Origin of the sequence: Sphingomonas naasensis (assembly GCF_004792695.1) — a bacterium.
GTDB lineage: Bacteria > Pseudomonadota > Alphaproteobacteria > Sphingomonadales > Sphingomonadaceae > Sphingomonas > Sphingomonas naasensis.
In genome coordinates this window covers 1-105,831 of the sequence record NZ_SRXU01000009.1, presented here as the reverse complement: position 1 = coordinate 105,831, position 105,831 = coordinate 1, and the positions used below count along the sequence as shown (strand labels likewise).

General features: G+C 68.5%; 125 protein-coding genes and 1 tRNA gene (1 of these 126 only partly in view). 69 read left to right on the top strand and 57 right to left on the bottom strand.

Features of this window, described 5'->3' with window-relative positions:
* The 4 genes in view from E5A74_RS18200 to E5A74_RS18185 are tightly spaced (at most 10 nt apart) and all read left to right on the top strand, a layout consistent with a single transcriptional unit that may run on beyond the window.
* Positions 1–383, top strand: partial view of a hypothetical protein gene (locus tag E5A74_RS18200; protein ID WP_135987053.1) — the 3' portion only. 478 nt of this gene lie to the left of the window's left edge; only the last 383 of its 861 coding nucleotides appear in the window; its start codon lies beyond the left edge, outside the window; its stop codon occupies positions 381–383.
* A 10-nt stretch (positions 384–393) separates the two neighbouring features.
* Positions 394–1,578: an acyl-CoA dehydrogenase gene (locus tag E5A74_RS18195; protein WP_135987052.1), complete on the top strand. Its 1,185-nt coding sequence runs from the start codon at positions 394–396 to the stop codon at positions 1,576–1,578.
* Positions 1,578–2,108, top strand: coding sequence for a GNAT family N-acetyltransferase (locus E5A74_RS18190; RefSeq protein ID WP_135987051.1), 531 nt, complete (start codon positions 1,578–1,580; stop codon positions 2,106–2,108). The genes E5A74_RS18195 and E5A74_RS18190 overlap by 1 nt, the downstream gene beginning before the upstream one ends.
* Positions 2,105–3,214: a CaiB/BaiF CoA transferase family protein gene (locus E5A74_RS18185; protein ID WP_135987050.1), complete on the top strand. Its 1,110-nt coding sequence runs from the start codon at positions 2,105–2,107 to the stop codon at positions 3,212–3,214. The genes E5A74_RS18190 and E5A74_RS18185 overlap by 4 nt, the downstream gene beginning before the upstream one ends.
* Position 3,215: 1 nt before the next feature.
* Here the strand turns inward: E5A74_RS18185 and E5A74_RS18180 are convergent, their stop codons facing one another.
* From E5A74_RS18180 to E5A74_RS18160, 5 genes are all read right to left on the bottom strand, one after another.
* Positions 3,216–3,689 carry a DUF2269 family protein gene (locus tag E5A74_RS18180; protein ID WP_206365910.1) on the bottom strand — a complete coding sequence of 158 codons (474 nt, stop codon included), beginning with the start codon at positions 3,687–3,689 and terminating at the stop codon, positions 3,216–3,218.
* Positions 3,689–4,960 carry an SDR family oxidoreductase gene (locus E5A74_RS18175; protein WP_166745743.1) on the bottom strand — a complete coding sequence of 424 codons (1,272 nt, stop codon included), beginning with the start codon at positions 4,958–4,960 and terminating at the stop codon, positions 3,689–3,691. Before E5A74_RS18175 ends, E5A74_RS18180 begins: the two co-directional genes overlap by 1 nt.
* Before the next feature lie 72 nt (positions 4,961–5,032).
* Positions 5,033–5,830 carry a DUF72 domain-containing protein gene (locus E5A74_RS18170; protein ID WP_135987048.1) on the bottom strand — a complete coding sequence of 266 codons (798 nt, stop codon included), beginning with the start codon at positions 5,828–5,830 and terminating at the stop codon, positions 5,033–5,035.
* Positions 5,831–5,887: 57 nt separating this feature from the next.
* The gene (locus tag E5A74_RS18165; RefSeq protein ID WP_166745742.1) at positions 5,888–6,313 is read right to left on the bottom strand and encodes a DUF2147 domain-containing protein; all 426 of its coding nucleotides are present in this window, start codon (positions 6,311–6,313) and stop codon (positions 5,888–5,890) included.
* Between the two features lie 184 nt (positions 6,314–6,497).
* Positions 6,498–6,572, bottom strand: a tRNA-Gly gene (locus E5A74_RS18160).
* A 173-nt stretch (positions 6,573–6,745) separates the two neighbouring features.
* Between E5A74_RS18160 and E5A74_RS18155 the strand changes: the two genes are divergently transcribed.
* Genes E5A74_RS18155 through E5A74_RS18140 form a run of 4 tightly spaced genes read left to right on the top strand, consistent with a single transcriptional unit; the run spans position 6,746 to position 8,827 of the window.
* Positions 6,746–7,651: a tetratricopeptide repeat protein gene (locus E5A74_RS18155; RefSeq protein ID WP_420822507.1), complete on the top strand. Its 906-nt coding sequence runs from the start codon at positions 6,746–6,748 to the stop codon at positions 7,649–7,651.
* Positions 7,648–8,259, top strand: coding sequence for an LON peptidase substrate-binding domain-containing protein (locus E5A74_RS18150; protein WP_135987046.1), 612 nt, complete (start codon positions 7,648–7,650; stop codon positions 8,257–8,259). The genes E5A74_RS18155 and E5A74_RS18150 overlap by 4 nt, the downstream gene beginning before the upstream one ends.
* Entirely contained in the window at positions 8,256–8,435 is a 180-nt protein-coding gene (locus tag E5A74_RS18145; RefSeq protein ID WP_135987045.1) for a Trm112 family protein, read from the top strand. The genes E5A74_RS18150 and E5A74_RS18145 overlap by 4 nt, the downstream gene beginning before the upstream one ends.
* The gene (locus E5A74_RS18140) at positions 8,432–8,827 is read left to right on the top strand and encodes a hypothetical protein (RefSeq protein ID WP_135987044.1); all 396 of its coding nucleotides are present in this window, start codon (positions 8,432–8,434) and stop codon (positions 8,825–8,827) included. The genes E5A74_RS18145 and E5A74_RS18140 overlap by 4 nt, the downstream gene beginning before the upstream one ends.
* A 288-nt stretch (positions 8,828–9,115) precedes the next feature.
* Here E5A74_RS18140 and E5A74_RS18135 read toward each other — a convergent pair whose 3' ends face one another.
* Both E5A74_RS18135 and E5A74_RS18130 read right to left on the bottom strand, forming a co-directional pair.
* Positions 9,116–9,646, bottom strand: a complete 531-nt coding sequence (locus E5A74_RS18135) for a GNAT family N-acetyltransferase (protein ID WP_135987043.1) — start codon at positions 9,644–9,646, stop codon at positions 9,116–9,118.
* Positions 9,643–10,860, bottom strand: a complete 1,218-nt coding sequence (locus tag E5A74_RS18130) for an FAD-dependent monooxygenase (RefSeq protein WP_135987042.1) — start codon at positions 10,858–10,860, stop codon at positions 9,643–9,645. The genes E5A74_RS18135 and E5A74_RS18130 overlap by 4 nt, the downstream gene beginning before the upstream one ends.
* 133 nt (positions 10,861–10,993) lie before the next feature.
* Between E5A74_RS18130 and E5A74_RS18125 the strand changes: the two genes are divergently transcribed.
* From E5A74_RS18125 to ribA, 5 genes are all read left to right on the top strand, one after another.
* On the top strand, positions 10,994–13,318 hold the full coding sequence (locus tag E5A74_RS18125; RefSeq protein WP_135987041.1) for an FtsK/SpoIIIE family DNA translocase: 2,325 nt from the start codon (positions 10,994–10,996) through the stop codon (positions 13,316–13,318).
* Between the two features lie 99 nt (positions 13,319–13,417).
* Positions 13,418–13,669: a hypothetical protein gene (locus E5A74_RS18120; RefSeq protein ID WP_135987040.1), complete on the top strand. Its 252-nt coding sequence runs from the start codon at positions 13,418–13,420 to the stop codon at positions 13,667–13,669.
* Positions 13,670–14,129: 460 nt separating this feature from the next.
* Positions 14,130–14,744 carry a LolA family protein gene (locus tag E5A74_RS18115; RefSeq protein WP_240699875.1) on the top strand — a complete coding sequence of 205 codons (615 nt, stop codon included), beginning with the start codon at positions 14,130–14,132 and terminating at the stop codon, positions 14,742–14,744.
* 197 nt (positions 14,745–14,941) lie between these two features.
* Positions 14,942–15,724, top strand: a complete 783-nt coding sequence (locus E5A74_RS18110) for an exodeoxyribonuclease III (RefSeq protein ID WP_135987039.1) — start codon at positions 14,942–14,944, stop codon at positions 15,722–15,724.
* Entirely contained in the window at positions 15,721–16,779 is a 1,059-nt protein-coding gene (gene ribA / locus E5A74_RS18105) for a GTP cyclohydrolase II (RefSeq protein WP_135987038.1), read from the top strand. Before E5A74_RS18110 ends, ribA begins: the two co-directional genes overlap by 4 nt.
* A 30-nt stretch (positions 16,780–16,809) precedes the next feature.
* Here ribA and E5A74_RS18100 read toward each other — a convergent pair whose 3' ends face one another.
* Positions 16,810–17,472, bottom strand: a complete 663-nt coding sequence (locus tag E5A74_RS18100; protein ID WP_135987037.1) for an HAD family hydrolase — start codon at positions 17,470–17,472, stop codon at positions 16,810–16,812.
* A complete protein-coding gene (locus tag E5A74_RS18095) occupies positions 17,469–18,137 on the bottom strand; it encodes a YggS family pyridoxal phosphate-dependent enzyme (protein WP_135987036.1) in 669 nt (222 codons plus the stop codon). The genes E5A74_RS18100 and E5A74_RS18095 overlap by 4 nt, the downstream gene beginning before the upstream one ends.
* A 22-nt stretch (positions 18,138–18,159) precedes the next feature.
* On the opposite strand from E5A74_RS18095, the gene E5A74_RS18090 reads away from it, so the two are divergent.
* Positions 18,160–18,729 carry a thiamine phosphate synthase gene (locus tag E5A74_RS18090; protein ID WP_135987035.1) on the top strand — a complete coding sequence of 190 codons (570 nt, stop codon included), beginning with the start codon at positions 18,160–18,162 and terminating at the stop codon, positions 18,727–18,729.
* 81 nt (positions 18,730–18,810) lie between these two features.
* Here the strand turns inward: E5A74_RS18090 and E5A74_RS18085 are convergent, their stop codons facing one another.
* Entirely contained in the window at positions 18,811–19,530 is a 720-nt protein-coding gene (locus E5A74_RS18085; RefSeq protein ID WP_240699874.1) for a hypothetical protein, read from the bottom strand.
* A 209-nt stretch (positions 19,531–19,739) separates the two neighbouring features.
* On the opposite strand from E5A74_RS18085, the gene E5A74_RS18080 reads away from it, so the two are divergent.
* The 4 genes from E5A74_RS18080 (at position 19,740) to holA (ending at position 24,408) form a co-directional block, all read left to right on the top strand.
* The gene (locus E5A74_RS18080) at positions 19,740–20,171 is read left to right on the top strand and encodes a DUF3576 domain-containing protein (RefSeq protein ID WP_135987033.1); all 432 of its coding nucleotides are present in this window, start codon (positions 19,740–19,742) and stop codon (positions 20,169–20,171) included.
* Between the two features lie 186 nt (positions 20,172–20,357).
* A complete protein-coding gene (gene leuS / locus E5A74_RS18075; RefSeq protein WP_135987032.1) occupies positions 20,358–22,862 on the top strand; it encodes a leucine--tRNA ligase in 2,505 nt (834 codons plus the stop codon).
* A complete protein-coding gene (gene lptE, locus E5A74_RS18070) occupies positions 22,859–23,395 on the top strand; it encodes an LPS assembly lipoprotein LptE (protein WP_135987031.1) in 537 nt (178 codons plus the stop codon). The genes leuS and lptE overlap by 4 nt, the downstream gene beginning before the upstream one ends.
* Positions 23,392–24,408 (top strand): DNA polymerase III subunit delta, encoded by a 1,017-nt coding sequence (gene holA / locus E5A74_RS18065; protein ID WP_135987030.1) that lies wholly within the window; start codon positions 23,392–23,394, stop codon positions 24,406–24,408. Before lptE ends, holA begins: the two co-directional genes overlap by 4 nt.
* On the opposite strand, the gene E5A74_RS18060 is transcribed toward holA, so the two are convergent.
* From E5A74_RS18060 to E5A74_RS18030, 7 genes are read right to left on the bottom strand one after another with little or no spacing between them, the layout of a single operon-like run.
* A complete protein-coding gene (locus E5A74_RS18060; protein WP_135987029.1) occupies positions 24,405–24,593 on the bottom strand; it encodes a hypothetical protein in 189 nt (62 codons plus the stop codon). The genes holA and E5A74_RS18060 overlap by 4 nt on opposite strands.
* Entirely contained in the window at positions 24,593–25,480 is an 888-nt protein-coding gene (locus E5A74_RS18055; RefSeq protein WP_135987028.1) for a ParB/RepB/Spo0J family partition protein, read from the bottom strand. The genes E5A74_RS18060 and E5A74_RS18055 overlap by 1 nt, the downstream gene beginning before the upstream one ends.
* Positions 25,477–26,262, bottom strand: a complete 786-nt coding sequence (locus E5A74_RS18050; protein WP_135987027.1) for a ParA family protein — start codon at positions 26,260–26,262, stop codon at positions 25,477–25,479. The genes E5A74_RS18055 and E5A74_RS18050 overlap by 4 nt, the downstream gene beginning before the upstream one ends.
* The gene (gene rsmG / locus E5A74_RS18045) at positions 26,259–26,882 is read right to left on the bottom strand and encodes a 16S rRNA (guanine(527)-N(7))-methyltransferase RsmG (protein WP_135987026.1); all 624 of its coding nucleotides are present in this window, start codon (positions 26,880–26,882) and stop codon (positions 26,259–26,261) included. The genes E5A74_RS18050 and rsmG overlap by 4 nt, the downstream gene beginning before the upstream one ends.
* Positions 26,879–28,711 (bottom strand): tRNA uridine-5-carboxymethylaminomethyl(34) synthesis enzyme MnmG, encoded by a 1,833-nt coding sequence (mnmG, locus tag E5A74_RS18040; RefSeq protein ID WP_135987025.1) that lies wholly within the window; start codon positions 28,709–28,711, stop codon positions 26,879–26,881. Before mnmG ends, rsmG begins: the two co-directional genes overlap by 4 nt.
* Before the next feature lie 58 nt (positions 28,712–28,769).
* Positions 28,770–30,053 carry a tRNA uridine-5-carboxymethylaminomethyl(34) synthesis GTPase MnmE gene (gene mnmE, locus E5A74_RS18035; protein ID WP_135987024.1) on the bottom strand — a complete coding sequence of 428 codons (1,284 nt, stop codon included), beginning with the start codon at positions 30,051–30,053 and terminating at the stop codon, positions 28,770–28,772.
* Position 30,054: 1 nt separating this feature from the next.
* Positions 30,055–30,285, bottom strand: coding sequence for a DUF6489 family protein (locus tag E5A74_RS18030; RefSeq protein ID WP_135987023.1), 231 nt, complete (start codon positions 30,283–30,285; stop codon positions 30,055–30,057).
* Positions 30,286–30,334: 49 nt separating this feature from the next.
* Here E5A74_RS18030 and E5A74_RS18025 point away from each other — a divergent pair, with 49 nt between their 5' ends.
* The 3 genes from E5A74_RS18025 to E5A74_RS18015 are packed head-to-tail and all read left to right on the top strand — an operon-like array spanning position 30,335 to position 31,887.
* Positions 30,335–30,814: a methylated-DNA--[protein]-cysteine S-methyltransferase gene (locus E5A74_RS18025; RefSeq protein WP_135987022.1), complete on the top strand. Its 480-nt coding sequence runs from the start codon at positions 30,335–30,337 to the stop codon at positions 30,812–30,814.
* Positions 30,811–31,506, top strand: coding sequence for a dienelactone hydrolase family protein (locus tag E5A74_RS18020; RefSeq protein ID WP_135987021.1), 696 nt, complete (start codon positions 30,811–30,813; stop codon positions 31,504–31,506). The genes E5A74_RS18025 and E5A74_RS18020 overlap by 4 nt, the downstream gene beginning before the upstream one ends.
* A 3-nt stretch (positions 31,507–31,509) precedes the next feature.
* The gene (locus E5A74_RS18015; RefSeq protein ID WP_135987020.1) at positions 31,510–31,887 is read left to right on the top strand and encodes a hypothetical protein; all 378 of its coding nucleotides are present in this window, start codon (positions 31,510–31,512) and stop codon (positions 31,885–31,887) included.
* Between the two features lie 6 nt (positions 31,888–31,893).
* Here the strand turns inward: E5A74_RS18015 and E5A74_RS18010 are convergent, their stop codons facing one another.
* The 4 genes from E5A74_RS18010 to hemE form a co-directional block, all read right to left on the bottom strand.
* Complete coding sequence (locus tag E5A74_RS18010) at positions 31,894–32,625, bottom strand: TerC family protein (protein WP_135987019.1); 732 nt, start codon at positions 32,623–32,625, stop codon at positions 31,894–31,896.
* 138 nt (positions 32,626–32,763) lie between these two features.
* A complete protein-coding gene (gene rho / locus E5A74_RS18005; RefSeq protein ID WP_135987018.1) occupies positions 32,764–34,020 on the bottom strand; it encodes a transcription termination factor Rho in 1,257 nt (418 codons plus the stop codon).
* A 200-nt stretch (positions 34,021–34,220) separates the two neighbouring features.
* Entirely contained in the window at positions 34,221–34,673 is a 453-nt protein-coding gene (locus tag E5A74_RS18000) for a CopD family protein (protein ID WP_135987017.1), read from the bottom strand.
* Positions 34,670–35,710: a uroporphyrinogen decarboxylase gene (gene hemE / locus E5A74_RS17995; protein ID WP_135987116.1), complete on the bottom strand. Its 1,041-nt coding sequence runs from the start codon at positions 35,708–35,710 to the stop codon at positions 34,670–34,672. Before hemE ends, E5A74_RS18000 begins: the two co-directional genes overlap by 4 nt.
* A 416-nt stretch (positions 35,711–36,126) precedes the next feature.
* On the opposite strand from hemE, the gene E5A74_RS17990 reads away from it, so the two are divergent.
* The 11 genes from E5A74_RS17990 (at position 36,127) to E5A74_RS17940 (ending at position 42,965) form a co-directional block, all read left to right on the top strand.
* A complete protein-coding gene (locus tag E5A74_RS17990) occupies positions 36,127–36,951 on the top strand; it encodes a pyruvate, water dikinase regulatory protein (protein ID WP_206365909.1) in 825 nt (274 codons plus the stop codon).
* A gap of 41 nt (positions 36,952–36,992) precedes the next feature.
* Positions 36,993–37,547 (top strand): Maf family protein, encoded by a 555-nt coding sequence (locus tag E5A74_RS17985; protein ID WP_240699880.1) that lies wholly within the window; start codon positions 36,993–36,995, stop codon positions 37,545–37,547.
* Entirely contained in the window at positions 37,544–38,353 is an 810-nt protein-coding gene (gene aroE, locus E5A74_RS17980; protein WP_135987015.1) for a shikimate dehydrogenase, read from the top strand. The genes E5A74_RS17985 and aroE overlap by 4 nt, the downstream gene beginning before the upstream one ends.
* A complete protein-coding gene (coaE, locus tag E5A74_RS17975) occupies positions 38,350–38,943 on the top strand; it encodes a dephospho-CoA kinase (protein WP_135987014.1) in 594 nt (197 codons plus the stop codon). The genes aroE and coaE overlap by 4 nt, the downstream gene beginning before the upstream one ends.
* Positions 38,944–38,950: 7 nt before the next feature.
* Complete coding sequence (gene dnaQ, locus E5A74_RS17970; RefSeq protein ID WP_135987013.1) at positions 38,951–39,643, top strand: DNA polymerase III subunit epsilon; 693 nt, start codon at positions 38,951–38,953, stop codon at positions 39,641–39,643.
* Positions 39,644–39,702: 59 nt separating this feature from the next.
* Positions 39,703–40,302, top strand: a complete 600-nt coding sequence (gene hpf, locus E5A74_RS17965) for a ribosome hibernation-promoting factor, HPF/YfiA family (protein WP_135987012.1) — start codon at positions 39,703–39,705, stop codon at positions 40,300–40,302.
* 40 nt (positions 40,303–40,342) lie between these two features.
* Positions 40,343–40,810 (top strand): PTS sugar transporter subunit IIA, encoded by a 468-nt coding sequence (locus E5A74_RS17960; protein ID WP_135987011.1) that lies wholly within the window; start codon positions 40,343–40,345, stop codon positions 40,808–40,810.
* Positions 40,797–41,270, top strand: a complete 474-nt coding sequence (locus tag E5A74_RS17955) for a PaaI family thioesterase (RefSeq protein WP_135987010.1) — start codon at positions 40,797–40,799, stop codon at positions 41,268–41,270. The genes E5A74_RS17960 and E5A74_RS17955 overlap by 14 nt, the downstream gene beginning before the upstream one ends.
* Complete coding sequence (locus E5A74_RS17950) at positions 41,267–41,608, top strand: DUF1491 family protein (RefSeq protein ID WP_135987009.1); 342 nt, start codon at positions 41,267–41,269, stop codon at positions 41,606–41,608. Before E5A74_RS17955 ends, E5A74_RS17950 begins: the two co-directional genes overlap by 4 nt.
* A gap of 165 nt (positions 41,609–41,773) precedes the next feature.
* Complete coding sequence (locus tag E5A74_RS17945; protein ID WP_135987008.1) at positions 41,774–42,421, top strand: cell wall hydrolase; 648 nt, start codon at positions 41,774–41,776, stop codon at positions 42,419–42,421.
* Positions 42,422–42,482: 61 nt separating this feature from the next.
* Positions 42,483–42,965, top strand: coding sequence for an MmcB family DNA repair protein (locus E5A74_RS17940; RefSeq protein WP_135987007.1), 483 nt, complete (start codon positions 42,483–42,485; stop codon positions 42,963–42,965).
* A 275-nt stretch (positions 42,966–43,240) separates the two neighbouring features.
* On the opposite strand, the gene E5A74_RS17935 is transcribed toward E5A74_RS17940, so the two are convergent.
* On the bottom strand, positions 43,241–43,837 hold the full coding sequence (locus tag E5A74_RS17935; RefSeq protein ID WP_240699873.1) for an ankyrin repeat domain-containing protein: 597 nt from the start codon (positions 43,835–43,837) through the stop codon (positions 43,241–43,243).
* A gap of 84 nt (positions 43,838–43,921) precedes the next feature.
* On the opposite strand from E5A74_RS17935, the gene E5A74_RS17930 reads away from it, so the two are divergent.
* The 3 genes from E5A74_RS17930 to E5A74_RS17920 are packed head-to-tail and all read left to right on the top strand — an operon-like array spanning position 43,922 to position 45,620.
* Positions 43,922–44,509 carry an SCO family protein gene (locus E5A74_RS17930; protein ID WP_135987114.1) on the top strand — a complete coding sequence of 196 codons (588 nt, stop codon included), beginning with the start codon at positions 43,922–43,924 and terminating at the stop codon, positions 44,507–44,509.
* Positions 44,506–44,940 carry a YcgN family cysteine cluster protein gene (locus E5A74_RS17925; protein WP_135987005.1) on the top strand — a complete coding sequence of 145 codons (435 nt, stop codon included), beginning with the start codon at positions 44,506–44,508 and terminating at the stop codon, positions 44,938–44,940. The genes E5A74_RS17930 and E5A74_RS17925 overlap by 4 nt, the downstream gene beginning before the upstream one ends.
* The gene (locus E5A74_RS17920; RefSeq protein WP_135987004.1) at positions 44,937–45,620 is read left to right on the top strand and encodes a M48 family metallopeptidase; all 684 of its coding nucleotides are present in this window, start codon (positions 44,937–44,939) and stop codon (positions 45,618–45,620) included. Before E5A74_RS17925 ends, E5A74_RS17920 begins: the two co-directional genes overlap by 4 nt.
* Positions 45,621–45,768: 148 nt before the next feature.
* On the opposite strand, the gene E5A74_RS17915 is transcribed toward E5A74_RS17920, so the two are convergent.
* Genes E5A74_RS17915 through E5A74_RS17900 form a run of 4 tightly spaced genes read right to left on the bottom strand, consistent with a single transcriptional unit; the run spans position 45,769 to position 49,449 of the window.
* The gene (locus E5A74_RS17915; RefSeq protein WP_135987003.1) at positions 45,769–47,910 is read right to left on the bottom strand and encodes a transglycosylase domain-containing protein; all 2,142 of its coding nucleotides are present in this window, start codon (positions 47,908–47,910) and stop codon (positions 45,769–45,771) included.
* Positions 47,911–47,951: 41 nt separating this feature from the next.
* A complete protein-coding gene (gene msrB, locus E5A74_RS17910; RefSeq protein WP_135987002.1) occupies positions 47,952–48,386 on the bottom strand; it encodes a peptide-methionine (R)-S-oxide reductase MsrB in 435 nt (144 codons plus the stop codon).
* Between the two features lie 33 nt (positions 48,387–48,419).
* Complete coding sequence (locus E5A74_RS17905) at positions 48,420–48,920, bottom strand: sterol desaturase family protein (protein ID WP_135987001.1); 501 nt, start codon at positions 48,918–48,920, stop codon at positions 48,420–48,422.
* Positions 48,921–48,960: 40 nt separating this feature from the next.
* Positions 48,961–49,449 (bottom strand): hypothetical protein, encoded by a 489-nt coding sequence (locus tag E5A74_RS17900; protein ID WP_135987000.1) that lies wholly within the window; start codon positions 49,447–49,449, stop codon positions 48,961–48,963.
* 22 nt (positions 49,450–49,471) lie between these two features.
* Between E5A74_RS17900 and E5A74_RS17895 the strand changes: the two genes are divergently transcribed.
* The 6 genes from E5A74_RS17895 to E5A74_RS17870 all read left to right on the top strand — a co-directional run bounded on the left by E5A74_RS17895 (position 49,472) and on the right by E5A74_RS17870 (position 54,025).
* Positions 49,472–49,780, top strand: coding sequence for a hypothetical protein (locus tag E5A74_RS17895; protein ID WP_135986999.1), 309 nt, complete (start codon positions 49,472–49,474; stop codon positions 49,778–49,780).
* A 157-nt stretch (positions 49,781–49,937) separates the two neighbouring features.
* Positions 49,938–51,137: an ADP-forming succinate--CoA ligase subunit beta gene (sucC, locus tag E5A74_RS17890; protein WP_135986998.1), complete on the top strand. Its 1,200-nt coding sequence runs from the start codon at positions 49,938–49,940 to the stop codon at positions 51,135–51,137.
* Positions 51,134–51,592, top strand: coding sequence for a GFA family protein (locus E5A74_RS17885; protein ID WP_135986997.1), 459 nt, complete (start codon positions 51,134–51,136; stop codon positions 51,590–51,592). Before sucC ends, E5A74_RS17885 begins: the two co-directional genes overlap by 4 nt.
* Before the next feature lie 89 nt (positions 51,593–51,681).
* Positions 51,682–52,434 carry an electron transfer flavoprotein subunit beta/FixA family protein gene (locus E5A74_RS17880; RefSeq protein ID WP_135986996.1) on the top strand — a complete coding sequence of 251 codons (753 nt, stop codon included), beginning with the start codon at positions 51,682–51,684 and terminating at the stop codon, positions 52,432–52,434.
* Positions 52,431–53,360, top strand: a complete 930-nt coding sequence (locus E5A74_RS17875; RefSeq protein ID WP_135986995.1) for an electron transfer flavoprotein subunit alpha/FixB family protein — start codon at positions 52,431–52,433, stop codon at positions 53,358–53,360. The genes E5A74_RS17880 and E5A74_RS17875 overlap by 4 nt, the downstream gene beginning before the upstream one ends.
* A gap of 2 nt (positions 53,361–53,362) precedes the next feature.
* Positions 53,363–54,025 (top strand): phytanoyl-CoA dioxygenase family protein, encoded by a 663-nt coding sequence (locus E5A74_RS17870; RefSeq protein WP_135986994.1) that lies wholly within the window; start codon positions 53,363–53,365, stop codon positions 54,023–54,025.
* A 273-nt stretch (positions 54,026–54,298) separates the two neighbouring features.
* Here the strand turns inward: E5A74_RS17870 and E5A74_RS17865 are convergent, their stop codons facing one another.
* Entirely contained in the window at positions 54,299–54,655 is a 357-nt protein-coding gene (locus E5A74_RS17865; RefSeq protein ID WP_135986993.1) for a hypothetical protein, read from the bottom strand.
* 278 nt (positions 54,656–54,933) lie between these two features.
* Positions 54,934–55,467, bottom strand: a complete 534-nt coding sequence (locus tag E5A74_RS17860; RefSeq protein ID WP_135986992.1) for a hypothetical protein — start codon at positions 55,465–55,467, stop codon at positions 54,934–54,936.
* Between the two features lie 118 nt (positions 55,468–55,585).
* Between E5A74_RS17860 and E5A74_RS17855 the strand changes: the two genes are divergently transcribed.
* Complete coding sequence (locus E5A74_RS17855) at positions 55,586–56,788, top strand: MFS transporter (RefSeq protein ID WP_240699879.1); 1,203 nt, start codon at positions 55,586–55,588, stop codon at positions 56,786–56,788.
* Here E5A74_RS17855 and nhaA read toward each other — a convergent pair.
* Genes nhaA through E5A74_RS17840 form a run of 3 tightly spaced genes read right to left on the bottom strand, consistent with a single transcriptional unit; the run spans position 56,757 to position 60,071 of the window.
* The gene (gene nhaA / locus E5A74_RS17850; protein ID WP_135986991.1) at positions 56,757–58,019 is read right to left on the bottom strand and encodes a Na+/H+ antiporter NhaA; all 1,263 of its coding nucleotides are present in this window, start codon (positions 58,017–58,019) and stop codon (positions 56,757–56,759) included. The genes E5A74_RS17855 and nhaA overlap by 32 nt on opposite strands.
* A complete protein-coding gene (locus E5A74_RS17845; protein ID WP_135986990.1) occupies positions 58,016–59,620 on the bottom strand; it encodes a lysine--tRNA ligase in 1,605 nt (534 codons plus the stop codon). Before E5A74_RS17845 ends, nhaA begins: the two co-directional genes overlap by 4 nt.
* 13 nt (positions 59,621–59,633) lie before the next feature.
* Positions 59,634–60,071 (bottom strand): MerR family DNA-binding protein, encoded by a 438-nt coding sequence (locus tag E5A74_RS17840; RefSeq protein ID WP_135986989.1) that lies wholly within the window; start codon positions 60,069–60,071, stop codon positions 59,634–59,636.
* A gap of 247 nt (positions 60,072–60,318) precedes the next feature.
* Here E5A74_RS17840 and E5A74_RS17835 point away from each other — a divergent pair, with 247 nt between their 5' ends.
* Together E5A74_RS17835 and E5A74_RS17830 are read left to right on the top strand one after the other, a co-directional pair.
* A complete protein-coding gene (locus tag E5A74_RS17835) occupies positions 60,319–63,039 on the top strand; it encodes an ATP-dependent DNA helicase (protein WP_135987112.1) in 2,721 nt (906 codons plus the stop codon).
* Entirely contained in the window at positions 63,036–63,572 is a 537-nt protein-coding gene (locus tag E5A74_RS17830) for a SixA phosphatase family protein (RefSeq protein ID WP_135986988.1), read from the top strand. The genes E5A74_RS17835 and E5A74_RS17830 overlap by 4 nt, the downstream gene beginning before the upstream one ends.
* Here the strand turns inward: E5A74_RS17830 and E5A74_RS17825 are convergent.
* From E5A74_RS17825 to rpmF, 5 genes are all read right to left on the bottom strand, one after another.
* Positions 63,569–63,910, bottom strand: a complete 342-nt coding sequence (locus tag E5A74_RS17825) for a MerR family transcriptional regulator (protein ID WP_135986987.1) — start codon at positions 63,908–63,910, stop codon at positions 63,569–63,571. The two genes, E5A74_RS17830 and E5A74_RS17825, sit on opposite strands and share 4 nt — an antisense overlap.
* Positions 63,911–63,917: 7 nt before the next feature.
* Entirely contained in the window at positions 63,918–64,217 is a 300-nt protein-coding gene (locus E5A74_RS17820; RefSeq protein WP_135986986.1) for an integration host factor subunit alpha, read from the bottom strand.
* A 115-nt stretch (positions 64,218–64,332) separates the two neighbouring features.
* Positions 64,333–65,304 carry a beta-ketoacyl-ACP synthase III gene (locus tag E5A74_RS17815; protein ID WP_135986985.1) on the bottom strand — a complete coding sequence of 324 codons (972 nt, stop codon included), beginning with the start codon at positions 65,302–65,304 and terminating at the stop codon, positions 64,333–64,335.
* A complete protein-coding gene (gene plsX / locus E5A74_RS17810; RefSeq protein WP_135986984.1) occupies positions 65,301–66,332 on the bottom strand; it encodes a phosphate acyltransferase PlsX in 1,032 nt (343 codons plus the stop codon). The genes E5A74_RS17815 and plsX overlap by 4 nt, the downstream gene beginning before the upstream one ends.
* A 29-nt stretch (positions 66,333–66,361) precedes the next feature.
* On the bottom strand, positions 66,362–66,541 hold the full coding sequence (gene rpmF / locus E5A74_RS17805) for a 50S ribosomal protein L32 (RefSeq protein ID WP_135986983.1): 180 nt from the start codon (positions 66,539–66,541) through the stop codon (positions 66,362–66,364).
* 191 nt (positions 66,542–66,732) lie between these two features.
* Here rpmF and E5A74_RS17800 point away from each other — a divergent pair, with 191 nt between their 5' ends.
* Positions 66,733–67,134, top strand: a complete 402-nt coding sequence (locus E5A74_RS17800) for an MAPEG family protein (RefSeq protein ID WP_135986982.1) — start codon at positions 66,733–66,735, stop codon at positions 67,132–67,134.
* An 8-nt stretch (positions 67,135–67,142) separates the two neighbouring features.
* On the opposite strand, the gene E5A74_RS17795 is transcribed toward E5A74_RS17800, so the two are convergent.
* A complete protein-coding gene (locus E5A74_RS17795) occupies positions 67,143–67,802 on the bottom strand; it encodes an MBL fold metallo-hydrolase (protein ID WP_135986981.1) in 660 nt (219 codons plus the stop codon).
* Positions 67,803–67,838: 36 nt separating this feature from the next.
* On the opposite strand from E5A74_RS17795, the gene pabB reads away from it, so the two are divergent.
* Genes pabB through msrA form a run of 3 tightly spaced genes read left to right on the top strand, consistent with a single transcriptional unit; the run spans position 67,839 to position 71,564 of the window.
* Positions 67,839–69,647, top strand: coding sequence for an aminodeoxychorismate synthase component I (gene pabB, locus E5A74_RS17790; protein ID WP_240699872.1), 1,809 nt, complete (start codon positions 67,839–67,841; stop codon positions 69,645–69,647).
* A 34-nt stretch (positions 69,648–69,681) separates the two neighbouring features.
* Entirely contained in the window at positions 69,682–70,881 is a 1,200-nt protein-coding gene (locus E5A74_RS17785; protein WP_135986980.1) for a pyridoxal phosphate-dependent aminotransferase, read from the top strand.
* A gap of 26 nt (positions 70,882–70,907) precedes the next feature.
* Positions 70,908–71,564 carry a peptide-methionine (S)-S-oxide reductase MsrA gene (gene msrA, locus E5A74_RS17780; RefSeq protein WP_135986979.1) on the top strand — a complete coding sequence of 219 codons (657 nt, stop codon included), beginning with the start codon at positions 70,908–70,910 and terminating at the stop codon, positions 71,562–71,564.
* Positions 71,565–71,597: 33 nt separating this feature from the next.
* On the opposite strand, the gene E5A74_RS17775 is transcribed toward msrA, so the two are convergent.
* Positions 71,598–71,999 carry a DUF1489 family protein gene (locus E5A74_RS17775; RefSeq protein ID WP_135986978.1) on the bottom strand — a complete coding sequence of 134 codons (402 nt, stop codon included), beginning with the start codon at positions 71,997–71,999 and terminating at the stop codon, positions 71,598–71,600.
* Between the two features lie 31 nt (positions 72,000–72,030).
* Positions 72,031–73,458, bottom strand: a complete 1,428-nt coding sequence (gene mgtE, locus E5A74_RS17770) for a magnesium transporter (RefSeq protein WP_135986977.1) — start codon at positions 73,456–73,458, stop codon at positions 72,031–72,033.
* Positions 73,459–73,593: 135 nt separating this feature from the next.
* Between mgtE and E5A74_RS17765 the strand changes: the two genes are divergently transcribed.
* Entirely contained in the window at positions 73,594–74,046 is a 453-nt protein-coding gene (locus E5A74_RS17765) for a peptidylprolyl isomerase (RefSeq protein ID WP_135986976.1), read from the top strand.
* Between the two features lie 133 nt (positions 74,047–74,179).
* Here E5A74_RS17765 and E5A74_RS17760 read toward each other — a convergent pair whose 3' ends face one another.
* Positions 74,180–75,070, bottom strand: coding sequence for a LysR substrate-binding domain-containing protein (locus E5A74_RS17760; RefSeq protein WP_135986975.1), 891 nt, complete (start codon positions 75,068–75,070; stop codon positions 74,180–74,182).
* Positions 75,071–75,347: 277 nt separating this feature from the next.
* Here E5A74_RS17760 and E5A74_RS17755 point away from each other — a divergent pair, with 277 nt between their 5' ends.
* Complete coding sequence (locus E5A74_RS17755; RefSeq protein ID WP_208411827.1) at positions 75,348–77,657, top strand: CDC48 family AAA ATPase; 2,310 nt, start codon at positions 75,348–75,350, stop codon at positions 77,655–77,657.
* On the opposite strand, the gene E5A74_RS17750 is transcribed toward E5A74_RS17755, so the two are convergent.
* Both E5A74_RS17750 and E5A74_RS17745 read right to left on the bottom strand, forming a co-directional pair.
* Complete coding sequence (locus E5A74_RS17750) at positions 77,608–78,918, bottom strand: MFS transporter (protein ID WP_135986974.1); 1,311 nt, start codon at positions 78,916–78,918, stop codon at positions 77,608–77,610. The two genes, E5A74_RS17755 and E5A74_RS17750, sit on opposite strands and share 50 nt — an antisense overlap.
* Positions 78,915–79,235, bottom strand: a complete 321-nt coding sequence (locus E5A74_RS17745) for an antibiotic biosynthesis monooxygenase family protein (protein WP_135986973.1) — start codon at positions 79,233–79,235, stop codon at positions 78,915–78,917. Before E5A74_RS17745 ends, E5A74_RS17750 begins: the two co-directional genes overlap by 4 nt.
* Positions 79,236–79,305: 70 nt before the next feature.
* Between E5A74_RS17745 and E5A74_RS17740 the strand changes: the two genes are divergently transcribed.
* Positions 79,306–80,055, top strand: a complete 750-nt coding sequence (locus E5A74_RS17740; RefSeq protein ID WP_135986972.1) for a sulfite exporter TauE/SafE family protein — start codon at positions 79,306–79,308, stop codon at positions 80,053–80,055.
* A gap of 3 nt (positions 80,056–80,058) precedes the next feature.
* Here the strand turns inward: E5A74_RS17740 and E5A74_RS17735 are convergent, their stop codons facing one another.
* Entirely contained in the window at positions 80,059–80,994 is a 936-nt protein-coding gene (locus E5A74_RS17735; RefSeq protein WP_135986971.1) for a ribose-phosphate pyrophosphokinase, read from the bottom strand.
* A 77-nt stretch (positions 80,995–81,071) separates the two neighbouring features.
* On the opposite strand from E5A74_RS17735, the gene E5A74_RS17730 reads away from it, so the two are divergent.
* The 9 genes from E5A74_RS17730 (at position 81,072) to E5A74_RS17690 (ending at position 87,738) form a co-directional block, all read left to right on the top strand.
* Complete coding sequence (locus tag E5A74_RS17730; protein ID WP_135986970.1) at positions 81,072–81,602, top strand: YcxB family protein; 531 nt, start codon at positions 81,072–81,074, stop codon at positions 81,600–81,602.
* Positions 81,603–81,611: 9 nt separating this feature from the next.
* Positions 81,612–82,940 carry a glutamate--tRNA ligase gene (gene gltX, locus E5A74_RS17725; RefSeq protein ID WP_135986969.1) on the top strand — a complete coding sequence of 443 codons (1,329 nt, stop codon included), beginning with the start codon at positions 81,612–81,614 and terminating at the stop codon, positions 82,938–82,940.
* Positions 82,941–83,120: 180 nt separating this feature from the next.
* Positions 83,121–83,795, top strand: a complete 675-nt coding sequence (locus tag E5A74_RS17720) for an energy transducer TonB (protein WP_135986968.1) — start codon at positions 83,121–83,123, stop codon at positions 83,793–83,795.
* An 80-nt stretch (positions 83,796–83,875) separates the two neighbouring features.
* Complete coding sequence (locus E5A74_RS17715; protein WP_135986967.1) at positions 83,876–84,229, top strand: hypothetical protein; 354 nt, start codon at positions 83,876–83,878, stop codon at positions 84,227–84,229.
* Between the two features lie 14 nt (positions 84,230–84,243).
* Complete coding sequence (ribD, locus tag E5A74_RS17710) at positions 84,244–85,170, top strand: bifunctional diaminohydroxyphosphoribosylaminopyrimidine deaminase/5-amino-6-(5-phosphoribosylamino)uracil reductase RibD (RefSeq protein ID WP_135987109.1); 927 nt, start codon at positions 84,244–84,246, stop codon at positions 85,168–85,170.
* Positions 85,170–85,778 (top strand): riboflavin synthase, encoded by a 609-nt coding sequence (locus E5A74_RS17705; protein WP_135986966.1) that lies wholly within the window; start codon positions 85,170–85,172, stop codon positions 85,776–85,778. Before ribD ends, E5A74_RS17705 begins: the two co-directional genes overlap by 1 nt.
* Positions 85,765–86,916 (top strand): 3,4-dihydroxy-2-butanone-4-phosphate synthase, encoded by a 1,152-nt coding sequence (ribB, locus tag E5A74_RS17700; RefSeq protein ID WP_135986965.1) that lies wholly within the window; start codon positions 85,765–85,767, stop codon positions 86,914–86,916. The genes E5A74_RS17705 and ribB overlap by 14 nt, the downstream gene beginning before the upstream one ends.
* Positions 86,916–87,335 carry a 6,7-dimethyl-8-ribityllumazine synthase gene (ribH, locus tag E5A74_RS17695; protein WP_135986964.1) on the top strand — a complete coding sequence of 140 codons (420 nt, stop codon included), beginning with the start codon at positions 86,916–86,918 and terminating at the stop codon, positions 87,333–87,335. Before ribB ends, ribH begins: the two co-directional genes overlap by 1 nt.
* A gap of 4 nt (positions 87,336–87,339) precedes the next feature.
* Positions 87,340–87,738 carry a hypothetical protein gene (locus E5A74_RS17690; protein ID WP_135986963.1) on the top strand — a complete coding sequence of 133 codons (399 nt, stop codon included), beginning with the start codon at positions 87,340–87,342 and terminating at the stop codon, positions 87,736–87,738.
* On the opposite strand, the gene E5A74_RS17685 is transcribed toward E5A74_RS17690, so the two are convergent.
* A complete protein-coding gene (locus E5A74_RS17685; protein ID WP_135986962.1) occupies positions 87,726–88,835 on the bottom strand; it encodes an alkene reductase in 1,110 nt (369 codons plus the stop codon). The two genes, E5A74_RS17690 and E5A74_RS17685, sit on opposite strands and share 13 nt — an antisense overlap.
* A gap of 108 nt (positions 88,836–88,943) precedes the next feature.
* Here E5A74_RS17685 and E5A74_RS17680 point away from each other — a divergent pair, with 108 nt between their 5' ends.
* The 4 genes from E5A74_RS17680 to feoB are packed head-to-tail and all read left to right on the top strand — an operon-like array spanning position 88,944 to position 92,664.
* Positions 88,944–89,825, top strand: coding sequence for a DMT family transporter (locus E5A74_RS17680; RefSeq protein ID WP_240699871.1), 882 nt, complete (start codon positions 88,944–88,946; stop codon positions 89,823–89,825).
* The gene (locus tag E5A74_RS17675) at positions 89,825–90,481 is read left to right on the top strand and encodes a COQ9 family protein (RefSeq protein ID WP_135987108.1); all 657 of its coding nucleotides are present in this window, start codon (positions 89,825–89,827) and stop codon (positions 90,479–90,481) included. The genes E5A74_RS17680 and E5A74_RS17675 overlap by 1 nt, the downstream gene beginning before the upstream one ends.
* A 57-nt stretch (positions 90,482–90,538) precedes the next feature.
* Positions 90,539–90,817: a FeoA family protein gene (locus E5A74_RS17670; protein WP_135987107.1), complete on the top strand. Its 279-nt coding sequence runs from the start codon at positions 90,539–90,541 to the stop codon at positions 90,815–90,817.
* Positions 90,814–92,664 carry a ferrous iron transporter B gene (feoB, locus tag E5A74_RS17665; protein ID WP_135986960.1) on the top strand — a complete coding sequence of 617 codons (1,851 nt, stop codon included), beginning with the start codon at positions 90,814–90,816 and terminating at the stop codon, positions 92,662–92,664. Before E5A74_RS17670 ends, feoB begins: the two co-directional genes overlap by 4 nt.
* A gap of 35 nt (positions 92,665–92,699) precedes the next feature.
* Here the strand turns inward: feoB and E5A74_RS17660 are convergent, their stop codons facing one another.
* Positions 92,700–92,873, bottom strand: coding sequence for a DUF4169 family protein (locus E5A74_RS17660; protein ID WP_135986959.1), 174 nt, complete (start codon positions 92,871–92,873; stop codon positions 92,700–92,702).
* A gap of 42 nt (positions 92,874–92,915) precedes the next feature.
* Here E5A74_RS17660 and ssb point away from each other — a divergent pair, with 42 nt between their 5' ends.
* Both ssb and E5A74_RS17650 read left to right on the top strand, forming a co-directional pair.
* A complete protein-coding gene (ssb, locus tag E5A74_RS17655; protein ID WP_135986958.1) occupies positions 92,916–93,473 on the top strand; it encodes a single-stranded DNA-binding protein in 558 nt (185 codons plus the stop codon).
* Between the two features lie 47 nt (positions 93,474–93,520).
* Positions 93,521–93,967, top strand: a complete 447-nt coding sequence (locus tag E5A74_RS17650; RefSeq protein WP_135986957.1) for a hypothetical protein — start codon at positions 93,521–93,523, stop codon at positions 93,965–93,967.
* A 149-nt stretch (positions 93,968–94,116) separates the two neighbouring features.
* On the opposite strand, the gene E5A74_RS17645 is transcribed toward E5A74_RS17650, so the two are convergent.
* The 7 genes from E5A74_RS17645 to E5A74_RS17615 all read right to left on the bottom strand — a co-directional run bounded on the left by E5A74_RS17645 (position 94,117) and on the right by E5A74_RS17615 (position 100,085).
* On the bottom strand, positions 94,117–94,977 hold the full coding sequence (locus tag E5A74_RS17645) for a pirin family protein (RefSeq protein WP_135986956.1): 861 nt from the start codon (positions 94,975–94,977) through the stop codon (positions 94,117–94,119).
* On the bottom strand, positions 94,974–95,594 hold the full coding sequence (metW, locus tag E5A74_RS17640; protein WP_135986955.1) for a methionine biosynthesis protein MetW: 621 nt from the start codon (positions 95,592–95,594) through the stop codon (positions 94,974–94,976). The genes E5A74_RS17645 and metW overlap by 4 nt, the downstream gene beginning before the upstream one ends.
* Positions 95,591–96,010 (bottom strand): GNAT family N-acetyltransferase, encoded by a 420-nt coding sequence (locus tag E5A74_RS17635; protein WP_135986954.1) that lies wholly within the window; start codon positions 96,008–96,010, stop codon positions 95,591–95,593. The genes metW and E5A74_RS17635 overlap by 4 nt, the downstream gene beginning before the upstream one ends.
* On the bottom strand, positions 96,010–97,131 hold the full coding sequence (gene metX, locus E5A74_RS17630) for a homoserine O-acetyltransferase MetX (protein WP_135986953.1): 1,122 nt from the start codon (positions 97,129–97,131) through the stop codon (positions 96,010–96,012). The genes E5A74_RS17635 and metX overlap by 1 nt, the downstream gene beginning before the upstream one ends.
* A gap of 65 nt (positions 97,132–97,196) precedes the next feature.
* Entirely contained in the window at positions 97,197–97,595 is a 399-nt protein-coding gene (locus E5A74_RS17625; protein ID WP_135986952.1) for a nuclear transport factor 2 family protein, read from the bottom strand.
* On the bottom strand, positions 97,592–98,425 hold the full coding sequence (locus tag E5A74_RS17620) for an AraC family transcriptional regulator (protein ID WP_166745741.1): 834 nt from the start codon (positions 98,423–98,425) through the stop codon (positions 97,592–97,594). The genes E5A74_RS17625 and E5A74_RS17620 overlap by 4 nt, the downstream gene beginning before the upstream one ends.
* A 94-nt stretch (positions 98,426–98,519) precedes the next feature.
* Positions 98,520–100,085 carry a flavin monoamine oxidase family protein gene (locus E5A74_RS17615; RefSeq protein WP_135986950.1) on the bottom strand — a complete coding sequence of 522 codons (1,566 nt, stop codon included), beginning with the start codon at positions 100,083–100,085 and terminating at the stop codon, positions 98,520–98,522.
* Positions 100,086–100,151: 66 nt separating this feature from the next.
* On the opposite strand from E5A74_RS17615, the gene hisC reads away from it, so the two are divergent.
* Positions 100,152–101,246, top strand: coding sequence for a histidinol-phosphate transaminase (gene hisC, locus E5A74_RS17610; protein ID WP_135986949.1), 1,095 nt, complete (start codon positions 100,152–100,154; stop codon positions 101,244–101,246).
* Positions 101,246–102,154: a prephenate/arogenate dehydrogenase family protein gene (locus E5A74_RS17605; RefSeq protein ID WP_135986948.1), complete on the top strand. Its 909-nt coding sequence runs from the start codon at positions 101,246–101,248 to the stop codon at positions 102,152–102,154. Before hisC ends, E5A74_RS17605 begins: the two co-directional genes overlap by 1 nt.
* Before the next feature lie 25 nt (positions 102,155–102,179).
* Here the strand turns inward: E5A74_RS17605 and E5A74_RS17600 are convergent, their stop codons facing one another.
* From E5A74_RS17600 to ftsE, 5 genes are all read right to left on the bottom strand, one after another.
* Positions 102,180–102,509: a hypothetical protein gene (locus E5A74_RS17600; protein WP_135986947.1), complete on the bottom strand. Its 330-nt coding sequence runs from the start codon at positions 102,507–102,509 to the stop codon at positions 102,180–102,182.
* 62 nt (positions 102,510–102,571) lie between these two features.
* A complete protein-coding gene (locus E5A74_RS17595; RefSeq protein WP_135986946.1) occupies positions 102,572–103,267 on the bottom strand; it encodes a lysophospholipid acyltransferase family protein in 696 nt (231 codons plus the stop codon).
* The gene (locus E5A74_RS17590; protein WP_135986945.1) at positions 103,267–103,809 is read right to left on the bottom strand and encodes a YdcF family protein; all 543 of its coding nucleotides are present in this window, start codon (positions 103,807–103,809) and stop codon (positions 103,267–103,269) included. Before E5A74_RS17590 ends, E5A74_RS17595 begins: the two co-directional genes overlap by 1 nt.
* Positions 103,806–104,690, bottom strand: a complete 885-nt coding sequence (locus E5A74_RS17585; protein ID WP_135986944.1) for a cell division protein FtsX — start codon at positions 104,688–104,690, stop codon at positions 103,806–103,808. Before E5A74_RS17585 ends, E5A74_RS17590 begins: the two co-directional genes overlap by 4 nt.
* Complete coding sequence (ftsE, locus tag E5A74_RS17580; RefSeq protein WP_135986943.1) at positions 104,687–105,388, bottom strand: cell division ATP-binding protein FtsE; 702 nt, start codon at positions 105,386–105,388, stop codon at positions 104,687–104,689. Before ftsE ends, E5A74_RS17585 begins: the two co-directional genes overlap by 4 nt.
* A 153-nt stretch (positions 105,389–105,541) precedes the next feature.
* Here ftsE and E5A74_RS17575 point away from each other — a divergent pair.
* Positions 105,542–105,831, top strand: a 290-nt coding sequence (locus tag E5A74_RS17575; protein ID WP_420822506.1) for an MJ0042-type zinc finger domain-containing protein, incomplete at its 3' end; no start/stop codon positions are given.

Genomic DNA, 105,831 nt, shown 5'->3' with positions numbered 1-105,831 from the left:
AGCCGGTGACGCTCGGCGATCTGCGGCTGGCGCTCGGAACGATCGCGCCGCGGCTCGCCACCGGCGCCGACGACAGCATGTGGATGCGCGTCCGCCGCGTGCTCGGCGACCTCGTCGTGCTCCGCCAGGCCGAATCGCCGAGCCCGCGCACATCGGACCGGCTACGCCGCGCGCGGCTCGCGCTCGATCACGGCGATGTCGAGGCGGCGCTCGCCGAGGTGGTGCACATGCCCGGCGTCGCGAGCGCGGAGAGCTGGGTGAGCGCCGCCAAACGCTATATCGCGGCGCGCCAGGGATTGTTCGAGATCGAACGGGCCGCGCTCGAAGCGCCGGCCCCGACGCCGCCGGCCGCGGCACCCGTCGCGCGCCCGGCAGCCAGCTGAAGGAAGACACATGGCAGAGATGGGCCGGTTTGACTGGCAGGATCCGTTCGCGCTCGATGCGCAGCTGACCGACGAGGAGCGCATGGTGCAGGGCGCCGCGCGCGATTATGCGCAGGGCGAGCTGCTGCCGCGGGTGACCAGCGCGTTCCTCGAGGAGCGGTTCGACCGCGAGATCATGGCCGAGATGGGCGCGCTGGGGCTGCTCGGCCCGACCATCCCCGAAAGCTATGGCGGCGCCGGGCTCGGCTATGTCGCCTATGGGCTGGTCGCGCGCGAGGTCGAACGCGTCGATTCGGGCTATCGCTCGGCGATGTCGGTGCAGAGCAGCCTCGTGATGCACCCGATCTTCGCCTATGGCACCGAGGCGCAGAAGCGGAAATATCTGCCGAGGCTCGCCACCGGCGAATGGATCGGCTGCTTCGGCCTGACCGAGCCCGATGCCGGATCGGATCCAGGCGGGATGCGCACTCGCGCCGAGAAGATCGATGGCGGCTATCGCCTCACCGGCACCAAGATGTGGATCACCAACTCGCCGATCGCGGACGTCTTCGTCGTCTGGGCGAAGAGCGACGCCCATGGCGGCGGGATCAAGGGATTCGTCCTCGAAAAGGGTATGAAGGGCCTGTCGGCGCCCAAGATCGAGGGCAAGCTCTCGCTGCGCGCGAGCATCACCGGCGAGATCGTGATGGACGGCGTCGAGGTCGGCGAGGACGCATTGCTGCCCGAAGTTCAGGGGCTCAAGGGGCCGTTCGGCTGCCTCAACCGCGCACGCTACGGCATCGCGTGGGGGACGATGGGCGCCGCCGAGGCCTGCATGCACGCCGCGCGGCAATACACGCTCGATCGCGCCCAGTTCGGCAAGCCACTGGCGGCGAACCAGCTCGTCCAGCTCAAGCTCGCCAATATGGAGACCGAGATCGCGCTCGGGCTGCAGGCGGCGCTGCGCGCGGGCCGGCTGTTCGACGAAGGCGCACTCGCCCCCGAGACGATCAGCATCATCAAGCGCAACAATTGCGGCAAGGCGCTCGATATCGCCCGCGTCGCACGCGACATGCATGGCGGCAACGGCATCTCGGCCGAATTCCACGTGATGCGCCACGCGATCAACCTCGAGACGGTCAACACCTATGAAGGCACGCACGACGTGCACGGGCTGATCCTCGGCCGCGCGATCACCGGGATCGCGGCGTTCTGATGGCGCCCGATCGTCAACCCATCCTCGAAGGCGCGCTCGTCCGGCTGCGCCCGATGACCGCGGACGATCGCGAGTCGCTGTTCGCAGTGGCCAGCGATCGGCTGATCTGGGAAGTCCATCCCGCGCACGATCGCTGGAAGCGCGACGTGTTCGATGCGTTTTTCGACGCCGGGCTCGCTTCGGGCGGCGCTCTGGTGATCCTCGACCGCGCAACCGGCGCGGTGATCGGGTCGAGCCGCTATGACGGCTATCTCGCCGATGCCAGCGAGATCGAGATCGGCTGGACCTATATCGCGCGCGCCTGTTGGGGCGGCACCTATAACCGCGAGATCAAGCGGCTGATGCTCGATCACATCCATCGCTTCGTCGAGACCGCAACCTTCATGGTCGGGGCGGACAATGTCCGTTCGCGCAAGGCGATGGAGAAGATCGGCGGGGTGCTGCGGCCGGGAGTCGAGCAACGAGTGATGGCGGGCGTGATGATGCCGCACGTCGTCTACGAGATCCGCCGCGAGGGCTTTCGCGGGTGAAGCCGCTCGCCGGGATTCGCGTCGTCGAGCTGGCGCGCATCCTTGCCGGCCCATGGTGCGGCCAGCTGCTCGCCGATCTCGGCGCCGACGTGGTCAAGGTCGAGCGCCCCGGCGCGGGCGATGACACGCGGCATTGGGGGCCGCCCTTTCTCCACACACCCGATGGCGAGAATCGCGATGCCGCCTATTTCCATGCCTGCAATCGCGGCAAGACCAGCCTCGCGATCGACATCGCCACGCCCGAGGGCCAGCAGACGGTTCGCGCGCTGATCGCCGATGCCGATGTGGTGATCGAGAACTACAAGGTCGGCGGACTGGCCAAATATGGGCTCGACCCCGCCAGCCTGCGCGCCGCGCATCCGCGCTTGGTGGTCTGCTCGATCACCGGCTTCGGCCAGGACGGTCCCTATGCGGGCCGCGCGGGCTATGATTTCATCATCCAGGGGATGGGCGGCGCGATGAGCCTCACCGGCGAGCCCGACGGGAGCCCACAGAAATCGGGCGTCGCCTATGCCGATATCTTCACCGGCGTCTATTCGGCGGTGGCGATCCTCGCCGCGCTGCGCCACCGCGACGCCGACGGCGAAGGTGCGCATATCGACATGGCGCTGCTCGACACGCAGGTGGGGGTGCTCGCCAACCAAGCGCTCAACTGGATGGCGGACCCCGCCAGGGTGCCGCACCGGATGGGCAATGGCCACGCCAATCTGGCACCCTATCAGGCCTTCGAGACGCGCGACGGCGCGCTGATCGTCGCGGTGGGCAATGATTCGCAGTTCCGCAAATTGTGCGACGTGCTCGGGCTCGATCTCGCCGACGATGCGCGCTTCGCGACCAATCCGGCGCGGGTGACCAACCGCGCCGCGCTGATCGCGCCGATCGAGACGACGATACGCGGCTGGGCCAAGGCCGATCTCTACGAGGCGCTCGAGGCCGCCGGGGTGCCGGCGGGGCCGATCAACGCCGTCGACGAAGTGTTCGCCGACCCGCAGGTGATCGCGCGGGGCATGCGGATCGAACGCGACGGGCTGCCGGGGCTGGCCAGCCCGATCGTGATCGACGGCGAGCGGATGGTGTCGGACCGGGCGAGCCCGAAGCGGCCCTAGCCTACCAGAGCGCCGGCTTGGCGATCATCAGCCAGAACACCCCGAGCAGGCCGAGAAAGGCCGGCCAGCCGAGCGCGAACCACGCCCGCATGACCCGGCCATATTCGGGCGGGAGCGGCTTGCCGGAATCGGCGGCGTGCTGCGCGAGCCGCTGCGCGCGGATCTGCAATCCGACCACGGGCACCCAGCAGGCGAAGGCCAGCGCGTAGAGGCCATAGGCCGCGACCAGCCACGATGCGTCGGGCGGCCAGCCGGCGCGCAGCACCAGATAGACGCCGCTGGCCGGCTGGACGAGCCCGCTGGTGCCGGTGAAGATCCAGTCCGCGCGCACCACCATCCGACCGACGCTGGCGATCGTCGCGGGATCGCGGGTCCGATGCGCCTGCCACAGATACCAGGCGGTCCCCGCGCCGAAGCCGAACAGGATCGTGCTGCTCAGCACATGGACCCATTTGACGAGCAGATAGAGATCCATCAGCGATTCTCCGCGATCGCACCGTGGACGCAGATCAGCGCGAGGATCGGCAGATTCTTGAGCAGCGGGCCGAGCGGATCGAGCCAGAGCGCGGGCAAGGCCGCGCCCAGCGCGAGCGTGTAGCCGATCACCACCGCGAGCTGGGCGCCGGTGGCGAGCCGGCCGCGGCGATCGAGCAGCACGAGGCCGGCGATCACGATATCGAGGATGCTCGTGCCGATCCGCAGGCCTTCGCCCCAGCCGGGCGCGAGGCCGAGCGTATCGACGAAGCCCGCCGTCGCCGCCGCGCCGGTGAACAGCCCGAGCGCCGCCGAGGCGAGCCAGAGCAAAACCAGCACCCCGCGGATCGCGGGGGCGAGGAAGAAGAGCCGGGCGTGCCAGCGATCCTGCACCTGCGCGGGCCGCTCGGCGAGCGCCTCGCCGACGCTCCGCGGCGCGAACCCCATGGCGTCGGCGAAGGCGGCGCTGTTGCCGGCGTTGCCCGCCACGAGCTGCGCGAGGCTGTTGGTGGCGATCGGCCCCGATCCGGCGACGTCGCCGATGCGCGCGAGCAGGCGCATCACCGGCAGCGGGACGGGCACGAACCGCGCCGCGCCGAAACCCAGCCACGCACGATAGCGCGCCAGCAGCGCGCGCAGGCTGAGCGTCTCCGGTCCGACCGGCTCGAGCACCTCGCCTGCGAAACGCGCCTCCTCGCAGGTGAGGCGCACCGCCCTGGCGAGATCGCGGACATGGATCGGAGTGAATGCGAAGCTGCCGTCGCCCGGCAGCGGCACGCGCAACGGCAGCCCGGCCATTCCGCGCAGCAGCGAGGTGCCTCCATAGCTGCCATCGCCATAGACCAGCGAGGGCCGCAGGATTGTCCAGCCGATCCCGGCGTCGCGCAGCACCTGCTCGCCGGCGAGCTTGGATCGGGCATAGTCGGTATCGACGCCGGTGCGCGCGCTGATCGCCGAAATCAGCACCATGCGGCGTACCCCCGCCGTCGCGGCCGCCGCATAGAGCGCGCGCGGCGCCGTGACGTGCACCGCCTCCATTCCCGCGCCGCGGAGCAGGCCCGCGGCGTTGACGATGATGTCCACCCCGGCGAGGTGCGGGGTCCAGTCCGCCGGCCCGGTCGCCCGGGTGAGGTCCAGCTCCACGAAGCGCGCATCGGGAAAGGCGCGATCGAGCCCCGCGAGCGCGCGCACGACCCCGGTCACCCGATGCCCCGCCGCGGTCAGCTCGGCGACGATCTGGCGGCCGATGAACCCACCGGCGCCCAACACCATGATCTCCATCCCACACCCCCGGACCCGGCGATAGCGCGCCGCGGGCGCGACGGGGAAGCCAAAACCGCAGGTTCAGCCCAGCCTGCGAATCAGCTCCTGCGCCGCGGCGGGCGCGCGGACCTTGCCGCCATGGATGAAGAAGACGAAGGTCTCGCGCGGCTGCTTCGGCGGATCGCCGTCCTCGACATAGGGCAGCCCATCGGGCCGCCCGCCCGCGGCCCAAATCTTCGCCGCTTCGGTCCAGCGCGGCAGATCGGCCTCGGGATAGCAGAGCGGATTTTCGTCCTCGCCGGCCTCGAGCCGGGCGTAGACGAAGTCGCCGGTGATATCGGCGATCGCGGGATATTGCGGCGAATCGGCATAGACGATCGCCACCCCCGCCTTGCGGCACAGATCGACGAATTCGGGGACCGCGAAGCTTTCGTGGCGGACCTGCACCGCGTGGCGGAGCGGCACGCCTTCGTGCGCGCGGGGGAGAAGATCGAGGAACGCGCCGAAATCGGCGGCATCGAACTTCTTGGTCGCCATGAATTGCCACATCAGCGGGCCGAGCCGGTCGCCGAGCGCGACGATCCCCTGGCCGACGAAGCGCGCCACCGATTCGCCCGCCTCGGCAAGCACCTTGCGGTTGGTGCAGAAGCGTGAGCCCTTGACCGCGAAGACGAAGCCGTCGGGCACGGTGTCGCGCCAGCCTTCGAAAGTCGCGGGCTTGAAGGTCGAATAATAAGTGCCGTTGATCTCGATCGCGCTCAGCTGGCGCGAGGCGAATGCGAGCTCCTTCTTCTGGCTGAGGCCTTGCGGGTAGAAAGTCCCGCGCCACGGCTCGAAGGTCCAGCCGCCGATGCCGATTCTTATGGGTGCGCTTGCCATGGCGCCGGTCTAGCCGAGAAAGCGCGCCCGGTCAGTCCCGGAAGCTGCGCCCGAACTTCAGCGCACCCGCTTCCACGTCTGCGACTTGCAGATGATCCCGAACAGCACGCAGCCCTTGCCGATCATCGTCTCCGAATCGGCGAAACTCAGCGTGCCCGAGAAGGTCTTGCGGATGTCGGGAACGAACACCTTGCCGTGCCACTTGCTCGCGCCCGCGGGCTCGAGATCGCGGAACAGCCGGGTGCCGACGAGATTGGTCGTGCCGCCGCGGCGGGCATCGGCCTGCGCCTTGGCGCTCGCCCATGTCACCGTGCCGCACAGCTTGCCGTCGCATTTGTCGATGCGGATGTGCACGCTGTTCGACGGGTTGCGCCACTCGGTGGCCACCGGCGGCGCGGCAGGCTCGTCGGCGAAGGCGGGGGCAGTGGAAACGGGCAGCAGCACGAGCGCGACGGCCAGCAAACGCGATACGACAGACTTCATCACGGGCTCTTTCTCGAACAGGCCGGATGGCTCCCCCATGAACGGGCCGATTTCGCAAGGAGATCGACGCCGCGGCTCACACCCGATCTGGAAGACACAGACGCACGGCGCAAGACCCCGTTTGGAAAACGAGACGTTGCGGCCTGCCTGTGCGTGCGGTGCGCCGCTGTCTGCGACGAGACGCTGGAGCGGGCGAAGGGATTCGAACCCTCGACCCCGACCTTGGCAAGGTCGTGCTCTACCCCTGAGCTACGCCCGCTCTGGCGTTTTGGCCCCGTGCGACAAGCGCTTCGGGGCGGGTGAGGCGCGGCCACTAGCAGCGGGTTTCGGGTAGCGCAAGCCCCTTGAAGCGATTCTGGAAAAGGCTTGGCGCGCGCCGCGCGAGCGCCCACATAGCGGCGCAACCGCGACATCACGCCGAGGAGCACCCCGTTGGCCACGCTTGGACTGTCCCCGCAAGAGAAGGAAGCCGTCGAAGCCTTTCGCACCGACGTCGTCGAGCCGTCGATGACCAGCCTCGTGGTGATCGATTTCTGGGCCGAATGGTGCGGCCCGTGCAAGGCGCTGACTCCGATTCTCGAAAAGGTCACCGAGGATTATGCGGGCAAGGGCGTCCGGCTCGCCAAGATCGACGTCGACAAGAATCAGTTCATTGCCGCGCAATTCCAGGTCCGCTCGATCCCGACGGTCTATGCGATGTTCCAGGGCCAGCTCGTCGCCGATCTGTCGACCGCGCGCACCGAGAGCCAGCTGCGCACGATGCTCGATCAAATCCTGCGCCAGCTGCCGGTGCAGAGCGAGGAGGCCGATGCCGAGGCCGAGCTCGAGCCGCTGATTGCGATGGGCGAGCAGGTGCTCGCCGAAGGCGATGCCGAACGCGCGCTGTCGGTCTTCGATCAGATCGCCGAGATGGCACCCGAGCATCCGCAGGTCGCCGCCGGCCGCGCGCGCGCGCTGGTTGCGCTCGGCCGCGCCGACGAAGCCGAGGCAGTGCTCGCGGCGCTTCCCGAAGACGCGGCGAAGGGCGCCGAGATCGAGCAGGCGCGCGCGGCGGTGGCACTGGCGCGCGAGGCGACTCCGGTCGAGGATCTGTCCGGGCTCGCGGCGAAGGCGGCGACCGGCGACATGGACGCCCGCTACGAGCTCGCCGGCGGCCAGATGGCCGCGGGCGACCGCGAGGCCGCTGCCGAGACGCTGCTCGCGATGATTCGCGACGATCGCGAGTGGAACGAGAGCGCCGCCCGCGCGCGGTTGCTCAAGTTGTTCGAGGCGGTGGGGCTCGAGGATCCGTGGGTCTCGGCGCAGCGGCGCAAGCTTTCGGCGATTCTGTTCGGATGACGATGACGCGGCTCTCGGTGTTCCCGCTGGCCGGCGCGCTGCTGTTTCCACGGATGCACCTCCCGCTCCACATCTTCGAGCCGCGCTACCGCGCGATGATATCGGACGCGCTCGCCCGCGATCGGCGGATCGGCATGATCCAGCCGCGCGACGCCAGCGAGCCACCCGCGCTGTTCGACGTCGGCTGTGTCGGGCGGATCGCCGAGGTCGAGGCGCTGCCCGACGGCCGCTACGATATCGTGCTGGAGGGGCTGGCGCGCTTCACCGTGATGCGCGAGCTCGACGTCACGACGCCGTTCCGCCAGGTCGAGGCGGCGCTCGAGCCCGTAGGCGACAGCGAAATTCTGGCCCCGGTCGAACGCGCCTCGCTCGAGATGGAATCGCGCCGCTTCGCCGACGGGCTCGGCTATGCGGTCGACTGGGAAGCGGTGGCGCGGCTCGACGACGAGGCGCTGGTCAACGGCATCGCCCAGATCGCGCCGTTCGACACCGCCTCGAAACAGGCATTGCTCGAGGCTGACGGGCTGGCGATGCGCGCCGAGCTGATCGTCCAGCTGATGCAGTTCTTCGGCCGTCATGGCGAGGAAGGCGGCGTGACGCTGCAATGAGCGACTCGATCGATCCCTGGCTGCTCGAGAAGCTGGTGTGTCCGGCGACGCGGGCGAAGCTGCGCTACGACGCGGCGCGGCAGGAGCTGGTGTCGGACGAAGCGGGGCTCGCTTACCCGATTCGCCAAGGCGTGCCCGTGCTGTTGATCGATGAGGCGCGGAAGCTCGCCGCATGAGCGCCGACGACGTGCGCGATCTCAGCGGCGCATGGCACGGCATCTTCAATTATCCGCACAGCGCGCCACCGACCGATTTCGAGGCGACCATCAACGATTCCGCGGGTGCGCTGGTGGGTAGCATCACCGAAGTCGATCCGATCACCGGCGAGACGCTGACCGCGACGCTCGACGGCGGCCGCACGGGCACACGCGTGCATTTCACCAAATACTACGAGGCCGACGACGAGAATTTCGACACGGTCTTCTACGAAGGGCAGGTCGCCGAGGACGGGCTGGAGATCCACGGGCGGTGGAACATTCCCGGTGCGTGGTCGGGCAGCTTCATCATGATCCGGGCAAAGGGCGCCGAGGCGACGATCGAAGCCGGGATCGCGCAGACCGTGCGCTAGGGTCCGTACTCAAAACCCGCAATGGTCGTGACGGAGCCGATTTTGGCGCACGGGGAGGAACGAGGAGGGAGCGACGCGGTGTCATCGTGACTCCAAGGACTTGGCTCGTGACGTGGCTGTGCGCCAAAAGCGGCCCGCCGCTGCGCGGTCGCCCGGAGACGCACGCTGGACTGCGTCAGCCCGCTTGCCCGGGCCGCCAGCCCGCGCTGCGCGAGCTTCCTTGCCAGCGCACGTCTCCGGGCGATCCCGACCGTTGTGGGTATTGCGTACGGATCCTAGACCCGGCGATCAGTTCGGCAGCGAACGCGCCAGCACGACATCGTCATAGAGCTCGGCACCGACGGCATATTGCCGCATGCCGATCGGAACGAAGCCTTGCTTGCGATAGAAAGCGATCGCGCGCGCATTATGGGCGTAGACGCCGAGCAGCAGCCGCGGCGCCCCGCGCGCCCGAGCCTCCGCCACTGCGGCGTCCATCAACGCTGCCCCGAGCCCGATGCCGTGGAAGCGCGAAAGCAAATAGATGCGCTTGAGCTCGAGGTCGCCGGGCTGCACCAGCTCCTGCGGCAATTCGGGAGCGATCAGCAGCGCGAAGCCGACCGGCGCGCCCTTATGGGTCTCGCCCAGCCAAGCCACGGCGCCCGATTCGAGATAATGCGCATACGCCGCCGGCGCGTTCGCATCGCGGCAATGCGCCAGCACCGCCGCGCCGTCGAGGATGTCGGCGAAGGTCTCCAGAAAGGTCGCGGCACCGACCAAGGCCAATGCAGTCGCGTCACCGCGCGTCGCAGGGCGGACGCGCCAGCCGGCTTCGCTCAAACCGTCAGCCCCTGCAGCAGCCTGGGCACGTCGCCGCTCTCGCCGCGCGCCTCGGCCATGAACCAGTCCTTGAGCGGCGGCAGCTTGTCGACCGCGGAGAGGCCGAAACGGCGCACCGCCGAGGCGGTCTTGCCGGGGATGCCGAACAGTCGGGTCAGCCCGTCGGTGGCGGCGGCGACCATGAAGGTGTCGAGCCCGCGCCAGCGCTGATAGCGCGCGAGCAGCTGCGGATCGCCGAGATCCATGCCGAGCCGCTTCCCCTCGACGAGCACCTCGACGAGCGTCGCGACGTCGCGAAAGCCGACATTGACGCCCTGCCCCGCGATCGGATGGATGCCGTGCGCGGCGTCGCCGACCAGAGCGAGCCGGTTCGAGGTGATCCACGCGGCATGGTGGAAGCCGAGCGGATGGCTGAACCGCATCGAGAGCGGTCCCAGCCGCCCGAGGAACCCGCCCATCCGCTTCTCGGCCTCGGCGAGATAGGCGCGATCGGAGATCTTGTTCATCCCCGCCGCGTCGCGCGCGTCGACGGTCCACACCACCGCCGAGCGATGGCCATGCGCGTCGTCGAGCAGCGGCAGGATCGCGAACGGCCCCTCGGGGTAGAATATCTCGAAGGCGATATTCTCGTGGCTGCGCTCGTGCCCCAGCGTCGCGACCATCGCGGCGTGATCATAGCTCCAGCGCGCGGTCTTGAGCCCGGCGGCGTCGCGGGTCGGCGAATTGCGCCCCTCGGCGGCGATCAGCAACGGCGCTCGGACCACTACACCCGAATCGAGCGTGGCGGTGACTCCGAACTCGCCGCGCTCGACCGAGAGCGCGCGCGTCTGCATGCGCAGATCGACCCCCGGCGCGGCCTGCGCCGCCGCGAACAGCGCCGTCCGCAGCGTGCGGTTCTCGAACATGTGGCCGAGCGCGCCGCCATCGGGATCGGGATTGAAATCGAGCTTGCCGGGAGCGAGCCCGTCGCTGACCCGGATGCCTTCGATCGGACAGCCCTTGCCGGCGAGCCGCGACGCGACGCCGATCGCCTCGAACATCCGCATCGGCGCGGAGGCGATCGCCGAGGCGCGGCCGTCATAGCCCGCGGCGAGGATCGTCGCGGGATCGGCGGGGTCGACGACGATCGCCGTGAGGCCATGCGCGTCGAGCGCTGTCGCCAGCGCGCTGCCGACCAGACCGCCGCCGAGGATGAGAACGTCTGCGCTGTCCATGCCTTCGCCCTAAGGGGTTTTGGAGGGCGGTGCCAGCCCGCGCGGACGGGTACAAAACGGGGCCATCTTGACGTCAGACTCCGCGTAGGCGATGATTCCGCCCGCACCCCCTGACATTTGCGGAGACTGGGCGATGGCGTCCCGGGCACAACCGTCGCTCTTGCGCGACACGATGAAGGCTGGCGTCCGGCGCAGCGGCGCGCTGATCGCGGGAACCCTGCTGTTCCTCGTCACGATCGGCGTGGTGCTGGCGCTGCTCACCTATAATTCGCAGGACCCCTCGCTCAACACCGCCTCGGGCGGGCCGGCGCGCAACCTGCTGGGGCTGCCGGGCGCGTGGATCGCCGATCTGCTGCTCGCGACTTTGGGGCTTCCCGTCGCGTTGATCGCGCCGGCCGGGCTCATCCTCACCAATCGGCTGTGGCTCGATCGCCCGCTGGGCAATTGGCAGCGCATGCTGCGCGGCGTGCTGATCGGCGTGGTGCTGATGGCGACCGCGCTCGCCTTTTTCTCGAGCGATTCGGTATTGTGGCTGGTCGGCGGCTGGGGCGGCGTGGTCGGCCTGTCGATCGCCGCGCTGTTCAACTGGATGATCGGCTTCATCGGCGATCCGGTGCTGATCTTCTGGATCGGCCGCGGGCTGGGGCTGGTATTCGCGCTCGCCGGGCTGTGGATCTGGTGGCGCAGCCTCGACTTCACGCTGCCCGAGCGCGTCGGCATCGGCATGCCGCGTTTGTTCGGACCGGGCAAGGTGCCGCTGCTGCGCGCGCCCGATCCCGAGGAGCCGCGCGATTTCCGCGAGCCGCGCGAACCCCGCGAGGCACGCGAGCCGCGCAAGACGGTGGTGCCCGATCACCGCCCCGGTCCGGTGATCTCCGAGCCGAGCCTGTCGCCTTCGCCCGCCCGGCCCAAGCCGCCGGCGCAGACCAGCCTCGATTTCAAGGACAGCTACAAGCTGCCCCCGCTCGATCTGCTCAAGGCCGCGCCGCCCAATCCGGGCGCGGGGATCGACAAGCTCGCGCTCGAGCGCAACGCCCGGCTGCTCGAGAGCGTGCTCGACGATTTCCATGTGAAGGGCCAGATCGTCGAGGTGCGCCCCGGCCCGGTGGTGACGATGTACGAACTCGAGCCCGCCAGCGGCATCAAGGCGAGCCGGGTGATCCAGCTCGCCGACGACATCGCCCGCAACATGAGCGCGATCTCGGCGCGCGTCGCGACCATTCCGGGCCGCAGCGTGATCGGCATCGAGCTGCCCAATGCCAAGCGCGAATCGGTCAATCTGCACGAGCTGATCGGCAGCGAGGCATTCGAGGCGCAGGGCGCGACCTTGCCGCTGGTGCTGGGGAAGAACATCGCCGGCGATCCGGTGATCGGCGATCTCGCGCCGATGCCGCATCTGCTCGTCGCCGGCACCACCGGCTCGGGCAAGTCGGTCGGGCTCAACGCGATGATCCTGTCGCTGCTCTACCGGCTGTCGCCCGACCAGTGCCGGATGATCATGATCGATCCAAAGATGCTCGAGCTGAGCATCTACAAGGACATCCCGCATCTGCTCGCCGACGTCGTCACCGATCCGCCCAAGGCGGTGCGCGCGCTCAAATGGGCGGTCGAGCAGATGGAGGACCGCTACCGGATGATGGCCTCGGTCAACGTCCGCAGCCTCGCCAGCTTCAACGACAAGGTCCGCCAGGCGAGAACCAAGGGGCAGAAGCTCGGCCGCAAGGTCCAGACCGGCTACGACCCCGATACCGGCCGGCCGATCTACGAGGAGGAGACGCTCGATCTCCAGCCGCTGCCGCAGATCGTGGTGATCGTCGACGAGCTCGCCGATCTGATGATGACCGCGGGCAAGGAAGTCGAGTTCCTCATCCAGCGGCTCGCGCAAAAGGCGCGCGCCGCGGGCATCCACCTGATCATGGCGACGCAGCGCCCCTCGGTCGACGTCATCACCGGCGTGATCAAGGCGAACCTGCCCACCCGGATCAGCTTCCACGTCACCTCGAAGATCGATTCGCGCACGATCCTCGGCGAGCAGGGCGCCGAGCAGCTGCTCGGCAAGGGCGACATGCTCTACATGCCGGGCGGCAAGCAGATCGTCCGCGTCCACGGCCCCTTCGTCAGCGACGAGGAAGTCCAGGCGGTCGCCGATTTCTGGCGCGCGCAGGGCGCCCCCGATTACATCACCGCGGTCACCGAGGAGCCCGAGGATGGCGGCTTCGCATTGGAGGGCAGCCCCGATGGCGACGACAGCCCCGAGGACCAGCTCTACCGCCGCGCCACCCAGCTCGTCGCCGAGAGCCAGAAGGCTTCGACGTCATGGCTTCAGCGCCAGCTCCGCGTCGGCTACAACTCGGCCGCGCGCCTCGTCGAGCGGATGGAGAAGGACGGCCTCGTCTCGCGCCCCGACCATGTCGGCCGCCGCGAGGTGCTGATGGACACCGACGGGCGGCCGCTGTGAAACGGCTCGACTCGTTTTTGAGTCGCTTTGTCGACATTTCAAGCCGCTTCGTCGCTGGAAGGGCGTCGCTCTGATAGAGGCATCGCTGGAGGTTCCGTGATGGACGACGAGCGGCTCAGGCAGGAAGTCGACGCAAATTATGATGCCTTTCAGTGCATGCTGGCGGGTATTTTAGCGTCACATCGTGACCAATTCGCGCTCATGCGCGATCGGGCGGTGATCGACTATTTCGACAAGCCTGGAGAAGCATATCGCGAGGGCATCTCGCGATTCCCGGACGAGCGCTTCTCTATCCAAGAAGTGACCGACGAGCCGATCGATCTCGGTTTCTTCTCTCATGTCGCGCATTGAGTGGCGTCACGATGGACGCCGGATACTCCTCCCGATATTGATCATGCGACCTTCACCAGCGGCCGACCTCACGAGTTACCGGGCAACGGCGCTGATCGACACAGGCGCAACCGCGAGCGGTATCCCCACGCACATCATTCGGAAACTCGGGCTGCCAGCCGTTGGCCGACGCCCTTTGATGTCGGCACAGGGTTTAGGCTTCGCCCAACGCTTCATGTCCGAATTGGCATATCAAATCCTGATGATGCCGGCTCGTTTCCCTTCGTATTTGAGGAGATCATGGGCTTCGAATTGGTGGATGGCACAAGTTTTGATGCGCTGTTGGGTATGGATGTTCTCTCCCAATGCGACTTTGAGATCCGCCGGGACGGAACTTGCCGGTTGCAATTCGGTTAGCGGTTCAACCCTCATTCAAACCGCGGGTCCTAGCCGCGTTTCCAGCCATTTGGAGAAGTCAGACGTGTTTGCACGGCCCCTCGCCCTCACCCTGCTCGCCGCGCCGGCGCTGATCGCCGCCGCGCCCGCCGCGGACGATCTCGCGCTGGTGCAGCAGCATCTCGCCGGCGTGAGCAGCATGACCGCCGCCTTCAGCCAGACCGACCGCAACGGCCGCGTGCTCACCGGCACGATGTCGCTCAAGCGCCCCGGCAAGATTCGCTTCCAATATCAGAAGGGCGTGCCTCAGCTGATCGTCGCCGACGGGCGCAGCCTCTATTTCATCGACTATCAGGTGCGCCAGGTCGATCGCTGGCCGATCGGCAATTCGCCGCTCGCGGTGCTGCTCAATCCGAAGCGCGACATCACCAAATTCGCCAAGCTCAAGCCGACCGGCGATCCGCGCGTCGTCTCGATCGAGGTGCACGATTCCGCGCATCCCGAATATGGCCGGATCACGATGATCTTCCAGCGCAACGCCGCGGCACCGGCCGGGCTGATGCTCCAGGGCTGGGTCGCGCTCGACTCGCAGAACAACCGCACGACGATCCGGCTGTCGAACCAGCAGATCAACGCCCCGGTCTCCGATGGAACGTTCCGCTGGAACGACCCGCGGAGTCAGGGCCCGCGCAATCGCTGAACATCGTTCATGCTGGCGACAGGTTGCGAGCCCTAGAAAGGAGTTGCGGATGTGGGGCGGTAACCCGGGATTTTCCCCCTGTTGCTCGGGATCGACCCATTTCCCGCCTGCGTGACGAACGCTAGGTCGGCCCTCGCTCCATTGCCCCCGGAGCGGGGGCCTTTCCGTATCCGGCAGACCTGCTTACATCGCGCCCGATGAAGATCGCTTCCTGGAACATCAACTCCGTCCGCTTCCGCATCGAGATCGTCGCGCAGTTCCTCCGCGAGGAATCGCCCGACATCCTCTGCCTGCAGGAAACCAAGGTCATCGACGGCGACTTCCCCGAGGCGCCTTTCCGCGCGCTCGGCTATGATCACGTCATCAAGCACGGCCAGCGCATGCACCATGGCGTGGCGATCATCAGCCGCGTTCCGGTCGAGGAGGACGATCGTTTCGACTGGCAGGCCAATAAGGAAGCGCGGCACGTCGGGGTGCGGTTGCCGGGCGGCGTACGGCTCGAGAATGTCTATGTGCCGGCCGGCGGCGACGTTCCCGATCGCGAGGTGAACCCCAAATTCGGCCAGAAGCTCGATTTCGTCGAGCGGATGACGCAATGGTCCGCGCAGCTCGCCGTGCCGACCATCCTCACCGGCGACTTCAACATCGCCCCGCTCGAATGCGATGTGTGGAGCCACAAGCAGCTGCTCGACGTGGTCAGCCACACGCCGATCGAAGTCGCGGCGCTCGCGCGGCTGCAGGAAGCGCATGACTGGGTCGATCTCGGCCGCCGCTTCATCCCCGCGCCCGAGCGCTGCTTCACCTGGTGGAGCTATCGCGCGAGGGACTGGGCGGCATCGGACCGCGGCCGCCGGCTCGATCATATGTGGGCCAGCCGCGAAGTTGCCGACAAGGCGACCAGCCACAAGGTCTGCGAGCCGTGCCGTTCGTGGCTCAAGCCGTCGGACCATGTTCCGATCGTCACCGAGTTCGACTTTTGAGCGATCCGCGCGCCGTCGCCCGCGCGGTCGACGCGCTGCGCCGGGGATGGCCGGTGGCGATCCGCGGGACGGATGGCACGCTCCGGCTGCTCGCCATCGAGACCGCCGATGCCGGGCGGCTCGCAGCGTTCGACCCGCAGGGCCATGCCCCGGTGCTGCTCTCGGCCGGGCGCGCCGCGACGCTCAAGCTCGCCAATCAGCGCGAGGCGGCGACGCCCGACGCACCGGTGCTGATAGCACGGGTGCCGTGGCTCGATTTCGACACCGCGACCGCGCTCGCCGATCCCCAGCTCGATCTGGCGACGCCGCTCAAGGGGCCGTTCCGCGCGACGGCGATCGAGGCCGGCGAAGCGGCCGCCGCCGCGCTGCGGCTGGCGCGGGTCGCGGGGCTGCTCCCCGCCTTTTTCGCCCGCGCCGGCGACGATGCCGATGCGATCACTCCGGCGGACATCGACGCGCACGAGGATGCCGATCGGCTGCGCATCGTCGGCCGCGCGCGGTTGCCGGTGGCGGGCGCCGAAGACAGCGAGATCGTCGCCTTCCGCACCGACGAGATGCCCGGCGAGCATGTCGCGCTGCTGATCGGCCAGCCCAACGGCACGCCGCCGCTGGTCCGCCTGCACAGCGAATGCCTGACCGGCGACGTGCTCGGCAGCCTCAAATGCGATTGCGGCCCGCAGCTACACGCCGCCATCCGCGCGATCGAGGCGAGCGGCTGGGGGATATTGCTCTATCTGCGCCAGGAAGGCCGCGGGATCGGGCTGATCAACAAGCTGCGTGCCTATGCGCTGCAGGATCAGGGCTTCGACACCGTCGACGCCAACACCCGGCTCGGCTTCGCGGTCGATGCGCGCAACTTCGCGGTGGCGGGGCGGATGCTCGCGCTGCTCGGCCAGAAGCAGGTGCGGCTGCTCACCAACAACCCCGACAAGGTCGCGGCGCTCGAGGCGGCGGGGATCGGCGTGGTCGAGCGGGTGCCGCACCAGCTGCCGCCCAATCCGCACAACGAACGCTATCTCGCCACTAAACGCGACCGCACCGGCCACCAGCTCTGAGCCTTTGCCGGCGCACCGCTCTCGCCGTGCTTATGCGATCAGTCGGGCGACCGCGTCGAAATCGGTGGCGATCGCGTGGACGCCCAATGCGCGCAGGCGATCGGCATGATCGGGGGCGCAGTGGCTACCCGCGCACAGCCCGATGACATAGGCGCCCGACGCGACCGCGCCGGTGACGCCGACCGGCGAATCCTCGAGGATCACCGCGCGGCGGATGTCGACGCCCAGCGCCTGCGCGGCGTGGAGGTAGATATCGGGCTCGGGCTTGCCGCGTTCGACATGCTCGCGGCCGCTGAAGATCTTGTCGCCGAACGCCGCGCGCACGCCGAGATGCTCGAGATGGCTGGTGATCCAGCCGGTGCGGCTCGACGAGGCGATCGCCCTGGGCAGCGATTCGGGAAGGCTCTCGATGAAGCGGATCGCGCCGGCAACGGCGGGAAGCCCCTCTTCGAGCGCGCGGCGGTCTTCCTCGGCCCGCGCCGCGTTAAAATCCTCGGGGACGGCACGGCCGATCCAGTTCTCGATCGCGCCGAGAAAATCGGCGCCGGCCAGCCCCATGAAGTTCGCCATCGAATCCTCGGCCGTGGTCGGATGGCCGATGCTGGTCAGATAGTCGGCAATCTGGCGGTTGCCGGCATATTCGCTCTCGAGCAGCACCCCGTCGAAATCGAAGATGATCGCATCGAACTTCACGCACGCTCTCCAAACAGCGCGGTGCCGACCCGGACGTGCGTCGCGCCGATCGTCACCGCGGTCTCGTAATCCCCCGACATCCCCATGCTGAGCCCGGTGACGCCATGGTCGCGCGCCAGCCTGGCGAGCAGCGCGAAATAGGGCGCCGGCTCGATATCCGCCGGCGGAATGCACATCAGCCCGGCGACGGGGAGTTCGGCCGAGCGCGCTTCGGCGAGCAAGGCGGGCAGATCGGCGACGAGACAGCCGCCCTTTTGCGGCTCGTCGCCGATATTGACCTGGACGAAGCAGGCGGGGCGCCGGTCCGCCCTGTCCATCGCGCGGGCGAGCGCGCCGACCAGCGAGGGCCGGTCGACCGCATGGATCGCGTCGAACAGCGCGACGGCCTCCTCGGCCTTGTTCGACTGGAGCTGGCCGATCAGATGGAGCGCGACCCCCGAAGTCGTCTCGCGCAACTCGGGCCATTTGGCGGCGGCCTCCTGCACGCGATTCTCGCCGAAGACGCGCTGGCCGGCGGCGAGCAGCGGGCGGATCGCGACGGCGTCATGCGTCTTCGAGACCGCGATCAGCTCGATGGCGTCGGGCGCGCGGCCGGCAATGCGCGCCGCGCGCGCGATCTTCTCGCGAACCTCGGCGAGCCGGGTTGAGGCGTCGTCTATGGGCATGCGCCGCGCTATAGGCGGGCGAATGCGCCCCCGCCACCCTCTCCCGCAACTCTGGCTGATGACCGACGAGCGGATGGGCGAATCGCTGTGGACGGCGCTGGCGCGGCTGCCGCGCGGCAGCGGCGTGGTGTTCCGCCACTATGGGCTCGCGCCGGCCGAGCGGCGGGCGCTGTTCGCGCGGGTGGTGAAGCTGGCGCGCCGGCGGGAGCTGCTGGTCGTGCGGGCGGGGGCGCAGCGGCTGGGCCGGGCCGAGACGGGCCTGCATGGCCAACGCGGCCCCGGGCTGCGCACTTTCGCCGCGCATTCGCGGCGCGAGGCGGTGGCGGCGATGCGCGGCGGCGCGGACCTGCTGTTCGTCTCGCCGGTGTTCGCGACGCGGTCGCATCCGGGCGCGCGGGCGCTGGGGCGGGTGCGGCTGGGGTTGCTGATCCGCGGGCTCGCGGTGCCGGTGATCGCGCTGGGCGGGATGGATGCGACGCGCGCGGCGGGACTGAAGGCGCTGGGGGTGTATGGCTGGGCCGCGATCGATGCCTGGACCCGCAGTGCGCCCGCAAAAGCGGGAGCCCAGAGCCGCGGGCGATTCGGCCAATAACCCCAGACTCCCGCTTTCGCAGGAGCGTTATTCCCTACCAGGGTTTCGAGATCCCAATCCCTACCGGATCGGCAACTTCCGTCAGAAGCGGAAGGCGGTCCCGACATAGACCGCCTGGCTGTCGCGGCGGTTGTCGTTGGTCATCTTGGGCAGGCGATCCTGCTCGCTCTTGTAGCGCACGCCCGCGGTGACATCGAGGTTGCGGGTCAGCGAGTAGCTGCCGCCGACGTCGATCGAATAGCTCGGCTTGTCGCCGATCAGCACCGGCGTGTTGGCGAGCGGACGCTCGGCCTCGGCCTGGACCCGGCCGGTGACGCGGCTGCCCGAATAGCTGACGCCGGCAGTGGCGCGCTCGGTGCTGCCGGGCTGGGTGGGAAGCTCGACGCGGGTCACGTCGCCGGCGACGGCGAACCGCTTCCAGCCGACCGACACGCCGAGATTATAGGCGATCGGCGCGAGGCTGACCGGCGCGGCGGCGGCCACGTCGTTGCGCGCGACTGCCGTGCCGCGAGTCGAGCGTGCCCGCACAGCGACGGTGACGCCGCGGCGGCGCGACTCGGACGGGGTGAAGCGGAAGCCCGAATCGGGCAGCCCGCTGCGCGCGAGAATGGCGGCGAGCTTGGGGTCGGCGGCGGCGGGCGTGAACGTGCCGACGCCGCTGCGCGGCAGCGATCCCAGCCGCTTGGCATAGGAACGCTCGGTCCGGTTGCCTTCCTGCGCCTGGAGCGCGGGCGCGACGAAAGCAGCGGTGGCGCAGATCGCCCCCACTCCCAGCATCGTCGTCCAACGGCCCAAACGCATTTTCATCCCCTTTTATATGGAGGTGCGTACCATGATTCGGAAGCTTGGTTCCACCATCTGCTCAAATTTCGCGCCAGTGTTGCCCTATGCCCACAGATTCGGCAGCAAGCCCGCGACTCGTCGCTTCGTCGCATCGCGGCTGCCGCCTTGCTACCGCCGCACTTGCCCCTATAGATGCCATCTCCTTTTTCGCCTTTAGGAATGTGTCGATGAACCGCCTGTTGCGCACCGCGATCCTGGGGTCGCTTGCTCTCTCGATCACCGCGTGCGGCGGCCACAAGCGTCCCGAAGCCGATCTTGCCGCCTCGAAGGTGACGACGATCGGCGTGAATTCCTATCTGTGGCGCGCCAGCCTCGACACGCTGAGCTTCATGCCGCTGCTCCAGACCGATTCGAACGGCGGCGTGATCGTCACCGACTGGTACGTCAATCCGAACACGCCGACCGAGCGGATGAAGGTGACGGTGACCGTGCTCGACCAGGATCTGCGCGCCGATGCGCTCCGCGTCGCGGCGCTGCGTGAGGTCAACCGCACCGGCCAGTGGGTCGCCGCGCCGGTCCAGGCCGCGACGGTCCAGAAGCTCGAGGATATCATCCTCACGCGCGCCCGCGACTTGCGCCGCGCCGCGATCGCGGACTGAGGGCGCCCGACGCGAAAAAAGGAAATAGGGACAGTCCCAGGAAATAGGGACAGTCCCTATTTCGAAATTAAATGGGGACTGTCCCCATTTATTGCCGGTTGCGATCAAGTGCCTTCCCGCGGCGAGGGTTGATCGCCCGCGTTCGGCTGCCTAGTGCGCAAGGCTGCAGAAATTGAAGGAAATCCAGTGTCGCGGTTCAATGCGCTGAAGTCCGATTCGCATTGGCAGAAGGTGTGGGACGAGCGCCGCACCTTCGCCGCGCGCGACGACAGCCCCAAGCCCAAAACCTATGTCCTCGAGATGTTCCCCTATCCCTCGGGGCGCATCCATATGGGCCATGTCCGCAACTACACGATGGGCGACGTGCTCGCGCGCTTCCGCCGGATGAAGGGCATGGAAGTGCTCCATCCGATGGGCTGGGACGCGTTCGGCATGCCCGCCGAGAATGCCGCGATGGAGAAGAAGGTCCATCCGGGCAGTTGGACCCGCGCCAATATCGCGACGATGAAGGCGCAGCTGAAGCGGCTCGGCTTCGCGCTCGACTGGACGCGCGAGCTGGCGACCTGCGAGCCCGATTATTACGGCCACGAGCAGGCGATCTTCCTCGATTTCTTCGAGAATGGCCTCGTCTATCGCAAGGAATCCGCGGTCAATTGGGACCCCGTCGACATGACCGTGCTCGCCAACGAGCAGGTGATCGACGGCCGCGGCTGGCGCTCGGGCGCGCTGGTCGAGCGCAGGAAGCTCAGCCAGTGGTTCCTCAAGATCACCCAGTTCGCCGACGAGCTGCTCAGCGGGGTGCAGGGGCTCGAGCATTGGCCCGACAAGGTCAAGCTGATGCAGGAGAACTGGATCGGCAAATCCGAGGGGCTGCAGTTCCGCTTCGCGCTCAGCGACGGCGGCGCGGTCGAGGTGTTCACCACCCGTCCCGACACGATCTTCGGATCGAGCTTCGTCGCGATCGCCGCCGATCATCCGATCGCGCAGAAGCTCGCGGCGGGCGATCCCGAGGTCGCGGCGTTCATCGAGCGCTGCAAGCAGGGCGGCACCACCGCGGCCGAGCTCGAGACGCAGGAGAAGCTGGGCCTCGATACCGGTCTGCGCGCGACGCATCCCTTTGATCCGGAATGGAAGCTTCCGGTCCACATCGCCAATTTCGTGCTGATGGACTATGGCACCGGCGCGGTGTTCGGCGTGCCCGCGCACGACCAGCGCGACTTCGAGTTCGCGACCAAATACGCGCTGCCGATCCGCCGCGTGGTCTCCGAAGGCGACAAGACCGCCCCCGAATTCCACGATGGCGAGGCCTATAATGGCCCCGGCACGCTGGTGAACTCGCACTTCCTCGACGGGATGGACATTGCCGACGCCAAGCGCACGGTGATCAGCCGCGCCGAGCAGGGCGGCTGGGGCAAGGGCCAGACCGTGTGGCGGCTGCGCGACTGGGGCGTCAGCCGCCAGCGCTACTGGGGCACGCCGATCCCGATCATCCATTGCGAGAGCTGCGGCCCGGTCGGCGTGCCGCGCGACCAGCTGCCGGTGGTGCTGCCCGAGGACGTGTCGTTCGACGTTCCCGGCAATCCGCTCGATCGGCATCCGACATGGAAGCATGTCGACTGCCCGAAGTGCAACGCGCCCGCGCGGCGCGAGACCGACACGCTCGATACCTTCGTCGATTCCTCGTGGTATTTCATACGCTTCGCCAGCCAGCCCGGCGACAGGCCGTTCGACAAGGCGGTCGCCGAGCAATGGCTGCCGGTCGGCCAGTATATCGGCGGGGTCGAGCATGCGATCCTGCATCTGCTCTACGCCCGCTTCTTCACCCGGGCGCTGCGCCATATCGGCAGGCTCGACGTGACCGAGCCGTTCGCCGGGCTGTTCACCCAAGGCATGGTGACGCACGAGACCTACAAGGCGCAGGATGGGCGCTGGCTCTCCCCCGAGGAGATCCGCAAGGACAGCGCCGGGGTGATCGAGATCGCCTCGGGCGACGTGGCCGAGGTCGGCCGCATCGAGAAGATGTCCAAGTCGAAGAAGAACACCGTCGATCCCGAGCCGATCGTCGACCAGTACGGCGCCGACGCGGTGCGCTGGTTCATGCTGTCTGACAGCCCGCCCGAGCGCGACCTCGAATGGAGCGAGAACGGCATCGAAGGCGCGTGGCGCTTCGTCCAGCGGCTGTGGCGGCTGTTCGACGGGCTCGCGGATGCCGAGGGCGAGGACAAGGATCTCGACCGCAAGCTCCACCGCACGATCGCCGGCGTCGCCAGCGACATCGAGGCGCTGACCTTCAACAAATCGGTGGCGCGGCTCTACGAGCTGGTCAACGCGGTCGAGAAGGCGCCGCCCTCGGCCTCGCGGACCAACGCGATCCGCACGCTCGTGCGCATCGTCGCCCCGATGGTGCCGCATCTCGCCGAGGAAGCCTGGTCGGCGATGGGCAATGCCGGCCTGATCGCCGATGCCGAATGGCCCGCCGTGGATCCCGCGCTGCTCGTCGACGACGAAGTGACGATCGCGGTGCAGGTCAATGGCAAGCTGCGCGATACGCTGGTAATGCCCAAGGGTACGGCGAAAGACGTAGTCGAGGCGGCGGCACTTGCCGCCGACAAGATCGTTCGGACGCTCGAAGGTAAGGCCCCGAAAAAGGTGATCGTCGTGCCCGATCGATTGGTGAACATCGTCGCATGAGATACGCGGCGCTCCTCGGCGCGGCGGCGCTGGTGCTTTCGGGCTGCGGGCTGCGGCCGCTCTATGGCGGCGGCAGCGCCGGCCCGGTCCAGTCGACGCTCGCCGCGGTGCAGGTCGCGCCGATCGAGGGGCAGTCGGGCTGGCTGGTCGCCAATGCACTGCGCGACCGGCTCCATACCAGCGATGCCGCGGCGCGCTATCGGCTCGAGGTCCAGCTCGACGATCAGATCGCCGGGCTCGGCGTGCGCAGCGACGACAGCGTCGCGCGCGAGCGCCGGACCTTGCGCGCGCGCTACCAGCTCGTCGATCTGAGCAACGGCGCGGTGCTGCTCGATGCCACCGCCGGATCCGATGCCGGCATCGACGTGGTCGGCTCCGAATATGCCACGATCGCGGCCGAGCGCAGCGCGCTTGAGCGGCTTTCGGGGATCGTCGCCGATCAGATCGTCGCCCGCGTCGCCCGCTTCGCGCAGCCGGGTACGGGCGCCCCTGCCCCCGCCGGGGCCGCGCCGGCGCCCGCTGGCGCGCAATGAAGGCGAGCGCGGGACAGATCCGCGCGGCCGTCGACAAGCCCGATCCCGCGACTCGGCTCTATCTGTTCCACGGCCCCGACGAGGCCGGCGCCGCCGAGCTCGCCGAGCGGCTGGCGCGCGCGCTGGGCCCCGAGCCCGAACGCGTCGATCTCGACATGAAGGCGCTCCGTGAGCAACCCGGCCGGCTCGCCGACGAAGCGGCGTCGCTCTCGCTGTTCGGCGGGGCGCGCTATGTCCGGCTGACCGGTGTCGAGGAAGCCGCGCTCGAGGCGATGACCCTGCTGCTCGGCGCCGAGCGGGCGGGTAATCCGGTGATCGCGATCGGTCCCGGCCTCAAGGCGAGCGGCAAGCTGGTCAAGGCCGCGATCACCGCGCCGGGCGCGCTCGCCTTTGCCTGCTATGTGCCCGAAGGAATCGACGCGGCCCGACTGGCAACGACGGTGGCGCGCGAGCACGGCCTGCGCCTCACCGGCGACGTGCCGCAGCGGCTCGCCGCCGCCACCGGCGGAGACCGCGCGATCCTCGCGCGCGAGATCGAGAAGCTCGCGCTCTATCTCGACGCCGCCCCCGATCGCCCGCGCGACGCCGATGGCGAGGCGCTCGACGCGGTCGGCGCCGATCTCGGCGATTCCGAGCTGTTCGAGGCGATCGACGCGGTGCTCGACGGGCGCGTCGCCGAGATTGGTAGCGCGCTCGCCGGGCTCGGCGACGGCGTCGGCGTGCCGCTGATGCGCCAGCTATCGCGCCGGCTGATGACGCTGGCCGAGCTACGCGGCGACATGGACAAGGGCGCCTCGGTCGACGAGGTGCTCGAGAAGCATCGCGTCTTCTTCCGCGAAAAGGCCGCCACGGGGCGCGCGCTGCGCCGCTGGAACGCCGCGCAGATCGCGCGGGCGATCGAGCGGGTGCGCCTCACCGAGCGCGCGCTGATGCATTCGGGCAGCGCCGGCGAAGTGCTCGCCGAGGCCGAGTGCACCGCGATCGCCCGGGTGGCGGCGCGCGCGCGCGGCTAGCGGCGTCCGGCGAGCCGCGGCAGCAGCTTGTTGAGCGTCAGCAGCGCGAGCAGCGTCCCGGCGACCCAGCCGAGCCATGCCGAGGCGCTGATCCCCAGCGCCAACAGCACGAGCAGCGGCCCGAGATAGATCGGATAGCGATCGCGCGCGACGGCGAGCCGTTCGGCAAGCGCCGCGCGATCCATCAGATCCGCTCGCCGGTGAGGCGCTGGCAGACCATGTCGAGCTGATCGAGCGTCGAATAGGCAAGCGTCAGTGTGCCGCCCCTGGCGCCATAGGCGATCTTGACGTTGAGCCCGAGCACATCGCCGAGCTGGCGCTCGAGCGCGGCGATATCGGCGTTGCGGCCTCCCTCCTCCACCACCTTGCGCTGGCCGCCAGGCTTGGCCTCGCGCGCGAGCTTCTCGGTCTCGCGGACCGAAAGCCCCTTCTCGGCGACCGCGCGCGCGAGCCGCTCGGCGTCGGGCGCGCCGATCAGCGCGCGGGCATGGCCCATCTCGAGGCTGCCTTCGATCACCATCTGGCGAACGGGCTGCGGAAGATCCAACAATCTCAATAGGTTAGCAACATGGCTGCGCGACTTGTGGACCAGTCGCGCCAACGCTTCCTGGGTGTGGCCGAACTCGCCGATCAGCCGCGCATAGGCCTCGGCCTCTTCGATCGCGTTGAGGTCCTCGCGCTGAATATTCTCGACCAGCGCGATTTCCATCGTCTCGGCGTCGCTGAGCTCGCGGACGAGGACGGGGACTTCGTGGAGCCGCGCGCGCTGCGCCGCGCGCCAGCGGCGCTCGCCGGCGACGATCTGATAGCTGTGCCCATGCGGGCGGACGACGATCGGCTGGATCAGCCCGCGCGTCGCGATCGATTCGGCGAGATCGTCGAGCGCCGCCTCGTCGAAATGGCGGCGCGGCTGGCCCGGATGCGGCGCCATCGCGCTGACCGGCAGCAGCCGCACCCCCGCGGCGCTGCTCCGTTCCGAACCGCCGGCAACCGGCGCCTCGGTGATGCTGTCGCCGAGCAGCGCGCTGAGGCCGCGGCCAAGGCCGTGCTTGCGAGGGGCGGGTTCGGTCATGCGGCTTTCCTGAGCTTGGGCAGACGCTCGATCACCTCGCGGGCGAGCGCGATATAGGCCTCCGAGCCGGCGCAGCGATAATCATAGATCAACGCGGGCATGCCGTGGCTCGGCGCTTCGGACAGGCGGACGTTGCGCGGGATCACCGTGTCGAACACCACCTTGCCGAGCACCGCGCGGACATCGTCGGCGACCTGATCGGTCAAGCGGTTGCGCCGGTCGTACATCGTCAGCGCGACGCCGAGGATCGACAGGCCGGGATTGAAGCGGCTGCGGATGCGATCGATCGTGCTGAGCAGCTGGCTGAGCCCCTCGAGCGCGAAGAACTCGCACTGGAGCGGGACGAGCAAGGCGTGCGCGGCAACCATCGCGTTGATCGTCAGCAGCCCGAGCGAGGGCGGGCAATCGATCAGCACAACATCCCAGCGTCCCGCAGCATGGCGGGCGAGCGCGGCGTCGAGCCGGTGCGTGCGCGCCTCGAACTCGATCAGCTCGATCTCGGCGCCCGACAGATCCTGCGTCGCGGGAACGATATCGAGCCGCGGCACCTTGGTCGAGATCGCGACATGGTCGAGCTGGGCGTCGCCGACGAGCAAGTCATAGGTCGAGTGCTGATCACGTTCCGCGCGGCCGATGCCGAGGCCGGTCGAAGCGTTTCCCTGCGGATCGAGATCGAGCAGGAGAACGCGCTTGCCTGTCGCGGCCAGCGCCGTCCCGACATTGATGGCGGTGGTGGTCTTCCCTACCCCACCCTTCTGATTGGCGATCGCGATGCAGATCATTTACGCCGTACCCCTCGGGCTACCACGATTCCGGAGTCGAGCTGCGTCAGGCTCGGTTCCACGTGAAACACACCCTGCCATGCGCGCCGCGCATCGGCCACCTCTGATTGGGCGTCTCGCCCTTTGGGAAGCACCCAAATTGTGGACAAATCGGTGGAATGAACCGTGGACGCGAGCAGTTGCGACAGTTCCGCCACCGCGCGCGCCGAGACAATCGCGACAGGGGCTACCGGCGCGAAGCTCTCGACCTTGCCGGCATGTACGGTGACGCGGCCCGCAAGTCCCAACGCTTCCGCCACAGACCGGAGGAACGTCACGCGGCGCGCGCGCGGCTCGGCGAGCACGATCAGGCGCTCCGTCAGAATCGCCGCGACGATCCCCGGGAGCCCCGCCCCACTGCCAACGTCGAGCCAAGCCCCCGGAGCCGCCGCATCGGCCAGCGGCACCAGCTGCGCTGAATCGACGAAGTGCCGCGACCAGATCTCGTCGAGCGTCGAGCGTGCAATCAGGTTCTGATGCTCCGATTCGGCGCGCAGCAGCGCCGCATAGCGATCGAGCAACGTTTCACGTGAAACGCCGAATCGGCTGCGCACCCACTCGCGGGCTTCTTCCTCGCTCACGGCGCCACCCTGCGCGCATAAAGCAGCACTGCCGACAGCGCCGCAGGAGTGATGCCCCGGATCCGCGCCGCTGCGCCCAGCGTCTCTGGTCGGGCCGCCGTCAGCTTCTCGACCATCTCGTTCGACAGCCCCGGGATCGCGGCAAAATCGAGCGCGCCGTCCAGCCGAACATTGTCGTTGGCGCGCAGCTGCGCGACTTCGCTTTCCTGCCGCTCGAGATAGGGCGCGTAGCGCGCGTCCTCGACGAACTCCGCGAGGAGCTGGAGGTCGGCGTCGACCCCCTCTGAAACATGCGCGAGCTCGACGCCCGGGAAGCGCAGCCATTCGCGGGCCGGCCGGCGCGCGCCATCGAGCGACACCGGCGCGCCGCGCGAGTGCAAGGCCGAAGCGGTCAGCGGCGCGGCAAAATGCGTGTCGAGCGCAAGCCGGCCCGCCGTCCGCTCCGCCAGCCGCTTTGCCCGCGCCTCGCCGAGCAGGCCCAGTTCGCGCGCCGTCGCGCCCAGCCGCGTCTCGGCATTGTCGGCACGGAGGCGCAGGCGAAATTCGGCGCGTGCGGTCAGCATCCGATAGGGCTCGGTCACCCCCTGCAGGATCAGATCGTCGACCATCACGCCGAGATAGCTGGTAGCGCGATCGAGCAGCAGCGCCTCGCTGTCGCACGCGAACGCCGCGGCATTGGCGCCGGCGACGAGCCCCTGCCCCGCCGCTTCCTCATAGCCGGTGGTGCCGTTGATCTGTCCGGCGCAATAGAGCCCCGGAATTTGCGGAAGCCCAAGCGTCGCATCGAGCGCGCGGGGATCGACATAATCATATTCGACGGCATAGCCCGGCGTGACGATCGCGCAGCGTTCGAGCCCCGGGATCGACGCGACCATCGCCTGCTGGATGTCGACCGGAAGCGAGGTCGACATGCCGTTGGGATAGATCCGATGCGTGTCGAGGCCTTCGGGCTCGAGAAAGATCTGGTGGCCGTCGCGGTCGCCGAAACGGTGGATCTTATCCTCGATCGACGGGCAATAGCGCGGCCCCTGCGCGTCGATCGCGCCGGTGAACAGCGGCGAGCGATCGAGGCCGCCGCGGATCGCATCATGCGTCGCAGCATTGGTGCGCGTCACGCCGCAATGGAGCTGCGGGAGCAAACGCCGCGCGGTCATCGGCGACATCGTCCACGGTTCCGTGTCGGAGGGCTGCTCGGCGACGCGCGCCCAATCGATCGTGCGGCCGTCGAGGCGGGGCGGCGTCCCCGTCTTGAGGCGCGCCATCGGCAAGCTCAGCGCGCGAAGCTGCTCGGCGAGCCGCGTCGCCGCTGCCTCGCCGACCCGCCCGCCGCTCGCGCGCTCCTCGCCGCGGAAGATGCGTCCGCCGAGAAACGTGCCGGTGGCGAGCACGACTGCCTGCGCCGCGAGCAACCGGCCGTCGGCGAGGCGAACCCCGGTGATACGTCCTCCGGCGGTCTCCAGCGCGTCCGCCTCGCCCTCGATCAGCGTCAGATCGGGTTGATCCGCCAGCATCGTCTGGATCGCCGCGGCGTAGCGCGTCCGATCCGCCTGGACGCGCGGTCCCTGCACTGCGGTGCCCTTGCTCCGGTTGAGCATGCGATAATGGATCGCCGCGGCGTCGGCGGCGCGCGCGATCAGGCCGTCAAAGGCATCGACCTCGCGGACGAGATGCCCCTTGCCCAGCCCACCGATCGCCGGGTTGCACGACATCGCCCCGAGCTTGGTCAAGTCGAAGCTGAGCAGCGCGGTGCGCGCGCCGCGGCGCGCGGACGCGGCTGCGGCCTCGGTGCCGGCATGGCCCCCGCCGATCACGATCACGTCGAACTGCATGGCTGCTCCGCTACCGGCTCCCGCGCGCCACGTCAAAAGCGTTCCACGTGGAACATAGCTATTTGCCGATGCAGAAGCGCGAGAACAGCGCGTCGAGCATTGCCTCGACCCCCGCCCGCCCGGTGATCGCGTCAAACGCGCGGCGGGCGGCGCGCAGCTCCTCGGCAAGGAGCAGCAGGTCATGTTGCAACGCAGCACGGCTCAGTGCCGCCGCGGCGTCGGATGCGAGCGCACGCTGGCGTTGGTTCAGCGCAACCATGTCCGGGGGGGGCAGAAGCATCTCCGCGAGCCGTTCGAGCCGCGCCCATAGCAAATCGATGCCCGCCCCAGTCGCAGCGGAGACCGCAAGATCCTTGCCCGTCTCCGCCCGCCCCGGCAGGTCGGCCCGGGCGTGGAGCCACAGCGTCGCCGGATGCGGCGGCGGGGCATCGTCGCCGAGCCAGAGCAGGATGTCGGCCTCGTCGAGCGCCGCGCGTGCGCGACCGATTCCGATCGCCTCGATCGGGTCGGCCGTCGCCTCGGCAAGGCCGGCGGTGTCGATCAGCAGCCAGGCCGTCCCACCCCGCACCACCGGCGCCTCGATCCGGTCGCGCGTCGTTCCCGCGATCGGCGAGACGATCGCCGCGTCGCGCTCGATCATCGCGTTGAGCAGCGTCGACTTGCCGGCGTTGGGCGGCCCGGCGAGCACGACGCGCAGTCCGTCGCGCAGGCGCTCGACCGGCGGGCGCGCGGTCACCGATACGATATCCCGCGCGAGCACGCCCGCCGCCGCGTGGAGCCGCCCGAGCGAATCGGCGCCGGCCACATCGTCCTCGTCGCTGTGATCGAGCTGTGCCTCGACCTGCGCGGCGATCGCGAGCAGCCGCTGCGCCCAGGCCTCGACCTGGCGGCGCACCTCGCCCTCGGTGGCGCGCACCGCCATGCGGCGCTGCGCCTCGGTCTCGGCCATCAGCAGATCGCCCAGCCCCTCGGCCTCGCTGAGATCGAGCCGGCCGTTGAGCAGCGCGCGGCGGGTGAACTCGCCGGGCTCGGCCGGGCGCAACCCGGCGATCGCGCCCAGCGCCGCCTCGACTGCGCGCACCACCGCGCGGCCGCCATGCAGATGCAGCTCGACCAGATCCTCGCCGCTCGCGGTGCGCGGCCCCGGAAAGGTCAGCACCAGCGCGCGATCGAGCAACGCGCCATCGACCGGGTCGTGCAACGCACGCAGCCCGGCGCGGCGCGATTCGGGAAGCGTTCCGGCGAGGCGCCCGGCCGCCGCGAAAGCCTGCGGGCCGCTCAGCCGCAGCACGGCGATGGCGGCGGGCGGCGCGCCGCTCGACACCGCGAAGATCGTATCCATCTCAGCCGTTTTTGCTGCCGCTCTCGAACATCGTCCGCCAGAAGCTCATCGCGCCGTCGCCCATCGGGCCCCAATTGCGGATCATATCGGCGAACCCCTCGGGAGTTCCTTGTTTTTCAATGGCTTCCACCATCATCTGGACGTAACGATCGTGCACCGGCGAGAGATCGGGTAGCCCCATGGCACGGCGCGCCTCTTCCGGGGTGCAATCGACTTCGACATGGATCTTCATGGCCGCCCTCCGTTGCGCGCGCCACCGGGCGGCTGCTAGGTCTTGCGCCATGTATGCGCGCGACCATGCCCTGATCGCAACGCCCATCGGACTCGTCCGCGTCGAGGGCGACGATGCCATGCTCACCGCGATCCGGATCGGCGGCGCGGGAACGCCCGCGAAGGGCAGCGCCGCCGCGGTACGCAGCGCAGCCGAGCAGCTCGCGCAATGGTTCGCCAAGGAACGCAAGGATTTCGACCTCGCGCTCGAGCCGACGGGAACGCCGCGCGGCGACGCCTTGCGCGCGGGGCTGATCGCGGTCGGCTATGGCGAGACGCTGAGCTATGGCGCGCTCGCCCAGGCGCTCGGATCGAGCCCGCGCGCGATCGGCCAGCTCTGCGCGCGCAATCCCTTCCCGATCGTCGTCCCCTGCCACCGTATCCTCGCCGGCGGCGGACGGCTCGGCAATTATTCGGGCGGCGACGGCCCCAAGACCAAATCCTGGCTGCTCGAGCACGAGCGGCGGCATCCGGAAGGGACTTTGCTATGACGATCCAGATCGATGCGAGCGACGGCAGCGGTAGCTTCGGCGCCTATCTCGCCGAGCCCGAAGGAGCGCCGCGCGGCGCGATCGTGGTGATCCAAGAGATTTTCGGAGTGAATCCGGGGATCCGCAAGAAATGCGACGATTGGGCGGCGAAGGGCTATCTCGCGCTCGCGCCCGATCTGTTCTGGCGGCTCGAACCCGGAATCGCGCTCGATCCCGACGTTCCGGAGGAATTCCAGCAAGCGCTCGGCTGGATGAACCAGTTCGACCAGAACAAGGGCATTGAGGACATCGAATCGGCGATCCGCGCCGCCCGCGCGAAACTGCCGGCGGGGGGCAAGGTCGGCGTCGTCGGCTATTGCCTCGGCGGCCGGCTCGCCTTCATGACCGCGACGCGCACCGACACCAATGCCACGGTGGGCTATTACGGCGTCGGGATCGACAATCTGCTCGGCGAGAAGCACGCGATCGCGCATCCGGTGCTGCTCCACATCGCCGGCGCCGATCATTTCGTCACTCCCGACATCCAGGCGAAGATGCACGCGGGGCTCGACGATCACCCCAAGGTGACGCTCCACGACTATCCCGGCGAGGATCACGGCTTCGCCGCAGAGATGGGCAAGCGCCGCTCCGAGGCGGCGGCCCAGCTCGCGGACGAACGCACCGCGGCATTCTTCGCCGAGCATATCGGCTAGTCCATGCGCCGCCGCTGGCGCATCGTCCTGATCGCTACCGGCGCCGTGGCGGCGCTCGCCTGTCTCAACCGGGATGTGCTGCTGTTCGCAGTAGCGGTCAGTGCATCGGAGACGCGGCCCGCGCTGCTTGCCGACGCGCAGTGGAACAGCCCCGATTCGGCACGCGATTTTCGGCGTCGGTTCCACGCCGGCGTCGCCGAGAGCGAACTCACGCGCTGGCTGCAGGACCATGGCTTCGCGCTCGATCCCGTCGCGCGCAAAGCCGGACGGAAAGTCGAGAGCCTGCCCTGCAACGCGCGGATCGCTATCGACTGGTCCGTCGATCCCGGCGGCAGGCTCGTCTCGACGAACGCGAACGTCGCCGAGGCCAGCTGCCTCTAGGCCGGGTCACGCGAAGAAGCTGGTGATCCCCGGCGTCTCGTGGGTGCCGACCCAGCCTTCGTAGATCATCCGGCAGGCGACGAAGACGATCACCGCGAGGCCGATATAGGCGATCCAGCGGTGTCGATCGATCAGCTTGGCGATCAAGTTGGCGGCGAGGCCCATCAGCGCGACCGAAAGCAGCAGCCCGACGACGAGGATACCGGGATGCTCGCGCGCCGCCCCGGCGACCGCGAGGACATTGTCGAGGCTCATCGAGACGTCGGCGATCGCGACCGCCCAGGCGGCGCCGGCGAAGCTGCGCGCGGGCCGAAGCCCCGAACGCTCGTCGCCGCTGATCTCGTCCGAGCCCTGGCTCAGGCTGCCATGGCGGATCTCGCGCCAGAATTTCCAGCTCACCCAGAGCAGCAGCAGCCCGCCCGCGAAGATCAGCCCGACGATCCCCATCAGCCAGCTGACCAGCAGCGCGAAGATGATGCGCAGCACCAGAGCCGCGCCGATGCCGATCAGAATGACCTTCTTGCGCTGGTCGGCCGGAAGCCCCGCGGCGAGCGCGCCGACGACGATGGCATTGTCGCCCGCGAGGACGAGGTCGATCATCAGCACCGATCCGAACGCGGCGAGCGCCGCCGGCTCGGTGATGTTCGAGAAGTCCCGAACGATGTGATGCCAGATGTCGAGGGGGGAACCGATACCGCCGGTGGCGGATGCGGCGGCGCTGAGGATCAGATCGAGCATCGCCAAGCCCTAGCGTGACGGGTGGCGCATGCAAGCCTCGCGCGCCGCGACCGGCCGGGACAAAAGAAAAGGCCGGGCAACGCGCCCGACCTTTTCGCATTCGCAGACTTTGTCGCGCCCGCGCGGGACGCGAAAACCTTACTGGTTCATGCTGTCGAAGAAGTCCTCGTTGGTCTTCGAGTCCTTCATCTTGTCGAGCAGGAACTCCATCGCGTCGATCGTGCCCATCTGCATGAGGATGCGGCGCAGCACCCACATCTTGGTGAGCTTGGCCTTGTCGACGAGCAGCTCTTCCTTGCGGGTGCCCGACTTGCCGACGTCGAGCGCCGGGAAGATGCGCTTGTCCGCCACCTTGCGGTCGAGGACGATTTCCGAGTTGCCGGTGCCCTTGAACTCTTCGAAGATGACTTCGTCCATGCGGCTGCCGGTATCGATCAGCGCGGTCGCGATGATCGAGAGGCTGCCGCCCTCCTCGATGTTGCGCGCGGCGCCGAAGAAGCGCTTCGGGCGCTGGAGCGCGTTGGCGTCGACACCGCCGGTCAGCACCTTGCCCGACGACGGGACGACGGTGTTGTAGGCACGGCCGAGACGGGTGATCGAGTCGAGCAGGATCACCACGTCCTTCTTGTGCTCGACCAGGCGCTTGGCCTTTTCGATCACCATTTCAGAGACTTGCACGTGACGCTGCGCCGGCTCGTCGAAGGTCGAGGAGATCACCTCGCCCTTCACGCTGCGCTGCATGTCGGTGACTTCCTCGGGGCGCTCGTCGATGAGCAGCACGATCAGGAAGACCTCGGGATGGTTGTCGGTGATCGCCTTGGCGATGTTCTGGAGCAGCACGGTCTTGCCGACGCGCGGCGGCGCGACGATCAGCGCGCGCTGGCCCTTGCCCTGCGGCGCGACGATGTCGATCACCCGCGCCGACTTGTCCTTGATCGTCGGATCGATCGCGTCGAGAGTCAGCTTCTGCTCGGGATAGAGCGGGGTGAGATTGTCGAAATTGACCCGGTGGCGGACCGCCTCGGGATCGTCGAAATTGACCGAGACCAGCCGGGTCAGCGCGAAATAGCGCTCGCCGTCCTTGGGCCCGCGGATCTCGCCCTCGACCGTGTCGCCGGTGCGCAGGCCGAATTTGCGGACCTGGTTGGGCGAGACATAGATGTCGTCGGGGCCGGCGAGATAATTGGCCTCCGGGCTGCGCAGGAAGCCGAAGCCGTCGGGGAGCACCTCGATCGTGCCCTCGCCCATGATCTGGTCGCCATTCTCGGCCTGGGCCTTGAGGATGGCGAAGAGCAGATCCTGCTTGCGCAGGGTCGACGCGCTCTCGACGCCGAGCTCCTCGGCCATCGAGACCAATTCTGCGGGCGGGGTCTTCTTGAGTTCCTTGAGGTGCATGGGGAGTCCGGGTGCTGGGAAGCTATGGGGAGAGCGTCGGTCGGCGAATGCGCGCGAGATGCGATGCTGGTAGGAAGGAGCCGTCGCCGGGAAGCGATCGGCCTTGCTGTGCGAATTAGGTGGCGCCCTCCTTCAAGTCAACGGCCATCGCACCGATTCGCACGCAGGATAATTGCGGAAAGTCCGGAGACGCCGCAAATTTAGAACGGTTTGACCACGGCGAGGATCACGACGAAGATCACCGCGAGCGCGGGCACCTCGCCGAGCAGCCGCAAGCGCCGCGGCGCGATGCTTCCCGCGCCCTTTGCCAGCTTCTTCGAATAGCCGATCGCCCAGCCCTGATAGCCGCTCAGCGCGAACACCAGCAGCAGCTTGGCATGGAGCCAGCCCAGCCCGGGCTGGCCGTCGATCAGCCCGACATTGAGCGCCAGCGCGATGCCGAGCAGCCAGACGATCCCGATCGACGGCCCGAGGATCATCCGGCGGAGCAGCGCCTCGCGCTTCTCCCATCCCGCCGCCTCGGGGGTGCCGAGCGCTTCCTGGTGATGGACCAGATAGCGCGGCAGCAGGAACAGCCCCGCCATCCAGTAGATCACGAAGATGATATGGGCCGCCTTGACCCAGAGATAGGCGCCGCCCAGCCAACCGGTCATTCGATCCCCCTCACCCGCGCGAGCAGCTGCTCGACATGCGCGATCGGCGTGTCGGGCAGGATGCCATGGCCGAGATTGAACACATGCGGGCGCCCGGCGAAAGCCGAAAGGATGCGGTCGACGGCATTGTCGAGCGTCCCGCCGCCGGCGATCAGCGCGAGCGGATCGAGATTGCCCTGCACCGGCATATTCTCCGGCAGCGATGCATGCGCCCAGGCGGGGTCGACGGTCTCGTCGATTCCGATCGCATCGACTCCGGTCTCGCGGGCATAGGCGGGAAGCTTGCCGCCGGCGCCCTTGGGAAAGCCGATCACCGGAACGTGCGGCGCGCGCTCCTGGAGCGCCGCGACGATCCGCGCGGTCGGCGCGATCACCCATCGCTCGAACTGCGCCGGGGAAAGGCTGCCCGACCAGCTGTCGAACAGCTGCACCGCCTCGACCCCCGCATCGATCTGGCCGAGCAGATAGGTGATCGTGCAATCGGCGATGCGCTCGATCAGCGCCTGCATCAGCCCGGGATCGCGATAGGCGAGCCGGCGCGCCTCGGCCTGCTCGCGGCTGCCCTGTCCCGCGATCATATAGGTCGCGACGGTCCACGGACTGCCGGCAAAGCCCAGAAAGGTGGTTCCCAGCGGCAATTGGGCAGCGACGCGGCGCACGGTGCCATAGATCGGTTGGAGCGCCGCAGGGGCGTTCTGCAGGCTCTCCAGCACGTCGCGCGCCTGCACCGTCGGGGCGAGCCGCGGCCCCTCGCCGGTCTCGAACCACAGCTCCTGGCCCAGCGCCATCGGCACGATCAATATGTCGGAAAACAGGATCGCGCCGTCCATGCCGAAACGCCGGATCGGCTGGAGCGTGATCTCGGCTGCGGCATCGCTGTCCATCGCCAGCGCCAGAAAACCGCCCTTCGCCTCGCGCAGCGCGCGATATTCGGGAAGATAGCGCCCGGCCTGGCGCATCAGCCAGATCGGCGGGATCGGCTGGCGCTGGCCCTTGAGGGTGGCGAGCAGCGGTTTGTGGGCGGGATCGGGAAGCATCGGGTCGTCTCTGCCCGGTCCGTGCCGCCAGTTCCAGTCCATAGACTATCCCGAAATGCAGACCGTCACCCCGGCACAGGGCTCGGGTGACGACGAGGCGGGAGCCCGCCAGCCCGGCACCCAATATCTATAAGAAAGAGAATCTATAGGTTGTTGGAGTCTGTTGGCGCGTGGAAGCCGGGAGTTGTGGAATCGCCCAAGGCTTGCCCACAGATTGACTCTGCGACGGCCACCAAAGCCCTCGGATTCGGTTTCAATCTCCCCGCTTTCCACAGCCTGTGAATCGGAACCGGGGTCCGTGGATGCGGTTGTGGAAGAATCACGCGTCGAGTCCGCGGTTTCGGCGCGCTTGGCCGCTGCGCATGGTTGCGCTAGCGGCTGTTGGGCATGTTCTCCACAGATTCCCCCACGGCCTGATGCGGCTCCATCTCCACTTGCTCTCCGACTCGACCGGCGAGACGCTGGAGAATATCGCCAAGGCGGCGCTGGCGCAGTTCGACGATGTCGAGACGCTGCGCCATTTCTGGCCGATGGTGCGCAGCGAGGCGCATCTCGAGCGGATCCTCCAGGAGATCGCGCAGAATCCCGGGCTGGTGATCTTCACGCTGGTCAACAACGACATCCGCCGCACGCTCGAGAGCCGCTGCCGCGCGATGGGGCTGCCGGCGATCGCGCCGCTCGATCCGGTGAGCCACGCGCTGTCGAACCTGCTCGGCCAGGAAGCCAAGGCGCGGCCGGGTCGCCAGCACACGCTCGACGCCGCCTATTTCGCGCGGGTCGACGCGATCCAGTTCACCATGGCGCATGACGACGGGATCGGCGCCGAGGATTGGGAGGAATGCGACATCGTCCTCGCCGGCGTGTCGCGCTCGTCCAAGACGCCGACGTCGATCTATCTCGCCAATCGCGGCTACAAGACCGCCAATATCCCGATCGTGATCGAATCGCCGCCGCCGCCGCAGCTGTTCAACCTCCGGCATCCGCTCGTCGTTGGCTTGACCACCAGCGCAGATCGCCTCGTCCAGATCCGCCGCAACCGGCTGCTGTCGCTCAATCAGAGTCCGGAGACCGCTTATGTCGATCAGGATTCGGTGCAGCGCGAAATCGCCTATGCCCGCCGCATGTTCTCCGACAATGGCTGGCCGGTGATCGACGTGACGCGCCGCTCGATCGAGGAGACCGCCGCGGCGATCATCCAGCTGTGCAACGAGCGCACGCTGCAACGCGGGAGCGAGGCATGACGACTCTGGTTCTCGCCTCGCAGAGCGCGTCGCGGCGGGCGATGCTCGATGCCGCGGGCGTGCCGCACGAAGCGGTCGCCGCGCAGGTCGACGAGGCCTCGGCCAAGCAATCGTTGATCGCCGCCGGTATCTCGGCCCGCGATCTGTCCGATGCGCTCGCCGAATTGAAGGCGCTCAAGGTCTCGCGGCTGGCGCCGGGCGCGCTGGTGCTCGGCGGCGATTCGATCGTCGCGCTCGACGACGGGACGCTGCTCGACAAGCCGGTGAGCCGCGAGAATGCCGCCGAGCATCTGCGAATGATGTCGGGGCGGCAGCACGACATCTATTCGGCGGCGGTGATCGCCGAGGGCGGCCGCGCGGTCTGGCGGCATGTCGATCGCGCGCGGCTGTTCGTCCGGCCGCTGTCGGAGCCCTTCATCGAATCCTATCTCGACCGGGAATGGCCGGCGATCGCCGGCTGCGTCGGCTGCTTCCGGATCGAGGGGCCGGGCGTGCAGCTGTTCAGCCGCACCGAGGGTAGCCATTTCACCATCCTCGGCATGCCGTTGCTGCCGATTCTCGATTATCTGCGCGTGCGGGGAGTTTTGACGTCATGACACCGTACGCCGAAGTGATCGGCGATCCGATCGGTCACTCGAAATCGCCGCTGATCCACGGCTTCTGGCTCGACGCGCTCGGCATCGACGGTGCCTATCGCGCGACGCACGTGACCCCCGATGCGCTCGCCGGCTATTTCGAATCGCGGCGCGGCGATCCCGCGTGGCGCGGCTGCAACGTCACCATCCCGCACAAGCAGGCGGCGCTCGACCATGTCGAGGATCGCGGCGGGGTCCGCGCCTCGATCGGCGCGGTCAACACCGTGGTGCGCGCCGAGGACGGCGCGCTGGTCGGCACCAACACCGATGCCGGCGGCTTCTATGCGCCGATCGCCGGGCTCGATCTCGAGGGCCGGCATGCGGTGGTGATCGGCGCGGGCGGCGGCGCGCGCGCGATCCTGTTCGCGCTGGCGCGGATCGGTATCGGCCGCGTGACGATCCTCAACCGCAACGTCCTCAAGGCTGCGGCGCTGCTGTCGAACTTCGGGATCAAGGGAGACGCGGTGCCGCTGGGCAGCCCACTCCCGCCGGCCGATCTGCTGGTCAACGCCAGCGCGCTGGGGATGCAGGGCCAGGCGGCGCTCGACATCGATCTGTCGCCCTTGCCCGAGCATGCCGTGGTCTACGACATCGTCTATGCCCCGCTCGAAACCGGGCTGCTCGCGCAGGCGCGCGATCGCGCGCTCGATACGGTCGACGGGCTCGACATGCTGATCGGCCAGGCGGCGCTGGCGTTCGAATTGTTCTTCGGCGCCGAGCCCCCGCGCGAGCGCGACGAGGAGCTTCGCGAGCTGCTCACGCGATGATCACCGTCGGCCTCACCGGGTCGATTGGCATGGGCAAATCGACCGTGGCGCGGATGTTCGCGGAGGAAGGCGTGCCGCTGTTCGACGCCGATGAGACCGTGCATCGCCTCCAGGGCCCGGGCGGGGCGCTGGTCGCGGCGATCGAGGCGGCCTTCCCCGACACCACCGGCACCGAAGGCGTCGACCGCACCGCGCTGCGCGAGGCGGTGTTCGGCGACGAGGCGGCGTTCGCCCGGCTCGAGGCGCTGGTCCACCCCGCGGTCGCACGCGAGCGCGATGCGTTCCTCGCCGCCAACGCCGATGCGCCGATCGTAATGCTCGACGTGCCCCTGCTGTTCGAGGCGGGCGGCTGGGCCAAGGTCGACAGGATCGTCGTCGTCTCGGCGCCGGCCGAAGTGCAGCGCGCGCGGGTGCTGGGCCGGCCGGGGATGACCGCCGACCGCTTCGAATCGATCCTCGTCCGCCAGCTTCCCGATGCCGAGAAGCGCGCCCGCGCCGATTTCGTCATCACCACCGATGCCCCGCTAGAGGACACGCGGGCACGCGTGCGCGAGGTCCTCACTTGCCTAGCCGCGCCGGGGGGAGGATAAGGCCCTCATGCGCGAAATCGTGTTCGACACCGAAACGACGGGGCTCAGCTTCGCGGGCGGAGACCGGCTGGTCGAGATCGGCTGCATCGAGCTGGTCAACCGCGTGCCGACCGGCAAGCACCTGCACCATTATATCAATCCCGAGCGCGACATGCCGGCCGAGGCCGAGCGCGTCCACGGACTGAGCGCGCGCTTCCTTTCGGACAAGCCGCTGTTCCACGACGTCGTCGAGGAGTTGATCGAGTTCCTCGGCGATTGCCCGCTGGTCGCGCACAATGCCGGGTTCGACTTCTCGTTCCTCAACGGTGAGCTCGGCCGCTGCGGCCGGCCGGCGATCGATCATGGCCGCATGGTCGACACGCTGGCGATCGCGCGGATCAAGCATCCCGGCGCCAAGCACACGCTCGACGCGCTGTGCGTGCGCTACGGCATCGATCTCAGCGCGCGCACCTTGCACGGCGCGCTGCTCGACGCGCAGCTGCTCGCCCAGGTCTATGTCGAATTGACCGGCGGGCGGCAGATCACGCTCGGCCTCGCGGTCGATGCTCCGATGATGCGCGAGACGCCCGCCGAGGCGCCGACACGCGTGCATGTGCGACCTGCGCGGCATTTTGCGGCTTCGGCCGTGGAACTTGAGCGCCACGCAGCCTTTGTCCAGGGATTGGAGGACCCGCTCTGGGCCCTGGCCGCATCCGGGTGATCCCCGGATCCGGCCATCGGGGTCTCGACGGGGCCTCATATTGAAGCGGAGGTGAAATCATGGATATCCGAGTCTCTGGCCATCAGGTCGAAACCGGTGACGCGCTCAAGACGCTGGTCACCGACCGACTCCAGGGTATCAGCGACAAATATTTCGCCCGCGCGCTCTCGTCACAGATCACCTTCGGCAAAGGCCCGCACGACAACGGCTTCACCTGCGACATCGTGATGCACGTGATGCAGGGCCTCGTGCTCAAGGCGACGAACAAGGGAATGGAGGCCAATGGCGCGTTCGACGGCGCGGCCGATCGCATCGACAAGCAGCTCCGCCGCTATGTCAGCCGGCTCAAGGACCGTCAGGCCGGGGTGGTCAGCGCGCTCGCCGAGAACGGCGCCTATGACGGCGGGTTCGACAATGCCGGCTACACGCTGTTCCAGGAGGCCGGCGACGAGGAAGCGCCCGTCGAGGCGCCGCTGATCATCGCCGAGACCCGGGTCGACGTGCCCGAGGCGACGGTCTCCGATGCGGTGATGATGCTCGATCTCCGCCACACCAACGCGCTGCTGTTCCGCAATACCGCCACCGGTGTCCACAACATGGTCTATCGCCGCGGCGACGGGACGATTGGGTGGGTTGAGCCCAACCGCGCACAGGCCTAGGGGGAAGGCCGCCGCGGGGTGGCGCATAGTTGGACTATCGATGACCGAACTCAGCGATTTGCTGACGCCCGAGGCGGTGCTCGCCGGCCTGGGCGCGGCGAACAAGAAGACTTTGTTCCAGCAGCTCGGGGTGGCAGCGGCGCGCGCCTATGGCATCGACGCCAGGCTGGTCACCGAACGGCTCGCCGAACGCGAGAAGCTCGGCTCGACCGGTTTTGGCGGCGGGATCGCCATTCCGCATGCCAAGCTCGACGGCCTCAGGCATGTCGCGGGGGTGTTCGTCCGGCTCAACCAGCCGATCGATTTCGCCGCGATCGACGATCTGCCGGTCGATCTGGTGTTCATGCTGCTCTCGCCGGTCGGCGCGGGCGCCGAGCATCTCAAGGCGCTCGCCTGCGTCTCGCGCAAGCTGCGCGACCGGCATTTCTCGGCAAAGCTGCGCGGCGCGGCGTCGGACGACGCGCTGTTCGCGCTGCTCACCGCCGTGGAGACGCGTGACGCCGCCTGAATCGCCCCCGGCTCCGCGCGGCGCCGAAGCGCATTTCCGCGCGCTCGAATCGCTCTATGCCGCCGCGCCGATCAACCGGCTGTTCGAATCGGTGCTCGAGATCAGCGCGGGCGGAGTCGCGCGGATCCGCTTCGAGATCGACCAGCGCTATTTCCACGCCGCCGGCGCCGCGCACGGCACGAGCTATTTCAAGATGCTCGACGATGCGGCGTTTTACGCAGCGAACAGCCTCGTCACCGATCGCTTCCTGCTCACCACCGCGTTCAACCTGCTGTTCACCAAGCCGCTCGGCGAGGGGCCGGTGATCGCCGAGGGGCGCTGGGTGAGCGGCCAGCGCCGCGTGTTCGTCGCCGAGGCGCGGCTGATCGATGCGAGCGGCGAGGAGGCGGCGCGCGGCACCGGCACCTTCATGCGCTCGCGCATCCCGCTCGCCTCGCTCCCCGGCTATCGGCCGGCATGATGGCGCGGCTGACCAGCGCGATGCTGGTGAGCGCGCTCGTCCGCGGCGCCGATCAGCGCGGCGGATCGGCGATGGTCCTCGCCAAAGGCGATGCCACCGCTGGCGGAATCCTGCTGCTAACGTACCGGAAAGGCACGAATCCCCGCTTCTTCGAGCGGGGGCTGGGGCCGGCGGGCACGCCCGCGCTGATCCCCGCCGGTCCACAAGATATTGGGGATGAGCAAGCGGTCAGCGACTATTGGGAGCGTCGCCGCCGATTCGATTCGGATTTATGGGTGGTCGAACTGGATATCGCAGACGCCGAACGGTTCGCCGCTGAATTGTTGAACCTTTATTGACTTAACGCGTGCGCGCGGGGCAAGGCGGCCACTCGTTCCATAGCGTTGTGCCGGTCGGGGTGTGAAACCGGGCGGTTACGCAGTCGGGGGGGAAGCCCGGCGGCCCGTAAAGATCAGCAGATCAAGGGGGTCGGCCGCGCACCAACCGCACAGTGCTGATACCTGATGAAGTTCATGCCACGTGCCGCGACCTTCGCGGCTGTGACTTTTTGCGCTGGCGCACTTGCGAATGCAGCCACGCTCGATGCCGTTCCGGCCAGCCAGGAGGCGCCGGTTCAGGTCATCAACACCCAGGAACATCATGTTGTTCCCGCGCCCCGGATCGCGGCGCAGCCGGTCCTCAAGCAGGATGGCGAGATCGTGCAGCCCCTCCCCGAGGCGGCGCTCAAGGAAGATCAGGACTTCGCGACTCTCTCGGCCGCGGTTGCCGCGCACGAGGACGACGCCACTGCCGATGCCGAGCTCAACTGCCTCGCGATCGGCGTCTATTATGAATCGAAGAGCGAGCCGCTCGCGGGCCAGCTGGCCGTCGCCGATGTGCTGATCAATCGCACCAAGTCGGGCCGCTTCCCCAAGAGCGTGTGCTCGGTGCTCACCCAGCGCGGCCAGTTCTCGTTCGTGCGCGGCGGCAAGCTGCCGACGCCGCCGGCCAATGCCCAGTGGCGCAAGGCGCTCGCGGTGGCCAAGGTCGCGCGCAACGATCAGTGGGACAGCCCCGCCGGCGAGGCGCTCTATTTCCATGCCCGCTATGTCCGGCCGGGCTGGAACCGTCCGCGCGTCGCGACGGTCGGCAATCACATCTTTTATCGTTGAGATCGTCCCCGCCGTTCGGGCGGGGCTTTCCGACGTTCGTCAAATGTTCTAACAGCCGGGGATGACTTCCCCGGCTGTTTTGCCATCCGACGCGCCGTTGATCGCCGCCGATGTCGCGCGCGGCGTGACGCGGATGCTGCTGCGTCACGATATCGCGACGATCGCCGAAGTGCCGCTCGACGGCGGCCGCCGTGCCGATCTGATGGCGCTCGATGCGCGCGGCAACATCGTCATCGTCGAGATCAAGGTGTCGCGCGCCGATCTGCTCGGCGACGGCAAATGGACCGATTATCTCGCGCATTGCGACCGCTTCTTCTGGGCGGTACCGGCGGGATTCGATCTGCGGCCGTTCGAGCAGGAAGGCTTCCTGCCGCAGCGCGCGGGGCTGATCGTCGCCGATCGCTACGACGCGGCAGTGGTGCGCGAAGCGGCGACGGTGCCGCTGGCGAGCGCGACCCGCAAGAAATGCACGCTCGCCTTCGCGCGCCGCGCGGCGCGGCGCGTGACGCATCTGCTCGATCCCGAGGCCGGGCAGATCGTCTAGGGTCCGTACGCAATACCCACAACGGTCGGGATCGCCCGGAGACGTGCGCTGGCAAGGAAGCTCGCGCAGCGCGGGCTGGTGGCCCGGGCAAGCGGGCTGACGCAGTCCAGCGTGCGTCTCCGGGCGACCGCGCAGCGGCGGGCCGCTTTTGGCGCACAGCCACGTCACGACCCAAGTCCTTGGGGTCACGACGACACCGCGTCGCTCCCTCCTCGTTCCTCCCCGTGCGCCAAAATCGGCTCCGTCACCACCATTGCCGGTGTTGCGTACGGACCCTAGTGCGCGCTCGGCCCGCTCGCCGCCGCCTGACCCTTTTTGGGCGCGTCGGCGAGCATCTTGGCGACGTTCGGCCAGCGCGTCCCCTCGCGGGCATAGTCGCGCGCGGACTTGCCGCTGCCGTAATCGGCGCGGTCGGGATCGGCCTTGGCGTCGAGCAGCTGGCGGATGACGTCGGGATTGTGCATCTGCACCGCGCGGATCAGCGGGGTCTCGCCGCCGGCATTGGCGAGGTTCACATTGGCGCGGTACTTGATCAGGATGCCGACGCCCTCGCTCCAGTTCTGCTCGACCGCGATCATCAGCGCGGTGTTGCCGCGCCCGTCCTGCAGATTGGGATTGATGTCGTCGGCCTGGAGCAGCGCGCGCAGGTAGAGCGCGTCCGAACGGCGCGCGACGATGTGCAGCGCGCCCTCGCCGCTGCCGCGATCCTTGGCGTTGACGATGCGCAGCGAGCGATCGAGCAGGAACTTGTTGACCTTGTTCCCGTCGGATTTGCGGATCGCCTCAAGGAATTCATAGCTGTCGGAAAACTGTTGGGCCGCGGCGGGGACGGCAGTGAGCGCCAGCGCGGCGGCAGCGGCTACGCGGAACATACGAAAACCCATGATGTGGCTGAACCCCTAACTGGAACCCCGTTCTTGCAAGCGCGGGCCTAACAGATCATGGCTGATCGCGCCATGTACAGGATGTTTCCAGCCCTCGCGCTGCTCGCCGCGGTCCCGCTCGCCGGCTGCGGTGCCGCGAAGCCCGCCGAGCCGCCGCTTGCCGGCGCGCGGATCGGCGGCGCGTTCACGCTCGTCGATCAGAACGGCAAGACCGTGCGCGACAGCGATTTCGCCGGAAAATACCGCATCGTCTATTTCGGCTACACCTATTGCCCCGATGTCTGCCCGACCGACATGGCCAAGATCGGCCAGGCGATGACGCTGCTCGAAAAGCAGGCGCCCGCGGTCGCGGCGCGGGTGGTGCCGATCTTCATCACGGTCGATCCCGAGCGCGATACGCCGGCAGCGGTCAAGCAGTTCGTCGCCAACTTCCATCCGCGCATCGTCGGGCTCACCGGCAGCCCCGAGGCGATCGCCGCGGTGGCGAAGAATTATGCGATCTATTTCAAGAAGCAGCCGCCCGCGCCCGGCGGCGGCTACATGGTCGATCATGTCGCGATCGCCTATCTGATGGGTCCGAACGGCGAGCCGATCGCGACCTTGCCGATCGATCAGGACGGCAAGGCGATCGCCGCCCAGGTGCAGCATTGGGTGCGATGAGCGGGCGCTTCTGGGAAGATACGCCGCTGGCGAAGCTCGACCGCGCGCAATGGGAGGCGCTGTGCGACGGCTGCGGCAAATGCTGCGTCCACAAGCTCGAGGATGAAGAGACCGGCGAGCTGCACGCCACCAACGTCGCCTGCCGGCTGCTCGATCGGCGGATGGGGCAGTGCAGCGATTATCGCCATCGCCATGCCTATGTCAGCGAATGCGTGCGGCTCAACGCCAGCAACGTCGCCGGAATCGAATGGCTGCCCTCGACTTGCGCCTATCGGCTGCGCGCCGAGGGCAAGCCGCTGCCCGACTGGCATTATCTGGTGAGCGGCGATCGCGAATCGGTCCATGCCGCCGGCCAGTCGACGCGCGGCTGGACGATCTCCGAGGACGATGCCGGCGATTTCGAGCATCATCTGGTGGATCGGGAGCTTTGAGCGGCGCGATCGAGGTCGTCCGCAACGCCCGCGCCCGCCGGATGCGCCTCGCAGTCGATCCGCGCGACGGCAAGGTGCGGCTGACGCTGCCGCTCCGCGCCTCGCTGCGCAAGGCATTGGCATGGGCCGAGGAGCAGCGCGGCTGGATCGCGGCGCAGCAGGCGCGGCTGCCGGGCAGCCTGCCGCTGGTGCCGGGTGCCTTCTTCCCCTTTGCCGGGCGCGAGGTCGCGATCGATCACGCGCCCTCGGCGGCACGGACGCCGAAGCTGGACGGCGATCGGCTGATCTGCGGGGGGCCGCGCGACGGGCTCGAGCGCCGGATCGAGCGCTGGCTGCGCGGCGAGGCGCTGCGCGTGCTCAGTGCCGAGACCGCCGAATATGCCGAGCGCGCCGGAGTCACGGTGACGCGCGTTTCGATCGGCGATCCGCGCGGGCGCTGGGGGAGTTGCGCGTCGTCGGGCGCGATCCGCTACAGCTGGCGGCTGATCCTTGCGCCCGACCATGTGCGTCGCGCGACCGTCGCGCACGAAGTCGCGCACCGCATCCATATGAACCATTCGCCGGCGTTCCACCGGCTGGTCGAGACGCTGTTCGAAGCCGATCCCACCCCGGCGCGGCACTGGCTGCGGCGCAACGGCGCGGCGCTGCACTGGGTGGGGCGGGCCGAGGCGGCGGCCTGACCCGATCCCGTAGATCCTCCCTCGCGAAGCGGGGGAGGTGGCGCCGAAGGCGACGGAGGGGGCTTCTCCCCAAGCCATGTCGCCCGTTGAGATGCCCCCTCCACCAGCTTCGCTGGTCCCCCTCCCCCGCTGCGCGAGGGAGGATTTTCTAGAACCCTTCCGGATTGTCGCGCGGCGGCGTGCGTTCCTGCGGCGGCTGGCGCGCGCCGTCGCGCGGCGGCGGGGCGCGGCCGGGATCGGGCTGTTGCTGCGGCGCCGGCGCCGGCGGGCGATTGCCGGTCATCCGGTCGATCCAGTCCTGGTCGAGCTGCTCGTCGCCCTGCTGCTCCTCGGTCCCGTCGCTGCGTGGCTGCTGGTCCTCGGGCAGCGGATTGCCGTCCGCGTCGACGAACATGCCGTTGTCGGGCTGGGTGTAATAGGCATTGTCCTCGGGCTCGAGCTGCCATTCGGGCAGCGTCACCTGCGTCTCGAACGGCTCGACCGGCCGGTTGGCGACGGCCTTGCTCATGAACGATGCGAAGGCGCGCGCCGGCGCGGTGCCGCCCTGCAGCCCGGGAACCACCTTGGCGTCGTCGCGGCCCATCCACACTCCGGTGGTCAGCCCGCTCGAGAAGCCGACGAACCAGCCGTCCTTGTTCGAGGTGGTGGTGCCGGTCTTGCCGGCGACCGGGCGGCCGATCTGCGCCGCATGGCCGCTGCCGGTCGCCACCGCGGTCTGGAGCAGATCGGTCATCTGCGCGGCGACATAGGGCGCCACCAGCACATGGCTGGTATCGACTTCGTGCTGGTAGATGACATTGCCGTTCGCGGTGACGCGGGTGATGCCGAACGGGGTGACCGCGACGCCCTTCTGCCCCACCGAGGCGAAGGCGCGGGTCATGTCGATCAGCCGCACGTTCGAGGTGCCGAGCACCATCGCCGGCTGGGTGTTGATCGGGGTGGTGATGCCGAAGCGCCGCGCCATGTCGGCGACGGTGCCGAAGCCCACTTCCTGGCCGAGCTTGGCCGCGATCGTGTTGAGCGAATAGGCGAAGGCGGTGCGCAGCGTGACCTGCCCCGAATTGCGCCCCGAATTGTTGCGCGGGGTCCAGCCGTTGATCGTCACCGGCTCGTCGACGACGATGTCGTCGAGCTTGTGCCCGGCCTCGAGCGCCGAGAGATAGACGAACAGCTTGAACGCCGAGCCGGGCTGGCGGACCGCCTGCGTCGCGCGGTTGTAGATCGACGCGACATAATCCTTGCCGCCGACCATCGCGCGCACCGCGCCGTCGCGGTCGAGGCTGACCAGCGCGCCCTGCGCGTTGGCCGGCGCGTTCTTGCGGATCGCCTCGTCGGCGGCGCGCTGCATGTTGAGATCGAGCGTCGTCCACACCTCGAGCGGCGCCTCGGTCTCGTCGATCAGCATCTCGAGCTGCGGCAGCGCCCAGTCGGTGAAGTAGCGCACGCTGTTCTGGCGCGGCTCGGGGGCGAGCTTGACGGTGCGCGGATCGGTCGCCGAAGCGGTCGCCTGGCTGATCTTGCCGGTCTCGGCCATCACGTCGAGCACCACGCTGGCGCGGCTCACCGCCGCCTCGGCATCGGCGGTCGGCGAATAATGCGACGGCGCCTTGACGAGGCCGGCGATCACCGCCGCCTCGGCGAGGCTCAGATTGGTCGCGGGATGGCCGAAGAATTTGCGGCTCGCGGCGTCGATGCCATAGGCGCCGCCGCCGAAATAGACCTTGTTGAGATAGAGCTCGAGGATCTGCTCCTTCGAGAATTTGCGCTCCATCGCCAGCGCGAGCACCGCCTCGCGCATCTTCCGCCCGAAATCATATTTGTTCGACAGGAAGATCGTCCGCGCGACCTGCTGGGTGATCGTCGAGGCGCCCTGGAGGCGGCGGCCGGTGCCGCGATTGGCGATGCCGGTGCGCACCGCGCGGGCGAGGCCCCAGGGATCGACGCCCCAGTGATTCTCGAAACGGCGATCCTCGACCGCGACGATCGCATCGCGCATCACCGCGGGGATCTGGTCATATTTGATCCATTCGCCATAGCTCGGCCCGAGCGACACCAGCACGGTGCCGTCGACCGCATGGACGCGGATCATCTGGCCGTTGGGCGAGGATTTGAGCTCGTCATAGCTCGGCAGCGAGGATTTGGTCGAATAGACCGCGATCAGCAGCGCGATCACGGCGAGCAGCCCGACGCTGACGCCGGCGATCAGCGTCCAGATCCCGAGCTTTTTCCAGCCCGAGCCGGTGCGCCACCAGGATTTGCGTGCGGAGGTTTGCGGTTTTCTGGAAGCCATCGGAAGCGGTGGTTAAGCCCTAAACCGTCGGCTCACAAGAATCAGGCGCCGGACGGGTCGCTGCTAGCGCCGTTTGCGTTGCCGCTGCGTGAACGAAAATCGAGGCTGACCGAATTCATGCAATAGCGTAGCCCGGTCGGCGGCGGCCCGTCGGGGAAGACATGGCCGAGATGCCCGTCGCAGCGCGCGCAGCGCACCTCGACCCGGCGCATGCCGTGGCTGACATCGGCATGCTCGACGACATGGCCGGCCGCGATCGGTTGGGTGAAGCTCGGCCAGCCCGATCCCGAATCATATTTGTCGGCGCTATCGAACAATTCGAGCTGGCACGCCGCGCAGCGATAGATGCCGTCGGCCTTGTTGTCGTTGTAGCGGCCGGAAAAAGCGCGTTCGGTGCCGGCCTCGCGCAGCACGTGGAACTGTTCCGGGCTGAGGCGCTTGCGCCATTCGGACTCGGACAGGTTGAGCTGTTCCATGGGCTCTTCATGTGTGCCGCCCCGCCGCGCGCGTCAATCCGGCGCAACACTAACCCGGATCAAGCCGCCGCGCGCCTTGAGCTGGCGCTTGAGCGTGTCGGCGGGTGGCGCCCAGAGAAATCCGAAGCTGACCGTGCCGTGCTTCGATTCGACCGCGTGGTGGAGCCGATGCGCCTGGACGATACGCTTCATGTAGCGCGAGCGGGCGACATAGCGGTGCGGCAGCCGCTTGTGGACGATGACGTCGTGAAAGCCGAAATAGATCGCGCCATAGGCGGCGATTCCCGCGCCGATCCATGTGCAGCCCGGCCACCAGCCGAGCTGGACCCCGCCGAGCAGCAGCACGATCGACGGGATCGCGAAGACCACCGCATAAAGGTCGTTCCACTCGAACGCGCCGGTGCGCGCGCGGTGGTGGCTGGCATGGAGGAACCAGCCGGGGCCGTGCATCACCCAGCGATGCGCGGCACAGGCGAAGCCCTCCATCCCGGCGACGGTGCCGAGGAACAACAGGATGCCGAGCCACGGGTTCATGCTTGCCAGATAGGGTGCGTAGGGCGCCGCGTCATGTCTGTCAGAACGCGAAGCGCGTATCGTCGCACGGCATGGGCGTCAGGCGATAGGAGGCGAAGGCCTTCTCGCCGCCGCCGACATGCTTGCGTTCGACGATGGTCCAGCGCCAGCCCTTCCCGTCGGATACGAGGCGATTGGTATAGGTCGCGTCGGGATAGCTGTAGAGGACCTCGATGGCGCCGTTCTTGACCTCGCCCACGCCCCCGGCGCTGTAGCCGGCGCCGAAGCTGTCCATCCACCAGCTGTTGATCCAGCGCTTGTCGTGATCGCCGAGCAGGATCGCGGCGTCATAGGGGTCGGCGGGATCGAGCCCGTGCATCTCGAGCAGCAGATAGCGGCTGCCGAGCCGCCACGCGCCGCGAACGCGCGTCCGCACCGGCTTGCCCAGCACCTCGCCCGGCGCGTCCCAGCAGCCGGCTAGTCGGTCGAGCGCGGCATGGGCGGGATCGAGGGGAGGCGGGGCGAGCGCGAGCGCGGTTGCGAGGAACATCGACGCCCGATAGCGGGGCGCGATGATCAGAACCACCACGCTTTTGGCGCTCGCCGCTTCGTTGCTCGCCGGCTGCGCCGTACCCGAGGCACGGCTCCGCTCGGGGCTGATCCGCGCCGGCCTCCCCAAGCCGCTCTCGGCGTGCATGGCCGAGCGGATGGTCGATCGGTTGTCGCTCAAGCAGCTGATGCGGATCGCCGACCTCCCCTATGCCGGCGGCGCCGAGTCGGTCGATCAGTTCCTCCACCGCGTCCGCGCGCTCGGCGATGCCGAGATTCTCGGCGTCACCTCGAGCTCGGCGGCGCTCTGCGCCACCGGGCTGGCGGGCTGAGCTTCCGCTGCGGTCAGCGATTCGGCCCCGCGACGCGCTGTCCAGGGCAATTATTGCAATTACGTCGCAATTGCATTTGAGCGGAAAAGATTTGGATTCCGCGGCGTGCCGTGCTTAAGGCCGGCGCAAACTCCGCCAGCAACATGAGGGCGCGCCCATGAACATCCACGAATATCAGGCCAAGGAACTCCTCGCCAAGTACGGCGCGCCGATCGCCGCGGGCCATGCCGCCTTCACTGTCGAGGAAGCCGTCGAGGCCGCGAAGCAGCTCCCCGGGCCGCTTTATGTGGTGAAGTCGCAGATCCATGCCGGCGGCCGCGGCAAGGGCAAGTTCAAGGAGCTCGGCCCCGACGCCAAGGGCGGCGTCCGCCTCGCCTTCACGCTCGACGAGGTCCGCGCGCACGCCACCGACATGCTCGGCAACACGCTGGTGACGATCCAGACCGGAGAGGCCGGCAAGCAGGTCAATCGCCTCTACATCACCGACGGCGCCGACATCGCGAAGGAATTCTACCTCGCCTTGCTCGTCGATCGCGCCACCGGCCGCGTCGCCTTCGTCGTCTCGACCGAGGGCGGCATGGACATCGAGGAAGTCGCGCATGCCACTCCCGAGAAGATCCACACCTTCGCCGTCGATCCCGCGACCGGCTTCCAGCCGCACCACGGCCGCGCCGTCGCCGCCGCGCTCGGGCTCACCGGCGATCAGGGCAAGCAGGCCGCCAAGGTCGCGTCGTCGCTCTACGCCGCCTTCCTCGGCACCGACGCCGAGCAGATCGAGGTCAACCCGCTGGCACTGACCGAGCAGGGCAATCTCCTCGTCCTCGACGCCAAGGTCGGCTTCGACGGCAACGCGATGTTCCGCCACAAGGATCTCGCCGCGCTGCGCGACGAGAGCGAAGAGGATCCCGCCGAGCTCGAGGCGTCGAAGTACGACCTCGCCTATATCAAGCTCGACGGCGACATCGGCTGCATGGTCAATGGCGCCGGCCTCGCCATGGCGACGATGGACATCATCAAGCTCAACGGCATGTTCCCCGCGAACTTCCTCGACGTCGGCGGCGGCGCCAACAAGGAGAAGGTCACCGCGGCGTTCAAGATCATCCTGAGCGATCCGGCGGTGAAGGGCATCCTCGTCAACATCTTCGGCGGGATCATGCGCTGCGACATCATCGCCGAGGGCATCGTCGCCGCGGCGAAGGAAGTGAACCTCCAGGTGCCGCTGGTCGTCCGCCTCGAGGGCACCAACGTCCAGCAGGGCAAGGACATCCTCGCCAATTCGGGCCTCGCCATCGTTCCCGCGAACGATCTCGGCGACGCGGCGCGCAAGATCGTCGCGGAGGTCCAGAAGGCGGCATGACCGACGCGGCCGGAACGGTGGAAGGTGGATGTCGCTGCGAGCGCGTCCGCTTCCGCCTGTCCGGCCCGCCGATCTTCACCGCGGCGTGCCATTGCCGCGGCTGCCAGAAGATGACTGCGAGTGCCTATTCGGTCAGCGGTGCCTGGCCCACCGAGCGGTTCGAAGTCATCGCCGGCGAGCCCGTGATCGGCGGGATGCACGGCGAGTCTCGCCATTATTTCTGCGGCCATTGCCTGAGCTGGATGTTCACCCGGCCCGCCGGCTTCGACAGTTTCGTGAATGTCCGCACGACCCTGCTCGACACGCCCCCGGCGGATCCGCCTTTCGTCGATACCTTCACCTCCGAAAGCCTGCCTTGGGCGAAGACCGGCGCGACGCACCGCTTCGCAACCTTCCCGCCGCCCGAGGCTTTCGAGCCGCTGACACAGGAATTCGCGCGCGTTCACGCAGGTTGACGTTCGCGTAAACGTAAGCCAGTGACGTTATCATTCGAGGCTCGACCTTTCCTCCCCGGGATCAGGGAAGAGCCAAGGGAGAGAAGCAGATGAAGCTGTTGGTGCCGGTCAAGCGCGTGCTTGACTATAATGTGAAGCCCCGCGTGAAGCCCGACGGGACGGGGGTCGACCTCGCCAACGTCAAGATGAGCATGAATCCCTTTGACGAGATCGCGATCGAGGAGGCGGTTCGCCTGAAGGAGAAGGGCGTCGCCACCGAAGTCGTCGTCGTCACGATCGGCGTCGCCAAGGCCGAGACCGACGTGCTGCTCACCGCGCGGGCGATGGGCGCCGATCGCGCCATCCTGATCCAGACCGATGACGAGGTCGAGCCGCTCGGCGTCGCCAAGCTGCTCGCCAAGGTCGCCGAAGAGGAGCAGCCCGGGCTGATCATCCTCGGCAAGCAGGCGATCGACGATGATTCGAACCAGACCGGCCAGATGCTGGCGGCGCTGCTCGGCTGGGCGCAGGGCACTTTCGCCTCGAAGGTCGAGCTCGCCGGCGAGCGGGTGAAGGTCACCCGCGAAGTCGATGGCGGGCTCGAGACGGTCGATCTCAAGCTGCCGGCGATCGTCACCACCGATCTCCGACTCAACGAGCCGCGCTATGCGACTCTGCCCAACATCATGAAGGCCAAGACCAAGCCGGTCGCGAAGAAGACCGTCGCCGATTACGGCGTCGATGTTTCGCCGCGGCTCAAAATGCTCAAGGTGGTCGAGCCCGGCAAGCGCCAGGCCGGCATCAAGGTGGGCTCGGTCGACGAGCTGGTCGAGAAGCTCAAGGCTCTGGGAGTCGCGAAATGAAGACGTTGGTCTGGGTCGAACACGACAATCAGAGCCTCAAGGATGCCACGCTCGCGGCGGTGACCGCCGCGGCGAAGCTGGGTGAGGTCCACCTCCTCGTCGCGGGCAAGGGCGTCGACGGCGTCGCTGCCGAGGCGGCGAAGATCGAAGGCGTGGGCAAGGTCCATGTCGCCGACGACGCGGCGTACGAGCATGCGCTGGCCGAGAATGTCGCGCCGCTGATCGTGGCGCTGATGGACAGCCACGACGCGGTGCTGTTCCCGGCGACCACCACCGGCAAGAACATCGCGCCGCGCGTCGCCGCGGGCCTCGACGTGATGCAGATCTCGGACATCCTCTCGGTGGAAGGGCCCGACACCTTCACCCGTCCGATCTATGCCGGCAATGCGATCGCCACCGTGCAGACCAGCGACAAGAAGCTGGTGATCACCGTGCGCGGCACCGCCTTCGCCAAGGCGGCGACCAGCGGCGGTTCGGGCACGGTCGAGGCGGTGTCGGCTGCCGGCGACAAGGGTCTCTCGACCTTTGCCGGCGCCGAGATCGCCGAATCGACGCGCCCCGAGCTGACCAGCGCCAAGGTGATCGTCTCGGGCGGCCGCGCGCTGCAGAACAGCGAGAATTTCCATACGATCATCGAGCCGCTCGCCGACAAGCTCGGCGCCGCGGTCGGCGCCTCGCGCGCCGCGGTCGACGCGGGTTACGTTCCCAACGACTATCAGGTCGGCCAGACCGGCAAGATCGTCGCGCCGGAGGTCTATATCGCGGTCGGCATCTCGGGCGCGATCCAGCACCTCGCCGGGATGAAGGATTCGAAGACGATCATCGCGATCAACAAGGACGAGGACGCCCCGATCTTCCAGGTCGCGGACATCGGCCTCGTCGGCGACCTGTTCAAGATCGTCCCGGAGCTGACCGGGAAGCTCTGAGCTTGGATCTCGACTTCGACGAACATGGGGCGGCGCACCTCCGCGGTGCGGCCGCCCCTTTTCTGTCCACGCTCGAGGCGATCGTCGCGACGCTGCCGTCGGATCGCGCTGGGGTGCGGCTGTGCAACGTCCCGGGGCTGGCGGAACTGCTCGTCCCCCCCGCGCTGGGCGCAGCTGCGGCGGCGAAGCTCGACGAGGGTGCGCGGCCCGTCCGGGCGATCCTGTTCGACAAGAGCCCCGCGACGAACTGGGCCTTGGGCTGGCATCAGGACCGCACGATCGCGGTCCAGGCGCGGGCCGAGATTCCGGGCTATGACCCATGGTCGGTCAAAGCAGGCCTCCAGCATGTCGAGCCGCCCTTTTCGATAATCGAGAAGATGGCGACGGTCCGCATCCACCTCGACGCCGTGCCGGCGGATAACGCTCCATTGCTGATCGCGCCGGGATCGCACCGCCTCGGCAAGATCCCCGAATCCGGGCTCGGTGAGGCGGTAGCGCGATGCGGGTCCGCAGAATGCCTCGCCGAAGCGGGCGATGTCTGGATCTACGCCACTCCGATCGTCCATGCCTCGGCGGCGGCGCAGGGCCTGCGCAGACGCCGGGTGCTGCAGGTCGATTATTCGGCGGAGACGCTGCCGCGCCCGCTCGAATGGTTGGGCCTCTAGCGTCTATTTCTCCGGGCTCTCCACGAGGATATCTTCCGCCCCGGCGGCGCGGAATTGACCGCTCACGATCGTCGCGATCAACAAGGACGAGGAAACCCCATCTTCCAGGTCGCGGACATCGGCCTCGTCGCGACCTGTTCATGATCGTCCCGGAGCTCACCGCAAAGCTTTGAGGCTGGATTGAGGGGCCGAACGAGGGCGCGCGCCTGTGGGGCGCCCCTTTGCTGCTCCGCCGGGCCGAACGCTTGGCGGTTGCCGCCCCGATTGCGTACGTTAGCGCAAGTCGGGCGGGTATTCGTCCCGGGCAATAATCACCTGCTTGGCCATTCCGCTCACGTCCAAGAAGTGATGACCGACTTGGCCGATCAGCGGCGCAGTCAGACCGACTGCTAAATCGATCGTTTCACGCGAGCATTGCCAGCGCAGAACGCCGCCATCGCTAGTCAGCGTTGAGCCTTCCCCTCGCGTGATGGCGACACCGCCTGTTGGACCGTCGATTGCAAAGGCGATGCTATTGCCCGCGCGAAGCCCGTCGAGGCCCCTGAGAAGTGAAACCATGTCTTCCGCGCCGCCCCACAGGAGCAGGGTGGTTGCGCCTTTAAAGTTATCAAAAACGCCAGCCTTCAGCATAGCTCGACGCTAAAGCTCAAAGTGTCTGCTTTCCACCCGATAGTCGCCACCCGGCCGGCGCTTGCAATGTAGGATTCCGCCTGCTTGGCTCGCCGCCGGTCCGGCAGCAGCCTGGACGCGCTCTTTGACGCCGTCGATTTTCCTACAGCCGCGCGCAACCACATTTCCTACCCGCGCAACGCGAGAGTCGTTTGATCGCGACTCTTGCGACTCTAGGCCGGTCAAACCCTACAAAATGCCCGCGCCGGCGTCCTACAGGCGCCGGGCCCTCGCCGCGCTCACTCGGCCGGCTTGATGCTCTCGACGAGGATGTTCTTCCGCCCCGGCGGCGCCGAGTTGACCGCCTCGCGCGCATCGCATTTCGGATCGGGCGCGAGCGCGTACCAGTGGATCCGGGTGCGCTGGCGCAGCGTGCGGAACAGCTTGCCGGTGGCGGGCACGGTCATTTGCGCATCGAAGCGACCGTCGGTGGACATAATCGCGCGCCATTCGAGCGGCTCGGCGCGCAGCGTCGCCTTCTTCGCGTCTAGATAGTCGTTCTGGATCATCGCGGGCTCAAGCTGCACCACCAGATCGCGCCCGGCCATGATGTTGGTGAAGCCGACATTGGAGAATTCCTCGACCGACCAGCTGCCGTCGGCCGCCGCCTCGCCCCAGCCGACCCGCAACGGGCTGCCGCGCCGCACCGCCGCGATCAGCGCCGCGCGGCTGCCGGCGACGTCCTCGCCCTGCGGGCCGTTGGCGAACAGGAAGCGCCATTCCGAGACGCAGGGATCCGGTGCGGCGAAGCCAAGCAGTGCGGCGATCAGCATGGCCGGGTTCTAGCCACCCTGCCCTGCCCCGTCGAATCGTTGCGCTTGCGCCCGCTGCATTCGTATGTGCAGCCGCGAATGGTTGACGCTGCGGTGCAGCATGGCCACCTGCACGGCGATGCATGCGCCCGCCCCCCGCACGACGCCCGTCGCGCTCGTCCATTTCGCGCTCGCGATGGGCGGGTTCGCGATCGGCACCACCGAATTCGCGACGATGAGCCTCGTGCCCTATTTCGCCCACGGGCTCGGGATCGACGAGCCGACCGCGGGGCATGTGATCAGCGCCTATGCGCTCGGCGTGGTGGTCGGCGCGCCCTTGCTCGCGGTGCTCGGCGCGAAGATGGCGCGGCGCACCTTGCTCATCCTGCTGATGGCCAGCTTCGCGCTGTTCAACGGATTGAGCGCGCTGGCGCCGACCTATGGCTGGATGCTCGTCTTCCGCTTCCTCAGCGGCCTGCCGCACGGCGCCTATTTCGGCATCGCGGCGTTGGTCGCGGCGTCGCTGGTGCCCGACAACCAGCGTTCGCAGGCAGTCGGCCGGATGCTGCTCGGGCTCACCATCGCGACCGTGATCGGCGTGCCGCTCGCCAATTGGCTGGGCCAGGCGGTGGGCTGGCGCTGGGGGTTCGCGGTGGTCGCGGTGCTCGCGCTGCTGACCATGGCGCTGGTCTGGCGGCTCGCGCCGCGCGACCGGCCGGCGCACGATGCCAGCCCGTTGCGCGAGCTCGGCGCGCTGGCCAATGGCCAGGTCTGGCTGACGCTCGGCATCAGCGCGATCGGCTTTGGCGGGCTGTTCTGCGTCTATACCTATGTCGCCTCGACGCTGCTCGAAGTGACGCGCGTTCCGGCGAGCATGATCCCGGTCGCGCTGGCGATCTTCGGCGCGGGGATGACCGCGGGCAACATCATCGTCCCCAAATTCGCCGATCGCGCGCTGATGCCCAGCGCCGCGGCGCTGCTGCTGTTCAGCGCGCTCGCGCTCGCGCTCTATCCGCTGGCGACCGCGCATTTCTGGTCGCTCTGTGTGGCGGTGTTCGCGATCGGTCTCGGCGGCTCGCTGGGCGCGATCCTCCAGACCCGACTGATGGACGTCGCCGGCGATGCGCAGATGCTCGCCGCGGCGCTCAACCATTCGGCGTTCAACACCGCCAATGCGCTCGGGCCGTGGCTCGGCGGGATGGCGATCGCGGCCGGCTGGGGCTGGGCTTCGACCGGCTATGTCGGCGCGGCGCTGGCGCTCGGCGGATTCGGCGTCTGGTGCCTCGCGATGCTCGCCGAGCGCCGCGCGCTCAGGGCGTCTCGCGCGCTTCCGGTGTCTTGAGCGGCGCGGGGGCGGGCGCGAATCGCAGCACCAGATAGCCGGCCAGCGCCGACAGCACCGATCCGGCGAGCACGCCGATCTTCACTTCGCTGACGAGCTCGGGCCGATCCGGAAAGGCGAGGCCGCCGATGAACAGGCTCATCGTGAAGCCGATCCCGGCGAGCAGCGACATGCCATAGATCTGCATCCAGCCGGCCTGGCCCAGTCGCGGGGCGAAGCCGGTGCGCGCGGCGAGCCAGATGCTGCCGAAAATGCCGATCTGCTTGCCGACGAACAATCCCGCCGCGATCGCGAGCGGCAGCGGCGCGATCAGCACCCAAGGCGAGACCCCGGCGAGCGGCACCCCGGCATTGGCGAAGCCGAACAGCGGCACGATCAGATAGGCCGACCATGGATGCAGCGCATGCTCGAGCCGGTGCAGCGGCGAGGTGACGTCGTCGGGCATCGCCGGAGACTTGACGATCGGGATCATCATCGCCGCGGCCACGCCCGAGATGGTCGCATGCACGCCGGACAGAAAGATCAGCCACCACAGCAGCACGGCGAGGGCCAGATAGATCGGAAGGCGCCGCACGCCGCTGCGGTTGAGGACATACATCGTCGCCAGCACCAGCCCGGCGCCGGCGAGCGCGAGCGTGTTGAGGTGATCGGTATAGGCGAGCGCGATGATCGCCACCGAGCCCATGTCGTCGACGATCGCGACGGTGGTGAGGAACAGCTTGAGCGCCGCCGGCGCCCGGCTGCCGAGCAGCGCCAGCACGCCGATCGCGAAGGCGATGTCGGTCGCGGCGGGGATCGCCCAGCCCTTCGAGAGACCGGCGACGCCGTGGGTCACCCCGAGGTAGATCAGCGCGGGGACGACCATCCCCGCCGCGGCCGCGACGATCGGAAGCCGCCGCCGCTCCCAGCTCGCCAGCCGGCCGTCGACGAACTCGCGCTTGATCTCGAGCCCGACGAGCAGGAAGAACACCGCCATCAGGCCGTCGTTGATCCACAGATGCACCGTCATCGGGCCGTGCGCCGGCGAGATGGTCGGGCCCGTCTCGAGATGGAGCAGGTGGAAATAGCCCGCCGACAGGCCCGCGAGATTGGCGCAGAGCATCGCCAGCGCCGCCGCCACGATCAGGAAGATCCCGCCCGAAGCCTCGCTCCGGAGGAAATCGCGCAGCGCCGACTCGATCCGGACCGCGGCCTCGGTGACCGGCCCGGCCTCTTCCTCGGGCGCGCTCATCCCCGTGCGAGCGCCTCGGCGATCAGCTTGCGGCTGTTGTCGATCCCGTAGAGCGCGATAAAGCTGCCCATGCGCGGCCCCTGCTCCGATCCCAGCAACGTCTCGTAGAGCGCCTTGAACCAGTCGCGGAGATTCTCGAACCCGCCAAGATCGCCAAACTGCGCCTTGCCGATCTCGTAGACGATGTTCTGGATGTCCTCGGCGGGGGCATCGGCGGGAAGCGCCGCCAGCTCGGTGTCGAGCCGCGCGAGCGCCGCGATCTCGATGCCCTGCGGCGCGCGGCGCGCCGGCTTGTCGGCGACGTCGCGAACGAACGCGATCGCGAAGGGCACCATCGCGTCGAGCGCGGGATAGTCCGCGCCGGCCTCGGGAAGATAGCGCGCCAGATAGCCGCGCACCTGCTCCGCGGTCGCGCCGCTGCCCAGCACACCCACCAGATTGAGCAGCAGCGAGAAGCTCACCGGCGGCGGCTGATCGGGCACCGCGCCATTATGGATATGGTGCGCGGGGTTGCCGAGCTGCTGCGCGATCGGCTGGCCGGGATAGTCGGCCACCGCCTTCCAGTAATCGTCGATCGCGCGCGGGATCACGCCATAGTGCAGCGCCTTGGCCTTTTTGGGCTCGCGATAGGCATAGAAAGCGAGGCTCTCGTCGGGGCCATAGGTCAGCCATTGCTCGAGGCTGAGCCCGTTGCCCTTGGACTTGGAGATCTTCTCGCCCTTCTCGTCGAGGAACATCTCATAGTTGAACCCCTCGGGCGGCTTGCCGCCGAGCACGCGGGCGATCTTGCCCGACTGGATCACCGAATCGATCAGGTCCTTGCCGGCCATCTCGTAATCGACTCCCAATGCGACCCAGCGCATCGCCCAGTCGACCTTCCACTGGAGCTTGGCCTTGCCGCCGAGTATCGACTGCTCGATGCGCTCGCCTTCATCCTCGAACGCGATCGTGCCGGCCTCGGGATCGAGCACCTCGATCGGCACCTGCAGCACCACGCCCGACTTCGGGCTCACCGGCAGCACCGGCGAATAGGTCGCCTGGCGCTCGGCGCGGAGCGTCGGCAGCATCACGTCCATGATGCCCTGATAATGGCGCAGCACGCCCTTCAGCGCTTCGTCGAACTTGCCGCCAGCATAATAGTCGGTCGACGAGACGAATTCATATTCGAAGCCGAAGCGATCGAGGAATTCGCGGAGCATCGCGTTGTTGTGATGCGCGAAGCTCTCATGCGTGCCGAACGGATCGGGGATGCGCGTCAGCGGCTTGCCGAGATGCGCGGCCAGCATTTCCTTGTTGGGGACGTTGTCGGGCACTTTGCGCAGCCCGTCCATGTCGTCGCTGAACGCGATCAGCCGCGTCGGAACATCGCTCAGCGCCTCGAACGCCCGGCGGACCATCGTCGTGCGCAGCACTTCGTTGAAAGTGCCGATATGCGGCAGCCCCGACGGGCCGTAGCCGGTCTCGAACAGCACATGCCCCTTGGCCGGCGCGCCCCCCTGTTCAATGGCGGGATAGCGTTTGAGCAGCTTGCGCGCTTCTTCATAGGGCCAGGCCTTGGAGTCGAGCGCGGCGGCGCGCAGGGTCTGCTTGTCGGTCGTCATTGCACGAGCGCGTCTAGCGGCCTCGCCCGCCCTTGGCGACCCCTCCGGCCGGATCGAATGCCTCGAGGATCGGGCACGGCCCCCGATCGCTGGCGCTGCAATGCGCGGCGAGCCGGCCGAGCGCGGCACGTGCGGCCTCCAGCTCGGCGATCCGCGAATCGAGCGCGGCGATCCGCGCGGTGGCGAGCGCGCGGACCCGGGCGCGATCCTGCGTGGCGTCGAGCGCGAGCAGCTCGGCGATCTCCTCGAGCGTGAACCCTGCGGTCTGCGCGTTGCGGATGAAGCGCAGCCGGCGGACGTCGTCGCTGCCATAGCGTCTTATGCCCCCGCCGAGCCCGCTCCCGCCGGTGCGCGGCGGCTCGGGCAGCAGCCCGCGGCGCTGATAATAGCGCGCCGTCTCCACCCCGACATCGCCTGCCTTGGCGAGCCCCGCGATCGTCAGCGAATCCATGCTTGACTCCGTACTATGGTACGGAAGCCATATGGGTGATGCCCGCTGACGGGCAAACAGGAGAATGACGATGACCGAAGCCGTCCAGGCCGCTGCTGCGGCAACCAGCGTCTGCCGCTGCACCAACTGCACCTGCAAGGATTGCGGCTGCTGATGGCGATGGGCCGCATCCTTCGCGGATGCGGCCCGTTTCGCGCGCAAAAGCCCGTTTCCCTTTCGTTCCCGCGCGCCTATCACCGGCCGGGTGATCTCCCCGCTCCCCTATCCCGCGCTGCACGCGAGCCATGGCGGCATCTGGATCGCCACGGCGGAGGAGACACGCGCGGTCAGCCGCGGCGAGGCGATCCGGCTGGCGGCTGACACGCCGGTTATCCTGCTCAACGCGCCGCTGGTCGGGCAGCGGCTCGGCCATCCCGAGCTCAACGGGCTCGATCTGCTCGAGCTGTTCGCCTTTCTCCACCCCGCGCGCTTCATGGTGCCGACGCCGAAGGGGCTCGCCCGCGCCGCCGGGCTGGAGGTGCCGGCGAGCGATGCCGATATCGCCGGGTTCCTGCGCGACGCGGCGGCGGCGCTGCTGGCGACTCCCGACGGTGATTGGCCCGAGCGCGAGGGCGGGTGGAACGCGCTCCAGTCGCTGTTCCGGCTGCGCTGGCCATGGGCGCCGGCGCTGGGTGCGCGCATCGCGAAGCCCGGGCAGGCCGAGCGCTGGCTGTTCTCGAAGCTGCCCGAATGGGAAGAGCATCCGCCGCGGCCTGCGCCGCGCACGCTCACGCTGCCCGATAGCGACGTCGCCGAGCGGCTGGCGCGGCTGACCGGCAGCGGCGCCGAGCAGCGTCAGGGCCAGCGCGATTATGCCGCCGCCGCCGCGGGCGCCTTCGCGCCGCGCACGGTGCGCGATTCACCCAATCTGATTCTCGCCGAGGCGGGGACCGGAATCGGCAAGACGCTCGGCTATCTCGCCCCGGCCTCGCTCTGGGCCGAGCGTGCCGAGGGGCCGGTCTGGGTGTCGACCTTCACCAAGGCGCTCCAGCGTCAGCTCGCGCACGAAGGCGAGCGGCTGTTCCCCGATGCGGCGACGCGCAAGGCGAAGATCGTCACGCGCAAGGGACGCGAGAATTATCTCTGCCTGCTCAATCTCGAGGACGCGCTGCAGGGCGGGTTCGCCGGGCGCGCGGCGATCCTCGCGCAGCTCGTCGCGCGCTGGGCGGCGTACAGCGCCGATGGCGACATGATCGGCGGCGACCTGCCCGGCTGGCTGCCGACGCTGTTCCGCCGCAACGGCTCGACCGCGCTGACCGACCGGCGCGGCGAGTGCATCTATGCCGGCTGCCCGCACTACCGGAAATGCTTCATCGAACGGGCGGCGCGTGCCTCGGCGGACGCCGATATCGTCATCGCCAACCACGCGCTGGTGATGGTCAACGCCGCGCGCGGGCGCGAGACCGCGACGCGGCCGACGCGCTATGTGTTCGACGAGGGCCACCACCTGTTCGACGCCGCCGATGCGATGTTCTCGGCGGCGCTCACCGGGCAGGAGGCGATCGAGATACGGCGCTGGGTCACCGGCCCCGAATCGGGATCGCGCGGGCGGCGGCGCGGTCTCGCCGCGCGGCTTTCGGATGTCGCCAGCTATGACGAGGAAGGTGGCCGCGCGATCGCCGAGGCAGTCGACGCCGCGCGCGCGCTGCCGAGCGACGGCTGGCTCCAGCGGCTCAACGAAGGCGAGCCCTTCGGTCCGGTCGAGGCGCTGCTCGCCGCGGTGCGCGGGCTGGTCTATGCGCGCGACACCAATGGCTCGGGCGATGCCGGCTATGGGCTGGAGACCGAACTCGCCGAGCCCGATGCCGCGCTGGTCGAGGCCGCCGGGCCGGCGGGCGCCGCGCTCGACGCGCTGGTCCGCCCGCTGGTCGCGCTCGGCCGCCGGCTCGAGGCCGTGCTCGCCGATGCGCCCGATTGGATGGACGGCCCGGCACGTGCGCGAATCGAAGGCGCGATCGCGTCGCTCGGCTGGCGCACCGAGACCGTCGGCGCGTGGCTCGCGCTGATCGCGCGGATCGGCGGACCCGCCGACCCTGCTTTTGTCGATTGGCTCGCGGTCGATCGCGTCGAAGGGCGCGAATATGATGTCGGGTTGCACCGCCACTGGCTCGATCCCTCGAAACCTTTCGCCAAGACCGTGCTCGAGCCCGCGCACGGCGCGGTGATCACCTCGGCGACCTTGCGCGCCGGCGGCGACTGGGACGTCGCCGAGGCGCGCTCGGGCGCGGTCCATCTGCTGCGTCCCGCCCAGCGCTTCGTCGCCGAGAGCCCGTTCGATTATGCCGGTCAGGCCGAAGTGCTGATCGTCACCGACGTCAAGCGCGGCGACTTGCCCGCGCTCGCCAATGCCTATGCCCGGCTGATCGTCGCGGCGGAGGGCGGCACGCTCGGGCTGTTCACTGCGATTCGGCGGCTGCGCGCGGTCCATGCCCGGATCGCCGACCGGCTGGCGCGCGAAGGGCTGCCGCTGCTCGCCCAGCATGTCGATCCGATCGACACCGGCACGCTGGTCGACATCTTCCGCGACGATCCGCGCGCCTCGCTGCTCGGCACCGATGCGTTGCGCGACGGCGTCGACGTTCCCGGCCATTCGCTGCGGCTCGCGGTGATGGAGGGCGTGCCGTGGCCCAAGCCGAGCGTGCTCCACGCCGCGCGGCGCCTCGCCGGGGGCGGCACCGCCTATGACGATCGCATCGTCCGCGCGCGGCTGGCGCAGGCGTTCGGCCGGCTGATTCGCCGCGCCGACGATCGCGGCACCTTCGTGCTGCTGTCCGCCGCGACACCGTCGCGATTGCTCGACGCCTTTCCGCCCGGCACGCCGGTCGCGCGGGTGACGCTCGACGAGGCGGTCGCACGAGTCCGGCTTCCCCTCGCGGCGCGGTTGCGGCATGGAGCCACCGCCACCGCCTCAGAGTTCGGGGACGCATGAAGACGCTCACGCTGCTGCGCCACGCCAAATCGGGGTGGGACGATCCGGTCGCCCGCGATTTCGATCGGCCGTTGAATCCCAAGGGCCAGCGCGCCGCGGCGATGGTCGGGCGTCACATGAAGGCGCTGGGGCTGGCCTTCGATCATGTCGTCGCCTCGCCGGCGACGCGCGTCGCCGAGACGCTCGATCATGTCCGGCAGGGCTATGGGGACGATCTCGCGCCGGTCTGGGATCAGCGCATCTATCTCGCCTCGACCGCCACCTTGCTCGACGTCGTCCATGATCTTCCCGTCGGCGCGGAGCATGTGCTGCTGGCGGGGCACAATCCCGGGCTCGAGGAGCTCGTCCTGCTGCTGGTCCCCGATGGCGCCGCGCTGCGCGACGAAGTCGAGATCAAGTTCCCGACCGCGACGCTGGCCGAGATGACGTTCGAGACCGCCGCATGGGATGGCGTGAAAGCCGGCAAGGGCACGCTGACGCGCTTCGTGCGGCCGCGCGATCTCGATCCAAGCCTCGGACCCGATACGCCCTAGCCGCCGTCTTCTTCGAGCGCCTTGACCAGCGCGGCGCGGATCGCGCGGAACTCCTCCGCGCTCGATTTCGCGCTCGTCGCCTTGCTCGCCTTCTCGTCGGCAAGCAGCTTCTGGACGCCGCGGATCGTATAGCCCTCATCGGCGAGAAGGTGGTGGATGCGGCGCACCAGCGCGACGTCATCGGGCCGATAATAGCGGCGATTGCCGGCCCGGGTCAGCGGGCGCAGCTGCGGGAAACGCGTTTCCCAATAGCGCAATATATGTTGGGGTCGGCCTATTTCCTGCGCGAGTTCGCCAATCGTGCGGAGGGCGCCTGCCGCCTTCTCCGCCGGAGGCATTGCGCTATCAGCCGCCCGCCACGATGCGATCGCGCATCATCTGGCTGGCCCTGAAGGTGAGCACCCGGCGCGGCGCGATCGGCACTTCGACGCCGGTCTTGGGGTTGCGCCCGACGCGCTCGCCCTTGTCGCGGAGGATGAAGCTGCCGAAGCCCGAGATCTTGACGTTCTCGCCGTTCGACAGCGCTTCGCACATATGATGGAGGATCTGCTCGACGAGGCGGGCGGCGTCGGCGCGCGACAGGCCGACTTCGCGATGCAGCGATTCGGCCAAATCTGCCCTGGTCAGCGTGCCCGCAACCGGCATGTCCGCATGTCCCCCAAGTTAACCTGTGTTGAAACTCGACCCTAACAGATTGTCTTCGCCTCGCAAACCCGAACGTTCCAGGATGGAAACGACTCGGCGATCGTTCTGACACATATCAGAAACGTACGACCGCTGCACCCCAGGTAAATCCTCCACCCATCGCCTCGAGAACGATGAGGTCGCCTTGCTTGATTCGCCCGTCGCGAACCGCGGTGTCGAGCGCGAGCGGCACCGAAGCCGCCGAGGTGTTGGCATGCTCGTCGACGGTCACGACGACTTTTTCGGGGGCGAGCCCGAGCTTGCGCGCAGTGGCGTCGAGGATTCGGGCATTGGCCTGGTGGGGCACCACCCAATCGACCTCACCGGCCTGCATCCCCGCGGCGGCGAGCGATTCCTCCATCACCGCGGCGAGATTGACCACGGCGTGGCGGAACACCTCGCGGCCCTTCATGCGCAGCTTGCCGACGGTGCCGGTGGTCGAGGGGCCGCCATCGACATAGAGCAGGTCGTTGTGGCGGCCATCGGCGTGGAGGCGGGTGGCTAGGATGCCGCGGCCGCTCGTCTCGTCGCTTTCCTGCGCCTCGAGGACGATCGCGCCGGCGCCGTCGCCGAACAGCACGCAGGTCGCGCGGTCTTCCCAGTCGAGGATGCGGCTGAAGGTCTCGGCACCGATCACGAGCGCACGCTTGTGCGCGCCGGCGCGGATCATCGAATCGGCGACCTGCACCGCGTAGAGAAAGCCCGAGCACACCGCGGCGACGTCGAACGCGACGCAGTCGTTGATGCCGAGCGCGGTCTGTACCCGGGTGGCGCTGGCCGGGAAGGTCTGATCGGGAGTCGCGGTGGCGAGGACGATCAGGTCGATCGCCGAGGCTGCGATCCCCGCCGATTCGAGCGCGGCGCGCGCGGCGCCGGTGGCCAGCGTGCTGGTCGATTCGTCGTCAGCGGCGATGTGGCGGAAGCGGATCCCGGTGCGCTCGACGATCCATTCGTCCGACGTGTCGACGCGCTCGGCGAGTTCCGCGTTCGAAACGCGCTTCGCCGGCAGGAACGAGCCGGTACCGATAATCACCGAACGGAGTGTCACGCAGCCTTTGCCTCGAAATTCCCGAGATCCTCGGCGATTCGCCGATTGAGATCGTCGCGCAGCATCTTCGCCGCGAAACCGATCGCGGTGTCTACGCCGAGTTCGTTCGCGCTGCCATGGCTCTTCACGACGATGCCGTTGAGCCCGAGGAAGATCGCGCCATTGTGATTGTTGGGATCGAGATGGGTGCGCAGCAGCTCGGTCGCCGGCTTCGAGATCAGGAAGCCGATCTTCGAGCGGGTCGAGCTGGAAAAGGCGCGCTTGAGCAGATCCGCGACGAAGCGCGCGGTGCCCTCGATCGTCTTGAGCGCGATGTTGCCGGCGAAGCCATCGCAGACGATCACGTCGACATCGCCGCGCGACAGCCGGTTGCCTTCGATGAAGCCCTTGAAGTCGAGCCGCAGATGCTTGGCGGCGCGCAGCTCGGCGGCGGCCTCGCGAATCTCGCCGGTGCCCTTCATCTCCTCGGTGCCGATGTTGAGCAGGGCGACACGCGGGCTTTCGAGGTCGAGCGCGATTCGCGCATAGGCGGCGCCCATCACTGCGAACTGGATGAGGTTCTGCGCGTCGACCTCGGTATTGGCGCCGAGATCGAGCATCACCGTGTCGTTCTCGCCGAGCGTCGGAATCAGCGCGGCGAGCGCGGGGCGGTCGATGCCGGGCATGGTGCGCAGCGACAGCTTGGCCATCGCCATCAGCGCGCCGGTATTGCCCGAAGACACAGCGGCGCCGGCGCGGCCTTTCTTCACCTGATCGATGGCGATTCCCATCGAGGTGGTCTTGGCGCGTCGAATCGCGGCGCTCGGCTTTTCCTCGGACGCGACGACGCCTTCCGCGTGGACGATCTCCGACGCGGCGGTGAGATTCGGGTGATTCTTCAGACCCTCGCGGATCTGCGCCTCATCGCCGACGAGGATGAATTCCATCCCCTCGAAGCGACGACGCGCGCGTGCGACGCCGGCGAGCATGACCGCGATCCCTTCGTCGCCGCCCATGGCGTCGACGGCGATTCGCATGGGAGTGGTCATGCCGGTATGCCCCGGGTCGCGCGCGTGGCTCAGCCCTCGGTGGAGAGGATTTCGCGGCCGTTATAATGGCCGCACGCCGTGCACAGGTTGTGCGGGCGCTTCAGTTCGCCGCAGTTCGGGCATTCCTGGAATGCATCGACCGTGAGCGCATCGTGCGCCCGGCGCATGCCACGCCGCGACGGCGAGGTCTTTCTCTTGGGAACGGCCATTCAGGCACCTTTATTCGAAAACACGTGAATCAGGTCGCGATACGCCCGCATCCTTGTTCGGGCAAGCGACGGTTAGGCCGGCTGCCCGCCGGACCAACGGGGCAGGTCACGAAGCGAGGCCGCGCGTATACCGATTCTTGCCCGAGTTGCAAGGGCGTGCCACGGTCGACCGATCCAAAAGGGGGTCACGCATGTTTTTCCTGCCCATCGCACTGGTCACCGCGGGCGCCGCCGCATTGCTCAACTTCTGGCTCGGGCTGCGCGTCAGCCGGCTGCGCATCTCCGAGAAGATTCTCGTCGGCGACGGCGGCAATCCCAGGATGATCGCGCGGATGCGCGCGCATCTCAACTTTGCCGAATATGCGCCGCTGGTGCTGATCCTGATCGCGCTGATCGAGCTCGCACGCGGCACCCAGGCGTGGCTGTGGGGCGTCGCCGCCCTGTTCATCATCAGCCGCATCCTCCACGCCTTCGGGATGGACGGGTGGCGGCTCGGCCGGATGATCGGGATCGCGATCACCATGCTGACGATGCTCGGCCTCGCCGGCTATGCGGTCTATCTCGGCTATACCGGCCTCAACCCGATGCGCTGAGCTGCGCCCTACCGGGCCAGCACCGAATCGGCGACGAAGGGATTGGTCCGGCGCTCGTGCGCGAAATTGCTCGGCTGGCCATGGCCGGGGACGAATACCGTGTCGCCGCCCAGCGGCCAGAGCTTGCCGGTGATCGCGTCGATCAGGTCCTGATGGTTGCCCTTCGGGAAATCGGTGCGGCCGATCGATCCCTGGAACAGCACGTCGCCGACGATCGCCAGCTTCGACGGCGCGTGGTGGAAGACGACATGGCCGGGCGTGTGGCCGGGGCAATGATAGACGTCGAGCGTGAGATCGCCGACGACCACCTGGTCGCCGTCGACCAGCCAGCGCCCCGATTCGAACGGCACGCCGCGCACGCCATATTTGCGCCCGTCCTCCTCGAGCCGGTCGATCCAGAAGCGATCGGCCTCGTGCGGCCCCTCGATCCCGACGTCGAGCTCGGCGGCGAACTCGCCGGCGAGCCCGCAATGGTCGATATGGCCATGGGTGATCAGGATCTTCTCGATCGTCACCTGATGCTGCGCCGCCGCCGCGCGCAGCCGGTCGAGGTCGCCGCCGGGATCGACAAAGGCGCCGCGCATCGTCCGCGTGCACCAGATCAGGCTGCAATTCTGCTGGAGCGGCGTGACCGGCACGATCGCCACGCGCATCGGGGGATTGGACATGGCCGGCAGATAGGCGGCCGGCCGAGCCGCAGCAACATGGGCTTGCCGCGGCGCGCCGCCGGCGGCATGCGCCATGCGATGGCGCTGCCTTCCTCTCCTTTCGTGCTGCTCGACGACGCCCGCCCCGGCGGCGCGCCGGCACGGCTCTATGCCGATCCGGTCGAGATCGTCCGCGCCGATACGCCCGGGCAGGTCCGGCCGGCGCTCGCGGCGCTGCGCGCGGCGCGCGGCCGCGGCCTCGATGCGGCAGGCTATCTCCGCTACGAGGCGGCCGCAGGGCTCGAGCCCAGGCTGGCGGATCTCGCCGCGCCGGGGCCCTTGCTGTGGTTCGGGCTGTTCGAAGGGCATCGCGAGGTCGCGCTCGACGAGGTGCTGCCCGATCCGGCCGGGGCCTGGGCGGGCCGCCCGCGGCCGTTGATCGAGCAGCGTGTCTATGCCGAGCGCTTCGCGCAGGTCGCCGAGCTGATCGCCGCGGGCGACATTTATCAGGCCAACCTCACCTTCCGCGCCGAAGTGGCGACCGCGGGATCGCCGGCTGGGGTCTATGCGCTGCTGCGTTCCCGCGCCGCGGCGGGCTATGGCGCGATGATCGCCACCGGCGCGGAATGGCTGCTGTCCTTCTCGCCCGAGCTGTTCTTCGGGCTCGAGGGCGGCATGCTCTCGGCGCGGCCGATGAAGGGCACGGCGGTGCGCGATGCCGATCCGGCGCGCGACGCCGCGCTTGCCGAGGCGCTGCGGGAGGATCCCAAGCAGCGCGCCGAGAATCTGATGATCGTCGATCTGCTGCGCAACGATCTCAGCCGCGTCGCGCGCCCGGGCAGCGTCGCGGTGCCCCGGCTCTTCCATGTCGAGCATTACCCCACCGTCCATCAGATGGTGTCCGAGATCCGCGCCGGGATCGCCGCGGACCATGATGCGATCGACGCGCTGGCCGCGCTCTTCCCCTGCGGCTCGATCACCGGGGCGCCCAAGCTGCGCGCGATGGCGGTCATCGCGGAGACCGAGGATGCGCCGCGCGGCCTCTATACCGGTGCGATCGGCCGGCTCGATGCGACCGGCGACGCGATGTTCAACGTCGCGATCCGCACCCTGTCGCTCGCAAGGGGCGACTCGACCGCGCTTTTGGGGCTAGGGTCGGGCGTGGTTGCCGATTCGGACCCGGAGCAGGAATGGCAGGAATGCCTCGCCAAGGGCGCCTTCGTGACGGCGGGTGAGCGCGTGTTCGACCTGATCGAGACGATGCGCTTCGATCCGATGGACGGCATTCCGCTGCTCGAGCGCCATCTTACCCGGATGAAGCACAGCGCCGAGACCTTCGGCTTCGCGTTCGATCGCCATTCGGTGCGCAACGAGCTCCAGGCCGCGACCTTCCGGCTGCGGGGCGCGTCGAAGGTGCGGCTGCTGCTCGGCCCGTCGGGGGCGATTTCGATCGGGATCAGCCCGCTGCCCGATCCGCCCGCCCAGCCGGTGGAGGCGGCGATCACATCCCGCAAAGTCGCGCCGGACGACTTTCGCCTCGCGCACAAGACCAGCCGGCGCGGCTTCTATGATCGCGCGCGCTCCGCTTCGGGGGCGTGGGAGGTCCTGTTCACCGACGAGGAGGGCTTCCTCACCGAGGGCAGCTTCACCAATATCTTCGTCGAGCGCGGCGCGGTGCTGCTCACGCCGCCGCTCGGCCGCGGGCTGCTGCCGGGCGTGCTGCGCGCCGATCTGATCGCCAGCGGCCGGGCGATCGAGCGCGACCTTCGGCCCGAGGATCTTGCCGAGGGTTTTCTGCTCGGCAATGCGCTGCGTGGACTCGTATCCGCCGTTACAGTTGCGGAACGCGCGGACGGCGCCCTATAGGCGCGGCCATTCCCTCCCGGAAAGGCCAGGACCCATGCAGACCTCCGCCGCGCTCCAGCGCATCCAGCCCTCGGCGACGCTCGCGATGACGAGCCGCGTGTTCGAGCTGAAGCGGCAGGGGATCGACGTGATCGGCCTCGGCGCCGGCGAGCCCGATTTCGACACCCCCGATTTCGTCAAGGAAGCGGCGATCGAGGCGATCCGCGCGGGCAAGACCAAATATACCAATGTCGACGGCACCCCCGAGCTCAAGCAGGCGATCGTCGCCAAATATGCGCGCGACAACGGCCTGACCTATGCCGAGAACCAGATCAGCGTGAACTCGGGCGGCAAGCACACGCTGTTCAATGCCTTTTGCGCGACGATCGACGCCGGCGACGAGGTCGTCATCCCCGCGCCCTATTGGGTGAGCTATCCCGACGTGGTCGAGTTCGCCGGGGGCAAGCCGGTGTTCATCGCGGCGGGCGCCGACCAGAACTACAAGATCCGCCCCGACCAGCTCGAGGCGGCGATCACCGCAAAGACCAAATGGGTCGTGCTCAACTCGCCGTCGAACCCGACCGGCGCCGCCTACACCACCGCCGAATTGAAGGCGCTCGGCGAAGTGCTCGAGAAGCACCCGCATGTGCTGATCTATGCCGACGACATGTACGAGCACATCCTCTACGACGGCTTCGAGTTCGCGACGATCGCGCAGGTCTGCCCGTCGCTGTTCGATCGCACGCTCACCGCCAATGGCGTGTCCAAGGCCTATGCGATGACCGGTTGGCGGATCGGCTACGCGGGCGGGCCCGCCTGGCTGATCAAGGCGATGGGCAAGCTCCAGTCCCAGTCGACCTCGAACCCGTGCAGCATCTCGCAGGCGGCTTCGGTCGCCGCGCTCAACGGAGACCAGAGCTTCCTCAAGGAGCGCGTCACGGCGTTCCAGGGGCGCCGCGATCTCGTCGTGTCGATGCTCAACCAGATCAACGGCATGACCTGCCCGCGGCCCGAGGGCGCCTTCTACGTCTATCCCGAGTTTTCGGGGCTGATCGGCAAGACCACGCCCAAGGGTCTCAAGATCACCAATGACGAGGAGATGGTCGGCTATCTGCTCGACGATGCCCGCGTCGCAGCGGTGCACGGCGCGGCATTCGGCTTCTCGCCGGCGCTGCGGATCAGCTACGCGACGTCGGACGATCTGCTGCGCGAAGCGTGCGAGCGCATCCAGACCGCCTGCGCGGCCTTGCGCTGAGGCCGACAAAGGCCGATCTTGCGGCCATGCTGAAATGGGTCCTTCCCGCCGGTCTCGCCGCGGTCGTGCTGCTGCCGCTGGCGAGCGCTGCGCCGGTCGTCGAGCGCGCCGTGCCGATTCCGCCGCCGGCCGACGATATCAAGGCCGGCAAGGGCGAGCAGGTCGCGGTGCTTGCCGGCGGCTGCTTCTGGGGAATGGAGGCGGTCTTCCAATCGGTGAAGGGCGTGCATTCGGTGACCAGCGGCTTTGCCGGGGGCACCGCGCAGACCGCCAGCTACCGGCAGGTGTCGACCGAGCGGACCGGACATGCCGAGGCGGTGCGGATCGTCTATGATCCGCGCAAGGTCAGCTACGGGACGCTGCTGCGCATCTTCTTCTCGGTCGCGCACGATCCGACCCAGCACAACCGCCAGGGTCCCGATGTCGGCCCCAGCTATCGCTCGGCGATCTTCCCGCAGGACGATACGCAGAAGCGCGTCGCGACCGGCTATATCGCGCAGCTCGGCAAGAGCGGGGCGTGGAAGAAGCCGATCGTCACGAAGATCGAGAGCGGCGCCTTCTATCCGGCCGAGGCCAAGCACCAGGACTTTTTCTGGCGCAACCCGACGCATCCCTACATCGTGCGCTGGGACAAGCCCAAGGTCGCGGCGTTCCGCAACGCATACCCGCAACTGGCGAATTGATTCCCGGTCCTCCCCACAAGGGGGAGGACGGCGCTAGAGCAATCCCATCGCCGCGAGTTCGCCGACCAGCGCCGGCGGCATGTCGGCGACGCCGGACCCCGCCTCGCCGAGATCGACCGGCGCGTCCTTGCCCTCGAGATAGCGCCAGCCCTGATGCGCGCGCTTGGGCCGCGCCTGGACGAGGATCAGCGTCGGCTCGAGATAGATCGCGACGCGATTGCCCTCGGCCTCGCCGAAGCCGAGGATCGGCGAGCGGCCGATCAGCTGGTGCTTGATGATCCAGAACAGCGAGCCGCCGACGATCTCGTCGTGCCGCTTGGGCAGGTAGCGCGTGGTGAGGAAGGCCGGCAGATGCGCGGCCTTGAGCGCGAGGCGCTCCTGCAGATACTCGATGCTGTCGCAGCCATAGGCGACCTTGGTCAGATGTAGCGGCACGGGTGCAATCTGGTGTCGGCCCGGTCGCCGATCAACCGACCAGCCCGCTCATCGTGGCGAGGCCGAGAAAGGCGAGGAAGCCCATCGAATCGGTGACCATAGTCACGAAGATCGACGAGGCGACCGCGGGATCCTGGCGGAAGCGTTCGAGCGCCACCGGCACCAGCACCCCGGCGAGCCCCGCGATCAGGATGTTGGCGAGCATCGCCGCGGCGATGACGAGCGGCAGCGCGCCGTTGCTCGACAGATCGGAGATCACCACGCCGAGAAGCCCGACGGCGATGCCGATCGCGGTCGCCACGGTGACTCCATTGAGCACCGCGATCGAGATCTCGCGGCGGATCGTACGAATCGTGTTCGATTGGGTGAGCTGGTTGGTCGCGAGCGCGCGCACCGTCACAGCCAACGTCTGGGTGCCGGCGTTGCCGCCGACTCCCGCGACGATCGGCATCAGCGCGGCGAGCACGGCCTTTTGCGCGATCGTCGCGTCGAAGAAGAACACGATCGTCGCCGGCACCATCGCGGTGATCAGATTGGTGATCAGCCAGCGCACCCGGCCTTTGTAGCTGTCGAACAGCGGCTCGTTGATGTCGCCTTCGCCGGCGCCCGACAGGCGGAGGATGTCCTCGCCCGCTTCCTCGGAGATGATGTGGACGACGTCGTCGACCGTGATCATCCCGACCAGCCGGCCGCTGGCATCGACCACCGCGGCCGAGATCAGCGCGTATTTCTGGAAGCGCAGCGCGACTTCCTCCTGGTCCATGTCGACCGGGATCAGCGTCTGCTCGCGCTTCATCACGTCGGACATCGAGACCGCGCGCGGGGTGCGCAGGATCCACGACAGCGCGCAGGTGCCGACCGGATGGTGCGCCGGATCGACGACGAAGATCTCCCAGAAGTCGGTCGCCAGCTCGTCGTGCCCGCGCAGATAATCGAGCACGTCGCCGACGGTCCAATGCTCGGGCACCGCGATCAGCTCGCGCTGCATCAGGCGCCCGGCGGTCTCTTCCGGGTAGGACAGCGCTTCCTCGATCGCGGCGCGGTCGTCGGGGTCGAGCGCGCGAAGCACCTCGCGCTGGTCCTCGACGTCCATGTCCTCGATGATCGCGACAGCGTCGTCGGTATCGAGCTCGGCGGCGATGTCGGCGACCTGGTGCGGCTCGAGCGCGTCGACCAGCGCCTCGCGCACCCAGTCGTTCATCTCGGCGAGCACGTCGCCGTCGATCAGGTCGCTGATCGCCGCGGCGAGCGCCGGACGCAGCTCGGCGGGGGTCAGCTCGACGAGATCGGCGATGTCGGCGGGATGGAGCGGGGCGACGCGGGCATGCGCGGTCTCGGCGTCGCCGGCCTCGACTGCCTCGAGCACCGCGCTGACGAACTCGGGCTTGAGCCGATCGTCCTCGTCGAGCTCGCTTTCGGGCGGCTGCTGCGCCTCGGGATGCAGTTCGGTCTCGCTCATCGTCCGACCTCCCTGTCGTGCCCGGTCGCGCCGCTCCTAACGCGGCCTTGCGCCCCTGCCAATGCGGCGCGCGAGTTGCAAGCCGCTCGCAACACGCCTAGTTGCGCCGGCAAACCGATTTTGATGGAGTAACCTATGTCGGAACCCAGCACGCTCGTCCTCACCCTCGATACCGGCGACGTCCGCATCAAGCTGCGCCCCGATCTCGCGCCGCAGCACGTCGCGCGCATCGCCAAGCTCGCCGACGAGGGCTTCTATGACGGCGTGGTCTTCCACCGGGTGATCGATGGTTTCATGGCGCAGGGCGGCGACCCGTCGGGCACTGGCATGGGCGGCTCGAAGGAGCCCAATCTGCCGCAGGAATTCAACGCCGAGCCGCATGTCCGCGGCGTCTGCTCGATGGCGCGCACCAACGATCCGAACAGCGCCAATTCGCAGTTCTTCATCTGCCTCGACGACGCGACTTTCCTCGACCGCCAGTACACGGTGTGGGGTGAAGTGGTCGAAGGCATGGAGAATGTCGACGCGCTTCCCAAGGGCGAGCCGCCGCGCAACCCCGGCAAGATCGTCAAGGCGCGCACGGAGTAAAATCCTCCCCGGGACGGGGAGGTGGCAGCGCGCAGCGCTGACGGAGGGGGAGCGCCTCAAGGAATCTCGCTGGTGGAGAGCCCCCTCCACCAGCCTGCGGCTGGTCCCCCTCCCCGTGCCGGGGAGGATCGGGTCAGGCCCGGTCGGCGCCGAGCGCCTCGATCAGCCAGTCGTGGAAGATCTTGACCGGCCGCTGCGCCAGCGCGCGCGGCCGGCAGACGAACCAATAGCTGTAATGGCTCTCGACGGTGAGGTCGAAGAGCTGGACGAGCCGCTCGTCGCGCGCCGCCTCGAAATGCGATTCGAGCATGAAGGCGACGCCGAGCCCCTGCGCCGCGGCCTCGAGCATCAAATTGCCCGAATCGAAATGGTCGATCGCCAGCGGCTCGAGATCGGGGAAGCCCGCCGCGGCGCGCCACGCGGTGAAGGTCTCGGGCATGTCGCGATGGACCAGCGCGGTGAGCCGGGTCAGCTGCTCGGGCCGGGTGACCGGATCGGGTCCGTCGAGCAGCGCGCGCGAGCCGATGACGTGGACGCGGTTGCGGTCGAGCCGCCGCGAATAGAAGCCCGGATCGATGTCGCGCGCGATCACGATCGCCGCGTCGAGCCCGTCGCCGAGCCGAGCGAGGCCATAGCCCGCGGTATCGACGTCGAGATGAAATTCGGGATGCCGGCGCTTGAGCTCGGGCAGCCGCGGCAGCAGCTGCTGGGTCGCATAGAGCGGCAGCACGCCGAGGCGGAGACGGAGCAGCTCGCCGCCGCTGGTCATCGTCTCGACCGCGTCGGTCATCGCGTCGAGCGCGGGGGCGATCATGCCGAGCAGGCGATCGCCATCGTCGTTGAGCCGCAGCGCCTGATGGCGCCGCTCGAACAGCGGCTTGCCGATGAAGCGCTCGAGCGCTTGCACGCGCCGGCTCAGCGCGGGCGACGACAGCGCGAGCTCCTCGGCAGCGGCCTTGATCGAGCCGAGCCGCGCGACCTGGACGAACGCTTCGATCGCCGTGAGAGGGGGTAGCCGTCGCATCGTTCTTTCTTGTGCAGTGCGTCACGCGATTTGTCGAGCGCTGTCACGCAGGTCCGAGCCATGCTTACCAGAGCAGCACCTTACATTCGGTAACGCAGTGATTGCAATTCATGCAACTTCCATACGTATATTTCGCACTTGCACAAAACTATGCCGCACTGCACATAGAGCAGGCCTTTCAGGCATCCTCTCCTAAAACTTTCCAAGGCGGGCTTCGGCCCGCCATTTTTTTTGCCCCTCTCGCGGCACGGAATCCGCGCTCCTATGTTCCGCCCTCATGCCTGAGGGGAATGACGACGTGGCGGACGACGAATCGAGGGGGCGCAAGCTCCAGGTTGCCAATAGCCGGCCCGAGGACAGCGGTCGCGGCCTCGCGCACATCCCGCGCACCTTGATGGCAGCGCTGGGCATCACCGAAGGCGATGTCATCGAGATCATCGGCAAGCGTGCCACCCCGGCGCGGGCGGTGCTTCCCTATACCGAGGACGAAGGGCTCGAGCTGCTGCGTATCGACGGGCTCCAGCGCGCCAATGCCGGCGTCGGCTCGGGCGATTTCGTCGAGGTGCACAAGGCCGCGTCCAAGCCCGCGACGCGTGTCGTGTTCGCGCCGGCGCAGGCCAATCTCCGCCTTCAGGGCTCGGCGCAGGCGCTCCAGCGCACCTTTTACGGCCGGCCGCTCGCGCAGGGCGACATCGTCGCCACCGCGGGGCATCATCGCGTCGTCGATCCCAATGTCCAGCGCTGGGTCAACGCGCCGGCCTATGCGCTGCAGGAGATCCGCCTCGCGGTGGTCGCGGCGACGCCCAAGGGGATCGTCCATATCGACGAGAATACCGAGGTCGAGCTGCGCCCCGAATATGAGGAGGCCTCGGAGAGCCGCCGCGCCGACGTCACTTATGACGATATCGGCGGCATGGCCGCGACGATCGACCAGCTCCGTGAGATGGTCGAATTGCCTTTGCGCTATCCCGAACTGTTCCAGCGCCTCGGCGTCGATCCGCCCAAGGGCGTGCTGCTCCATGGTCCGCCCGGCACCGGCAAGACCCGGCTGGCGCGCGCGGTCGCGAACGAGAGCGACGCCACCTTCCATCTGATCAATGGCCCCGAGATCATGGGCTCGGCCTATGGCGAGTCCGAGAGCCGGCTGCGTCAGGTGTTCGAGGAAGCCGCCAAGTCGGCGCCGTCGATCGTGTTCATCGACGAGATCGATTCGATCGCGCCCAAGCGCGGCCAGGTCTCGGGCGAGGCCGAGAAGCGCCTCGTCGCCCAGCTGCTCACGCTGATGGACGGGCTCGAAGCCCGCGCCAACATCGTCGTGATCGCCGCGACCAACCGGCCCGAGGCGATCGACGAGGCGCTGCGTCGTCCCGGCCGGTTCGACCGCGAGATCGTCGTCGGCGTACCGGACGATCGCGGCCGGCGCGAGATCCTCGGCATCCACACGCGCGGCATGCCGCTCGGCGACCGTGTCGATCTCGCCGAGCTGGCGCGCACCACCTATGGTTTCGTCGGTGCCGATCTCGCAGCGCTCACGCGTGAGGCGGCGATCGAGGCGGTGCGGCGGCTGATGCCGCGGCTCAACCTCGAGGATCGCACGATTCCCGCCGAGGTGCTCGACACGCTGTCGGTCACCCGCGAGGATTTCCTCGAGGCATTGAAGCGCGTCCAGCCTTCGGCGATGCGCGAGGTCATGGTCGAGGCGCCACAGGTCCGCTGGGAGGATGTCGGCGGGCTCGATGATGCGCAGATGCGCCTCAAGGAAGGCGTCGAGCTGCCGCTCAAGGATCCCGACGCGTTCCGCCGGCTCGGCATCCGCCCGGCCAAGGGCTTCCTGCTCTACGGGCCGCCGGGCACCGGGAAGACGCTGCTCGCCAAGGCTGTCGCGCGCGAGGCGGAGGCGAACTTCATCGCCACCAAGTCGAGCGACCTGCTCAGCAAATGGTATGGCGAGAGCGAGCAGCAGATCGCCCGGCTGTTCGCGCGTGCGCGCCAGGTCGCGCCCTGCGTGATCTTCATCGACGAGCTCGACAGCCTCGTCCCCGCGCGCGGGGGTGGGTTGGGCGAGCCGCAGGCGACCGAGCGCGTGGTCAACACGATCCTCGCCGAGATGGATGGGCTCGAGGAGCTCCAGTCAGTGGTGCTGATCGGCGCGACCAACCGCCCCAATCTGGTCGATCCGGCGCTGCTCCGTCCGGGACGCTTCGACGAGCTGATCTATGTCGCGGTGCCCGATCGGCCGGGTCGCGAGCGGATCCTGCGGATCCAGACGCAGAAGATGCCGCTCGCCGGCGACGTCGATCTCGGCGCGATCGCCGAGCAGACGCCGCGCTACACCGGCGCCGATCTCGAGGATGTCGTGCGCCGCGCCGGTCTCGTCGCGCTGCGCGAATCGCTCGACACGCGCGAAGTGACGATGGCGCATTTCGAAGCGGCGCTGGCCGATTCGCGCGCCACGGTCACGGTCGAGATGGAGCAGGAATACGAGGCGATGTCGGGCCGGCTCAAGCAGCAGGCCTCGGCGATCCAGCCGCTCGGCTTCATCGCGCCGGGGATGCTCCAGGGCCGGGGACCGAAGGGCGCAGATTGAGCCAGGCGTAAACCAGCAGGCAGGCGAGCGCGGCGGCTGCGGTCAGATAGGGCATCGGCCGCCACAGCTCGTACATCCCGACGCCCAGCGACGGCCCGAGCACGAAGGCGGCGCCGTTGATCGAAGTGACCTTGCCCGCCACCGAGCCCTGCGCCTCGGGGCCGACCGCGAGCGACGAGCCCGCGGTGTAGCCGGGTCGCGCCAGCCCCATGCCGAGCGAGGTCAATGCATAGCCGAGCGCGATGCCGTAGAGCGAAGTCGCGCCCGCGATCGCGACGCAGCCGGCCATGCCGAGCGCCGCGCCGCTCAGGATCAGCGCGCGCGGCTTGAGGTCGAGCAGCGGGATCAGCCCCCATTGGGCGAGCAGCGCCGAGCCCGCGCCCATCATCAGCACCAGTCCGGTCGGCTGAAGCGCGTCGATCGGCGCGAGGCCGAGCCGGTCGATGATCAGGAAGCCGATCGCCTGCCCGGTCATCGCCTGGGCGTGCCCGACGACCAGCCCGCTGATCATCCATGCGCGCACCCGCGCGTCGAAATAGCCGACCTTCTCGCTCGTCGAGGCGGTCGCCGCGGTCACCGCCGCGCCGGTGCCCTGCCCGCCGATCGACGGGTAGCTGACCGCCGCGCCATGGGCATAGCCTTCGTCTCTCGGCAGCAGCCGCAGCACTGCGATCCAGATCACCGCGCCGATCGCCGCGGCGACGAAGGCGGGGCCGGCGAGCCCGATCTCGGGACCGCCGGGCCAGAGATGGCCGAGCACCAGATAGGGCGCGAGCGCGGGGCCGAGGATCGTGCCCAGCCCGAACGCCGAGGCGAGCAGGGTGAGCGCGCGGGTGCGCTCCTCGCGGCTGGTGCGGCCGGCGACGATCGCCTGCACCGCCGGCGGCGCCGCCGAGCCGAAGCTCCCATAGATCACCCGGCCGATGATGAAGGCGACGAAGGTCGCGATCGGCCCGAGCACGCCGTTGATCCCGAGCGCGAGGAAGATTCCGCAGAGCAGCAGCGAGACGGTGAACCCGGCGACGCCGAGCAGCACCATCGCGCGGCGGCCATGGCGGTCCGATCGGTTGGCCCAATAGGGCGCGGCGATCACCCAGAGCAGCGCCGAGACCGAGAACACCGCCGCCACCGCGCTGTCGGCGGCGCCCAGCGAGCGGCCGAGCGCGGGGAGTACCGATTGCAGCGCGGTGTTGCCCGCCGCGATCGCGAGCATCACGGTGAAGAGCAGCGCGAAGGTGCGGTCGAAGCCGCCGATCTTCATTCGCGCGACCAGCTATAGCTGCGGCCGATATCGGCGACGTGGAGCTTGTACCATTTGTACCAGCGCCCGCGCCCGGCCTCGCGCGTCGCGGCATGCTCGGGATGCTTGCGCCACGCGATCGCGCTCGCCTCGTCGGCCCAATAGCTGAGCGTGATGCCGAGCCCGTTCGCGGAGACGCTGTCGATCCCGCGATAGCCGGGCTGCTCGGCGGCGAGCCGGTCCATCGCGTCGGCGGCGGCGGCGTAACCCTCGGCATCGTCGCCGGTGCGCTCCGAGACGAACAGCACCACCAGCTGCCCCGTGCGGTCTTCTGCCATACGCGCCTCCCCAGTTGCATGTCCGATAGGCACTTTGGCAGCCCGCGCAAACCCGCTACCGGCGGGGACGATGATCCTCGACTGGCATTTCTACGCGCTCGCCATCCCCGCCGTGATCCTGCTCGGCCTCGCCAAGGGCGGGTTCGCCGGGATGGGCGCGCTGTCGCTGCCGATGCTCACCTTCGCGATCGATCCGGTGCGCGCCGCGGCGATCCTGCTGCCGATCCTGATCGCGCAGGATCTGGTTGGCGTCTGGGCGTTCCGCCGCACCGTCGCGGGGAAGCTGCTCCTCTGGATGATGCCCGGCGCGGTCCTCGGCATCTGGCTCGGCTATGCCTTTGCCGCGCGCGTCCCGCCGCTTGGCGTCATGGCGGCGGTCGGGACCATCTCGATACTATTCGGCGCGTGGCGCCTGTGGGGCGCGCGCCGCGCCGTCCCCGGCGAGGCGGCGCGCTGGCCGCTCTGGGTCGGCTCGGTGTTCGGAATCGTCTCGGGCTTCACCAGCCAGATCGCGCATGCCGGGCAACCGCCCTTCCAGCTCTGGGTGCTGCCGCGCAAGCTCGACCGCGACGTGCTGATCGGCACCACGGCGATCTTCTTCGCCGCGATCAACTGGATCAAGGTGCCCGCTTATGCCGCGCTGGGCCAGTTCACCCGCGCCAATCTGCTGACCGCCGCGGCGCTGCTGCCGCTGGCGCTGGCCTCGACGCTGGCCGGCGTGTGGCTGGTCCGCCGCATCGCCCCCGATCGCTTCTACACGGCGATCTACTGGCTGATGATCGCGGTCGGCGCGGCGTTGGTGTGGGAAGCGCTCGCCTGACGCTCAGTCGAACAGCGACGAGACCGAGCTCTCGTCGGCGATGCGCTTGATCGCCTCGGCGAGGAGCGGCGCGATCGTCAGGTGGCGGACCTTGCTGCTCTCGGCGATCACCGCGTGGTTGCCGATCGAATCGGTGATCACCAGCTCGCTCAGCGCCGAGCCGTCGACTCGCGCCACCGCGCCGCCCGACAGCACGCCATGGGTGCAATAGGCGACCACGTCCTCGGCGCCCGCGGCGCGCAGCGCCGCGGCGGCGTTGCAGAGCGTGCCTGCCGAATCGACGATGTCGTCGATCAGGATGCAGAAGCGGCCCTCGACCTGGCCGATGATGTTCATCACCTCGGATTCGCCCGCGCGCTCGCGGCGCTTGTCGACGATCGCCAGCGGCGCGTTGTCGAGCCTTTTGGCGAGCGCGCGCGCGCGCACGACGCCGCCGACGTCGGGTGACACCACCATCCACTGCTTGCCGGGGAAGCGGGTGTGGATGTCGGACGACATCACCGGCGCGCCGAAGAGATTGTCGGTCGGGATGTCGAAAAAGCCCTGGATCTGCCCGGCGTGCAGATCGACCGAGAGCACGCGGTTGGCGCCCGCGGTGGTGATCAGATTGGCGACGAGCTTGGCCGAGATCGGCGTGCGCGGGCCGGGCTTCCGGTCCTGCCGGGCATAGCCGAAATAGGGGAGCACCGCGGTGATCCGCTTGGCCGATGCGCGGCGCAGCGCATCGATCATGATCAGCAATTCCATCAGATTGTCGTTGGCCGGATAGCTGGTCGACTGGAGCACGAACACGTCCTCGCCGCGGACATTCTCGAGGATCTCGACGAAGATCTCCTCGTCGGCGAAGCGGCGGACATTGGCCTGGGTCAGCGGAATCTCGAGATAGTCCGCGATCGCGCTGGCAAGCGGCATGTTCGAATTGCCGGCCATCAATTTCATTTTTGTGTCTCCGCTGCCCGTTGCCGCCTCCTTAGTCAGCCGATACGCCTTGGGGAAGACCGGGAAAGAGAGGGGATATGCCGGGGACCGTCACATTTCTGCCGAGCGAGGCGGACTATATCTCAGCCAGCCGCGCCAATTATCGTTGCCAGTTGCGGACCATAGCCGTGTGGCGCCGGCTTTTGATCGTATCCGCGGTTGTCGGCGGGCTGGTCGCGGCCGGGCTATGGGCGCTCGACGGAGATCCGGTCGAAGCGCTCCTCACTGGAATCGCGGCCGGAGCCTGCGGATTTCTCGCCGCACCGGTCAGCCTCTGGATCAATTACCGGCGCTTGCCGCGCCAGTTCGGCCGTCTGTTCCGCCAGCAACGCCCGCTGCATGGCGAGCAGACCCTGACTTGGGATGAGTCGCGCCTGCATTGGCAGGGCCCCGGCTTCACCATGGATACCGCTTGGGGCGACTATTATCGCTGGCATGAATCGCGCGACGAATTCCTGCTCTTCCTCAACGAGCGGATGCCGCAATTCATTCCGCGTGCCGCGATGAATGCCGAGCAGGCGGCCGATCTCCATGCCACGCTGGTGGCGCATGGCCCGCCACGCCGCTAAGGGCGGCCGATGACGGTCACCACCCGCTTCGCCCCCAGCCCGACGGGTACGCTCCATGTCGGCAATCTGCGCACCGCGCTCCACAACTGGATGTTCGCCAAGGCCAATGGCGGGCGCTTCCTGCTGCGCATCGACGATACCGATCGCGCGCGCTCGGAAGAGCGCCATGTCGAGTCGATCCGCGCCGATCTCGCATGGCTCGGGCTCGTCCCCGATGGCGAGGAGCGCCAGTCGGCGCGCTTCGATCGCTACGCGGCGCGCTTCGCCGATCTCGTCGCCGCCGGCCGCATCTATCCGGCGTACGAGACCGCGCAGGAGCTCGAGCTCAAGCGCAAGGTGTTGCTCGGCCGCGGGCTGCCGCCGGTCTATGATCGCGCCGCGCTGTCGCTGACCGATGCCGACCGGGCGAAGCTGGAGGCCGAGGGCATCCGCCCGCACTGGCGCTTCAGGCTCGATCACGGCGCCCCGCTCGAATGGGACGACCTGATCCGCGGCCACCAGCGCTTCGACCCGAAGACGATGAGCGATCCGGTGATCCGTCGCGCCGACGGCTCGTGGCTCTATCTCTTCCCCTCGGTGGTCGACGATATCGATATGGGCGTAACTCATGTCGTGCGCGGCGAGGACCATGTCTCGAACACCGCCACCCAGCTGCAGATGTTCGCGGCGCTCGGCGCCGTGCCGCCCGCCTTCGCGCACGAGGCGCTGCTCACCGGCAGCGAGGGCAAGCTGTCGAAGCGGCTCGGCTCGCTCGGCGTCGATCACTTCCGCGATGCCGGGATCGAGCCGCAGGCGCTGATTTCGCTGCTCGCGCGGATCGGCACCAGCTTGTCCGTAGAGCCCCATGTCGACCCGGCGCCGCTGATCGCGCATTTCGACTTCGCCCGTTTCGGCCGCGCCCCGGCGCGGTTCGACGAGACCGAGCTCGCCCAGCTCAACGCGCGCATCATCCATCAGCTCGGCTTCGACGCGGTTGCCGCCCGGCTCCCCGACGGCATGACGTCAGGCGCGTGGGAGGCGATCCGCCCCAACCTCGCCACGATCGCCGAGGCCGCCGACTGGTGGCAGGTGGTCGAAGGGCCGATCGACCCCGCAGAACTCTCGGGCGAGGACCGCGCCTATCTCGCCCAGGCGGCGGCGACGGCGGCGGCGATCGACTGGTCGGCCGATCCGTGGCACGCGCTCACCGGCGCGCTCAAGGAAGCGACCGGCCGCAAAGGCAAGCCGCTCTTCCTGCCGCTGCGACTCGCGCTCACCGGGCGCCCGCACGGCCCCGACATGGCGGCGTTGCTCCCGCTGATCGGCCGCGATCGCACGCTCGCCAGGCTGCGCGGCTGAGTATACCCCCGTCCCGGCGAAGGCCGGGATCTCCCCCGGTGCGCCGTCTGCGCCCCGTCGACAAACCCGGCCTTTCGCCGGATGGCGGCCGTCGCGCAGGAACCTGTTTACGAATGATATGTTACGTTGTATCATCACTAAAACCGGCAAAGACCGGCAACAGGAGATGGAGAGCAACTTATGTATGCCGAACATCGCTATGCCCCGGCCCAGTCGCGTGCGGTCAGCCTCGGCGGCGCCCTGCTGATCAACGGCGCGCTGATCGCCGGGCTGATCTTCTCCGCCCCCCATGTCATCTCGAAGGGCCCCGAAGGCGGAATCAAGGTCATCGACATCTTCGATCCGCCGGCGCCGCCACCCGACGAGATCAAGCCGGAGCCCAAACCGCAGCCGAATGACGCGCGGGTCCCCGAGCCCACGGCACCCCGGCCCGAGGTGCCGACCGAGTCGGACAACCCGCTCAAGGTCGGTCCGGTGATCGACGGTCCGATCCTGCCGCCCTTGCCGCAGCCATCCGGTAATGGCGATGGCGGCGCGGTCGTCGAGCCGGCGCCGCCATTGCCGGCCCTGATCGCCGCCGAGCAGGATCCGCGCTTCCTCAAGGACTTCCAGCCCGGCTATCCCTCCGTCGAGCTGCGCGCCCAGCGCGACGGCCTCGTCCGCATCCGGGTGCTGATCGGAACCGACGGCCGGGTGAAGGCCGCCGAGCAGGTCAGCGCGACCAGCGACGCCTTTTTCGAAGCCACCCGTCGCCAGGCGCTGTCGAAATGGCGCTTCAAGCCGGCGGCGCGCGGCGGCGTGCCGCAGGAGAGCTGGAAAGTGATGAACGTGCGGTTCCGGATCGAGGATCAGTGACCGGCTCGGCCGGCCGCGATGCGGCCGGCCTGGCGCGGGGGTTTGCCCTGGAGCCCCCGCGCCCTTATCTTCACGGTCAAATGACCTTTCTCAAACGATTCTCGCCGGTCGTCGCCTATCGCGATCTGCGCTTCTTCCTCGCCACCCGAAAGCGGTACGAGCTGTGGTTCATGGTGCTCGCGCTCGCCGCGACGGCTTCGATCCTCTTCGTGTTCTTCAAGGATTCGTCGATGGGAACGGCGAGGCCGTATGAACGCAACATCATCTATGTCGAGCAATGGCCGATCACGCGCACCGACGCGCAGATCAAGGCGCAGCAGAAGATCGACCAGGCCAAGCGCAACATTCAGAGGGCCGAGCTCGAGAAGCAGCGCCAGGCCAAGCAGGACGAGTTCAAGAAGGTCGATACTTGGCTGACCGATCACGGCTTGTGAGCGATTCGCGCTGGATGGGCGCGGCGCTCGGCCTGTCGGAGCGTACCCGCGGCAGGACCGCACCCAATCCCAATGTCGGCGCCATTCTCGTCCGTGACGGCATCGTCGTAGGCCGCGGCTGGACCCAGTCCGGCGGGCGGCCGCATGCCGAAGCGATGGCGTTGGCGCAGGCCGGCGCGAAGTCGCGCGGCGCGACTTGCTACGTCACGCTCGAGCCCTGCGCGCATGTCTCGCCGCGCGGCCCCGCCTGCGCCGACCTGCTCGCCGAAGCGGGCGTTGCGCGGGTGGCGATCGCGCTCGGCGATCCCGATCCGCGCACCAACGGGCAAGGCGTCGCGACGCTTCGCGCGGCAGGGATCGACGTCGTGGAAGGCCTCGCCGAGTCGCAGGCGCGTGCGGCGATGGCAGGATTCCTGACGCGGCAAGCCAAAGGCCGCCCCTTCGTCACGCTCAAGCTCGCGACCTCGCTCGACGGCCGCATCGCGCTTCCCTCCGGCGAGAGCCGCTGGATCACCGGACCCGAGGCGCGCGCGCACGCTCACGTCGAACGCGCCCGGCACGAGGCGATTCTGGTCGGGCGCGGCACATGGGAGAGCGATCGGCCCGGTCTCGACGTGCGGCTCCCCGGACTCGAGTCGCGCTCCCCGCGTCGCCTCGTCCTCTCGGCCGACGGCGATATCGCGCATCCCGCCGATATCGCAAAGCTCGAGGCTGTCGATCATGTCCTCGTCGAAGGCGGCGCGGAAACCGCCGCCGCCTTCCTCCGCGAAAATCTGGTCGATCGGCTGCTTCTCTATCGCGCGCCCATCCTGATCGGCGCCGGCAAGTCGGCGCTCGGCGATATCGGCCTTGCCGATCTCGCTTCGGCACATGGCCGCTGGCGGCTCGCCGACACGCGGATGCTTGGCAGCGACCGCCTCGAAGTCTACGCGAGCTTCTGATGTTCACCGGGATAGTCACCGATATCGGCACGGTCGTTGCCGCGGGCCAGCAGGGCGACCTGCGCGTCGAGATATCCACCAGCTACGACGTCGACACGATCGACCTCGGCGCGTCGATCTCCTGCTCGGGCGTGTGCCTGACGGTGGTCGACAAGGCGCCGGGCCGCGTCGCCTTCGACGTCTCGGCCGAAACCGTGTCGCGCACCGCTTCGGGCATGTGGGGCGCGGGCGCGCGCCTCAACCTCGAACGCGCCTTGCGGCTCGGCGACGAGCTTGGCGGGCATATCGTCACTGGCCATGTCGACGGGATCGGCACCGTCGCCGAATGGCGCGAGGAAGGCGGCTCGCACCGCCTCGTCGTCGCCGCGGGCAAGGAGCTGGCACCCTATGTCGCGGCCAAGGGCTCGATCACCGTCGACGGGGTGTCGCTTACCGTCAATGCGGTCGAGGACACCACCGCAGGCGTGAATCTGCACCTCAACATCATTCCCCACACCGCTGCCGTCACTACATTCGGGGCATTGCAACCCGGGCAGGCGGTCAATCTCGAGATCGACGTGCTTGCCCGTTATCTCCAGCGCATGGAGGCGCTCCGTGGCAAAGCCTGAGCAGTCCGAAAGTCCCCTGGCCCGTCTTAAGCACGGCTTCCTATCCTCGCCCGAGGAATTGATCGACGAGGCGCGTAACGGCCGGATGTTCATCCTCGTCGACGACGAGGACCGCGAGAATGAAGGCGATCTCGTCATCCCCGCCCAGATGGCGACCCCCGACGCGATCAACTTCATGGCAAAGTTCGGCCGGGGGCTGATCTGTCTCGCGATGACCAAGGACCGCGTCGACCAGCTCGGGCTCGACCTGATGTCGCGCAACAACGGCACGCGCCACGAGACCGCGTTCACGGTGTCGATCGAGGCGCGCGAAGGCGTCACCACCGGCATCTCGGCCGCCGACCGCGCGCGCACCATCTCGGTGGCGATCGATGCGTCGAAGGACCGCAGCGCGATCGTCACCCCCGGCCATGTCTTCCCGCTCGTCGCGCGCGACGGCGGCGTGCTCGTCCGCACCGGCCATACCGAGGCCGCGGTCGATGTCGCGCGGCTCGCCGGGCTCAATCCGTCGGGCGTGATCTGCGAGATCATGAAGGACGACGGGACGATGGCGCGGATGGACGATCTCGTGTCGTTCGCGCAGTTCCACAATCTCAAGATCGGCACGATCCGCGATCTGATCGCCTATCGCCGCCGCCACGACCATCTCGTCGAGAAGCGCGCCGAGGCGAAGTTCACCAGCGACTGGGGCGGCGAATGGACCGCGCTCACTTTCTGGAACAAGGCGAGCGAGAGCGAGCAGGTCGCCCTCGTCAAAGGCAAGATCGACCCGTCGAAGCCCACTTTGGTGCGCATGCACGCGCTCTCGCCGTTCAGCGACATCTTCGGTGAGGGCGGCGCGCGCGGCGGGCTGCTCCGGCGCTCGATGGAGATCATCGGCGAAGAGGGCGCGGGCGTGGTCGTGGTGATCAACAAGCCGCGCCCCGATCAGTTCAGCGTCGCGCTCGAGGCCAAGGCCGGCACGCTCGCACCCAGGGACATGGAAGAGCTGCGCGACTATGGCGTGGGCGCGACGATCCTGACCGAGCTCGGCGTGCAGGACATGGTTCTGCTCACCAACACCCACCACACGCTCATCGGGCTCGACGGCTATGGCCTGTCGATCGTCGGCGAGCGCGCAATCGATACGGAAAACTGATGGCCCGCGTCCTCATCGTCGAAGCCCGTTTCTACGCGCATCTCAACGACATGCTGCTCGATGGCGCGCGCACCGCGCTGCAGGAGGCGGGGCATGACTATGAGATCGTCACCGTCCCCGGCGCGCTCGAGGTGCCCGGCGCGGTGGCGCTCGCGGTCGAGACCGGCCAGTACGACGCCTATGTCGCGCTCGGCGTGGTGATCCGCGGCGAGACCTGGCATTTCGAGATCGTCGCGGGCGAAAGCGCGCGCGGGCTGATGGCGCTGGCGCTCGACGGGGTGCCGATCGGCAACGGCATTCTCACGGTCGAGAACGAGGCGCAGGCGCTGGTCCGCGCCGATCCGGCGCAAAAGGACAAGGGCGGCGAGGCGGCCCAGGCGGCGCTGGCGATGCTGGCGCTCAAGGCGAAGTTCGGCTGATCCGATGCGCCCGCCGCCCTCCCGCTACAAGGTGGTGGAGCGCGGGCGCCGGCTCGAAGTGATCGACACGCGGACCGGCGCGCCGGTGGTGCGCGCGCCAGCGCCGTCGTCGCCTTCGCGCAAGCAAAGCGGTGCCGGGATCGACTCGGACGTCCTCGTCACCCGGCGCTGGTATGACGACAAGGCCCCGCGCGCGATCCGGATCAACTATGCCACCCGCGCCCGGTTGCTCAATCTGCGCTGGGGGATCGCGATCGCGGTGGCGATGCTCGTCGGGCTGAGCTTCCTGTTCTGGCCGCTCGCGGTGTTCCTCGTCGTCGCGCTGGTCGCCGGCCCGAAGCTGCGCGCGCAGCTCCGGGCCGGCAGCACAAGCTGGCTCGACGGGCTCGATCAGGCCGCCTGACCCGCTTCCCAGCGCGGATAGTCGGTATAGCCCTCGGCCCCGCCGATGTAGAACAGCTCCTCGCGCTGCGGATTGAGCGGCAGCTTCTCCGCCAGCCGCTCGGGCAGGTCCGGATTGGCGAGGAAGGTGCGGCCGAACGCGATCGCATCGGCCTCGCCCGCGTCGAGCGCCGCCTGTGCGTCGTCGGCGTGATAATCGGCGTTGAGCGCGAGCGGGCCGCTGAACACTTTCCGCATCACCGGATGCACCGGCGGATGATCGGGCAGCCCGCGCGTCCCGCCCGGCCGCGGCTCGCGCATCTCGAGAAAGCCGATGCCGATATCGTCGAGCGCCGCCGCGGCGGCCTCGAACAGCGCGTGCGGATTGCTGTCGTTGACGCCCTGCACCTCGCCATTGGGCGAAAGCCGCACCCCGGTGCGATCGCCGCCGACGGTGTCGACCACGCGCTGGGTCACTTCGCGGAGCAGCCGCACGCGATTGTCGATCGACCCGCCATAGCCGTCGTCGCGGAAGTTCGAATTGTCGCGCAGGAACTGGTCGATCAGATAGCCATTGGCGGCATGGATCTGCACCCCGTCGAAGCCCGCGCGGAGCGCATTGGCCGCGGCGCGGGCATAATCGTCGAGGATGCCGGGGATCTCGTCGGTGCGCAGGGGCCGCGCCTCGGTATAGGGCCGCTTGATCTCGCCGCTCGCCTCGGCGGGATAGGTGCGCACGGTGCCCGGCGCGGTGGTCGCCGACGACGATACCGGGGGCTCGCCGCCGAGAAAGTCCGAATGGACCAGCCGGCCCATGTGCCAGAGCTGCGCGGCGATCCGGCCGCCGGCTTCGTGCACCGCGGCGACCACCGGCTTCCACGCCTCGACCTGTTCGTCGCTCCACAGCCCGGGCGCATAGGCCCAGCCGAGCCCCTGCTGGCTGATCCCGGTGGCTTCGGAGAGGATCAGCCCCGCGCCCGCGCGCTGGCGATAATATTCGGCCATGATCGGCGTCGGCACATGGTCGCGGGTGGCACGGCCGCGAGTCAGCGGCGCCATCAGAATGCGGTTGGGTGCGCGGATCGCGCCGAGCTGGATCGGATCGAACAGGCTGGGCATGGGGGAAGAAACCCTTTGTTGTGGTCCGCGCCAGATAGGGCGCTACAGGGCGCTATGCAGGAAGCCCTTGCCCCAAGGAAAACTACCCGCGTCGATAGCCACGCCACGATGGCGCTCGCCGCGCTGGTGATCGCGAATGTCGCGCTCGCCTTCGGCCCGCTGTTCGTCCGCGTCGCGGACGTCGGGCCGGTCGCGGCGGGGTTCTGGCGGATCGCGCTGGCGACGCCGATGCTGCTCGGCACCGCGATGGCGATGGGCGATCGGCCGTTCGGCGCGTCGCGCGGGCTATGGGGCGTGCTCGCGCTGGCGGGGGTCGCGTTCGCCGCCGATCTGGCGAGCTGGCACGTCGGCATCGGCTACACCACGCTCGCCAATTCGACCTTGTTCGGCAATTGCGCGGTGCTGATCTTCCCGATCTACGGCTTCGTCGCCGCGCGGATGTGGCCGTCGCGCATGCAGGCGCTCGCGCTCGCGCTGGCGGCGGTCGGCGCGGCGCTGCTGATGGGGCGTTCGGCGAGCCTGTCGACCCGCAACCTCGCCGGCGACCTGTTCTGCCTGCTCGCCGGGGTGCTCTATGCGCTCTACTTCATCCTGATGACGCGGGTGCGCGCGCGGCTCGCCCCGGTCCCGGCGCTGGCGCTCTCCTCGCTCGCCTCGATCCCGCCGCTGCTCCTGCTCGCCTTGGGTCTGGGCGAGCAGATCTGGCCGCACAGCTGGTGGCCGCTGCTCGCGATGGCGGTGGTGAGCCAGCTGATCGGGCAGGGCTGCATGATCTATGCGTTGGGGCACCTCACGCCGCTCGTCATCGGCATCGGCTTGCTGATCCAGCCGATCGTCGGCGCGGCACTCGGCTGGGTGGTGTTCGACGAGCGGCTGGCCGCGGCCGATGCGGTCGGCGCGGTCTTCGTCGCGCTCGCGCTGGTGCTGGTCCGCGGCGGCGGCAAGCCGGAGCGGGTTGCGTCCCCCGACGGGGAGCCTAAATCGGCATGATGGATCTCGCAGACGCCACGCTCGACGAACTGCGCGACGCGCTCGCCCCCGCGGTCGCCGCGAATGCCGCGTTCGATGGCTGGAACGAGTCCGCGCTGATCGTCGCCGCCGATGCGCGCGGCGTCGATCACGACGTCGCCCGGCTTGCCTTCAAGGGCGGCGCTATGACGATGATCGATGCGTGGTTCGCCAGCGTCGACCGCGACATGACCGCGCGCTTCACGCCCGAGCAGCTCGCCGCAATGAAGATTCGCGCGCGGATCACCGCGCTGGTCGAGGCCCGGCTCGATATCCTCGCCGGCAATCGCGAGGCGCTGCGCCGCGCCGCGGCGATCCTCGCCATGCCGCAGAACGCAGTGCGCGCCGCGAAGCTCGGCTGGCGCTCCGCCGATGTCATGTGGCGCCTCGCCGGCGACACCGCGACCGACTATAATCACTACACCAAGCGTGGCCTGCTCGGCTCGATCTATGCCGCGACGATCGCGGTGTTCCTCCAGGACGAAAGCGAGGGCCATGCCGATACCCGCGCGTTCCTCGGCCGCCGGATCGAGGGCATCATGAAGTTCGAGAAGGCCAAGGCCGGCTTTCTCGCCCGTACGTCGCACCGCCCCAGCCTGTCGCGCTTCATCGGGCGGCTGCGCTACCCGGTGGTTTGACGCTTCCGCATAACCCCTACTAGCGCCCGCGCCCGGTTATTGATAATGACTCGCAGCATGAACGTCGCCGCTGCGATTCCCCAGCCCGTCCGGCTTGCCCAATTGCCTCGTCATAAGCCCGGCACGGTCGCGGCCGTCGACTGGAACCTGCTCTCCGAGCCCGAAGGTCGTCGCCTGCGCGAGCTCGGGCTCGACGAGGGCGTCGAGGTCGAGATGCTCCACCGCGCGGGCCTGCTCGGCCGCGGTCCCGTCGCCTGCCGGATCGGCCGCATGACCGTGGCGCTGCGCCGCCATGTCGCCGCCGCGATTCACGTTTCGCCGAAACCCGGTCGATGAACCAGGCCCCGCTGGTTGCGTTGGTCGGCAACCCCAATGCCGGCAAGAGCGCGCTGTTCAACGCGCTGACCGGCGCGCGCCAGAAGGTCGGCAACTATCCCGGCGTCACCGTCGAGCGTCACGCCGGGCGGATGGCGCTGCCCGATGGCCGCCCGGTCGAGCTGCTCGATCTGCCCGGCGCCTACAGCCTCGATCCCTCCTCGCCCGACGAGCAGGTGACGCGCGACGTGCTCGTCGGCCGCCAGACGGGCGAGCGGCTGCCCGATGCGATCATCACCGTGGTCGATGCGTCGAACCTTGACAATCATCTCCGCTTCACGCTCCAGCTGATCGCGCTGGGTTTGCCGATCGTCGTCGCGCTCAACATGGTCGATCTTGCCGAGCGCGACGGGCTCAAGCTCGATCCCGAGGCGCTCGAGCGCGAGCTCGGCGTGCCCGTGGTGTCCACCGTCGCGGTGCGCAAGCGCGGGCTCGACGCGCTCAAGGATCGGCTCGGCGAGGTGGTGCGGGGCATCCATAGCGTGCGTCCGGGCGCCGGCGTCCAGCACGACATCGTCGTGCTCCAGCGCCGCGCCCGCCAGATCGCCACCGCGGTCACCGTGTCGGAGACCGCGGCGCGCCGCTGGACGCACCGGCTCGACGCGGTCGTGCTCCATCCGGTCGCCGGACCGATCCTGCTGCTCGCGCTGATGTTCGTGATGTTCCAGTCGGTCTTCGCCTGGGCCGAGGCGCCGATGGGCTGGATCGAGACCGGCATGGCGTGGCTGTCGGACAGCGTCGCCGGCGCGCTGCCCGCCGGCTTCCTGCGCGATTTCCTCGTGCAGGGGCTGATCGCCGGTGTCGGCGCGGTCGTCGTCTTCCTGCCGCAGATCCTGATCCTGTTCGCCTTCATCCTCGTGCTCGAGGCGACGGGCTATATGGTCCGCGCCGCGATGCTGATGGACCGGGTGATGGCGAGTGTCGGGCTGTCCGGTCGCGCCTTCATTCCCTTGCTGTCCAGCTTCGCCTGCGCCGTCCCCGGAATCATGGCGACGCGCACGATCGCCGACGAGAAGGACCGGCTCACCACGATCCTGATCGCGCCGCTGATGACCTGCTCGGCGCGGCTGCCGGTCTACACGATCATCATCGGCGCGCTGATCCCCGAGCGCAGTCTGGTGCCGGGGATCGGCCTGCAGGGCTTCGTGCTGTTCGCGCTCTACATCCTCGGCATCGTCGGCGCCTTTTGCGCGGCGTTGGTGCTCCGCCGCACCGTCACCAGGGGCGCGACCTCGGGCTTCATGATGGAGATGCCCAAATATCAGCTGCCGCGCCTGCGCGACGTCGCGCTCGGGCTGTGGCAACGCGCCGAGATCTTCCTCAAGCGCGCCGGCACCACCATTGCCGCCACGGTGGCGATCCTCTGGCTGCTCGCCACCTTCCCGCAGGCGCCTGCCGGGATGAAGCAGAGCGAATATTCGATCGCCGGCCGAATCGCGAGCGGGATCGAGGTCGTGGTCAAGCCGATCGGCTTCAATCACGACATCGCGCTGGCGCTGCTCCCCGCAATGGCGGCGCGCGAGGCGGCGGTGGCGGCGATCGGCACGGTCTATGCGGTCGACAATCCCGAGGACGCGCAGGGCGAGGCGACGATCACCGAGAATCTGCGCAACCGCTGGACGCTGCCCACCGCGCTTGCCTTTCTGATGTGGTTCGTCTTCGCCCCGCAATGCATCTCGACGATCGCGGTGGCGCGGCGCGAGACCAATGGCTGGCGCTGGCCCGCCTTCATGATCGGCTATCTGTTCGTGCTCGCCTATGTCGCGGCGGGAATCACCTATTGGAGCGCCGTGGCGCTGGGGCTTTAAAATCCTCCCTCGCGCAGCGGGGGAGGATCTTTTGATCAGTCCCGCTTCGAATCGTCGAGCAGGCGATCCAGTTTCGCCGTCTCGGCCGCATCGGCCTGCTTCTCCGCCTTCGTGCGTCCAAAGCGCACGCGATTTTCCTGTGCACGAACCGTCTTGCCGGCGCGCGCGCGGGCCTTCCTCGCCTTGTTCAGGTTGATGATATCGGCCATATCGTCCTGGATATTTCCTACAGGTTTGAAAGCGGAGTTTCCATGGCCGGCAGCGTCAACAAGGTCATTCTGGTCGGCAATCTCGGCCGCGACCCGGAATCGCGCTCGTTCCAGAATGGCGGCAAGGTGGTCGAGCTGCGCATCGCCACGTCGGAGAGCTGGAAGGACCGCAATTCGGGCGAGCGCAAGGAAAAGACCGAGTGGCACACCGTCAAGGTGTTCAACGAAGGCCTCGCCAACGTCGCCGAGCGCTTTCTGCGCAAGGGCAGCAAGGTCTATATCGAAGGTGCGCTGACCACCCGCAAATGGCAGGATCAGCAGGGCAATGACCGCTATTCGACCGAGATTGTCCTCCAGGGCTTCAACTCGGTGTTGACCATGCTCGACGGCGCGCCGGGCCAGGGCGGCGGCGCGGGCCGCAGCAGCGGCGGCGGCGAGGATTGGGGCGCCGGCGGCGACGAATTCTCGGGCCAGTCGTCGAGTCGGGGCGGTAGCGGCGGCGGCAACTTCAACAGCGGCGGCCAGCGCAGCGGCGGTGGCGCCAGCGGCGGTTTCGGCGGTGGCTTCCCGGACGATCTCGACGACGACGTGCCGTTCTGAGCAACCCGCGCGGCGGCGCATCGTTGAACCTCCAAAAGGGAGTTCCGATGCGCCATCTCGTCCTGACGATTGCTTTTCTCGCCGGCGCCTGTGGCGACGGAGTCTCGACCGAGACGACACGCGATCCCACCGGCCAGAATGTCGCCGCCGCGGCGGCCGAGGGCAAGCCCGCGGCGATCACCGCCGCGGCCGATTGCTCGAACAAGCCCGATTTCGTGCCGGTCTATGACGACGCGCGGGTCACCACTTGCGTGTCGAGCGCCGATGGCCAGCCGCGCCATGTCAGCGGCTCGATCGTCTATTGGGTGCGGGAAGCGCCTGCCAAGGTGCTCGGCTGGTCGCGCGAGCAGGCCAATGCCTCGGGCCTCGGCCAGCGCCTGTCGACCCCGACCAGCTATTCCGCGGGCGAGCAATCGAAGCGCAGTCTGATGATCGTCGTCGAGCCGATGAACGGCGGCACCCGCGCCACGGTCAACTGGGGCAGCGGAGTCTAGTTTTTGATCCTCCCTCGCGCAGCGGGGTAGGTGGCGCCGAAGGCGACGGAGGGGGCCTTTCCCCAAGTGACATCGCCGGTGGAGAGCCCCACTCCACCAGCTTCGCATGGTCCCCCTCCCCCGCTTCGCGAGGGAGGATTTGGGTTGAGCTACCCCTCGACGATCTCCGCGATCCCGAACTTGCCCGCCTGGTAATCGGCGAACGCCTGCCGGATCTCCTCGATGCTGTTCATCACGAACGGCCCGTGCGCGACGATCGGCTCGTCGATCGGTGCGGAATGGCCGAACAGGAACAGCGCGGGTTCGGCGGTCGTGATCGTCACTGTCTCGCCGTCGCTCAATTGCGCGAGATGGAATTGCGGTACCTGCCGACGGGCGACTTCGATATTCCCGCGCGCCGCGTAGAGGAAGACGTCGCGCCCGGTAAGGCCCTCGAAGGTCACGGCCGCGTCCGGCTGTGCCGCGACCCAGCAGAGCATCGTGCCGGTCAGCGATTCGACCGGGCCTTGCCGGCCCTGCCATGTGCCGGCGATCAGATTCACCGTCGCGCCGTCCGCCGCGATCGCCGGAATCCCCTCGCCCTGCAGCCCGATATAGCGCGGCGCGGTCATCTTGAGCCGCGCGGGCAGGTTGAGCCACAGCTGGAGGATTTCCATCGGCCCGCCGTCGCGCTTGAAGCCCGCCGGCGAGACCTCGGAATGGACGATCCCGCGCCCCGCGGTCATCCACTGCATCCCGTCCGCGCGGATCACGCTCTCGTGCCCCGCCGAATCGGTATGCGCGAGTTCGCCTTCGAGGATGAAGGTGACCGTCTCGAAGCCGCGATGGGGGTGCGGGCCGAACGGCAGACCGCGATTGTCTGGCGGATAGGTCTGCGGGCCGTGATGGTTGAGGAACAGGAACGCCCCCACATGGTCGACGCCCGGCCCGGGCAGCGGCCGCCGGGTGACGAGATCGCCGATATCGTCGCGATACGCCGGATGGACCGACAGGATCGTGCGCGCGCTCATCGATCCTTCCGCAACAGGAACACCGCATGCTCGGCGAAGACGTTGGCGAAGGCCGAGCCGGTGCGCTGGTCGCCCGACAGGAACCAGCTTTCCTCGACATGGATCCCCCGCGCCTTCACCAGCGCGCGGAAATCGTCGACGGTGACATGGTGGATGTTGGGCGTCGCGTACCACGCCACCGGCAGCAGCCGAGTCACCGGCATCCGTCCGCCGAACAGCAGCGACGCACGCACCCGCCAATGCGCGAAATTGGGGAAGGAGACGAAGGCCCGACGTCCGATCCGCAGCAGCTGGTCGAGCACCTCGTCGGGCCGCCGCGTCGTCTGCAGCGTCTGGCTGAGGATGGCGTAGTCGAAGCTGTCGTCGGGATAGTCGACGAGGTCGGTATCGGCGTCGCCCTGCACCACCGACAATCCGCGCGCCATCGCCGCGGCGACGTCCGCCGGATCGAGCTCGAGCCCGCGCGCGTCGCAGCCGCGCTGGTCGCGCAGCGCCGCCATAAGCGCGCCATCGCCGCAGCCGACATCGAGGACGCGTGTCACCGGCTGGACGTTGCGCGCGATGATCGCGAGGTCGGGGCGCAACGCCGGGGGCGTATCACTCGAATGGGCACTCATCGCGTGTAGATATCCGGAATGTCGCGGACCATCAGCCGATCGGGATGCGGATAGGCCTCCCAGCCGAGCCGCGCATAGAGCGGCTGCATGTCGCGGGTGAACAGCGCCCAGCGCCGCAGCCCCTGCAGCTCGGGATGCGCGTCGAGCGCCTCGAGCATCGCCCGCGCGACGCCCTGCCCGCGATGGCTTTCGAGGACGAACACATCGGCGAGATAGGCGAAGGTCGCGCGATCGGTGATCAGCCGGGCGAATCCGATCTGCGCCGCGCCGTCGAACGCGCCGACGCAAAGGCTGTTGGCGACCGCCTTCTCGACGGTGGCGCGCGGGATCCCCTCGGCCCAGTAGGAGCGGCTGAGATAACCGTGGATCACCTCGATCTGCTGCTCGGCGCGGTCGAAGGACAGCCGGGTCGCCATCAGCGCTCCCCCGCGCCGAGAAAGCCGGTGATCACCCGATCAAGCTCGGGGCTTTCGAGCAGGAACGCGTCGTGCCCGAAGGGGGACTTCAGCTCGACGAAGCTCACCGGCGCCCCCGCGGCGTTGAGCGCATGGACGATTGTCCGCGATTCGCTGGTCGGATAGAGCCAGTCGGTGTCGAAGCTGACGAGGCAGAAGCGCGTGTCGCCACGCTTGAACGCATTGGCGAGCGTGCCGCCATGCTCCTCGGCGAGATCGAAATAGTCGAGCGCGCGGGTGATGTAGAGATACGAGTTGGCGTCGAACCGGTCGACGAAGCTCAGCCCCTGGTGCCGGAGATAGCTCTCGACCTGGAAATCGGCGTCGAACCCGAAGGTCTTGGCGTCCCGGCTCTGCAGCTTGCGCCCGAATTTGGCGGTGAGCCCGGCCTCGGAGAGATAGGTGATGTGCGCCGCCATCCGCGCCACCGCCAGCCCCGAGGATGGGGGATCGTTGTCGGCATAATAGTCGCCGCCGCGCCAGCGATGATCGGCCATGATCGCCTGCCGCCCGACTTCGTGAAAGGCGATGTTCTGGGCGGAGTGCCGCGCCGCGCTGGCGATCACCACCGCCGATGCCACGCGCTCGGGAAAGGTCGCCGCCCAGCTCAGCGCCTGCATCCCGCCCATCGATCCGCCGACCGCCGCGAACAGCTTCGCGATGCCGAGATGGTCGAGCAGCATCGCCTGCGCGCGCACCATGTCGCGGATGGTGATCACCGGAAACGCCATTGCCCAGAGCTTGCCGGTCGCGGGATTGACGCTGGCCGGCCCCGACGAGCCGAGACACGAGCCCAGCACATTGACGCAGATCACGAAATAGCGGTCGGTGTCGATTGGCTTGCCCGGCCCCACCATCCGCGCCCACCAGCCCGGCTTGCCGGTCACCGGATGCTCGGACGCGACATGATGGTCGCCGGTCAGCGCGTGGCAGACGAGGATCGCATTGCCGGCATCGGGGGCGAGATCGCCATAGGTCTCATAGGCGATGTCGACCGGCGACAGCAGCACGCCGCCGTCGAGCCGGAGCGGCCCGGGGAGCGTGGCGGTGCGGCTCAGGCCAAAACGCGCGTCGTCGAGCATGGGGACCGGTTAGGGGGTGCGAAGCGGGGAGGCAATAACGCGTCGCGCTTCGATGCACTCCGGCGTCAGGGCTGGCAGGGCCGCCCGCCGGTATCGAATAGCGTATCGTCCTCGACGATCAGCCCCGCGCGGACGCGGAGCATCGTCTGGATCGGCAGGCGCATCCCCGCCTTGCGGCTGACCGCGGTGAAGCGGACCGCGACACGGTCGCCTTCCGCAACCATCTGCGCCACCTCATCGCGGATGTCGGGAAATTCGGCGAACAGCGCGCGGTAGGTGCGCTCGACGTCCGCGCGTCCCCGCGGGTGGCAGAAATCGGAGGAGGTCAGCCGCACATCCGCCGCGTATAGCTTCGCCATCGCCGCCGCGTCGTGGCGGTTGAACGCGTCGAACATCGCCGCCACCACCGCAAGCGGCGCCGGCTCGGGGGCGCCGGTCAGCGCCAGCGCCAGTGCGAGGATCATCGTCCACCCTCCGGATCGAGCCGCAACAGGATGTCCGTGCGCAGCTGCGCCGCCGGCACTTCCTCGGGATCATCGAGGAAATGGTGGAACAACGGCATGTCGGCCGGCATCCGGTCGCCGGCCAGAAGCCAGTCGATCAGCCGCTGATCGGCATCTTCGAGCGCGTCATAGCTGCCGATATGGCGCAGCACCGCAAATTCGCCCGCGTCGAACGCCAGACGCCGCAGCGGTGCCGGCGGCCTACCGGGATCGGCGAGCGCGAGACAGGCGTCGAAGCGCAACCGGTCCTCGGGGACGCTGAGCGGATCGTCGAGCGGGATGCCGTAAATGCCCTGCAGGCCGTCGAGCCGCCCTTCGCTCTCGGCCCAGTTCCACAATTGCCAGAACAGCGCGTTGAGTTCGCGATAGGCGCCGCCGTCCTGCCGGAGCGCGACCAATTGCCCCTCCGCGCGCCATTCGATCCGGACGGGCACGCCCTCACGAGCGGCGACGTTGATCGGGTCCGCGCCGCGCGACACGAACTGAGTCGGCGTCAGCCCGGTGACGCGGCGAAAGGCGCGCGCGAAGCTCTGCGGGGTGCCGAAGCCGCCATCCATCGCCACCGCGGTGACCGTCGCTCCGCCCGCCGCGAGACGCTCCTGCGATGCCGCGATCCGCAGCCGCGCGATCGTCTGGCCGAGCGGCTCGCCGGTCATCGCCCGCCAGATGCGGTGGAAATGGAACGGCGAGATATGGGCGGCGGCGGCGAGCTCCGCGAGCCCGGGCGGGTCGTCGAGGCGCGACGCCAGCAAGTTCAGCGCGCGCTCCATCCGCGCGATCCAGCGATCCATGTCCGCGTCCCCTTCCAGTCCCGGTCCGCGGAGCATAGCCATTCGCGGCGTGGGCGCGGTCCCGATCTTGCGGAATTGCCGGCCCGGAGACCGCCTAGGCCGCGCGCTCGAGGCGGCGCCTGCCGCTGATCGCCTCGGCGACGACCCGCCCGGTCTCCGCCCCGCCGTTCATATAGCCGGGATAGGCCTCGGACAGATGCTCGCCGGCGAAGAAGATCCGTCCCGCCGAGGGCACATGCCGTTCGGCGAGATCATCCGAATCGACGCAGAGCAGCCGGGCGAAGCGCGTCACCTGGCCGGGGCGGAAATTGACATAGGCGCCGAGCGTTAGCGCCTGCGCATGCCAGTTGGTCCGCGCGAACGGTCCCGCCGCCGCCTCGAGCCCGGGAATCGCCGGCGCCGCGCTGGCGGCATAGCGCGCGGACGACGCCGAGGGCGCCTCGGCCGCGGTCCGCGTCACTTCGTCGCCGCCGAGGAACCATGTCCAGACCGGCGCGACCACGTCGCCGGCGCGGTGGACGCTGCCGTCCCAGCCGAGCGCCCAGCCGGCCTCGGCTTTGGTCTGCCAGAGTTCGCCGCCCACCCCCATCGCCGGCTTCCATGGCGTGGTCGCGGTCGCGGCCTGCACCTTTTCGTTATGCCCCAGCGCCATCTCGGCGATGAAGGCGCGCCACACCGGCGGCAACGGCACCCGCCAGTCGATCTGGCGAAGCAACGGCGCGGGCACCGCGACGATCACCGTCTCGGCCGCCTCGATCGAGCCGTCGTGAAAGCCGAGCCGCACGCCACCGTGCGCCGATTCGACGCGCGCCAGTCGTTTCCCGGTGGTGATGCGGTCGGCATAATGTGCGGTCATCGCCTCGATCAGGCTCGAGCTGCCGCCCTCCATCACGAAGCGCTCGTCGGATTCGCCGAGCACTTCGATGCGGTGGCCCTTCACCGTCGGCAGGTTGAACACCAGCTCGACCGCCGAGGCATGCTCGGGCTCGACGCCATATTCGGTGCGGCTGGTCGCCTCCAGCAGTTCGCGGATCCAAGGTTTGCCGATCAGGCCGCGATGCTTGTCGAGATAGCCGGCGATCGACATCCGGTCGATCTCGGCGGCGACGCGGTCGAAATCCTTGTCGAGCCGCGCCGAATCCCGGTCGATCTGCGCCGCGATCGGGCGCAGCGCCTCGGCGAGCTCGGCTTCGCCGAGCAGCCGGCCGTCGCCGAGGATCAGCGTCCGGTGCGGCTCGGCCTTGCGGTCGACCAGCTTCACCCCGAAGCGCGCGCAGAGCTTGTGCATGTCGTCATGGTCGGTGTTGACCAGCTGCCCGCCCACTTCGAACCACGGGCCGTTCGCCGGCCGATGGGTGAACATCCGCCCGCCGGTGCGGCTGCGCCCTTCATAGACATGCGCGTCGATTCCCGCCTCGCGGAGATGGTGGAGCGCGCTCAGCCCGGCGATGCCGCCGCCGACGATCGCCACCCGTCCGCCGGCAAAGGCGTGCGCCGGGCGCGGCAGCGCCGATGCCATCCCCGCCGCGGCGATGCCCTTGATCAGCGCGCGTCGCGTCGGTCCCGGCGCGCCCGGGATTGGCATGGCTTCGCCCGCCGCCGCGGCGTTGCGCGCCCGCGCCACCGCCAGAGCCCGCCACACGGTGTTGCTTCCCCGCATCGCCCCCTCCTGTCTTGCCCAAGCGGAGCTTGCCATTACCGGGCCATTCCGCCAAGCCGCGCGACCATGACTGCACCCGTTCCCAATCGCTGGGTCATGGAGATCGCCCCCTATGTGCCGGGGCGGTCGACCACCGATTCCGGTGCCAAGGCCGTGAAGCTCTCCTCGAACGAGAACCCGTTCGGCACCCCGCAGGTCGCGCGCGACGCCTTCGCCGCCGCCGCGGCGCAGCTCGAGCGCTATCCCGACGCCAGCGCCGCCGCGCTGCGCGAAGCGATCGGGGCGCATTACGATCTCGATCCGGCGCGGATCATCTACGGCACCGGCTCGGACGAAGTGCTGCACCTCGCCGCCGGCGCCTATGCCGGGGTCGGCGACGAAGTCATCTATGTCCGCTATGGCTTTGCGGTCTACGACATCGCCGCCCGCCGCGTCGGCGCCACTCCGGTGATCGCGCCCGACAAGGATTACGCCACGGATGTCGATGCGATCCTCGCCTGCGTCACCGATCGCACCAAGCTGATCTTCATCGCCAATCCGAACAATCCGACCGGCACCTACACGCCGCGCGCCGAGATCGCCCGGCTGCACGCCGCGCTGCCCGAGCATGTGCTCCTCGTGCTCGACCAGGCCTATACCGAATATCTCGATCCCGAGGACGATGACGGCGGGCTCGATCTGGCGCGCACGACGAAGAACGTGCTGGTCACGCGCACCTTCTCGAAGATTTTCGGGCTCGCCTCGGAGCGGGTCGGCTGGGGCTATGGCGCGCCCGAGATGATCGACGCGATGCATCGCATCCGCGCGCCGTTCAACTTCAGCACCGCCGCGCAAAAGGCGGCGGTGGCGGCGCTCGGCGATCATGCGTTCGTCGCGCGCAGCTACACGCACAATCGCGAATGGCGCGCCTGGTTCGCCGGCCAGATCGAGGCGATGGGCAACAAGGGGCTGCGCGCGGTTCCGTCCAAGGCCAATTTCCAGCTCGTCCTGTTCGAAGGCGATGTCAGCGCCGAGGCAGCGTACAAGGCGCTGATGGCGCAGGGCTATATCGTTCGCTGGCTGCCCGGGCAGGGGCTACCGCACGGGCTGCGCATCACCATCGGCACCGAAGACGAGATCCAGGGCGTCGCGGCGGCGATCCGCGCGATCGTGGGCGCCTGATGCTGCCCTTCGCGCGCGTGACCGTCATCGGGCTCGGGCTGATCGGCTCGTCGATCGCGCGCGCGGTGCGCCAGCACATGCCGAGCGTGCGCGTCACCGGGTACGACCGGGATCCGGCGGTGCGCGAGACCGCGGTGCGGATCGATCTGTGCGACGACATCGCCGACACCGCCGGCACCGCGGTGATCGATGCCGATCTGGTCGTGCTCTGCGTCCCCGTCGGCGCGATGGGGCAGGCGGCGGCCGAGATCGCCGCCGATCTCCCCGCCGATGCGATCGTCAGCGATGTCGGCTCGTGCAAGGAAAGCGTGATCGAGGCGGTCCGCGGCGCGCTGCCCAACGCGGCCTTCGTCCCCGCGCATCCGGTGGCGGGGACCGAGAATAGCGGCCCCGAGGCGGGCTTCGCCTCGCTCTTCCATCATCGCTGGTGCATCGTCACCCCGCCCGAGGGAACCGACGCGCTCGCAATCGAGCGGGTCCTCGAATTCTGGCGGCGGCTCGGCGCCGAGGTCGAGACGATGGAGCCGGCGCACCACGATCGCGTGCTCGCGGTCACCAGCCATTTGCCGCACCTCATCGCCTATACGATCGTCGGCACCGCGTCGGACATGGAGGAAGTCACCAGCTCCGAAGTGATCAAATATTCGGCCGGTGGCTTCCGCGATTTCACCCGCATCGCCGCCTCGGACCCGACGATGTGGCGCGACGTGTTCCTCGCCAATCGCGAGGCGGTGCTCGACATGCTCCAGCGCTTCTCCGAGGATCTCACCGCGCTCCAGCGCGCGATCCGCTGGGGCAAGGGCGACGAATTGTTCGAGCTGTTCAGCCGCACCCGCGCGGTGCGCCGCTCGATCATCGATTCGGGTCAGGACGATGCCCGTCCTGATTTCGGCCGCGCGCACGACTAGACGGCTATGGGGGAATGCGGAAAGGTCAGTCGCGCACCACGCGATATTCCGAAACGCGCCCATCCGAGCCCATCCGGAGAACGAGCCACTCTGAATCGATGCTCATAAAACCGCGCTCGGGACCGAGCCAGTACACGAAGTCCCAATCGCGAAAATACGGTCCTCCGTCCGGCGGGCCCAGCAACTCGAGCACCTGCGGTCGGATCAATCCATCGAGTTGGCCGCTTTCGACAAGCTGGTCGACCATCGTCAGGCGAACGTGATTATCCGACGTCGCCACTTGCCGCCACGCCGCAGCGTCGAAGGGCCGCGCTGGCGAATAGCCACCGGAGAAAGCGTATTCGAGCAGCGCCACGGCGCAGAGGGCGAGCAGGCCGAGGCCAGACAGGGAACCCCATGATCGGGCGGAGCCCTTCACTACGCCTGCATGTTCGCGTTGAGTGCGTTGATCTCGCGGTGGACGCGGGCCTCGACTTCCTCGCGCTTGAGCCCCGCGGGGATCGGCGCGCCGAACCGGAACGTCACCACGCCGGATTGCATCGGCCCGTGCTTGGGCCACACGCGTGCGGTGTCGAGCGCGACCGGCACCGCCGGCAGCCCGACCGCGCGATAGAGCCCGGCCAGCCCCGCCTGCACCGGTGGCGCCTCGCCCATCTCGGACCTCGTCCCTTCGGGGAACAGGATCACCGACCGGCCTTCCTCGCCTGCGGCCCTGGCCTCGCGCATCATCTGGCGGAGCGCGTTGGCAGAGCCGCTGCGGTCGATGATGATGACGCCATAGCGTCGCGCCGCCCAGCCCCACACCGGAATTCGCGCGAACTCCTGGCGCATCACCACGGTCGGCGCACCGAGCATGCGGACCAGCTCGAACGTCTCGAAGAACGACTGGTGCTTCGCGGCATAGAGCGCGGGCGTGGCGAGCGGGGCGCCCTCCACGCGTACTCGGATCCCCATCAGGTAGCGCGCGCACCACGCATGAAAGCGCGTCCAGAATACCACCCAGCCGCGAAAGGCACGCTGGCCGAACAGCGCCACCACCGGCGCGATCAGCACGATCGGCACCGAAAGCCCGAAAAAGACGGTTCGGAACAGCAGCGTGCGCAACGCCGTCATCAGCCCGCGCCCACCCACAGCGCAATCCGGCGGACCAGATATTTGTGATATTCGCGGAACAGCACGCGCCAGCCCGGGCTGCCGGCGCCGCTGCGCACCGCATCGCCGATCACTTCGGCATCGCCGCCGAGCGCGCTGGCCAGTTCCATCCGCGCCCGCGGCATGTGCCAGTCGGTGGTCACCAGCCGCACCGATTTGAAGCCATGCTCGCGCACCCATTTGGCGGTCTCGTCGGCGTTCGAGCGCGTGTCGACCGCCTGCCAGCCCAGATCGATGCAGCACGCCATCAGCCGCCGGTCTATGCGGAACTGCACCGCGAGCTCGACCGGGCGGACATCGGGGTCGACGCCGCTCACCAGCATCCGCCTGGCATCGCCGGCACGGAGCACCGCGAGCCCGCGGTCGATCCGCCCGCCGCCGCCGGTGAGCACGACGATCGCGTCGGTCTTGCGGTTGTCGAGCGGCTTGCCGAGCGACAGCAGGAAGAAGGCGAAGCCGAGCGCCCAGGCGACGAGCAACAACAGGCAGATGCGCCAGATCATAGCCGCTTCCCCAGGGTGCGCAGCACCGCGATCCGCGCGGCGAGCGTCGCCAGCAGCGCGAAGGCGAGCGGCAGGAGCAGCAGCAGGAACCAGTCGCGTTGCTGGAGCGCGACTCCGCCGAGCATCTCCGATCCGACCGCGCTCAGCCGGCCCTGCAGGAACCAGACGAGCAGCAGCGCCGCCGCGGTGCCGGCGAGTCCGCCGAGCAGCGTGTCGAAGGCGATGCGCCGCTGGAACAGCCGGGCGATCTGGAGGTCGGTGGAGCCGAGCATGTGGAGCACATCGATCGTGTCGCGATGCGTGTCCAGTCCCGCGCGCGCGACGAGCAGCACCACCGCCGCGGTGGCGCCGGCAATCAGCAGCATCAGCGCGACCGCGAGCCAGCTCATCGTCGCCATGAAGCCGCGCACCGGTGAGAGCCATTGGGCGTGCCGGTCGACCCGCGCGCCCGGCGCGATCCGCCGGGCCGCCGCCTCGATCGCGGCGATGTCGGCGCCCGGCGCCTCGACGTCGATCATCGCCGGCATCGGCAGCTCGGGATCGAGTCCGGCATCGCCGAGCCACGGCTTGAGCAGCTCGGCGAGATGCGCGCGATCGACCTCGCGGACCTGCGTCACCCCGCGGACCTTGCCGAGCGCCGCCACCATCGCGCCGGCCTGGCCGTCGCGCAGGCTCGCGATCGGCTCGACGATCTGCACGGTGAGCCGTCCCGAAAGCTCGCGGTCGAGCTGCGCGGTGGCTGCGAACATGCCCAGCCCCAGCGCGCCGGCGAGCACGGTGAGGAACAGCATGATCGCCATGATCCACGTCATCGCGCGCGTCGGCGTGCCCTCGTCGAGCAGCCGGCGTTCGGGCGCATGGGGGTGCAGTCCGAGGATCATGACTGGCCCGGCGGGTTGCGCAGCGCCCCGGTCGGATCGCTCAGCCGGCCATGCTCGAGCCGCATCAGCTGGGCGCTCTGGATGCGCTGGAGCAAATGAAGGTCGTGGGTCGCCATCACCACGGTGGTGCCGAGCCGGTTGAGCGATTCGAACAGATAGAGCAGGCGCTCGGCCATTTCGGGATCGACGTTGCCGGTCGGCTCGTCGGCGACGAGCAGTTCGGGGCGGGCGATGACCGCGCGGGCGATCGCGATGCGCTGCTGTTCGCCGCCCGACAGCGTCGGCGGCCGATCGCGGCCGCGATCGGTGAGGCCGACCCAGGCGAGCATCTCGCGCACCGGCGCCGCGATGTCGCTCTCCTGCACCCCGGCGACGCGCAGCGGCAGCGCGATATTGTCATAGGCCGAGAGATGCGGGACCAGCCGGAAGTCCTGGAAGACGACGCCGATGCGGCGGCGGAAGCCGGGCAGGCGTTGGCGCGGCAGCGCGCCGGCATCCTCGCCGAACAGCCGGATCACCCCGCGGGTCGGCCGCTGGGCGAGGTAGAGCAGCTTGAGCAACGACGTCTTGCCCGCGCCCGAGGGGCCGGTCAGGAAATAGAAGGATCCGCTCTTGAGCGTGAAGCTGACGTCCGAGAGCGTCTCGGAACCCGTGCCATAGCGCAAGCCGACATTCTCGAACTGAACGATATTGGCCATTCGCCGGCGCCGGCCGCTCCTTGCATCGCGATGGCCTCGCATCGCACAGCCGGCCGCCCGGCTCAAGCGATGGCGGCGTGGCGTCAGCGAGACTCTTGTGGGGCCGATTCGTTACAGCTAGAATCGCCACGCTCGGTCAGTGGGCAATACCGGGTGGGTGGGACGCTTCAGATGATCCTCGAATGTAGTCAGTGCCGTACGCGGTACCTCGTTCCGGACAGCGCGATCGGGCAGGAAGGCCGGACCGTGCGATGCGCGAGCTGCAAGCACAGCTGGTATCAGGCGCCCGCCGTCCTCGATCTCACCACCCGCGCCGCGGCAGCCACGGACCGGTCCGCACCGGCTCCCGCGCCCCAACCCCGGCCTGCTCCCGTGGCGACACCCACAGCGCCCGCAGCGGCGCGCAGCACGGCGCTCGAGGCGCCGCGCGCCGCCGCCCCCGC

What these genes read in the sequence shown, in the direction of transcription:
- E5A74_RS18195 (WP_135987052.1), top strand. Translation starts at nt 394, where the DNA reads ATGGCAGAGATGGGCCGGTTTGACTGGCAGGATCCGTTCGCGCTCGAT.
- E5A74_RS18190 (WP_135987051.1), top strand. Translation starts at nt 1,578, where the DNA reads ATGGCGCCCGATCGTCAACCCATCCTCGAAGGCGCGCTCGTCCGGCTG.
- E5A74_RS18180 (WP_206365910.1), bottom strand. Translation starts at nt 3,689, where the DNA reads ATGGATCTCTATCTGCTCGTCAAATGGGTCCATGTGCTGAGCAGCACG.
- E5A74_RS18175 (WP_166745743.1), bottom strand. Translation starts at nt 4,960, where the DNA reads ATGGTGTTGGGCGCCGGTGGGTTCATCGGCCGCCAGATCGTCGCCGAG.
- E5A74_RS18170 (WP_135987048.1), bottom strand. Translation starts at nt 5,830, where the DNA reads ATGGCAAGCGCACCCATAAGAATCGGCATCGGCGGCTGGACCTTCGAG.
- E5A74_RS18165 (WP_166745742.1), bottom strand. Translation starts at nt 6,313, where the DNA reads ATGAAGTCTGTCGTATCGCGTTTGCTGGCCGTCGCGCTCGTGCTGCTG.
- E5A74_RS18150 (WP_135987046.1), top strand. Translation starts at nt 7,648, where the DNA reads ATGACGATGACGCGGCTCTCGGTGTTCCCGCTGGCCGGCGCGCTGCTG.
- E5A74_RS18145 (WP_135987045.1), top strand. Translation starts at nt 8,256, where the DNA reads ATGAGCGACTCGATCGATCCCTGGCTGCTCGAGAAGCTGGTGTGTCCG.
- E5A74_RS18140 (WP_135987044.1), top strand. Translation starts at nt 8,432, where the DNA reads ATGAGCGCCGACGACGTGCGCGATCTCAGCGGCGCATGGCACGGCATC.
- E5A74_RS18130 (WP_135987042.1), bottom strand. Translation starts at nt 10,860, where the DNA reads ATGGACAGCGCAGACGTTCTCATCCTCGGCGGCGGTCTGGTCGGCAGC.
- E5A74_RS18125 (WP_135987041.1), top strand. Translation starts at nt 10,994, where the DNA reads ATGGCGTCCCGGGCACAACCGTCGCTCTTGCGCGACACGATGAAGGCT.
- E5A74_RS18120 (WP_135987040.1), top strand. Translation starts at nt 13,418, where the DNA reads ATGGACGACGAGCGGCTCAGGCAGGAAGTCGACGCAAATTATGATGCC.
- E5A74_RS18110 (WP_135987039.1), top strand. Translation starts at nt 14,942, where the DNA reads ATGAAGATCGCTTCCTGGAACATCAACTCCGTCCGCTTCCGCATCGAG.
- E5A74_RS18095 (WP_135987036.1), bottom strand. Translation starts at nt 18,137, where the DNA reads ATGCCCATAGACGACGCCTCAACCCGGCTCGCCGAGGTTCGCGAGAAG.
- E5A74_RS18090 (WP_135987035.1), top strand. Translation starts at nt 18,160, where the DNA reads ATGCGCCCCCGCCACCCTCTCCCGCAACTCTGGCTGATGACCGACGAG.
- E5A74_RS18085 (WP_240699874.1), bottom strand. Translation starts at nt 19,530, where the DNA reads ATGCGTTTGGGCCGTTGGACGACGATGCTGGGAGTGGGGGCGATCTGC.
- E5A74_RS18080 (WP_135987033.1), top strand. Translation starts at nt 19,740, where the DNA reads ATGAACCGCCTGTTGCGCACCGCGATCCTGGGGTCGCTTGCTCTCTCG.
- lptE (WP_135987031.1), top strand. Translation starts at nt 22,859, where the DNA reads ATGAGATACGCGGCGCTCCTCGGCGCGGCGGCGCTGGTGCTTTCGGGC.
- holA (WP_135987030.1), top strand. Translation starts at nt 23,392, where the DNA reads ATGAAGGCGAGCGCGGGACAGATCCGCGCGGCCGTCGACAAGCCCGAT.
- E5A74_RS18060 (WP_135987029.1), bottom strand. Translation starts at nt 24,593, where the DNA reads ATGGATCGCGCGGCGCTTGCCGAACGGCTCGCCGTCGCGCGCGATCGC.
- E5A74_RS18055 (WP_135987028.1), bottom strand. Translation starts at nt 25,480, where the DNA reads ATGACCGAACCCGCCCCTCGCAAGCACGGCCTTGGCCGCGGCCTCAGC.
- E5A74_RS18050 (WP_135987027.1), bottom strand. Translation starts at nt 26,262, where the DNA reads ATGATCTGCATCGCGATCGCCAATCAGAAGGGTGGGGTAGGGAAGACC.
- mnmG (WP_135987025.1), bottom strand. Translation starts at nt 28,711, where the DNA reads ATGCAGTTCGACGTGATCGTGATCGGCGGGGGCCATGCCGGCACCGAG.
- mnmE (WP_135987024.1), bottom strand. Translation starts at nt 30,053, where the DNA reads ATGGATACGATCTTCGCGGTGTCGAGCGGCGCGCCGCCCGCCGCCATC.
- E5A74_RS18030 (WP_135987023.1), bottom strand. Translation starts at nt 30,285, where the DNA reads ATGAAGATCCATGTCGAAGTCGATTGCACCCCGGAAGAGGCGCGCCGT.
- E5A74_RS18025 (WP_135987022.1), top strand. Translation starts at nt 30,335, where the DNA reads ATGTATGCGCGCGACCATGCCCTGATCGCAACGCCCATCGGACTCGTC.
- E5A74_RS18020 (WP_135987021.1), top strand. Translation starts at nt 30,811, where the DNA reads ATGACGATCCAGATCGATGCGAGCGACGGCAGCGGTAGCTTCGGCGCC.
- E5A74_RS18015 (WP_135987020.1), top strand. Translation starts at nt 31,510, where the DNA reads ATGCGCCGCCGCTGGCGCATCGTCCTGATCGCTACCGGCGCCGTGGCG.
- E5A74_RS18010 (WP_135987019.1), bottom strand. Translation starts at nt 32,625, where the DNA reads ATGCTCGATCTGATCCTCAGCGCCGCCGCATCCGCCACCGGCGGTATC.
- rho (WP_135987018.1), bottom strand. Translation starts at nt 34,020, where the DNA reads ATGCACCTCAAGGAACTCAAGAAGACCCCGCCCGCAGAATTGGTCTCG.
- E5A74_RS18000 (WP_135987017.1), bottom strand. Translation starts at nt 34,673, where the DNA reads ATGACCGGTTGGCTGGGCGGCGCCTATCTCTGGGTCAAGGCGGCCCAT.
- hemE (WP_135987116.1), bottom strand. Translation starts at nt 35,710, where the DNA reads ATGCTTCCCGATCCCGCCCACAAACCGCTGCTCGCCACCCTCAAGGGC.
- E5A74_RS17990 (WP_206365909.1), top strand. Translation starts at nt 36,127, where the DNA reads ATGCGGCTCCATCTCCACTTGCTCTCCGACTCGACCGGCGAGACGCTG.
- E5A74_RS17985 (WP_240699880.1), top strand. Translation starts at nt 36,993, where the DNA reads ATGCTCGATGCCGCGGGCGTGCCGCACGAAGCGGTCGCCGCGCAGGTC.
- aroE (WP_135987015.1), top strand. Translation starts at nt 37,544, where the DNA reads ATGACACCGTACGCCGAAGTGATCGGCGATCCGATCGGTCACTCGAAA.
- coaE (WP_135987014.1), top strand. Translation starts at nt 38,350, where the DNA reads ATGATCACCGTCGGCCTCACCGGGTCGATTGGCATGGGCAAATCGACC.
- dnaQ (WP_135987013.1), top strand. Translation starts at nt 38,951, where the DNA reads ATGCGCGAAATCGTGTTCGACACCGAAACGACGGGGCTCAGCTTCGCG.
- hpf (WP_135987012.1), top strand. Translation starts at nt 39,703, where the DNA reads ATGGATATCCGAGTCTCTGGCCATCAGGTCGAAACCGGTGACGCGCTC.
- E5A74_RS17960 (WP_135987011.1), top strand. Translation starts at nt 40,343, where the DNA reads ATGACCGAACTCAGCGATTTGCTGACGCCCGAGGCGGTGCTCGCCGGC.
- E5A74_RS17950 (WP_135987009.1), top strand. Translation starts at nt 41,267, where the DNA reads ATGATGGCGCGGCTGACCAGCGCGATGCTGGTGAGCGCGCTCGTCCGC.
- E5A74_RS17945 (WP_135987008.1), top strand. Translation starts at nt 41,774, where the DNA reads ATGAAGTTCATGCCACGTGCCGCGACCTTCGCGGCTGTGACTTTTTGC.
- E5A74_RS17940 (WP_135987007.1), top strand. Translation starts at nt 42,483, where the DNA reads ATGACTTCCCCGGCTGTTTTGCCATCCGACGCGCCGTTGATCGCCGCC.
- E5A74_RS17935 (WP_240699873.1), bottom strand. Translation starts at nt 43,837, where the DNA reads ATGTTCCGCGTAGCCGCTGCCGCCGCGCTGGCGCTCACTGCCGTCCCC.
- E5A74_RS17930 (WP_135987114.1), top strand. Translation starts at nt 43,922, where the DNA reads ATGTACAGGATGTTTCCAGCCCTCGCGCTGCTCGCCGCGGTCCCGCTC.
- E5A74_RS17925 (WP_135987005.1), top strand. Translation starts at nt 44,506, where the DNA reads ATGAGCGGGCGCTTCTGGGAAGATACGCCGCTGGCGAAGCTCGACCGC.
- E5A74_RS17915 (WP_135987003.1), bottom strand. Translation starts at nt 47,910, where the DNA reads ATGGCTTCCAGAAAACCGCAAACCTCCGCACGCAAATCCTGGTGGCGC.
- msrB (WP_135987002.1), bottom strand. Translation starts at nt 48,386, where the DNA reads ATGGAACAGCTCAACCTGTCCGAGTCCGAATGGCGCAAGCGCCTCAGC.
- E5A74_RS17905 (WP_135987001.1), bottom strand. Translation starts at nt 48,920, where the DNA reads ATGAACCCGTGGCTCGGCATCCTGTTGTTCCTCGGCACCGTCGCCGGG.
- E5A74_RS17900 (WP_135987000.1), bottom strand. Translation starts at nt 49,449, where the DNA reads ATGTTCCTCGCAACCGCGCTCGCGCTCGCCCCGCCTCCCCTCGATCCC.
- E5A74_RS17895 (WP_135986999.1), top strand. Translation starts at nt 49,472, where the DNA reads ATGATCAGAACCACCACGCTTTTGGCGCTCGCCGCTTCGTTGCTCGCC.
- sucC (WP_135986998.1), top strand. Translation starts at nt 49,938, where the DNA reads ATGAACATCCACGAATATCAGGCCAAGGAACTCCTCGCCAAGTACGGC.
- E5A74_RS17885 (WP_135986997.1), top strand. Translation starts at nt 51,134, where the DNA reads ATGACCGACGCGGCCGGAACGGTGGAAGGTGGATGTCGCTGCGAGCGC.
- E5A74_RS17880 (WP_135986996.1), top strand. Translation starts at nt 51,682, where the DNA reads ATGAAGCTGTTGGTGCCGGTCAAGCGCGTGCTTGACTATAATGTGAAG.
- E5A74_RS17875 (WP_135986995.1), top strand. Translation starts at nt 52,431, where the DNA reads ATGAAGACGTTGGTCTGGGTCGAACACGACAATCAGAGCCTCAAGGAT.
- E5A74_RS17865 (WP_135986993.1), bottom strand. Translation starts at nt 54,655, where the DNA reads ATGCTGAAGGCTGGCGTTTTTGATAACTTTAAAGGCGCAACCACCCTG.
- E5A74_RS17860 (WP_135986992.1), bottom strand. Translation starts at nt 55,467, where the DNA reads ATGCTGATCGCCGCACTGCTTGGCTTCGCCGCACCGGATCCCTGCGTC.
- E5A74_RS17855 (WP_240699879.1), top strand. Translation starts at nt 55,586, where the DNA reads ATGCATGCGCCCGCCCCCCGCACGACGCCCGTCGCGCTCGTCCATTTC.
- nhaA (WP_135986991.1), bottom strand. Translation starts at nt 58,019, where the DNA reads ATGAGCGCGCCCGAGGAAGAGGCCGGGCCGGTCACCGAGGCCGCGGTC.
- E5A74_RS17845 (WP_135986990.1), bottom strand. Translation starts at nt 59,620, where the DNA reads ATGACGACCGACAAGCAGACCCTGCGCGCCGCCGCGCTCGACTCCAAG.
- E5A74_RS17840 (WP_135986989.1), bottom strand. Translation starts at nt 60,071, where the DNA reads ATGGATTCGCTGACGATCGCGGGGCTCGCCAAGGCAGGCGATGTCGGG.
- E5A74_RS17830 (WP_135986988.1), top strand. Translation starts at nt 63,036, where the DNA reads ATGAAGACGCTCACGCTGCTGCGCCACGCCAAATCGGGGTGGGACGAT.
- E5A74_RS17825 (WP_135986987.1), bottom strand. Translation starts at nt 63,910, where the DNA reads ATGCCTCCGGCGGAGAAGGCGGCAGGCGCCCTCCGCACGATTGGCGAA.
- E5A74_RS17820 (WP_135986986.1), bottom strand. Translation starts at nt 64,217, where the DNA reads ATGCCGGTTGCGGGCACGCTGACCAGGGCAGATTTGGCCGAATCGCTG.
- plsX (WP_135986984.1), bottom strand. Translation starts at nt 66,332, where the DNA reads ATGACCACTCCCATGCGAATCGCCGTCGACGCCATGGGCGGCGACGAA.
- rpmF (WP_135986983.1), bottom strand. Translation starts at nt 66,541, where the DNA reads ATGGCCGTTCCCAAGAGAAAGACCTCGCCGTCGCGGCGTGGCATGCGC.
- E5A74_RS17800 (WP_135986982.1), top strand. Translation starts at nt 66,733, where the DNA reads ATGTTTTTCCTGCCCATCGCACTGGTCACCGCGGGCGCCGCCGCATTG.
- E5A74_RS17795 (WP_135986981.1), bottom strand. Translation starts at nt 67,802, where the DNA reads ATGTCCAATCCCCCGATGCGCGTGGCGATCGTGCCGGTCACGCCGCTC.
- pabB (WP_240699872.1), top strand. Translation starts at nt 67,839, where the DNA reads ATGGGCTTGCCGCGGCGCGCCGCCGGCGGCATGCGCCATGCGATGGCG.
- E5A74_RS17785 (WP_135986980.1), top strand. Translation starts at nt 69,682, where the DNA reads ATGCAGACCTCCGCCGCGCTCCAGCGCATCCAGCCCTCGGCGACGCTC.
- msrA (WP_135986979.1), top strand. Translation starts at nt 70,908, where the DNA reads ATGCTGAAATGGGTCCTTCCCGCCGGTCTCGCCGCGGTCGTGCTGCTG.
- mgtE (WP_135986977.1), bottom strand. Translation starts at nt 73,458, where the DNA reads ATGAGCGAGACCGAACTGCATCCCGAGGCGCAGCAGCCGCCCGAAAGC.
- E5A74_RS17765 (WP_135986976.1), top strand. Translation starts at nt 73,594, where the DNA reads ATGTCGGAACCCAGCACGCTCGTCCTCACCCTCGATACCGGCGACGTC.
- E5A74_RS17760 (WP_135986975.1), bottom strand. Translation starts at nt 75,070, where the DNA reads ATGCGACGGCTACCCCCTCTCACGGCGATCGAAGCGTTCGTCCAGGTC.
- E5A74_RS17755 (WP_208411827.1), top strand. Translation starts at nt 75,348, where the DNA reads ATGCCTGAGGGGAATGACGACGTGGCGGACGACGAATCGAGGGGGCGC.
- E5A74_RS17750 (WP_135986974.1), bottom strand. Translation starts at nt 78,918, where the DNA reads ATGAAGATCGGCGGCTTCGACCGCACCTTCGCGCTGCTCTTCACCGTG.
- E5A74_RS17745 (WP_135986973.1), bottom strand. Translation starts at nt 79,235, where the DNA reads ATGGCAGAAGACCGCACGGGGCAGCTGGTGGTGCTGTTCGTCTCGGAG.
- E5A74_RS17740 (WP_135986972.1), top strand. Translation starts at nt 79,306, where the DNA reads ATGATCCTCGACTGGCATTTCTACGCGCTCGCCATCCCCGCCGTGATC.
- E5A74_RS17735 (WP_135986971.1), bottom strand. Translation starts at nt 80,994, where the DNA reads ATGAAATTGATGGCCGGCAATTCGAACATGCCGCTTGCCAGCGCGATC.
- E5A74_RS17730 (WP_135986970.1), top strand. Translation starts at nt 81,072, where the DNA reads ATGCCGGGGACCGTCACATTTCTGCCGAGCGAGGCGGACTATATCTCA.
- gltX (WP_135986969.1), top strand. Translation starts at nt 81,612, where the DNA reads ATGACGGTCACCACCCGCTTCGCCCCCAGCCCGACGGGTACGCTCCAT.
- E5A74_RS17720 (WP_135986968.1), top strand. Translation starts at nt 83,121, where the DNA reads ATGTATGCCGAACATCGCTATGCCCCGGCCCAGTCGCGTGCGGTCAGC.
- E5A74_RS17715 (WP_135986967.1), top strand. Translation starts at nt 83,876, where the DNA reads ATGACCTTTCTCAAACGATTCTCGCCGGTCGTCGCCTATCGCGATCTG.
- ribD (WP_135987109.1), top strand. Translation starts at nt 84,244, where the DNA reads ATGGGCGCGGCGCTCGGCCTGTCGGAGCGTACCCGCGGCAGGACCGCA.
- E5A74_RS17705 (WP_135986966.1), top strand. Translation starts at nt 85,170, where the DNA reads ATGTTCACCGGGATAGTCACCGATATCGGCACGGTCGTTGCCGCGGGC.
- ribH (WP_135986964.1), top strand. Translation starts at nt 86,916, where the DNA reads ATGGCCCGCGTCCTCATCGTCGAAGCCCGTTTCTACGCGCATCTCAAC.
- E5A74_RS17690 (WP_135986963.1), top strand. Translation starts at nt 87,340, where the DNA reads ATGCGCCCGCCGCCCTCCCGCTACAAGGTGGTGGAGCGCGGGCGCCGG.
- E5A74_RS17685 (WP_135986962.1), bottom strand. Translation starts at nt 88,835, where the DNA reads ATGCCCAGCCTGTTCGATCCGATCCAGCTCGGCGCGATCCGCGCACCC.
- E5A74_RS17680 (WP_240699871.1), top strand. Translation starts at nt 88,944, where the DNA reads ATGGCGCTCGCCGCGCTGGTGATCGCGAATGTCGCGCTCGCCTTCGGC.
- E5A74_RS17675 (WP_135987108.1), top strand. Translation starts at nt 89,825, where the DNA reads ATGGATCTCGCAGACGCCACGCTCGACGAACTGCGCGACGCGCTCGCC.
- E5A74_RS17670 (WP_135987107.1), top strand. Translation starts at nt 90,539, where the DNA reads ATGAACGTCGCCGCTGCGATTCCCCAGCCCGTCCGGCTTGCCCAATTG.
- feoB (WP_135986960.1), top strand. Translation starts at nt 90,814, where the DNA reads ATGAACCAGGCCCCGCTGGTTGCGTTGGTCGGCAACCCCAATGCCGGC.
- E5A74_RS17660 (WP_135986959.1), bottom strand. Translation starts at nt 92,873, where the DNA reads ATGGCCGATATCATCAACCTGAACAAGGCGAGGAAGGCCCGCGCGCGC.
- ssb (WP_135986958.1), top strand. Translation starts at nt 92,916, where the DNA reads ATGGCCGGCAGCGTCAACAAGGTCATTCTGGTCGGCAATCTCGGCCGC.
- E5A74_RS17650 (WP_135986957.1), top strand. Translation starts at nt 93,521, where the DNA reads ATGCGCCATCTCGTCCTGACGATTGCTTTTCTCGCCGGCGCCTGTGGC.
- E5A74_RS17645 (WP_135986956.1), bottom strand. Translation starts at nt 94,977, where the DNA reads ATGAGCGCGCGCACGATCCTGTCGGTCCATCCGGCGTATCGCGACGAT.
- metW (WP_135986955.1), bottom strand. Translation starts at nt 95,594, where the DNA reads ATGAGTGCCCATTCGAGTGATACGCCCCCGGCGTTGCGCCCCGACCTC.
- E5A74_RS17635 (WP_135986954.1), bottom strand. Translation starts at nt 96,010, where the DNA reads ATGGCGACCCGGCTGTCCTTCGACCGCGCCGAGCAGCAGATCGAGGTG.
- metX (WP_135986953.1), bottom strand. Translation starts at nt 97,131, where the DNA reads ATGCTCGACGACGCGCGTTTTGGCCTGAGCCGCACCGCCACGCTCCCC.
- E5A74_RS17625 (WP_135986952.1), bottom strand. Translation starts at nt 97,595, where the DNA reads ATGATCCTCGCACTGGCGCTGGCGCTGACCGGCGCCCCCGAGCCGGCG.
- E5A74_RS17620 (WP_166745741.1), bottom strand. Translation starts at nt 98,425, where the DNA reads ATGGATCGCTGGATCGCGCGGATGGAGCGCGCGCTGAACTTGCTGGCG.
- E5A74_RS17615 (WP_135986950.1), bottom strand. Translation starts at nt 100,085, where the DNA reads ATGCGGGGAAGCAACACCGTGTGGCGGGCTCTGGCGGTGGCGCGGGCG.
- hisC (WP_135986949.1), top strand. Translation starts at nt 100,152, where the DNA reads ATGACTGCACCCGTTCCCAATCGCTGGGTCATGGAGATCGCCCCCTAT.
- E5A74_RS17605 (WP_135986948.1), top strand. Translation starts at nt 101,246, where the DNA reads ATGCTGCCCTTCGCGCGCGTGACCGTCATCGGGCTCGGGCTGATCGGC.
- E5A74_RS17595 (WP_135986946.1), bottom strand. Translation starts at nt 103,267, where the DNA reads ATGACGGCGTTGCGCACGCTGCTGTTCCGAACCGTCTTTTTCGGGCTT.
- E5A74_RS17590 (WP_135986945.1), bottom strand. Translation starts at nt 103,809, where the DNA reads ATGATCTGGCGCATCTGCCTGTTGTTGCTCGTCGCCTGGGCGCTCGGC.
- E5A74_RS17585 (WP_135986944.1), bottom strand. Translation starts at nt 104,690, where the DNA reads ATGATCCTCGGACTGCACCCCCATGCGCCCGAACGCCGGCTGCTCGAC.
- ftsE (WP_135986943.1), bottom strand. Translation starts at nt 105,388, where the DNA reads ATGGCCAATATCGTTCAGTTCGAGAATGTCGGCTTGCGCTATGGCACG.